Origin of the sequence: Streptomyces odontomachi (assembly GCF_024435355.1) — a bacterium.
Lineage (GTDB): Bacteria > Actinomycetota > Actinomycetes > Streptomycetales > Streptomycetaceae > Streptomyces > Streptomyces odontomachi.
The window spans coordinates 115,343-229,568 of sequence record NZ_JAMJWG010000007.1; the positions used below are offsets into that span (position 1 = coordinate 115,343).

Here is a 114,226-nt window from a genome sequence, read left to right on the forward strand (position 1 = left end):
CGGTGCCGTGGAACCACGCAGCGCACGGCAGCGGCAGGAACGCGCCGGACTGTTCGAGGGGCTCCGCTCCTACCCCCGGCAGTCCCTGCTGATCTGCGGGGTCACCGTGGGCGGCACGGTCGCCTACTACACCTGGAGCTCGTACCTGCCGACCTACGTGCAGCTCAACAAGGACGCGGACAAGGGCACCTCACTCCTCGTGGGCACCCTGTCGCTGATCTTCTTCGCCCTGATCCAGCCGCTGGCCGGCATCCTGTCGGACCGCATCGGCCGCCGCCCCATGCTGCTCGCCTTCGCGGCCGGTACCGCGGTGCTCAGCGTGCCGCTGCTGAAGCTGACCTCCGGTTCCTTCGTCTCCCTGCTGCTGGTGCAGTGCGCCGGCCTGCTGCTGCTCACCGGGTACACCTCGATCGCCGCCGCCGTGAACGCGGAGGTGTTCCCCGCGCGGGTACGTGCCGCGGGCATCGGCTTCCCGTACTCGCTCACCGTGGCCCTGTTCGGCGGCACGGCACCGTACGTCGGCACCCTGCTGACCGATCTGCACGTCCCGGGTGCGTTCCCGTGGTACATGGCGGTGCTGTGCCTGGTGTCCGGGTTGGTCTTCCTGCGTCTGCCGGAGTACGCACACGGCCCGCTGGAGCGGTGAGGGGGCGTCCGCCGTGGCTGGGCGCCGTGTCGGAGCACGGTGCCCCGGCTGTCCCCGCACGGTCGCCGCGGTGGCTCACCGGACGTTCTTGTGCAGGGCCAGCAGATAGCCCGCCTGGAACCGGCTGGCGGCGTCGAGCGAGGCCATGATCTCCGCGACATGGCGGCGGCAGGTGCGCAGCGACATGCCGAGCCGCCGGGCGACGGCCGCGTCCGTCATGCCCTCCGACAGCAGCTGGACGATGGTCTCCTTCAGATCGTCGGCGAACTCCGCGAGCGCGCCGGAGCCGGCCACCAGGGGCTCGGCGGACAGCCACAGCCGCTCGAAGCCGCCCACCATGAAGGCCACCACGTTCGGCTCCCGGACCAGCGCGGCGGCATGCGGGCTGTCGGACACCGGTATCAGTGCGGTCGTCCGGTCGAAGACCAGTAACCGGCAGAACTGGTCGTGCAAGGTGCGCACCTGCGCACCGAGGTGGCTGACCTGTTCGACGTAGGAGTGGGTGCCCCGGCTGTAACGCGCCGTGTGCTGGTAGAGGATGCGCATCTCGACGCCTCTGTGCAGCGCGGCGATGTCCCGGGGCGCCGCCTCCTCCAGCTCGTCCTCACGCTGCCTGCCGCCCGGCTGCGCCATGAGGATCTCCCAGCTGCACTGCTCGGCGAGTTCGGTGACCGCGTCCCGGACGTCGTCGGTTCCCTCGATGAGTTCCACCTGGGCCTGCTCCTGGTGGGTGCGTAACCCGGCCTCGAAGACCGGCATGAAGGCCATCAGCCGTCTTCGCTGCTCCTCGATGCGTAACCGCCGGGCCCGGATCTCGCGCTCCATCGGGCGCAACAGCCGATTGACCGCCAGGTCCGGCGGGACCGCGACCAGGCCCCGGCCCGGCTGGCTCCGCAGCAGTCGCCAGGACGTCAGTTGCGCCACCGCCGACTCGACCTCGGCCGGCGGCACGCCCAGGCGGTCGGCCATCACCTCCACGTCGGCCGGGTCCCTGGGGCTGTGGCGCAGCGCATATCCGTAGATCCGCTGCAACAGCTCGTAGCGGTCCGGGCCATGGTCGGCCACGTGCCCGGGTATCGGCGCTTCGCTCGTCGCCGACCGGGCTCCACAGGAGCGTTCGTCGGGTATCTCGTCCGTGTCCGTCATGCTGAAAGCACACCTTCCCGGCGGCATGGGTCCAGCTCGATGCCGCGACGTTGCAGCGCGTGGCCCCTGCCCCCTAGCAGTGAAGCGGGTCGTCCAGAATCGATTCGTTCCCCAGCCGATCGGTGTCCCCGAGCAGAAGTTGCCCTTGTGCATGCACCACGACACTGTGGCGCGGGAGATCATCGACGGGCCCGCGACGCGGGCAGGATGGCGGAACGACGGGCCTACGGCCGGCTACCGGCCGGCCTCACAGGGTCCCCAGGGTGCTGGTGAGCAGGTCCAGGCCCATCGGACCGAGGCTCAGGGCGGTCCGGTGGAACTCCTTCAGGTCGAACGCGGCGCCCTTGGCGCGCCGCTGGGCGGCACGGGCCCGCAGCCAGGCGCGCTCGCCCACCTTGTAGGCGAGCGCCTGGCCCGGCAGCCCGAGGTAGCGGTCGATCTCGAAGGTGAGCGTCGCGTCGTCCTCCGGGACCCGGCTGCGCAGGAACGCCAGGCCCAGCTCGCGGGTCCAGCGCTGCCCCTCGTGGAATCCGGTGCCGCGCGGAATCGGCAGCTCCAGGTGGAGTCCGATGTCCAGGACGACGCGTGCGGCGCGTAGTTGCTGACCACCGGCCAGCATGCCCAGCCGGTGCGCCGGAAGCTCGTAGTGCCCCAGCTCCTCCATCACGCGCTCCGCGTACAGGCCCCAGCCCTCGGTGTGCCCGACGTGCAGCTCGGCGGAGACGCGCTGGAAGCGGTTGAGCGAACGGTTCAGCACCGTACTGCCCAGGTGCAGATGGTGGCCCGGTACGGACTCGTGGAAGACGGTGGCGGGCACGGTCCAGGTGGGGATCGCCGCGTCCGGGTCGGGCACGGTCCACCACAGCTGGCCGGGCCGGGACAGGTCCTCCGAGGGCGCCAGGTAGTAGATGCTGCCGGCGCTGGTGGGCGGGATACGGCACTCGATGTGCCGCAGCTGGGCCGGGATGTCGAAGTGCCGGCCGTGCAGGTCGTCGATGGCGCGGTCGGCGAGGTCCTGGAGGTGGCGGCGGAAGGCCTCGACACCGAGGACCTGGTGGCGCGGATCGGCGTCGAGCGCGGCGAACACCGCGGGGAGCGGCTCGCCGGGCGCGATCTGCTTGCCGAGGTCGCGCATCTCGTCGCTGATACGGGCCAGCTCCGCCCAGCCCCACTCATAGGTTTCGGCCAGGTCGAGATCGGTGCCCAGCTGCCTGCGCACCTCCAGCCGGTACCGTTCGGCCCCCACGGCGTCCCGCACCGGGGCGTGCGGCAGTAACTCCTCGGTGAGGAAGGCGGCGAAGCCGGCGAGTGCCTCTCCCGCGCGATCGGCGGCCCTGACCGCCTGCCGGCGCAGCTCGGTATCCGGACAGCGGCCGGCCAGCTCGGCGAAGTAGGCGGCCGTCTCCGCGCACTGGCCGACCGTGCCGACGAGCTGCCGTCGGGCGGCGATCCGCCCGTCGTGGCGGGCCGCGGTGAGACTCTCCCGGTGCCCGGCCAACGCCGGCGCGAAGCCGCTCAACCGGGCGACGACGTCCGGCCAACGGGTCCGCTCGCCCTGGTCGACCAGCTCCACGGCGAGCCGCAGCCGCTGCATCGGCCCGTCGACGACGCTGACGTCCGCGTCGGGAATGCCCGCGTCGGCACGCGCCAGCTCGATCTCCAACCGCTCCCGCAACGCCTGCGCCGCGATGCGCTCCTGCCCGTCGGCGAGGGGCATCGCGTCCAGCGCGCCGAGCGTGCGGCGGGCCGACTCGGCACGGGCCGACCAGCCGGCGGGGCTGTAGTCGGTCAGCTCGGACTCATGGCCGCTCACACCCATCTCGGCGGCCTGGCAGGGGTCCAACCGCGCGAAATCCTCGACGTAGGACGCTGCGAGAGTGCCCAGAGTGGTCATGAGAATACGGTAGCCGTTTCCGGACACCTGGCAATTGCGCGCCGACTATGGAATTCCACACACCGGCTACTTCTGGACAGGAGCCGATGCCGGTTGCATGGGCATCACCAGTGCCTTGTGTGCCCGACCGTCGCCATTTAATCTGTCCGGGCCCACGCTCACCACGCCATTCGCCCAGGTGGCGGCCAACGAGCCTACCCGCTGACCGGCGTTGGTAATCCGCAATTCCTGCGCACATTCTTCGCCGGCGCCGAAAACATTGCCTGTTGTTCAGGCGGCGGTTGATGGGCATGGCCAACCCTTCTCCCGATGTCCAGGAGTACATAACGATGACGAATCATCCACGCCTGATCGTCACGGGCCGGCTGTCCGACGGCACCTCCGGAGTCCTGGAGGACCGCCCGGTGCCACCGACCACGGTGGCCGCCTTCCCCGGATCGGAGTTCTTCCTGCTCTGGGGTACCGAGGACGGCATCCCCACCCTGGGTGCCACCCCCCAGCCGCCGAAGACCCTGCCGTTCTTCGCGGGCCCCGGCGGCACGCGTCTGCTGCTGGCGCGTTACGCGCCGGAGTCCGGCACCCCGGAGCCGGTCGGCGACCCGGAAGCGCTCACGGCCGAGGTGGCGGAGCGACTGCCCGGCCTGCTGGAGGTGATGGAGCCGGACGGCGCCGGCATGCACACCACCGACACGTTCGACTACGGTATCTGCCTGGCGGGCGAGCTGTATCTGACACTCGAGGACGAAGAGGTGCTGCTCACCCCGGGGAGCTGCGTCGTTCAGCAGGGCACCCGCCATGCCTGGCACAACCGCGGCACGGAGCCGGCCCTGATGTGCTTCGTCGGAATCGGTGCCCGCCGCGAGCCGTGACCGCAGCACCGCAAGCCAGGTCGGATCCCCGCTTCGGTGCGCGGGCAGCACGCCTTGAGCAGACCGAACGTAGGGGGACTCTCCATGAAGACGTATCTGTCGGTGTTAGGCAACACCGACTACCGAAGACTCTGGCTCGGTGCGGTGATCAGCCTCGTCGGCGACGGCGCCAGCTGGATCGCCATGTCCTGGATCGCGGTCACCACCGGCGGAGCCGGCAGCCTGACCGTGCTGGGCCTGTGCTACTTCGCACCGATCATCGTCGGCGGTCTGCTGGCCGGGAAGATCGTCGACCAGTTCTCCCGGCGTCTTCTGCTGGTGGTCGACAGCCTGTTCCGCGGCGTGGTGATGATGAGCATCCCGCTGCTCGCCGCCTTCGACCGGCTCTCCCTGTGGCACCTGTACGTGGTGGCCATCGTCTACGGACTGCTCAAGATCCTGCCCACCGGCATCATCCCGGCCGTCATCCCCGACCTGGTCCCCGCACACCACCTCAACACCGCCATCGCCCTGGAGGCGGTGGCCACCGGTGCCGCCGGCCTGTTCGGCCCGATGGTCGGCGGCGCGCTGATCCCGCTGGTCGGCGCCCACCAGGTGCTCGCACTGGACGCGGCCAGCTACTTCGCCTTCGCGTTCGCCGTGCTCGGCATGAGGACCAGGCTGGGCAGGCCGAGCACGCCGGAAGGCGCGCAGGACGCCGCCCGGCGCACCGCCTGGCGCCCCGTGGTGACCTTCATCTGGAGGGACCGCGTGATGCTGGTCATCACGGTGGCCTTCACCCTGTTCAACATCGCCATCGGGATGCTGACGGTGACCCAGCCCTGGCTCGCCCACGATCGGCTGCCCGGTGGCGCCCGGATGCTCGGTGTCCTGGTCGGCGTGTTCGCCTGTGCCGAGATGGCCGGGTCCCTGATCGCGGGCGCCATCCGGCCGGCGGTGCGCCCCATGCTCCGGATCGGCGTGCTGCAACTCGTCTCCGGATGCGGCCTGTTGCTGTTGCTGGGACAGCAGCCCGCTCTGGTTCTCGTCGGCCAGGTGATCTGCGGTGTCCCGGCGGCGGTGCTGGTGGTGTCGTCGCAGGCCATCCGGTACGCCCGGACCCCCGAGGAGCTGCGCGGCCGCACCATGACCCTGATGCGCACCCTCATGCTGAGTGCGTTGCCGGTCGGCTCGGTGATCGCCGGGCCCCTGCTGGACTCCGGCGACTACACCGCGATGGTGCTGGTGATGGCGTTGCTGGCCGCCGTCCCCGGGCTGCTGAGCGTGCTGTTCGTTCGCAACGAGGTCGTCAACGAACGCCTTCCGAGGAAGGTCGCCGAACCCGGCGTCCGCGAGCCGCAGCCGGAAGAGGCCGCCTGACGACATCAGGCAACGTTCGCCCGCTCACCCGGGCATATGTTCGCTGCTGCTTGCCCGGCGCAGGGCGCGTACGCTTGCGCACCATGGCGGAACGAGTGCGGGTCCGGCCGCTCACCGAGGAAGAGGGGCGGCAACTGCTGCGGATCATCCGCCGCGGCTCCGGGTCCGTGGTGACCTGGCGGCGGGCCCAGATGGTGCTGCTGTCGGCCCAGGACATGGACGTGAGCCGGATCGCCGAGGTGGCCTTCACCAGTGAGGACCGGGTGCGCGATGTGATCCACGCGTTCAACGTCCAGGGGTTCGACGCGCTGTACCCCAGGTACCGGGGCGGCCGACCGCCCACGTTCACGCCGCAGCAGCGCGCCCGTATCGCCGAGATCGCCCGTTCCGAACCGGCCGAGCACCAGCTGCCCTTCGCGACCTGGAGCCTGACCAAGCTGGCCGACTTCCTGGTCGCCGAGGGCGAGGTCGACGACATCTCCCCGGAGGGCCTGCGCGGCCTGCTGCGTGCCGAAGGGGTCGCCCTCGCCCGGCGCAAGGCGTGGCAGGCCGCACGCCGCGACGCCTGATCCGAGGGGCGCTGCCCTGGTCGCCGGGGGCGTTGCGCAGGCCCGCGTCCGCAGGCCGCGGCCAGCCGCCGATGCCCTCCCAACGACTCTGCAAACGTTGCCTGTTGACTTGGCCCCCGCGTACCATGGACCCGTTGATCGTTATGGCAGTCCACCGCTGCCGGGGGTTGGTTCAGGGGGGCTCCATGCGCATTCTCGTACTCCATCGCATACCTGACTCGTTCGTGCACTACGCGGACAACGTCGACCATGACGCGCACGAGGTCACGTACGTGAGCGAGCCCGCCCGCAAGCACACCCTGCCCGAGGGCGTCCCGGCGCGCCGGCTGGAGCGGCCGGGTGACGGCGACACGGCGGCCGAGGTACTGGAAGCCGTCGCCGGACTGCCGACGCCGGACGTGGTCGTCGCGTTATCCGAGTTCGACCTGCTTCCCGCGGCGCAGGTCCGTGAGGCCCTCGGGGTGCCCGGGGACCATGTGGCGGACGTGCTGCCCGCCCGGGACAAGGTCATGATGAAGACGGCGGTGGCCAAGGCGGGCCTGCGCGTGCCGCGCTTCCTGCCGCTGCCGGTCGCCCTGGCCGAGGGCGCGGCCGCGGTCCCGTGGCACGGCCGGACGATCCTGAAGCCGCTGGCGGGCGCCACCAGCGAGGGCGTGGCGAGGTTCGCCACCGTCGACGAGGCGCTTGAGGCGGCCCGCCGGGCGGAGCCGGCACTCGCCACCGACGACTTCGAAATAGAGGAGTTCATCGATGGCGAGCTCCTGCACATAGACGGGCTGATGATGTCCGGCAAGCCGGCGGGCGTGCTGGCGAGCAGGTACATGGGCAGTGGCCTGTCGTACGCGGAAGGCAACCCGCTGGGTTCCGTGCAGACCGACACCGAACCGGACCTCGTCGACTGGGTCGCCCGCTGCCTCAACGCGATCGGGATCGACGACTGCCCCTTCCACCTGGAAGCCTTCGACACCCCCGAAGGCCCGGTGTTCCTGGAGGTCGGCGCCCGGTTCGGCGGCGCCGACGTGGTCGACTGCTTCGAACTGGCCACCGGTGTGCGCCTGCCCTCGGCCCACCTCCGCTTGCTGATCCACGACTTCGGCGGCATCCCGGCCGCCCGCACCCCCGAGCCCCACCAGCGCTACGGCTGGTTCACCGTGCCCGGTCACACCCTCGGCTCGACCCACTGCCGGATCACCGGTGAGCAGCCGTTCCGGGACGACCCCCTGGTGGTGCGGTGGGTGCAGCGAGAGGCCGAGGAGCCGATCAGCCGGACCGTCAGCTACGCGGACTCCGACATCCCCCTCGCCGGCGTCGTGGGCCCCGCCACGGAGCCCGAGCTACGCCGCTTCCTGACCGACCTCCTCGCCACGGTACGGGTCGAGCCAGCGGCGCGCTGAGCGCCGGCACCGCACCGACCCCAGAGGCACGGCACGGGCACCACGAGCACCACCAGGCACGAGCACCACCAGGTACGGGCGCCACAGCACCACCAGGCAGCACAGGACCGGAGAGCATCCCGGCACAGCGGAAGGACTCCTGCCATGACGTGGGCCGGCGAGCAGCCAAAGCCTCTACTCCTCGTGATCCACAACGGTCTCCGGGAGTATCGCGAGTACCTCCTGAGTTCGCTGTGCACCCGCTATCGCGTTCACCTGATCAACGACACGGAACCCAGCTGGGAACGTTCCTACCTGGACGGTTTCACCCTGGTGCCGGACACCGGTGCGGACGCGGTGCTGGCGGCGGCCCGCAAGATCGCCGCCGAGGAGTCGGTGAGCGGGGTGATGAGCTGGCATGAGGAGCACATCGTGCAGGCGGCCCTGGTCGCCGAGGAGTTGGGGTTGCCGGGGACGCCTCCGGATGCGGTGCGGCGCTGCCGTGACAAGTTCGCGACCCGCACCGCCCTGGCCGCCGAGGGCATAGGGCAGCCGGCGTTCGTGGCCGTGGGAAGCCTGGACGAGGCGCGTGCGGCGGCGGACAAGCTGGGCTTCCCCGTGGTGATCAAGCCCCGTGCGGCCGGGGGCAGTCAGGGTGTGGTCCTGGTGGCGGACGCGGAGGAGCTGGCGGCGCACTTCGTCACGACCCGTGACGTGCCGGTCCCGCACACCCCGGTGTTCGACCAGGGAGTGCTGGTCGAGGAGTACGCCGACGGGCCCGAGGTCACCGTGGACTCCGTGGTGCGCGGCGGCCGTGCGACCCCGCTGTTCGTGGCCCGCAAGGACATCGGTTATCCGCCGTACTTCGAGTCGATCGGGCACATCGTCGACGGGGCCGACCCGTTGCTGGCCGACCCGGACTTCCGGCAGCTGGTGCAGGCGGTGCACACGGCGCTGGGCTGCACCGACGGCTGGACCCACACCGAGCTGAAACTGACCGCGCAGGGCCCGAAGGTGATCGAGGTCAACGGCAGGATCGGCGGAGACCTCATCGCCTACCTCGGCCTGCGCACCACCGGTGTCGACCCCGGCCTCGTCTGCGCGGACGTGGCCTGCGGTACCGAGCCGGTGACCGAGGCAACCAAGCAGGCGGTGGCGGGGGTGCGCTTCTGCTATCCGCCGCACGACGACGCGCTGATCGAGGCCGTCGACTTCGACCGCGCGGGCCTTCCCGACGAGATCGATCTCGCGGTGGCCCTGGTGGCCCCGGGCGACGTGGTCTCCCCGCCGCGACAGGGCCTCATCGACGGCCGGGTGGCGCTCGCCACCGCGGTGGCCCCGTCCGTGGACGCCTGCCGCACGGCACTCGACCGGGCACAGGCAGCGCTACGGCTACGGGTCGGCCCGCGCCAGTAGCTCCTCGGACCTGTGGACCGGACCGTGACGGTGCGCCCGCCGGACGGGGCATCGTCCCATGCCGTTCCGCGCCCCGGCCCACCCCGGCCACGAGAACGTCACCTTGCCGAAGCCGTCATCGGGTACGAAGCGTGAGGCGATCGCACACCATCCCGGCATAGCGGAAGGATCCCTGCCATGACGTGGGCCGGCCAGAAGCCCCTGCTCTTGGTCATCACCAACGGGCTTCAGGACTACCGTGAGTACCTGCTGCGCTCCTTGTGCACGCGCTACCGCGTGCACCTGATCAACGACACGGAACCCAGTTGGGAAAGACCCTATCTGGACGGTTTCACCCTGGTGCCGGACACCGGTGCGGACGCGGTGCTGGCGGCGGCCCGCAAGATCGCCGCCGAGGAGTCGGTGAGCGGGGTGATGAGCTGGCATGAGGAGCACATCGTGCAGGCGGCGCTGGTCGCCGAGGAGTTGGGGTTGCCCGGGACGCCTCCGGATGCGGTGCGGCGCTGCCGTGACAAGTTCGCCACGCGTACCGCCCTGGCCGCCGAGGGGATCGCCCAGCCGGGGTTCGTGGTCGTCGGGAATCTGGACGAGGCGCGTGCGGCGGCGGACAAGCTGGGCTTCCCCGTGGTGATCAAGCCCCGTGCGGCCGGGGGCAGTCAGGGTGTGGTCCTGGTGGCGGACGCGGAGGAGCTGGCGGCGCACTTCGTCACGACCCGTGACGTGCCGGTCCCGCACACCCCGGTGTTCGACCAGGGAGTGCTGGTCGAGGAGTACGTCGAGGGGCCCGAGATCAGCGTGGACTCCGTGGTGCACCGCGGTCGGGTGACCCCGCTGTTCGTGGGCCGCAAAGAAGTCGGCTTCCCCCCGTACTTCGAGGAGACCGGGCACATCGTCGACGGGGCCGACCCGTTGCTGGCCGACCCGGACTTCCGGCGGATGATGCAGGCGGTGCACACGGCGCTGGGCTGCACCGACGGCTGGACCCACACCGAGCTGAAACTGACGGCGCGGGGCCCCAGGTTGATCGAGGTCAACGGCCGGCTCGGGGGCGACCTCATTCCCTACCTCGGGTTGCGCGCCACCGGCGTCGATCCCGGTCTGGCCACCGCGGACGTGGCCTGCGGTACCGAGCCGGTGACCGAGGCCACCAAGCAGGCGGTGGCGGGGGTGCGCTTCTGCTATCCGCCGCACGACGACGCGCTGATCGAGGCCGTCGACTTCGACCGCGCGGGCCTTCCCGACGAGATCGATCTCGCGGTGCCCCTGGTGGCCCCGGGCGACGTGGTCTCCCCACCGCGACAGGGCCTCATCGACGGCCGGGTGGCGCTCGCCACCGCGGTGGCCCCGTCCGTGGACACCTGCCGCACGGCACTCGACCGGGCACAGGCAGCGCTACGGCTACGGGTCGGCCCGCGCCGGTAGCGCAGCGGACCTGCCGAAGCGTGGGACTACCCGACCGCGGGCCGCGTCGGCACCGCGTCCCGCGCCTCGGCAGGTCCGGCCTGCCGGGCCACCCGACGGGACATCGGGCGCAACGCCCAGGAGAGGCAGGTGAGAAGGAGCAGCGGGGCCAGGAACGCCACTTCGGCGAGGCCGTAGTCGGCCGCCGCATGGGACGCGATGGCCCCGGTGTCCGCGAAGACCACTCCGGCGTAGGCCCACTCCTTGAGCAGCGCACACCGTGGAGCCAGCAGCGCGAGGGCACCGAGCAGTTTCCAGGTGCCCAGGATGACGAGGAAGTACGAGGGATAGCCGAGCCGGTCCACCACCTCCTGCACCTGCGATATCCGCAGCACGTCCCACAGCCCGCCGATGACCAGCTCCGCGCTGACGAGCAGGGTCGCGGCCCAGTAGCCGGCCTGCCTGACGGTCATCCCCGAGGCCGTGACGTTCGTGCGATCGGTCATCGTGGTTCCTTCTCCCGTGCGGTCCGTCCGTCGTTGCCATGAGCCATGACGGACCCGAAGCGGGAGATGTGACGGCGGCGCGGCAGCCCGGCGCCGGCGTTCCGGGGCCACGGGGCACGGGTGCCGAGGGGTCACCACCGCACGGCGGTGAAGTCGATCGGCCGGGGGGACAGGCCCCGAGTGCGGACGGTCAGCGCGCGCAGCCGGGCGGCCATGTCGGCGGCGGGCAGCCGCTTGCGGTCGCCGTGCCCGGGCAGCAGCCACTCGAAGCGGAGGCGGGGCGCCGTGCGCTCCAACGACGCGGCCAGTTCCGTGATCGAGTACCAGGTGACGCTGTCCACCACTTCGACGTCCCCGGTGGTGCGCGACCAGTAGAGGCTGTCGCCGCTGAAGCAGTACGTGTCGTCGGCGACGTAGAGCACGCTGCCCTCGGTGTGCCCCGGCAGCGGATGCGCCACCACCCCGTCGGTGATCTCGACGGGATCGGTGCCGCGCAGCACCATGTCGGCGTCCGGGGCCGCGGACAGGTCGCCCTCGTGGATCCACAGCCGCGCGCCGAACCGGTCCGCGTAGGCGCGCCCGTGGGCGGCGTGGTCGCGGTGGGTGAGCAGGACGTCCGTCACCGGCCCGAGGGCCTCGTACCTCGCGGACAGGGCCGCGCTGAAACGCGGGGTGTCGATCATCACGTTCCCGGCGGGCCGGGTGAGCAGGTACGCGTTGGCCGCGGCGGTGCGCGGCGCGTTGTGGCCGCACAGGTGGACACGCTCGTCCAGACGCAGCGGGAACGGGTCCTGCGCCGGGTCCAGGGCGCCGGCGCCGTGCCGGATGGACCGGGTGTGGCAGGCGTACGCCGCCGCGTACACGGCCCGTTCCTCCGCGGCGGTGCGCGGCTGCCGGACGACCGCGGAGCGGCCGTCGACCTCGTCGATCAGACCGGGCGCGAGCTGCCGTGCGACATCGCAGTTCGTGCAGCGTTCGTCGACGTGCCAACCGGTGTCGGCGGCGGGGTCGTTCATGGCTGGATCCTCCTGGTCGGGCGGCAGCGCACGATAGGGACGAGGGTAGGGGAATTCGGTGGGCGAATGAATATCAGACGGTTCTCGATATCCATAATCCTGCCGTTCTTGACATTTCCTGGAATTGCTGTTCCGGGTCCGTCAAATCCGTGTCTGAGCTGCTGTTTCGCGGAATTCTTCCGATCGTCCTTGACGTATCTCGGGTGGTGTGTTCTATCGCGGATCGGCGGCCGGTCGCGAGAAATTCGATCGTCGTTGTCAGTGGTGGGTGGCAGGATCGCCGCCATGGAGGACGTCGAGCCGGAGGGTGCCGTAGGGGTGGAGAACACCGAAGCGGAGAAGAGCGGGCCGCCGAGTGCCGTGGGGGCCCGTAGCCGGGAGGAGCTGGCCGCGCTGGTCGCCGCCGGTGCGCAGCCCAAGTGGCTGATGTTCTGGGGGCACCGACCCCAGCGTGACGGCTCCGTCGGGCCCGGCGCGCTGAGCCAGTGGTGGCCGTCGGCGTTCACCGTCGACGGGGTGCGCTACGCCAGCGCCGAGCACTGGATGATGGCCGGCAAGGCCCGCCTCTTCGGCGACGACGCGTCCCTCGCGACGATCCTCGCGGCCGGTACGCCCGCCGAGGCCAAGAAGTTCGGGAGGCTGGTCCGCGGCTTCGACGAGGCCCGCTGGTCCGCCGCCTGCTTCGACCTGGTCGTCGCCGGCAATGTCGCCAAGTTCGGCCAGGACCCCGCCCTGCGCCGGTACCTCCTGGACACCCGGAACCGCGTCCTGGTCGAGGCCAGCCCCCGGGACCGCGTCTGGGGCATCGGCCTCGGCGCGTCCGACGACCGGGCCACCGACCCGGCCCGCTGGCCCGGTCGGAACCTGCTGGGCTTCGCCCTGATGGAGGCACGGGCACGGCTGGCAGCGGGCGGGCCGGACGCATAGCCGCTCCCGCCTGACGCCGTGTCATTCCCGGGCTCGCCCCCCGAAGAAGGAAGGATCACCACCCCATGCCCGCCGCCCCCCTCGCCCAGACCAGCAGCACCGTCTTCGTGGACGCCACCAGCGTCGACCTGTGCGGCGAAGACCTCGTCGTGGAGTTCGAGCCGAGATGGACCGACGACGGCCTTGTCGAGGTCGATCCGGACGGGGACGCGGCACGCATCCTGACGGGCCAGGAGATCGGCGAGATCCACGTGACCGCGCAGCTGTGGGACGGCCCGCCACCGCTCCCCGACGACCTCGACGCCTGGCAGGACATCAGCGAGGTCTCCGCCGCCTGGCGCTCCGCGTTCCTCGACTTCGGCACGACCGGCACGGCGGAGAACCCCGCGGAGCGGCTCTCCCTGCCCGGCCCCGGTGACTACCGGCTGCGCGTCCACGGCCGCCATCGCGACGACGGCGACCCGCGCGACACCGATCAGCCGGTGGAGGAGTACCTGATCCAGCTCTGGCCCGCCCCGCAGGCCGAGGCCCACGTCATCAGATCGACCAGTGCCACGGCCGCCGGCTGGCGGGCCTGAGGAGACCTCGCCCGAGGCGCCCGGCCGGCAGGCCCGGCCGGGCGCCCGCGGCATCACGGTGCCGTCGTCACCAGCGGCCCCGCCGCCCCCAGGTCCAGCTGGTCGACCCGCACCGCCGCCCCGGAGTCGAGGGAACGGTTCGCGGCCAGGCCGACGACGACCGAGGCCACGCCGTCCCGCCAGGACGCCGCATGGCCCAGCGGATCGTCCCCCACGCCCGCGAACAGGTCCCGCAGCAGGACCGCGTCCCCACCGCCGTGCCCGCCCTCGCCCGCGGGGATCGGCACCTCCTGGGCGACGTCGAAGTGGCGCTGCACGACCAGCCGTTCGCCGACCGGGCGGGCCGCGTCGGCGGCGACGGCGTCGGGGTGCGCGCTCGGGTCGACGAGGACCCGGCCGTCCTCGCCCAGCAGCACCGAGCCGCGTTCCACGACGGTCAGCTCGGCGCGGCCCCGGGTGCCGTTGACGCCGACCGTGTACCCCTCCCACGGGGCGTGCGCGTTGAGGGCGTACGACATCGTGGCGCCCTGGGAGTAGTCCACGACGAGGGACAGGTTGTCCTCGATGGTGATCCCGGGATCGAAGACGTCCTGGTCACGCCGGTAACCGTCGTGGTGCTCCTGGTCCAGGTACAGCGCCTTGTACATCGGCTCACGGCGCAGGTCCAGGCAGAACGCGTCACGCAGCGGCGAGTCCGTCGTGCCGCGCTCCGGGCGCGGGCCGAGGCCGCGGCGTGCGGCGGCGTCGGCGCCGTAGAAGCGCAGCCCACCGCTGGCGTAGACGCGTGTGGGAGTGGCGTCCAACCACCAGTTGACGAGGTCGAAGTGGTGCGAGGACTTGTGCACCAGCAGGCCCCCGGAGGTGGCCTTGTCCCGGTGCCAGCGGCGGAAGTAGTCCGCGCCGTGCGCGGTGTCCAGCAGCCACTCGAAGTGCACCGAGGTGACCTCGCCGATCTCACCGGCCGCGATGACCCGCTTCAACGCGGTGTTACGGGGGGAGTAGCGGTAGTTGAAGGTGACGGTGACCCGCCGACCGGTGCGCCCGACGGCCTCGGCGATCCGGCGCACCCCCTCCTCGCTGGTCGTCAGCGGCTTCTCGACGATCACGTCGGCGCCGGCGTCGAGGGCCGCCACGACGACGTCCGCGTGGCGGGCGTCCGGCGGGGTGACGATGACGCGGTCGACGGCGTGCCGGCGCACCGCCTCGCCCACCTCGTCGGGCGCGAAGCGGGCGGGCAGCTGGGCGCCGGCCCGGCGCAGGCGCTCCTCGTAGACGCCTACCCGACCCGGGTTGGTGTCGCTCCACGCGACGAGCCGGCCGACCTCGGCATGCACGCCGGTCAGCGCGTCGATGTACATCTGGGCACGTGAGCCGGTGCCGACGAGGGCGTAGCGCAGCGGCGAGCTGAGGGCGGACACGGGGGTCCTCCTTCTCTGGGATTCTCCGGGCTTCTGGGATTCTCCGGGGATCGTCACCTGATCCCCGTGGTGGCGATGCCCCGCAGCAGCCAGCGCTGGCCGAACAGGAACACCAGGAAGAGCGGCAGCAGCGAGATCACCGACATGGCGAACATGCCGCCGTAGTCGGACGAGGACTGCGCGTCCAGGAAGGTGCGCAGGGCCAGCGGGGCGGTCCAGTTCTCGGGCCTGGTGAGGTAGATCAGCTGCCCGAAGAAGTCGTTCCAGGTGCCGATGAAGGTGAAGATCGCCGTGGTCGCCAGGGCCGGCACCATCAGCGGCAGGATCACCTGGAGGAAGATCCTGGGATGCCCGGCGCCGTCGAGTCGGGCCGCCTCGTCCAGCTCGCGCGGGATGCCACGGATGAACTGGACCATCAGGAAGACGAAGAACGCATCCGTGGCCAGGAACTTCGGCAGGATCAGCGGCAGGAACGTGTTCAGCAGGTTCAGCTGGGAGAACAGCACATACTGCGGAACGATGATCACATGGATCGGCAGCATGATCGTGCCGAGCATCAACGCGAACAGGAGCCTGCGCCCCCGGAAGCGCAGCCGTGCGAAGGCGTACGCGGCGAGCGAGCAGGAGAAGAGGTTGCCGACGATCGCGCCCAGCACCAGCAGCGCCGAGTTGACCAGGTACTTGCCGAACGGGGACCCCAGCGCGCTCCAGCCGTTGGAGTAGTTGGCCAGGGTGAGGTGGTGCAGGCTCAGTCCGGAGTCCCGGAAGATCAGCTCGTTCGGCCGGAAGGAGCTGATCAGCAGCCAGAGGAGCGGATAGAGCATCGTCAGGGTCAGCGCGATCAGCAGGGCGTGCTTGAGCAGGCTCGTCACACGGAACCCGCCGGCCGGGCGCCGGCCCGCCACCGGCGGGGGAAGCGGTGCGGGGCGCCGGTGACCGGGCTGCCGCCCCAGCAGGGAATCAGTCGTCATAGAACACCCAGAATCGTGAGGACCAGAAGTTCACGGCGGTGAAGAGGGCGACGATGACCAGCAGCACCCAGGCCATCGCGGACGCATAGCCCATGTGGAACCTGCCGAAGCCCTCCTTGTAGATGTACAGGGTCGTGAACAGGGTGGAGTCGCTGGGGCCGCCGCTGCCGCCCGAGACGATGAAGGCCTGGGTGAAGGACTGGAAGGCGTAGATCACCTGGAGCACCAGATTGAAGAAGATGATGGGGCTCAGCAGGGGCAGGGTGACCGACCGGAAGCGCCGCCAGGGCGTGGCACCGTCGACCTCCGCGGCTTCGTAGTACATGCGCGGGATCTGGCGCAGCCCGGCGAGGAAGATGACCATCGGCGAGCCGAACGTCCAGATGTGCAGCAGGACGATGGTCCCCAGAGCCGTGTCCGGATTGGAGATCCAGCCCTGCCCGTGGATCCCGAACAGTTCGAGGAATCGGTTCACCAGACCTTCGGTTCCGAAGACCTGGCGCCACAGGATGGCCACCGCCACCGAACCGCCCAGCAGCGACGGAAGGTAGAGCGCCGAGCGGTAGAACGACAGGGCGCGCAGCCCCCGGTCGAGCAGCAGGGCGAGCGCGAGCGCGAGAGCGAGTTGCAGCGGCACCGAGACGACGACATAGCTGAGCGTCACCTTGAGGGACGTCCAGAACTCGGGGTCGTCGAACATCTGGGTGTAGTTCGCCAACCCTGACCAATGGGGCGACTGGAGTAGGTTGTAATCCGTGAAGGACAGGTACAACGAGGCCAGTACCGGCCCGATGGTGATGAGCAGGACCCCCACCAACCAGGGGGCGAGGAAGATGTACGCCGCGCGGTTGTCCCTGTTCTCCCGGCTGCCTCGTCCGGCCCTGTCGCCCTTGGTGCGACGTCCCGATGTGTGCGGCGGCCCGGACCCGCTGGATCGGGCGAGCGTGCGGAGCTCACCGATGGTGCTCACGTGTGCCGACTCCTTCGTGGTGCGGTGAGAGCTAGGGGGTGTCGTCAAACTCCCGTCTGCCCGGCGGGCAACGACGGGAGTTTGACGACAGGACCTAGGGGGTGTCTGACAAATGCCCGCGGCGTCGCGGCGTCTGGCACGCACGCTCGCTGCGTTGCCGGAGCGCCCACGTGACTCCGCCACGAGGGCGCTCCGGCGCCTTGCGATCGCACGCACCAGACGCCGCTCCTTCCTCCACGCTCATTTGCCAGACACCCCCTAGGGCCTGTCCGGCGGATTCTGCTGCGGTCGCGGGGTCGGGCACGCCCTCCCCCACTGCCCTGAACGGGCGTGGGTGGGGGCACCTCCCACGCCTTTCAGGCAGTGGGGAGTACCCCCAGAAAACGCTTTCTCGGCAGTATTGTCATTGCGCACCATCGCATCAACCCCCGTAGCACCAGGCCCTTTTCGCCACAGCCGGCACTGCCGGGCCGTGCACCGGACGCAGATCTCCAGGCCGCTCGCCGGACACGCGGCTCGCAAGGACGAGCCAGACGAGCCAGACGAGAGGGAACGACGTGATGCGCAACCACCGCCGTGACACCCCGACCATCTCGGACGTGGCAGCGAAGGCCGGCGTCTCCGCGGCAACCGTCTCGCGTGTGATGAACGGCCGCTTCGTCGGCGATCCCGCGGTCGCCGAGCGGGTTCGTGAAGCGGCCACGGCGTTGCAGTACTCACCCAGCCCGCTGGCCCGCGGACTCGCACTCGGCCAGACGAAGACGGTCGCGTTCGTGGTGCCGGACCTGGGCAACCCCACCTGCCAGGAGCTGCTGCACCGCTTGACGAAGGCCGCCGCTCGGGACGGCTACCGGGTGCTGGTGGCGGACTCGGACGAGTGCGCGGAGGACGAGGCGCTGCTCGCCATCGAGACCCGCCGCAGATGCGACTGCCTGGTGCTGTGCGCGCCGCGCATGCCGGACAAGGTGCTGGCCCGCCTGGCGCCCCGGCTGCGACCGCTGCTGCTCGTCAACCGCCCGGCGCCGGGCCCTGACGTACCGTCGCTGTCGGTGGACTACCGCGCCGGCGCCAGCCAGCTCGCGCGCCACCTCCACGACCTGGGGCACCGCCGGTTCGTCCATCTGACGAGCACAGCGACGAGCACCTCCGAGGCCGAACGGCAGCGTGGCCTGGACGACTTCACGGCCGGCACCGACGGGGTCGTCGTGCACCGGCTGGCCTGCGGCACCTCGACCGCCGACGGGCACGCCGCGACCGGGGCCGTGCTCGCCAGCGGGGCGACCGCGGCCCTGGCCCACAACGACCTCGTCGCCATCGGACTGCTCGCCGGCCTCACCGAGAACGGCCACCGGGTGCCCGCCGACATATCGGTCGCCGGCTTCGACGACATCCCGCTGGCCCGCCACGTCACCCCGCCGCTGACGACCGTGTCGGTGCCCTGGGAAGAGATCGGCGCACAGGCCTGGCAGCGCCTGCACGCCCAGATCACCGGCCAGGACGCCGGCCCGTCCGTCACCTACCGGCCACACCTCGTGGCACGGGCCACCACCGCACCCGTGGCCAGGCCCTGACCGCACGCATCCCACCCGGTGACCGCCCTCCTGACGCCATGCCCTGCTTGCCCCTGCCGCGTCACGCCGGCCGGCGATCTGACGCCGAGTTGCAGATAACGGCTCGCCCGGACAGGGCGGTGTCCCTACCCTGGCCGGAGCGGGATCGCGCGCGTTCCCGCAGGTTGCGGAGCCGTGGCAGAGCGGCCCATTGCGATCGGCATGGGTGGGGCCCCGCCCATGTCGACTGACGGGGACCGGGCGGGCCTGCCCCTACCTGTCCGCGGGTTCGAATCCCGCCGGCACCGCAACCGACCCCGCACCGGGTGCGGTGCGCAGGACCGTCTCGTCACAGCGCACCACGCAAGGCGGGCCTGCACCCGACCTCCCGCGGACGGTCTCTCCGGTGTCAGCCGAACCGGCCACCTGATCTCCGTGGAGCCGCTACTTTGTGCCACGTGACCGGCTCTCGGACGTGACGTGTGCGTATGCCGTGATGTCAGGGGCGGTGCGGTGCTCGAGCGTTGACAGCCTGTGACAGCGCTATTAATTTGACGTACTCGAGAGGCGGGAAACCGCTTTCACGCGTCTGTGCGCGGTGTATCGCCGTATCGGCGGAGCTCGGAAGGGCCTCTGAGCCGCCCGAGCACAAGCGGTCGGTGTCGCCCGAGCACATGCGGGTCGGTGCCGCGCCTTCGCCGTTCCCGCAGATGCGGCATTCACCCCCCAAAGCCCCCCAGAGACGAGTTTCGATGATGCGAACACCCCCGAAACGGCACCGAAGGCTTCTGCGTGCAGGGGCGGCCGGGGCCGTCGCGGCGCTGCTGACGCTCAGCGGCTGTGGCGGATCGGACAGCGCGGACGGCAAGACCACGATCCGCTTCTCCTGGTGGGGCGACGACGGGCGCGCGGCGACGACCAAGAGCGTCATCGCCGACTTCGAGAAGGCCAACCCGGACATCAAGGTCGAGACCGAGACCAGCGACTTCGAGTCGTACTTCGACAAGCTGGCCACGGAGACCGCCGCGGGCGACGCTCCCGACCTGATGACGCTGGGCGGGGCGTACCCGCGCGAGTACAGCGACCGCGGAGCGCTGCTCGACCTGAAGACCGTCTCCGACGAGCTCGACCTGTCGAAGTTCCCGGCCGCCACGCTCTCCGCGGCCAAGTTCAGCGGCACCCTCTACGGCGCGCCCACCGGCGGCAACGCCATCGCGATGATCACCAACCCGGCCGTCTTCAAGGCCGCCCACGTGCCGCTGCCGGACACCAAGTCCTGGACGTGGGAGCAGTTCGCCGACATCGCGAACAAGATCACCGACAACAGCCCCAAGGGCACGTACGGCTTCGAGCCGCGGGTCATCGACACCCTCGGTGTCTACGCGGGTCAGCGTGGCACGCCCATCTTCGACGCGAAGGGCGAGCTCGGCGTCCAGGAGTCCACCGTGCAGGACTACTTCAGCATGGAGAAGGACCTGCTCAAGGGGGGCGGCATACCGTCCGCCGAGACCATCCAGGAGGTCGGCTCCGCGGCGCCCGAGCAGACGCTCATGGGGCGCGGCAAGGCCGGCATGTCGATCATCTACTCGAACCTGCTCGGTGCCTTCAACCAGGCGGCCGGCGGCGGCCTGAAACTGGTCACCATCCCCGGTGAGCACCAGTACAAGCAGCCGGGCACCACGGTGCTGCCCTCCCAGTACTACTCGATCTCGGCGAAGTCCGCGCATCCGGAGGCCGCTGCCAAGCTGCTCGACTACCTGATCAACTCGCCGGCGGCGGGCCGAAAGATCCTCGACGACCGCGGGCTGCCGTTCAGCCCCGAGGTGAAGGCGGCGATCACCGGCTCGCTCGACTCGGCCGGCCGGGCCAACGCGGACTACGTCGACCAGGTCTCCCACAACGGCGCCCCGGCCGCACCCGACCCGCCGGCCGGCGGCTCGTCGCTCAACGACATCACCTCCAAGCTGGACTCGGACGTGCTCTTCGGCCGGAAGACGCCGGAGGCCGCCGCCAAGGAGTGGGTGGCCCAGATGAAGCAGGCGCTCGACTCGGCCTGATGCGCCACCGGCCCTCGACGTGCTGCGTCCCCGGGCCCAGCGTCGGCACGGTCCTTGCAGGGCCTGGTGGACATGGTCCCTGAAAGGCCTGGTGGAAACGGTCCTTGAAGGGGCCCGGAGCTGCACCGTTCGCAGCTCCGGGCCCCTTGTGGTGTGCGCGGCCGGGTCACGGCCCCACGGGCGGCCGGTCGAGCAGGTGCGCGCGGAGCACCGCGGACAGCGCCGTGCGCTCCACCGAGCGGTCGAAGCGGAACGACCGGGCCGCCTCGACGGCCTCCTCGACCGAGATGCCCTCGAACAGCGCCGCGAACCGCTCGGCGAGCGGCTCGGCGAGCAGGATGTGCCGGACCAGTACGGCGATGTGCGGCCGGTGGCCCCACGGATAGGGCGCGTAGTCGGGGAACTCCCGCTCGAAGAGCGCCTCGATGGGGTCCAGGACGTCGCGCACCCCGGCGTCCGAACCGCCCCACGAGTCCACGCCCAGCCGTGCCTTCTGCTCCAGGGCCGGGCGGATCCGCTCCAGGTACGGGCTGTCGGGCGCCGCGTGGACCAGCCCTTGCAGGCCGATGTCCTTGTACGTCCACAGCGACCAGCTGGCCCCGTGCTCCCGGTAGATCTCCAGCTGGTCGCTCAGCAGCGCGAGCCGCCAGCCGTCCTGGGCACGGTCGGCCGGGTAGACCGGACCGAACTCGCCGATCCACACCGGTGTGCCGGTCTCGCGCATGTACGCCGTGCGGCGCAGGAAGGTCTGCTCGACCACCGAGCGGTCGACGTACTCGCCACGCGTCACACCCGGGTAGGCGCTGGCGCCCATGATGCCGGGCAGGGCGTAGTCGTGCGCCGTGTAGACCGTGTTGGGCAGCGGCTCTGCGCGCCGCGCGAAGAGCGAGAAGTCGGTCGAGTACCGGTTGCCGTCCAGGAAGAGCACGTGCCGCGGGTCGATCGCGCGGATCGCCCGCTCCAGGCGTTCGTAGAAGGCGAGCAGGACCTCGCCGGTGGACTCGGACGGCTCGTTGACCGGGTTGTAGCCGGCGACCTCCGGCCGGTCGCGGTAGCGCTCGGCCAGCTGCTCCCACAGGGCCACGACGCGGTCCTGGAAGTGGCGGTGCGTCCAGAACTCGGCGCGGTGGGTGGGGTTGTCGCTGTGCCAGTGCTGGTTCTGCGCACCGGGCAGCGCGTGCAGGTCGATGATCGAGTAGATGCCGTGCCGGGCGAGCAGCGTGATCACCCGGTCGAGCGCGGCGAACCCGTCCTCCTTCCACGCCATGGGCCGGTCGTCGTCCTCGAAGTGCCGGTAGTTGACCGGGATGCGGACGGAGTTCAGGCCGAGGGAGGCGAGGTGGCGGGCGTCCGCCTCGTCGAAGAAGGCGGTCAGGAAGGTGTCGAAGAAGGCGTCGTAGGCCGCCTCGCCCATGGCGGCCCTGAGCAGGCGACGGATCTCGCGCTCGCTGCCTGGGTAGCCGGTGATGAAGTTCTCCATGTTCATCCAGCCACCGAGGCCGACACCCCGCAGGACGACCGTGCGTCCGCGCTCGTCGGCGAGCCGGTCACCGTCGACGTGGAGCCATTCGAGAGCGGGCATGAGGTCTCCTGACGCGGTGGCCGGACCGACCGGCGTGAATCGGCGGCATGAATCGGCGGCATGAATCGTTTCATCGTGAAACTAGGCAACGGCCCCCCATGCGTCAAGAGTGATCAACCGGGGTCCACGGAGGCATGCGACGGCGCCCACGTGGGGGAACGTCGCCGCCCCCGGCAGCCGATCAGGTGAGCTCCGGCTTGCCGAACAGCGCCGCGTAGCCGGACGGCAGCTGGCTGATGAGCTGGTTCAGCTCGCCGCCCGAAACGGCCTCCCCGACCGTGGACAGCACGGCATGCGCGTCCTGCGCGCCACCCCGCGCCCGAACGGGTGCGGCACGCTCGGTGACACGGCGCTGGAACTCCGTCACGCCGAACGCCTCATGCGTGTCCCCACGGGCGCCCTGAAGCACCTCACCCAGCCGTCCGGGCAGCTGCGAGGCCAGGTCGTCGGCCTCGTGGGGAGTGAGCCGCTCCCCGAGCACCCGGAGGACGGCCTCGGTCGCCTGCGCGGCCTCCTTGCGGTCGGCGTACTCGCCGCGGTCGCGGACCCTCGCCATGAATGCCTGGTACTTCATGTTCACCGCTCCTCACCGGCGCATCGGGCACCCCGGGTACCCCTGGGGGGCGGCGGACACGCCCGTCGATCCAGGTCACCGGGGCGCCCGGCCGCGCCCGCTCCCGGTGGCGCCCGCTACTTCACCCCGCCCGCGGTGAGCCCCGCGATGATGCGGCGCTGGAAGACCAGGACCGCCGCCACCAGCGGGACGGTGACCAGCACGCCGGCCGCCATCTGGGTGCCGTAGGGCTGGTCGAAGCCGTGCGCGCCGGTGAACCGGGAGATGGCGACCGTGGCGGTCTGCATGTCCTTCTTGTTGACCATGGACAGGGCGATGATGAACTCGTTCCAGGCCGCGATGAACGTGATGATCGCGGTGGTGAAGACCCCCGGCGCGGCCAGCGGGATGATCACCTTGCGGAACGCCTGGCCACGGGTGCAGCCGTCGACCATCGCGGCCTGCTCCAGCTCGGCCGGCAGCTGCCGGAAGAACGCGGTGAGGTTCCACACGGCCAGCGGCAGCGCGAAGGACATGCTGGGCGCGATCATCGCCTGGTAGGTGTTGATCCAGCGCAGGTCGGTGAAGAGCCGCAGCAGCGGGACGACCATCGAGATGCCGGGGAACATCGAGGTGGCAATGATCACCGCCGCCGTCAGGGACTTGAAGCGGAACTCGAGGCGGGCCAGCGCATATGCGGCGGCCACGCCCACCAGCAGGGTGAGCGCCGTCGTCGCCCCCGCCACCACGACGCTGTTGAGCAGCGCCCGCTGGAAGCCCACGTCCGGCTTGAAGACCGCGGCGAAGTTCGCCACGGACCACGGATGCGGCAGCGCAGCCAGCTGGAACTGGTCGGTGGGGCGACGGAAGGCGGACACCACCATCCAGTAGAACGGCGCCAGGCAGTAGACGATGACGACGGTCAGGCCCGCGTAGCGCCGCACCGCCCGTCCACCGCGCCCCCGCCGGCCACCCCGGCCCGCACGCGCCGATCCGCGCGACGCCGCGGTGGGGGGCGCCGACGAGGTCGCCCCGGTCACGTCGGCCGTGTCCGCACTCATCCCTGCACTCCTGCCTGCGCCGTCCGGTCCGCGCGTCGCGCGCGCGGGAACAACCGCGCCGACCTGTCCTCCGGCGCACGCGGGGAGCGCGCTTCGGCGATCAGATCGGCGCCGAGCAGCTTGACGAAGACGTACGCGACGATCACCACGTAGCAGAACAGCAGCGTGGCGTACGCGGCGGCCGGACCGTAGTGCAGATTGCTGGCCTCGTTGTAGGCCAGCACGGACAGCGTCTGCACGGAGTGCTTCTGGCCCCCGGTCAGCACGTACGGAAGGTCGAACATCCGCAGCACATCCAGGATCCGGAACAGCACGGCGATCAGCAACGTCGGCTTGACCAGCGGCAATGTGATGCTGCGCAGCTGCCGCCAGGAACTCGCGCCGTCCACCCGGGCCGCCTCGTACAGCTCGCCGGGGATCAACTGGAGCCCGGCGAGCACCAGCAGGCCGATGAACGGCGCCGTCTTCCAGGTGTCCGCGATGATCACGGCGAACTTGGCCGGCCAGCCGTCCGCGGTCCACAGCACCTGGTGGCCCAGGAGCGCGTTGGCCACCCCGTCGGCGTCGAAGACCCACCGCCACAGCAGCCCGGAGACGGCGGTCGGGATCGCCCAGGGCACCAGGATGCTGGCCCGCACCAGCCCCCGGCCGCGCAGCGCCTGATGCATCACCAGCGCCATCGCAAGACCCAGCACCACCTCGACCGCGACCGTCACGACGGTGAAGAACGTGGTGTTCCAGAACGCGTTCCAGAACGCCGAGCCGTTCGCCCCGGTGAAGGCGTCGAGGTAGTTGTCCAGGCCCGCGAACCGGTCGCCGCTGATCACGAAGCCGTTGGCGTCGAGCCCCTCGCCCTGCCGGTAGAACGACTCGCGCAGCGCGGCCAGCAGCGGATAGCCGATGACCAGCGCGAGCACGACCAGCGTGGGGGAGAGCAGCAGCGCGGCCAGGGTGCCCTCGCCCCGCCCGGCCCCACGACGGCGGGGACGGGCGGGAGACGGCGCGGCGTCCGGCGCCGCGGATCCACCGGGACCGGTGGGTTCGGTGGGTTCCGTCGCGGTGGTCACTGCTTGGTGAGCTTCTCGAGGTCGGCCTGGAGGGCGTGCAGGGCGCTGTCCGGATCGCCCTTGCCGGAGATCACCGGGTACACGGCTTCCTGGATCGCGGTCGACACGTCTCCGTAGCGCACCGCGAGCGGCCGGGGCACGGCCCGGTGCGTGGAGTCCTTCAGCGCATCCAGGTAGGGGAACTTCTTCCGCAACGTGGGGTCGTCGTAGAGCGCGGTGCGGGTGGGCGCCTCGGACGTGGCGAGCATGTTGGCCCGCTGCGCCTTCTCGCTCGACAGGTACGCGATGAAGTCCCGTGCGCTCGCCTTGTGCTTGGCGAACGACGACACCGCGAGGCTCAGGCCACCCAGCGTCGACGAGCCCGGACCGTGCTGCCCCGGGAGCGCCGCCACCTCGAACTTGCCCGCCACCTTCGACGAGCCGTCCGTCTTGTTGGCCAGGTCCCACATGTACGGCCACTGCCGCTCGAAGACGTAACCACCGTCCTGGAACGCCTTGCGCGCGTTCTCCTCCTTGTAGGTGAGGGACGCCTTCGGGATGAGGCCGCTCTTGAAGGAGTCCGCCAGCCAGGTCAGCGCGGCCTTCGCCTGCGGAGTGTCCACGGTGGGCTTGCCTGCGGCGTCGAAGACCCGGCCACCCGCCGACTGCACCGCCTCGGAGAAGTTGACGACCAGCCCCTCGTACTTGTCGAACTGGCCGGTGTAGCAGTGCAGGTCCTTGCCCTGCGGCAGCTTCTGCACCTTCGCGCAGTCGTCCTGCATCTGCTGCCAGGTGGTCGGCGGGGCCTTGATCCCGGCGGCCTTGAACAGGTCGGTGCGGTAGTAGAGCAGCGCCCCGTTGGACTGCCAGGGCACGGCGTAGAGGGTGCCGCGGTACTTGGCGGTGGCCAGCGAGACCGGTAGCAGCCCGGAGGTGTCGACGGCCTTCGTCAGCGACGCCGGCACCGGGTCGACCCAGCGGTTCGCAGCGAACTCCGCCGTCCAGGTCACGTCCAGACCCAGCACCGCATAGGCGTCCGACTTCACCTGGGCGTTCTGCACCATCTGCTGGAGCTGCGCGTCGGCCGCGTCCGGCAGCTCGATGAGGGTCGCCTTCTCGCCGGGATGGGCCTTGTTCCAGACGTCCAGCTGGTGCTGGAGGTTGCCCGAGGTGTCCTTGTGGACGGCGAGCGTGATCGGGCCCCGGTCGTCGGTGCCGGACGCGTCGTCGCCCGAGTCACCGCTGCCGCAGCCGGCCAGGGTCAGTGCGCCCACGGTGGCCAGCGCGCAGCACGCCAGCCCCGTGCGGCTCCCGGCACCCCGAATCCTTCTCAGCTTCATGTCGCGCCTCCTCGATCGGCCCGTGCGCCGGCCCGTGCCGTCCCCGGCGATACGCAGCGATACCCAAGTGGTGGGCGGACGAAGCGTGAACGGCGCCCGCAAGTGGCTCGCAGGTGCGGGGCGGGCAGGTGGGCGGACCCTGTGTCGGGTTGTGCAGAACGGTGGATGGGTAGGTCTGCGGAACGTGCCGGGCGAGTGTACGAGCGAGATCGTGGACGTTGTTCGTGACGGGTCCGTGCGGTTCGTGCAGGGACTTCTCGAACGACTCCCCGAACGCATCTCGGACGCTTCTCGAGCGGGTTCTCGAACGTTCTTGAACGCGTGTCAGAGCAGATTGTTTGATCGTTCAAAGCGGCTGTGCGTGGGAGCTTCCCCGGCTGCGCTTACTGCGTCAACCCCTTCGGAAGCCTTCTGTCAGTGCGGCGGGCGCATCCGGGCGTCACCGTGTCGCTTGAGGGCCGCTCAGGCCGGGGGCTTCGGGGCGGACGGCGCCCCGCCGCCCGCGTGCTCGACGGGTCCCGTGTGCGTGGTGGGCCAGCCCTCCAGGTAGGCCAGCACCGCGACCGCGCCGGCCGCCGCCCACGCCTGCGGACGGCACGACGTCGGATAGGCGAGCACCGGTTCGCCCTGGTGGCGCGCGGTGCCGCCGTACAGCTCCGGCAGCCGGCAGTCGAACTCCTGCGCAGCGGCCAGCAGCCCCTCGGCGAGCGCATGCGCCACGCCGTGCTGGCCCTCGGCGGCCAGGCCCAGGACCGCGATGGCGGTGTCGTGCGGCCAGACGCTGCCGCAGTGGTAACTCAGCGGGTCGAACGCCCTGCTGGCACAGGAGAGCGTACGCAGCCCGTACCCGCAGTCCAGGTCGGGCTGGGCGAGCCGGTCGGCCACCAGTGCCGCCTCCGCGCCGCTGAGCAGCCCGGTACCGAGCAGATGGGCCATGTTCGAGGCGGCGCCGTCCACCGGCCGCTTCGCCCCGTCCAGGGCGATCGCCGGGTAACCGCCGGAGGCGTCCTCGACCCAGAAGGCCGCCCGGAACCGGGTACGCAGCAGCGCGGCCCACTCCCGCCACCGGTCGGCGCCCGGCTCGCCGAACGCGTCCAGCAGGTCGGCGCCCCGCACGGCCGCCGCATGCGCGTAGCCCTGCACCTCGCACAGCGCCAACGGCCCCTCGGCGTGCCGGCCGTCGGACCAACGGACCGCGTCCACCGAGTCCTTCCAGCCCTGGTTGGCCAGGCCGCGGTGCCCGGACGGCCGGTACTCCACGAACCCGTCGCCGTCCGCGTCCCCGTAACGGGTCAGCCACGCGAGCGCCGCCCGCAACCGCGGCAGCAGTTCCTCGACGTCCCGCGCGGGCAAGCCGGCCCGCCACGCGTCGTGCAGCAGCCGGACCCAGAGCAGGGTGGCGTCGATCGTGCCGTAGTACCGCGGCGGAATGACCATCTCGCCCAGGCGCAGCGTCTCCCGGCGCACCTCGTGCAGGATCTTGCCGGGCTGTTCCTCGGCGGTCTCCTCGACGCGGCTGCCCTGGCGCCGGGCCAGCGCCCGCAGGGTGCCCGCGGCGATCCTGGTGTCCCACGGCAGCAGCAGGGCGGCCGACCACAGCGCGTCCCGTCCGAACAGCGTGAAGTACCAGGGGCTGCCGGCCGCGAGGAACACGTCGTCCGGGTCCCGAGGGTCGGCGAGCAGCATCGCAGCGAGGTCCTGCCGGCTCACGTCCAGCAGCCTGCGCCGCACCGGGTCGCGCGGTGACCGCACGCCCTGCGGGAGGTCGGCGAGCGGGGGCGTGGCGGTGGCGGGGAAGGCGGCAGGGAGGAAGGCCTCTCCGCCGGTCCGTTCGCCACCGGCCGGTGGCTTCGCACCGCTGCCGGAACCGTCCTCCCGGAGCCCGTCGGCGCCGGTCGCGACCTCGCCCACCCGCACGTACAGGCGCAACCGCGCCGGGCGGGCGGGCAGCAGGGTGACGGCGAAGACGAGCAGGGCGCCGCCGTCCTCGGCGCGCACCTCGTCCGGGCGGCGGTCCGCGGTCAGGGTCACCTCCTGGGTGTCGTCCGCCCACCGCACACCGTCAGGACCGGGCTCGGGCGCCACCGCCGGTGCCGGTTCACCGCCGCGCACCACGTGCACCGGGGCCAGGTCGGTGGCGCACCGCACCAGGAGCCGTACGGTGATCGGGTCGCCGGAGCCGTTCACCAGCTCCAGTTCCTCGGTCAGGGCGGCCGGCCGCACGGTGCGGCGGCGATGCAGCAGCACGGAGGCGTGCGGGGCCTGCGCCGGTCGTAGCTGCGCGGTGAAGACGGCGCGTGCGGCACCGTCCTGGCGCCGGCCCACCGGCACCGTCCGGGCGTCCGCCGCGGCCACCTCCAGGCGCGAGAGCACCCTGCGGTCGCTGTCGTAGCAACCGTCGAGGTCGGCCGCGCGGATCTGACCGTCAGGGGCGCTCAGACACACGGTGGGCGCGCACAGGACGGTGACCAGATCATGCAACGGGGGCTGGCGGTAATGGCTCAATTCGCCTCCCGTACACGCCGTCGCGCGACTTGGTAGCGTGGGCCACGGCACGGTTTGAACGTGCAACTCAGGCGGGCACCGTACCGGAATCGGCGTGCACCACGCCAGAGGCGCCCGGGAGCGAACGGGGGCCACGGGAACGCGCCGGGCGCGGAACAATGACGGGCATCAGGCATCAGGCATCAGGCATCAGGTATGGGCACCGGGCGGCGCGCCGGGTGCACCGGGCCGATCGGGCCGACCGAGGCGAGCGACAGGGGTGAGGGAAGAACGTGGCAGAGCGGAGGCGGTGGGCCGTGCCGGCCGCGGCCCAGCCGACGTTGGTGGACGTCGCCGCGGCGGCCGGAGTGTCCCGGCAGACCGTCTCCAACGTCCTGCACGCACCGGACCGGGTACGCCCGGAGACCCGGGAGCGCGTGGAACGCTTCATCGCCGAACTGGGTTACCAGCCCAACCGCGTCGCCCAGGACCTGCGCGCCAACGCCTCACGGATGATCGGATACCGCATCAGGCCGCTCGCGCCCGGCGCACTGGCCTCCATCCATGACCGCTTCCTGCACGCCCTGGCGGAGGCCGGCCGCGCCGCCGACCGCCATCTGCTGCTCTTCACCGCCGACGGCCCCGAGGCCGAGGTGGAGTGCGCGGCGCGGCTGCGGCGCAGCGGGGGAGTGGCCGGTGTCGTGCTGTACGACGTCACGGCGTCCGACCCGCGCCCGCCGGCCCTGCTCGAACGCGGCGTGCCCTTCGTGGCGTTCGGTCGCACCGCCGAGGCCACCGACCGCTATCCCTGGATCGACGTCGACAACCCCTCCGGCACCGCTGCCGCCGTGGACCACCTGGTGCACCGCGGTCACCGCCGGATCGGATTCATCGGCTGGCCTCCCGACGACACCATCGGCACCCGGCGCGCGCAGGGCTGGCAGGCCGCGGTCGAACGGCACGGCCTGACCGCCGCGTGCCGTTCCCTGGACGCGCGGGGTGAGGACACCGTCGCCGCCGGCGCGGAGATGGCCTACGCCCTGCTCGGGCAGCCCGGACCGCCCACCGCGTTCGTCACCGCCACCGACACCCTCGCGGTGGGGGTGTTGCGGGCCGCCCAGCAGTGGGGCCTGGAGGTCGGCCGTGACGTCGCCGTCGTCGGCTTCGACGACACCCCCACCGCCGCCGCACTGGACCTGAGCAGCATCCGCCAGCCCATCGAACTCGTCGGCCGCCAGGTGATGGCGACCCTGCTGCACGCCACCGCGGCGACCCCTCCCGCGACGACCGTGCCCGCCGGATCCTGCCCGCCGGACCCTGGGACCGTCGCCCACCACCTCGCGCCCGCGCCGCCGGAACAGCTGCTGACGCCCCGGCTGATCATCCGCTCGTCGAGCGCCAGCCCGGCGCCGCGAAGATGAGCCAGCCTGATCAGGTGATTCAAGGCGGGTACCGGCGCGGGTGTCCCGGCACCGCTCATGACCGCGACTGCTCATGCCCGCGACGGTAGGACGCCCATGCTTCGGTGGTCGCCGAAACGTCCGCGATCTACCGTTGCATCATGATCAGCCACACATACGCCGCCCACCTGCACTGGGACGGCTCCACTGCCGCCGGTGTCCGCTCGTTCTCACGCGATCACACCGCCGTCGCACCACCCGCCGCCGGGGAAGTGGCGTTGAGCGCGGACCGGGCCTTCCGGGGCAGTCCCGAGCGGTTGAACCCGGAGCAGCTCGTGGTGATGGCCGCCTCCTCCTGCCAGCTGCTGTCCTTCCTCGCCGTCGCCGCCCGCGCCGGCGTCGACGTGCTGGCCTACGACGACGAAGCGTCCGGCCGCCTCGACCTGGCGGCCGAGCCGGCCCGCCTCGTGACGATCCGCCTGGCCGTCACCGTCAAGGTCGCTGCCGGAACCGACGAGGCCAGGGTCGAGGAGCTGGCCGAACAGGCCCACCGCGAGTGCTTCATCGCGAACTCGCTGGCGGTGCCGGTCGAGGTGACCACCACGGTGGTGTCCGACTGACCGAGTGCGCCCGCGGGACCTCGTCGGCCTGCTGCCCGATCGCCCCGGCGCGCCGGCCGCCCGTGGCCGGGCACTCGGCCACGCACTTGCCCGGGCCGCCCGTGCCGCCCAGCGGCGCCGGGTTCGGCGCGTCGGCGCTTCCGGCGGCTGCCGTGCCCGCTAGGACTTTCGGGTCTTGCGGTAGCTGAAGGGCCCGGGCAGATCCATGGACGTGGTGCGGCGGCCCGTGCTGCTGACGGTGTGCCGAGGACCGCCCGACCTGTCGCCGAAGGTGAAGGAGAACGAGCGACGGTTGATGTTGAGTCGCACGCCCGGGAAGATCCTGAAGCTCTTGCGGAAGTTGATGGGCATGGCGCCCACCTCCCTTCGCGGTCGGTGTCTGTCACCGACCCGTCTACCCTCGATCCGCGCCGACTTGACCTGCCGATCGTTCGCAACGGAGCGGGCCGGAGTAATCCCTTGCAGCGGAGGAACCCTTCGTGCTGACGTTGCTCCCATGACCAGGGCCACGAGGGAACCGCTGCCGGGAGGCGGTGTCGTACTGGCGGTACCCGACAGCCGGCCGGGCCCGCCCGCACTGCGCTTCGAGCGGATCACGGGCCGCCGGTGGCTCCTCCGGCAGGGCGGACGACCGCTGATCCAGGCCCGCTCGGAGGGCGACGGCTGCTGCCGCGACCTCCACCTGCGCCGCCTGCCCGGCCAGCGTTCCCCCCTGCCGTCGCTGCCGGCCGCCCGGCTGCGGGGCGGCGCCAACTGGCCGCACCGGTACGCGCGGTGGCTGGAGGAGACCGCACACGGCCCACTGCACCACGGACGCTGGCTGCTGACCTCGCGCACCACCTTCGCGCCGGGGATCTGGGACTGCGACCTCGTCAGCGACTGGCCGGACGCGACCATCGAACTGCTCTGCGGGGGCGGCTGGCACGGTGTCCTGCCGCTGCGCCCGCTTCCCGCACCGGACGCCCCACGGGTGAAGGCGTACCGCAAGCACGCACGCGAGGGCACGCTCGCCCCCGTCCTGCTGTGGTGGGTGTCCTTCCTGGACGGCTGGCTGCTCCTCGACGGCCACGACCGGGCCGCCGCCGCGCTGCTGGAGGGCGGGCCACCGGCCTGCGTGGAGTTGGTCCGCGTACCGGACGACGCGGACTGGCGGGCCACCGCCGAGGACATCACCGAGGCGCACGAGGAACGGATGGCGCGACTGGCCGCACGCCCCGCCGGCCCCCACATCGCACGCCAACAGCAGGCGCTGGAGCGCGGCTACGCCGACGTGCTCTCCACCCTGCCGTACGACGCCGATGTCACCCCCATGTTCGAGCCCTCCGGCGACTGACCACCGCGTGCGGCACCTGCGTCGCGCGCGCCGCTCACCGGTCGCCGCCGAGCACGAACATCACGTGCTCGTCCGTGCCGTGCCGTACCGTCCCGGTGCGCTGGAAGCCCATCTTCTCCAGCAGCCGGACCGACCCGGTGTTCCCGACGAAGGGGTCGGCGTGCAGCGGGCGGTTCCGCTCCCGTTCGAGGAACTGCGCCAGCGCCTTCGTGCCGACCCCTCTGCCCCAGTACCGGCGACCGAACCAGTATCCGAGGAACCTGCTGTCCCCTTCCCACCAGGCCACGACATGCCCCGCCGGCTCACCGCCGACGGTGACCGTCTGCACGAAGACGGCGGGGTCCCCCACGACCCGGGTGGTCCAGTGGGTCATGAACCTCTCGTGCTCCCGCGGGGTGAACCGTGACCGCCGGAACGCCTCGGCGTCCTGCTCGTACGCGAAGAAGACCTCCAGATCGTCCTCGTCGACGTCCCTCAGCCGTACCTCGTCACGTACCTCGTCATCGCCCATGCCCCGGAAGTCTGGCACCGGACACTGACAACGAGTCGCGCCGACCGCGACCCGGCGCGACCCGACCCACCTCGACTCCCCGGACCCGAGAACCGCCTCGACCCGACCCGACCCCCTAATTCGCTGGTTCGGCCTTTCGGCCGCGGACTATCGTGCCGCAGTGGATCTCTTCTCATGCTCCTGGACGGCGTTGCGCGCGGCGGTCGCCGACCTTCCGGACGAGGACTTCGAGCGTCCGTCCGGCTGTACCGGCTGGCTCGTGCGGGATCTGGTGTGCCATCTCGTCATCGGCGCCCAGGACATCCTGATCACCCTGGTCACGCCCGCCGACACCGAACCGACCGTGGACGCGGTCACCTACTGGGGCCTGCCCGGGCCCCCGACCGGCGAGGGCCCTCCCGTGCCGTCCGAAGAGCCCGAACCGGAAGGCCCACCCGACGAGTTGATCCCCCGGCTGGCCGCCGCGTACGGGGAGCCGCGCTGGCTCAGGTTCCACTTCGACGACGTCGGTTCCGCAGCGGGCCGTGCCGCCGAACTCGCCGATCCGGCCGCCCGTGTCGGCACCCAGGGCGAGGTGCTGACCGTCGGCGACTTCCTGTCCGCGTACGTGCTCGAGTGGAGCCTGCACCACCTCGACCTGATCGCGCACCTGCCGTCGGCCGCCGAACCGCCCGCGGAGACCCTCGCCGCGGCTCGCGCGCTGCTGGAGGGGATCGCCGGGACCACGTTCCCGGACACGTTCTCCGACCGGGACGCGCTGCTGGTCGGCACCGGCCGGCGGGCACCGAGCGACGCGGAGAAGGCCGCGCTGGGGGAGGTCGCTGCCCGGCTCCCGTTCGGCCTCGGCTGAGGCACGGGCCTGGCCTGCCGGAGGGCCCTGCACCCGCCGGAGGACCCTGCGTCCGCCGGGGGTGCGGCAGGGCTCAGGCGAACAGCCGCTCCGCCAGCAGCAGGGCGCCGATCACGATCATCGCGGCGCCCGAGCAGCGGGTCACCGCCCTGGCGATGGCCGGGCGGGCACGCAGTACCCGTCGTGCGGTGGCGCCCACACCCGTGTAGACCACGGCACAGTTGGCCGTGTGCACCAGGCCCAGGAGGGCGATCTGGGCCGCGAACGGCCACCCGGCGCCGCCCGTGACGAACTGCGGCAACAGCGCCAGGAACAGCAACAACGCCTTCGGGTTGAGTCCGCTGATGCCGGCGCCCTTGGTAGCCCGTCGCACCCACGAGCCGGGGGCGTCCCCGGTGGCGGTCTGCGGTGTCGACGGCCGGGCCACCGCGCTCATGCCAAGCCAGATCAGGTACACCGCGCCGGCCACGGTCAGCACGGTCAGCGCCACGGGGGAGCGGGTCAGCAGCGCGGCCACTCCGCCGGCGACCGCGGCGGTCAGCACCAGATAGCCGGCGAGCAGGCCGCCGACGGCGGGCAGGATCGTCCGGTCACGCAGCCCCGCAGCGATCGCATAGGCCCAGTCCGCACCCGGGACGAGCACCAGCAGAAAGGAGACCGCCCAGAACGGGGCGATGCTGCCGATCGTCATACCTCCACCCCACCCTTCTTGCATTCGGTCGACCGGGTGTCGCCCGGATGTCGGCCGAGTGCCCGCAGGACCGGCGGATTCCCCGGCCATCCGAAGGGGAGATTAGGCGTATTTCCGTAGAATGTGTTTCTAACTTTTCCATGGTGTGTGAGAAGGTGTGGAAGAATCTCCTCCGTGGATGACGTAGATCGAAAGATCCTTGCCGAACTCCAGCGCGACGGGCGTCTGACCCTCACCGAGCTGGCCGAACGGGTCCGCCTCAGCGTGTCCCCGTGCCACCGTCGACTGCGGGCCCTGGAGCGCTCCGGCGCGATCAGCGGCTACCACGCTCGGCTGGACGCCCGTGCTCTCGGCCTGACCTTCGAGTCACTGCTCTTCGTCACCATGCGCTACGAGGACCGCGAGACCGTCGCCGCCTTCGAACGGGCCGTGGCCGACATCCCGAACGTGCTGCAAGCCCAGCGTCTGTTCGGCGACCCCGACTTCCTGCTGCGCATCGTCACCCGGGACCTGGAGGCCTACCAGCAGCTCTACGACGAGCGCCTCGCGACGCTGCCCGGCGTGCAGCACCTCAGCTCCACCCTCGTCATGAAGAGCGTCGTCGAAGCGCGTCCGCTGCCCTTGTGACGGTGCCGGGGCGCCTTCATTCGACCTCTTTTGGTCTCTTCTGACCTCAGCCGACCTGGTCGAGCCAGGCGCGGTAGCGGCTGCCGAACGGCTCCGTGCCGTTGCGTAGCGCATGCGACAGCCACGCGGTCGCCGCCTCGGCGTGCGCGACCACGTCCGGTGGATAGCCGTAGTGCAGGCGATGACGGGCGAACTCCTCCTCGTCGTCGACGAAGACGGCTCCGCCCTCCCGTGTCCGGCAGACGTCGAGGTCCAGGTCGACCATGGTCACTTCCCCGCCGTGCAGCCATTCAGGGTTAGTGGTGACGTCGCAGTACGCGTCCAGACGGGCGGGCGCATCCTGGAACAGCGCAGTCCACCAGGCGTCGTGGGGAAACAGCATGACCCGTCGCTCCTGAGTGGAGTAGACGTGCTCCTCGCCGCCCTTGCCGTACACCGTCCCGATCGGCGCGCCAAGCCAGCGTCCGTACTCGTCCTCCCCCAGCCACGCCATGGAATGGTGCCAGTGCAGACCGTCGTCGAACTTGCGGACCACGACCCGGACCTCGACGTCTCGCATGGCGCGAGGCTATGCGAAGGCAGCTCCGCCGTATCGTCCTGGACGGCCCCCACTGCCTCAAGGAGGTCGGCGGTGCCCCCGTTCACCCGAACGCGTACCGCTGCTGGCCGGTCGGATGCCGTCTAGCGTGGACGTATGGACTGTATACCGCGGGACACCCCCGCCTCCCGTGCCGCCAACCCGTTGCAGCAGCTCTCGCTGGAGCAGCTGAGGCGCCGTACGAGCATGAAGTGGCGGGCCTACCCCGAGGACGTGCTGCCGGTGTGGGTCGCCGAGATGGACGTGCCGCTGGCCGAGCCGGTCACCCGGGCGATCCGGGACGCGGTCGAGCTCGGTGACACCGGGTACCCGGCCGGGACGGTGTACGCCGAGGCACTGGCGGCCTTCGCCCGCAAACGGTGGGGCTGGGACGGGATCGACGTCGAGCGCACCGCGATCGTGCCGGACGTGATGCTGGGCGTCGTCGAGATGCTCAAGCTGGTCTCCGGGCCGGGTGACCCGGTCGTCGTCAACTGCCCCGTCTACCCGCCCTTCTACATGTTCGCGGGGAACCTGGGGCGCACCGTCGTCGAGGCGCCGCTGGACGTCTCCGGGCGGATCGACTTCACCGTGCTCGAGGACGTCTTCGGGCGCGTCGCGTCCGGCGGGGCCCGCCCGGTGTACCTGCTGTGCAGCCCGCACAACCCGACCGGCACCGTGCACACCGCCGCGGAGCTGGCGCACGTCGCTCGGCTGGCCGAGGCGTACGGGGTACGGGTCGTGGTCGACGAGATCCATGCTCCGGTGGTGCCCGAAGGCGCGGTCTTCGTGCCGTATCTGAGCGTGCCGGGCGGGGAGCGGGGACTGTCGTTGATGTCGGCGTCCAAGGGCTGGAACCTGGCCGGGCTCAAGGCCGCCCTCGCCCTTGCGGGCCCCGCGGCGGCCGACGATCTCGCCCGTATCCCCGAGGAGGTCAGCCACGGACCCAGCCACCTCGGCATCATCGCCCATGTCGCGGCGCTCCGGGACGGTGGTGACTGGCTCGACGCCGTGCTGGCCGGTATCGACGGCAACCGCCGCCTGCTCGTCGACCTGCTGGCCCGGCACCTGCCCGCGGTGCGCTGCACCCCGGGGCAGGGCACCTATCTGGCCTGGCTGGACTGCCGGGGCCTCGGGCTGGGCGACGACCCGGCAGCCGCGTTCCTCGAGCGCGGCAGGGTCGCCCTGAACCCGGGCTCGTCCTTCGGTACCGGCGGTGCCGGCTTCGTCCGCATGAACCTGGCGACGTCACCCGAGCTGATCACCGAGGCGGTACGCCGCATGGCCACCGCCCTTGACTGACGGCCATCACGGGGGGCACCAGGCCGCGGGGTACGAGGGGCCGGGTGTCCCCTCAGGTGCACGCCCGCGGGCGGCCCTTTTCACGACACGTAACCACGAGATTGAAGCTCGAAGAGCTCGAAGTACTTCTGCCGCCGTGCCATGAGGTCCTCGTGGGTGCCGACTTCGACCACGGAACCCCGATCGACGACGACTATCCTGTCGGCGAGTTGCGCGGTGGAGAGTCGATGGGTGACAAAACAGGTGACTCCACCACTGCGATAGGCCACGTCTTTCGCCGCCGACAGATATGCCTCGGCAACCTGCTCCTCCGCCAGTGCATCCAGCGAATGTCCCGGCTCGTCCAGGACCAGCAGCAGTGGTTTCGGGCGCATCAGGGAGCGCGCGAGTCCGACGGACTGCCACTGACCGCCAGACAGTGCGCGGCCCTGTTCGTGGCGGAGCCCGAGCAGGGTGTCGAGCCCGTGCGGCAGGTCGTCGACGACCTTGCCCGAAGAGGCTCGGCGGAAGGCGCTGAGTACGGCCGCCCGGTTGTCGATGTCGGGCAGGTGGCCGACTCCCACGCTTTCCTGCACGGAGAACTCCAGGCGCGCGAAGTCCTGAAACAGCGTGGAGACCCTTGCCCGCCAGGACTCGGGAGTCTGCTCTCCCAGATCGACGTCGTCCACGCGGACGCGGCCTCTCGTCGGCCGGTAAAGGCCAGAGATGATCTTCACCAGCGTGCTCTTGCCGGCCCCGTTCTCTCCGACGATCGCCACCGTGCTGCCGGCAGGAAGGTGCAGATTCACCCCACTCACAGCGGGAGTGGTCATGCCGCGATACGTGTACTCGACGTCTTCGAGACTGATTCCGGTGGATATCCTCTCGATCGGCAGGGCACCGTCGCTGCCACGTTCCTTCAGATCCGCGAAGTTCAGGTGCCGAAGAATGTCGAATCCGTTTGCGACGGAGTGCAGGGACGCAAAGAGATCGAGTCCCGTCACCACCTGCGCGCTCACTCTGGTGATCAGCGTGACCAGGAGGACCACATCCCCGACCGTCACGCTGCCGTTCTTCACCATGTAGATGACGAAGGCCACTGAAGGCGCATAGGCGGCGGCGAAGGCGCCCTGCCCTACCGCTCGCCAGGCTGCGTGCTTCCACTGCGCCTTCAGCAGGATGTCCTTCGCCCTGGTCTGAAGCGAATGGTGGCGGGAGAGCAGCAGTTCCTCGACCCCGAGGATCCGGAGCTCCGGTAGCGTGTCCGGACTGGTGGCGATGGATCTCAACCGGGCCAGCTGGCGTACCACCGAGGCCGCCTCACGCCGTCCCCTTTCGAGGACCAGCTCTGCCCGGTGTCCCAACACGACGGGGACGGCGGAGGCCAGCGGCAGCGCGGCGAGCCAGATCTGTAGCCGCGCCACGACGACGCTGGTGATCACGAGCTGCACGACGATCGCAAGGATCTTGAAGACGGCGGAGACGCTCTCCCGCATGCGAACGATGTCTTGCTTCAGAATGGCGATCGAGTCAAGGAACTCCGGGGAGTCAAGCCTTTCGAGACTCACTTCCGAGATGGACGATATCAGTTCGGATGTCAGCGTCTTCTCGTTGATCTCCCCCAACTCGAAGTAGTAGAGATGCGCGAAGTGTGCCAGGTACAGCTCGCAGGTGAGCGCGATGCCGGTGGCGACGGACCAGCGCAGACTCGTCATCTCGTCGGCCGCGAGCGCCGCGTTCACGGCTTCACGAGCTGCTACCGCAACCAGCGGAGTCGCGGCAAACCCCAGTAATATGAGAACTGCACCCAGCGTGAGTTGTCTTCGCCCGTTGCGCCATGAAATCCGCAGGAGAAAGATCACGGCACCGACCGTGTCCTTCATCGTTGCTCCCCTCCGGTCTCACTGCACTGATACCTTTCCGCCTGCGCGTGGAACATTTTTGCGTAGAGCCCGCCCAGTCGCATGAGCTCTTCGTGACTGCCGCGTTCCGTGATGAAACCGCCGTCCAGCACCGCGATCTGGTCCGCGCGGCGGACGGTTGAGAACCTGTGCGATATCACGATGCTGGTGGTACCTTTCGTCAGCTCAAGGAACCGATCGTAGAAATCGGCTTCGCCGCGGGCGTCCAGCTGGGCCGTGGGTTCGTCGAGTACGAGGACCTTCCTCCCGTTCTTGATCGCAAAAAGGGAACGCGCCAGCGCGATGCGTTGCCACTGGCCACCCGACACATCGACGCCGCCCTCGGTGTTGCCGTCCAGGGGGGTGTCGAGACCGGCCGGGAGTGCGCCGACGAGAGGCCCGAGGCCGGCCAGGCCGATGGCTTCGAGAACGTCTGCGTCATCGGCGTTGTGGGTGGCGCTTCCTATGGTGACGTTCTCTCTGAGGGAGAACGGGAAGCGGGAGAAGTTCTGAAACGCCACCGCGAACTGGTTCTGCCAGGTCAGGATATCCGCACCGGGCGGGTCCACCGGGACGAACCGGATGGAACCGGACGTCGGTTGGTACAGGCCCGTGATTATTTTGGTGAGCGTTGTCTTCCCTGCGCCGTTGACGCCGACGACAGCAAGGGACGTCCCTGCCGGGATGTCGAGGTTCACCGACTTCAGGACGTCGACACCGTTGCCGGTGTAGCTGAATCCGACATTCTCGAGCGTCAGCCGATGCCATGTGTCCGGAACTGCTGGTTGCTTACCGTTCGTTGTCTCGGGTCCCTGGAACCTGCGTTTCGCACGTGTGAGGGACTCCCAGGCGGAGAACCCGTACACGAGCTTGGTGTCGGACTCCGGGAAAATGGTCCCGAACCGGCCGCAGAGTACGACGGCCTGTAGTGCGATGACCGCCCTGCTCGGGTCCATGGACGGCTGGTTGGTGAACAGGACCAAAGAGCCGATCAGTCCTGCTCCGACGAAGATCGAGTATGCCGCAAACGGGCGTCCGTATATCTTGCTCCGTCCTGCCCACTGCGTGGAGTTGAATCTGTCGGCGTGCGCTGCGAACTTCCTCTCGATCCACGGTCCGAGGCGGAATATTCGTATCTCCTTGGCTGTGCCGGACTCCATTCCCAGGTCTCGGAGGTATGCGATCGCGCGCCGTGCCCCACGCAGGCTGCTCACGATCTTCCCCCACTTCCGGAAGGCGTTCGCGTGGCCCGTGCGTGCAACCAGGGCCGCGGTGACGACGACCGCAGCCGTTCCCGGCCCCACCACGGTGGACAGGATCGCCGCGGCGCCGCCGAGCTGCGTGTACCGTGCGATCAGGAACAATGCTCCTGCGAAGGCGTCTCCGGGAGTGTTCGTCATGGCTTCGAGGGGCTCGCAGACGGCGTGGAGATCATCGGCGAGATCGGAGCCTTCCAGGTCGCTCAGCGAGGGCGCACCCAAGGTCAGCCTCAACACCTCCGCGGAACAGTGGGCGTTGATCCGGTGGGTGACAGCGGCGGCTACCACCAGCTGGCTCGAGGAGAGCACTTGCTGAGCCGTGAACGCCCCCACTGCGATGGCGAGATGAAGATTCGGACTCTGGCCTGCGTGGATGTCCCCCACCGCACGGCCGATACCCACCAGGAACACTATCGGCAGCGCTCCGGCGACGACATTGACGGTGAGGGCGCATAACAGCAGCACCCGGGGGACGGCTCGTGTCATCTCCCGCAGGTCCTGGAGACGCCTGAGCCGATGCGCCGCAGTTGAGATCATCTGAGGTTCCTCTGATCAGGAATCGACGTGGACGACTTCCTTGCATTCCACATGGTCTCGGACCGTGGCAATGGCGTGGTCCATGATCTCGCGGTCGCCCTGGCTGACATGGGACAGGGTTATGCGCGCAACGGCCTCCGGGGTGGCGGTGCGCACCATCGAGAGTTCGCCGATTCTGGCGACCATGTCCCGGTAGATGGCGGCCAGCCGTAGCCGCTCCTGCGACTCGTGACCGGTACCGCGGTCGCGGGTAAGCGAGCCGGGGCGCTTCATTCGGTGATACAGGGGAACGTCTATGTAGCCGAAATCGTTCAGCATCCACAGCATGCCTGTGAGGTAGCCGTCGAAGGCGAACGGATAGCCGCCGTAGAATCCTCCGTACTTCTTCATCTTTTCCGAGTTGTACAGGCCGTGAAATCGAAACCGGTCAAGTGCTGACCTGTGGCCGGCGGGTAGTGTGAGCCGGTCGCTGAGGGATTCGCGCGCTTCACCGGACTCGGAATGCACGATCTGCGAGGAAGCCGCAACCGCGATATCGCGTAACTCCATCTCGTTCAGTAGTAACTCGGCACGCTTGGGGTCACTCCAGTCGTCCGAGTCCTGAATCAGCAGGTATCTGGCGTCTGTTGCCGCATGCAGCACCAGGTTGTGCACGTAGAACGGCCCGCGACTGTGCGACAGCTGGATGCGGTGCAGTCGTGGATCGTCGATCCCCGCAAGGCTCTCCCATGCGGCGGAAGGATCTCCGCCGTCCACGACCACGAACACTTCGACGTCCTTTATCGACTGCTCGAGGCAGGACGTGACGGCACGCAGAAGATACTGATGCGTACCTTTGTATGGAATGCTTACCGATATCTTGGGCGACATGAATTGCATCTCCAGGTTCCGCTTTTGTCCGTACCCAGGGGCGAGCGGGGCGAGATCACGAGGAGCGGCAGGACGGCAATGGTCGGATCCTCCGATACTCGACATCCCGAACGAGTAAACGCATTACAGATCGAGCGCAGGAAACGATGCCGCGGTGCGGACCGCTATGTCCTGCACCGAGATGCCTGTGGTGACACGAGGTGACTATGGTGACACGGGCAGCTTCGGGGAAGTCAAGTACGAGCACCCCGCCGGGGCCCAGCGATCCGGCCGCGCCTCGAAGCCCGCTGCCAGGCCCCCTCGCCCCGTCCGGGCACACAGTGACGGAGCAGCAGTGACGACACCTGACGGCGCCTGCCGAGAGCTACCGCCACCTACACTCGCCGCGTGAACACTTTCAAGTGCACCCAGTGCGACACCGTAGGTCTGACGGATGGCTTCATCGAGGACGCCGGCGAGCACTCACGCGGCTACGCCCGATGGATCGAAGGCGCCCTGGAGCGGGGAGTCTTCGGCGGCGCCAAGCGCATGGGCCGCCCCCGCTGGCAGATCGAGGCCTACCGCTGCCCCAAGTGCGGCCACCTCGAACTCTTCGCCAGCAACCAGGTCTAGCGCTGGCCCTGATACCGCGGTCCGGCAGGACAACGGCCGCCCCCAGGCAACGGTCCCGCCCGCGCCCTTGCGCGGGGCGTGGACGGGACCGGAGGTCTGGACGGTCAGAGGGACGGCAGCGTGGGCAGGGCAGGGAAGCCGGGGATGAGGCGGCCAGGGACCTGTTCGACGGACTGGATGGCGCCGAAGATCGGAATGCCCAGCAGGGCGGTGGTCCAGGTGTTGTCGAGGCCGCTGGTGTCCGGTTCGTCGACCACGACCACGTCGCTTCCGGACGCGTCGCCGGCGAGGGCCTGGACCGGGGCGGCCAAACCGGTCGCGACGATCAGGGCGGTGGTGGCGACGCCGCGTAGGACTGTCCTGCGCATCATGAGGGGTGACCTTTCGTCGGTGGGTGTCTGATACGGGGGGACCGGGGGCGGGGCTGACGCGGCGTGCGATCGGGCTCGTGGCCCGTGCCGGCCGGGTCACCGGTCCTGCCGGCGTCCGCGTCGTCCGTGGACCCCATGGGCTCCATCGGCATCACGTTGACCTGCGCGCAGGCGTACAGCAGCGCGTCGCCTTCGTCGGGGCTCCGGTGCCGGGCCGCGCTCCACCGGGCGATGCCGGCCGCGGAGGGGGTCTCGCCGTGGAAGCCGTGGGCGGGGTGATGGCGTAGGACGCCGAGGTGGTGTCGCGCGGGTTGAAGCGGAGCGGGAGGAACGAGGTGAGCGCCGAGTTCGCCACCGGCGCGTGCACCAGCCACGCTGCGAGATACAGGCCGGCACCGAAGCTCGGCCGGGTGGCCTGCCCCTCGCTGACGGTGTACAGCCGGCTCGCGGCGTCGGCCCAGCCGGACGCCGTACTGCCGGGCCGTGCCGGATGCGGGGCTTTTCGGGGTGCGGGGTGCGGGGAGCGTGCCGCGTGACATCTGGATGTGGCGCGGCGTGAATTCCGCGGCGTGCCGCGCAGACTGTCCGTGCATGGGTGTGATGCGGCTTTTGCGTACTCTGGCCGAGCCGTAACGATGGCCGAAGCCCGGTCGCACGACAGGAGCACCACCCCATGGCCACCCCCGCGAGGACCAGCCGGCTGCGCGCCTGGCTGCTGGAAGGCCTGACCGACCGGGCCGCCCAGCAGCCGGGGCCGCACGCCGTACCCGAGGGCGCCCACCAAGGTCGCCCGTGGTGGCGGGTGATGTGCCTGACCGGTCTGGACTACTTCTCCACGCTCGGCTACCAGCCGGGCATCGCGGCACTCGCCGCCGGCCTGCTCTCGCCGATCGCGACCATCGTGCTGGTCGCCCTCACCCTGCTGGGCGCCCTGCCGGTGTACCGGCGGGTGGCCGTGGAGAGCCCGCACGGCCAGGGTTCCATCGCGATGCTGGAGCGGCTGCTGTCGTTCTGGCAGGGCAAGCTGTTCGTGCTGACCCTGCTCGGCTTCGCCGCCACCGACTTCCTCATCACCATCACCCTGTCGGCCGCCGACGCCACCGCCCATCTGGTGGAGAACCCGCACCTCACCGGCGCCCTGCACGGCCACGAGATCCTGATCACGCTCGTCCTGATCGCACTGCTCGGCGCGGTCTTCCTCAAGGGCTTCGGCGAGGCCATCGGTGTGGCGGTGGTGCTGGTCGCCGTCTATCTGCTGCTGAACGCCGTCGTGGTCGCGACCGCCCTGGGGCGCGTGGTCAGCGCCCCGCATGTGATCAGCGACTGGTCCCACGCGTTGACCAGGGAGCACGGCAACCCGTGGGTCATGATCGGGATCGCGCTCGTGGTCTTCCCCAAGCTGGCCCTCGGCCTGTCCGGGTTCGAGACCGGGGTCGCCGTCATGCCGCACGTGCAGGGCAACGTGGGTGACACCCCGCAGCGGCCCGCCGGACGGATCCGGGGCGCCCACAAGTTGCTCACCACGGCCGCCGTGATCATGAGCGTCTTCCTCATCACCAGCAGCTTCGTCACCACCCTGCTGATCCCCAAGGACGACTTCAAGGTGGGCGGCCCGGCGAACGGGCGCGCCCTCGCGTTCCTCGCCCACGATCTGCTCGGCTCCGGCTTCGGCACCGTCTACGACGTCTCCACCATCCTCATCCTGTGGTTCGCCGGGGCCTCGGCGATGGCGGGGCTGCTGAACCTGATGCCGCGTTATCTGCCCCGGTACGGCATGGCCCCGCACTGGGCACGCGCGGTGCGCCCGATGGTGATCGTCTTCATCCTGATCGCCTTCCTGGTCACGTGGATCTTCCGGGCCAGCGTCGACGCCCAGGGCGGCGCCTACGCCACCGGTGTGCTGGTGCTCATCACCTCGGCTGCCATCGCGGTCACCATCGCCGCCCGACGGGCCAGGGAGCACGGCTGGAGCGTGGGATTCGGCCTGATCGCGGCCGTGTTCAGCTACACCACCGTGGTGAACATCGTCGAGCGGCCCGACGGAGTGCGGATCGGAGCCTGCTTCATCACCGGGATCATCGCGCTGTCGCTGCTCTCCAGGCTCGCCCGGGTGTTCGAACTTCGGGTCACCCGTGTCGATCTCGACGACATGGCCCAGCGGTTCGTCCGCGACATGAGCCACCGCACCGTCCGTCTGATCGCCAACGAACCCGACCAGCGCGATGTCGCCGAATACCGCGAGAAGATCGAGCAGATCCGCGTCGACCATGACATTCCCCCCGGCGACGACCTGGTCTTCGTCGAGGTCACCGTGCAGGACCCGTCCGAGTTCGAGTCCGAGGTGCAGGTGCACGGCGAGGTGCTGCACGGCCGCTACCGCGTGCTCACCTTGCAGAGCCCGAGCGTGCCCAACGCACTCGCCGCGTTGCTGCTGAGCATCCGGGACCTCAGCGGACAGCGGCCGCACATCTACTTCGAGTGGACCGAAGGCAACCCGCTCCAGAACTTCCTGCGCTTCTTCCTCTTCGGCCAGGGCGAGGTGGCCCCCGTCACCCGGGAGGTGCTCCGTGAAGCCGAACCCGACCGCGCCCGCCGCCCGCACGTCCACGCGGCCTGAGCCTGCGCCTGAGCCGTGCCGTCGCGTCCCGCCCGCCCCTGCCGCCCCACCCGTTTCGAGGGGCGTGGTCGTGCATCCGCGCCACGGGGGCTGGATCGTTACCACGCGGCGGTCGCCAGGAGGGCAGGATTCCGCCTGACGCGTCGGTGGCGGCTATGGTCCCTGGCATCGGAACTCGCCGGAGGGATCCCAGTGGCGCCGCACACCGTCATCGATGTCATGATCATTATGGAGCGCAGCGACGGCAGCATCCTCCTCGCCGAGCGCTCCGGCACCGGTTTCGCCGACGGAATGCTCAACCTCCCCAGCGGAAAGGTGGAGCAGGGCGAGAGCGTCATCGACGCCGCCGTGCGTGAGGCACACGAGGAGACCGGGGTGCGCATCGACCCCGGCGCCCTGCGCCTGGTGCACGTCATGCAGTACCGCAACGCGCAGGGCAGGTGCCGCATCGGCTGGTTCTTCGCCACCGCGCAATGGGGCGGGACTCCGGCCAACACCGAACCGCACAAGTGCGCGGGCCTGTCCTGGCACCGCGCCGACCAGCTCCCCGAGCACACCGTCCCTTACAACGCGCTCGGCATCGCCCACTACCTCAAGGGCGAGCCGTTCTCGGTGCACGGCTGGTAGGTCACGTTCCCGGCAGGGTCCCGTCCTGCGTGCCCGGCAGGGCCCCGTCCTGCGTGGGGCCCCACACGTGGCGGGGCCCCACCTGCCGAGGGCTGCTCACTCGGCGGGGAAGGCGGTCGTGGCGAACACCGGTACGTGGTCGGAGGAGAGCACCTGGGCGTCGGTGACGTAGCAGGACGTGGTGGCGTCCTTGCTGGCGAAGATGTAGTCGAGCTTCGAGCCGCGGGTGCCGTCCGTGTTCTGCCAGGTGCCCTCGCCGTCCCGTGCGCCGCCGTAGTTGGCCTGGTCGCACTCGGTGTAGGCGTCGTAGAGCGGGCCGACCGTGCTGTTGGCGTCCTTCGCGGGCGGCTTGGAGTTCAGGTCACCGCCGAGGATCACCCGTGCGCCGCTCCCGCCGTAGGAGACCAGGTCCTTGACCTGAGCGGCGTTGGCGTTGTGGAAGGCCTCCGAGCTGGCGCTCGAGGGGTCGGGCGTCAGATGGGTGCCGCATGCCCGCAGGTCCCAGGCGGCGACATCGGCGCAGATGGCGGCCTGACGGACGTTCCAGTGGCCCCAGATGTCCCGGGCCATCGGCTGGTCCGCGTCGGGGTAGTAGTGGACGGTGAACGTGGCCGCGTCGGCCTTGACGCCGATGGCGATGCCGAAGTTGCCCCGGCTGTTGGCGCAGGCACGCGGCGCGACCGTGCCGGTCGGCGACGATCCGCTGCCCTCGTCCTTGATGCCGGTGAAGCGGAACTGCCAGCCGCTCACCAGCTTGCGCAGCGCGACGATGTCGTCGTAACAGACCTCCTGGAGGAAGGTGACCCGTACGTCCGGGTGCAACTCGGTGATCCGCCTGGCGAGGTCCTCGGAGACCTTGGTGGTGTTCTGGCCGTTGATGCACCGGGTCGCGGTCGGTTTGGTGTTGGCGCAGGTGTTGAAGGTCATCGTCTGGAGCGTCAGGGCCGGTGTCGCCGCGGTCGCCGTCGAGGCGGTACCGTCCGCCGCCACCAACGCCGCGGTGGCAGCCAGGGCCCAGAGCCCCTGCCGCCACCAGCTCCGCCGGCCCGTGCCGTCGCGTCGGGTCATGATGCCCGTTCCCCCTCTGGTCGCTTGTGTCCTGGTGCTGGTGTGAACGAGGTGCGCCATGTTCATGGTGGACATATGGCGGGTCGGGGGAGACCGTAGCCGCGGCCTGACGTGGTGTCACCCGCAGGATCAAGCGATGTCAGGAAGTGGCCACGGCAACATTAGGATCGTCACATTGGGCCACGGTGGAGGGGCGGAGTCATGCAGTTGATTGAGGGGCTCGGCGTGCGGTTGCGGCCGGCCGACGAAGCGGACCGCGAGCGTTTTCACGAGATCCTCGCCTGCCCCGAGGTGGCGACCTGGTGGGGCGATCCCGACGAGCAGGCGGACGAGGCCGTCAACCCGCACGAGGACGTCCGCAGCTTCGCCATCGAGCGGCAGGACGAGGACGGCACCGGTCCCACGGTGGTCGGCCTCATCCAGACCTGGGAAGACACCACACCCGACTACGAGCACGCCGGTCTTGACATCGCCGTCCACCCCGACTGGCAGCGCCGCGGCATCGGGGGCGCCGCGCTCTACGTGCTCGCGCACTACCTCTTCGAGGTGGAGGGGCACCACCGGCTCACGATCGACCCCGCTGCCGACAACAAGCCCGCGGTCAGCCTCTACCGCAAGCTGGGCTTCCGCGAGGTGGGCATCATGCGGGAGTACGAGCGCCGCGCCGACGGTGTGGTGCGCGACGGGCTGCTGATGGACCTGCTGGACGGGGAACTCGTCGAGCCGCCGTCACACTGAGCAGTACGGCCGGAACCGGCGAGTCCCGGCGAGCCGCGTGGGCTTCGCCGGGACCTGGGTGCGTGGTTCCGGTGGTTCCGTTGACCGGGGGGCCTTCTCCCGGTGGCCGTGCTGCCGGTCAGTCGGCGTTGTCCGTGTCGGCCTGGGCCGCCTGGATCCGTCGCTGGCGTGCGCCGATCACGACCGTGGCGGCGGCCGCCACGGCGGCCAGCGCCGACGGGACCATCCAGCTGCGGTTGAGGGTGTGCCCCATGACGTGGTCCAGGGAGAGCCGGCCCGGGCCCATCACGGCGATGCTCGCGGCGACCATGCCCAGGAAGGCGGGGTACTCGAGGCCGCCGTTCTGCGCGAAGAAGCCGTGCGGCGCGTGCACCGCGGCCGCGCCGGCCATGCCACCCGCCGCGGCGGCGCCCGCCGCCGGGGTCGCCAGGCCCATCGCGAGCAGCACACCCCCGCCGGCCTCGGCGGCCGCCGACGCCATCGCGCTGGGCCGGCCCGGCAGATAGCTCACCGACTCCATCATCTCGGCGGCGCCCGTCATGCCCGGACCGTCGAACCAGCCGAAGAGCTTCTGCGCGCCATGGGCACAGAGCACGGCACCCGTGCCGAGGCGGAGCATCAGCAGGCCCACGTCATGTCGGTCGACACACATCGCTGGGGTACCTCCACGGTGGTCCGGCGCGGCCGTCCGGCGCATGCCCGGCCGCCCTCCCACCGTCGCACGTCCCGTGCCGGTGCACCCGTCCGTGGCGCCGTACGGGTGGTGCGGCGCCGGGTGCGGTCGGCCGCACCCGGCGTCAGCCCCGCCCGATGTACGGCATCGTCGTGGCGAGCACCGTCGCGAACTGCACGTTCGCCTCCAGCGGCAGCTCCGCCATGTGCCGCACCGTGCGGGCCACATCGGCCACGTCCATGACCGGCTCCACGGCCACCTCCCCGTTGGCCTGTGGCACCCCCTGCTGCATCGGCCGGGTCATCTCGGTCGCCGCGTTGCCGATGTCGATCTGGCCGCAGGCGATCCGGTGCGGGCGGCCGTCCAGCGAGAGGGACTTGGTCAGGCCGGTCAGGGCGTGCTTCGTGGCGGTGTACGCGACGGAGTGCGGACGCGGCACGTGCGCCGAGATGGAACCGTTGTTGACGATGCGGCCGCCCTGCGGATCCTGCTCCTTCATCAGCCGGAAGGCGGCCTGGGCACACAGGAACGCGCCGTTGAGGTTGGTGTCCACCACATGGCGCCACGCCTCGTACGACAGCTCCTCCACGGGGACGCCGCCGGGGCCGAACGTGCCCGCGTTGTTGAAGAGCAGGTCGAGCCGCCCGAACCGGTCCCGCACCGCGTCGAACAGGGCGGCCACGTCCTGCGGGCGGGCGACGTCCGTGCGCACGCACAGCGCGGTGGGCACCCCCTGCGCGCCGGCGCCGTCCCGCTCGCCGCCGTCCCGCTCCTCGTCACCCCGTACGTCGCGCCACGCCGCGCGGGCCAGCGCCGCCGTCTCCTCCAGCGTCTCCGGGCGGCGCCCGGCGAGCGTCACCGACCATCCGGCGCGCAGCAGTTCCACGGCGACCGCGCGACCGATCCCCGATCCCGCGCCCGTGACCAGCGCCGTCCGTTCCGTTCCCCGGTGGGTTCTCGTGCCGTTCATGGCGTTGCAGCGTACGGGGTCGCCGGTGCCGCCGCCGGTCGCGGTGCGGCGGCCCCCCGCGGTGCCGCGGTCGTCACGGCAGGACGGGCTGCTCGCCCGGGTAGCGCACCCCCACCCGTTCCCGTACCGCGTCGAGGGTGCGCATCACCGCGAGGGTGCCGTCCAGCGGGACGAGCGGGGATTCCGTTTCGCCCGCGCGCAGGCACCGCATCACCTCGGCCGCCTCGTGCCGGTAGGAGGAGCGCGGGCCGTCGGCCGGGTCGGCGACGACCTCCTCGGGGTCATGGCCGTGGCGGTACAGCACGAAGCGTTCCGGGTGGAAGAAACCGTGCGGGATCTCGATGCGGCCCCGGCTGCCGGTGATCGACGCCTGGACGGGTGTGGCCGCGTCCAGCGCGCAGTGCAGTACCGCCTGGGCACCGCCCTCCCAGGTGAGCACCATGCCCGTGCGCAGGTCGACGCCTTCGTCGGAGAGCACCGCGCTCGCCATCACCTGCGACGGCTCCCCGAGCAGCAGATGCGCCAACGACACCGGATACACGCCCAGGTCGAGCAGGGCCCCGCCGCCCTGCGCAGGGTCGCGCAGCCGGTGGGTGGGCGCGAAGTCACCGGTGATGCCGAAGTCGGCGTGCACCGCGCGCAGCGTGCCGATCGCGCCGTCGTCGACGAGCTGCTTGATGCGCCGGACCAGCGGATTGCAGTACGTCCACATGGCCTCCATCAGGAAGGTGTCATGCTCGCGGGCCAGGCCGACGAGCTCCTTGGCCTCCCGGACGTTCAGCGTGAACGGCTTCTCGCACAGCACCGCACGCCCCGCCTCGAGGCAGAGCCCCGCCGCGCTGCGATGCGCCGAGTGCGGGGTGGCGACGTAGACCACGTCGACGCCGTCGTCCGCGGCGAGCGAGGCCCAGTCGCCGTGGGCCCGCGGTATGCCGAACCGCTCGGCGAACTCCCGCGCCGCCGGCTCGCTGCGCGAGCCCACCGCGACCAGCTCGGCGTCCGGCATCGCCACCAGATCCGCCGCGAACGACGCCGCGATACCGCCCGTCGCCAGCACACCCCAGCGCACCCTGTCCATCGCCAAGCCCCTCCCTGACCGGTCCTGCCCGGCCGTTCTGCCCGTTCCCTCTCGCGGCCCGCACCATCACGCGCAGGCCGTGCCCCCGCACGGCGTAACCCGCGTCCCCCTTCCGGGGACATCGCCCGCTCCCGCAGGCCCGATCGTCGGCCCTGGCGAGGACGACCGATTTCCGGCTTGCGTGTGCGAGCTGAGAACATGGTGACCTATTCGTAGCCAAGGGGAGGAAGCATGTCCGAGCGTGGCTGTTCCACGCGGGACGACAAGGGGCCGGAAGGCCACATACCCATCGCGCCGGACGCGACGTCGCGCCCGGCGCCGACCAGTTCGCAAGCCCCCGGCAGGGCGGCCGCACCCGGTACGTCGCGTGCGGCGAGTCTGCTGGTCACCCTGATCCTCGGCGGGCTCACCGCAGTGCCCGCCCTGTCCATGGACATGTACCTCCCCTCGCTGCCGGAGGTCACCCGCACGCTGCACGCACCCGCCGCCACCGTGCAGCTCACCCTCACCACCTGCCTGGCCGGCATGGCGCTCGGGCAGCTCGTGGTGGGGCCGATGAGCGACCGGTGGGGCCGCCGGCGCCCGCTGCTGGTCGGTCTGCTGGTGTACGTCGTCGCCACAGCGGCCTGCGCCTTCGCACCCAACGTGGAGCTGCTCATCGCCTTCCGGCTCGCGCAGGGCCTGGCGGGTGCGGCGGGCATCGTGATCTCCCGGGCCGTGGTGCGCGACCTGTACGACGGCGTGGCGATGGCGCGGTTCTTCTCCACCCTGATGCTGATCTCGGGCGTCGCCCCGATCGTCGCCCCGGTGATCGGCAGCCAGGTGCTGCGCCTGACCGACTGGCGCGGTGTCTTCTACGTGCTGACCGTGGTGGGCGTGCTGCTCACGGCGTTCGTGTGGTTCCGGCTGCCCGACACGCTCGATCCGGCCCGCCGGCACGTGGGCGGGGTCGGCGACGCGCTGCGCACCATGCGCGGCCTGCTCGCGGACGGGCCGTTCAGCGGCTACATGCTCGCCGGCGGGTTCGCCTTCGCCGCACTCTTCGCCTACATCAGCGCCTCGCCGTATGTGATCCAGGAGATCTACGGGGCGTCACCGCAGACGTTCTCGCTGCTGTTCGCCGTCAACTCGGTCGGTCTGGTCGCGGTCGGCCAGATCAACGGCAGGGTGCTGGTCGGCAGGGTCAGCCTGGAGCGGACGGTCGGCATCGGCCTGATGGTGATCGCCCTGGCGGCGGTGGCGCTGCTGGTGATGACGACGGGTCTGTTCGGCGACGTCGGCCTCGCGCCGATCGCGGTGGCACTGTTCGCGCTGATGGCCGCCATGGGCCTCACCCTGCCCAACACCAACACCCTCGCCCTGTTGCGCACCCCCGATGCGGCGGGCTCCGCGTCCGCGCTGCTCGGCACCTCCCAGTTCCTGGTCGGCGCCGTCGCCTCGCCGCTGGTGGGGATCGCGGGGGAGACCACCGCCGTGCCGATGGCGGTCGTCCAACTGGCCGCCGTGCTGATCGCCATGGCCTGTTTCGCGGGGCTGTGCCGGCCCTGGCGGCGGCTCTCCCTCCCGGTCGACGGGGCCGGGGACGGCCGGCCGGCCCGTGACGTCGACGTGCCGGAGAGCACCGTCGTCGCGCAGGGCGTCCTCGTCACGGAGCGTGCCGGGAGGGACATGGCGGACGCTGAGAAGGTGGCGAACGTGGTGCACGTGACGGATGTGAGGGAGGCGGAGAGCTGAGCGCACCGAGACTGCGCCCCGGCCCGCCCGAGCGGGCCGGGCTCGACCCGGAAGCCCTGCGGGACCTGGTGCACGACGTGTACGGCCTGGTCGCCGGCGCTCGGCCCTGGTGCGCGGGTGCGGTGGTCGTGGCGGGCCGCGGGCCGGTCATCGCCGTGGAGGCGGCGGCCGGCTGGGCGGTGCGTTACGCGGCGTACGACCCGAGGCGCGACGCGGGAGTGGAGCTGCCGCCCGACCGGCGCGCGGTCATGCGCACCGACACGCCGTTCGACCTCGCCTCGCTCACCAAGCTGTTCACCACCGTTGCCGCGATGCAGCAACTGGAGCGCGGCACGCTCGGCATCGACGCGCGGGTCGGGGCGTACCTGCCGGAGTTCCGCAGCGTCGTGGCGCACGACATCACCGTCCGGCAACTGCTCCGGCACACGTCGGGGCTGCCGCCGGAGCTTCCGCTGTACGACCTGCCGGACGCCGCCGCCCGGCGCGCCGCGCTGCGCTCCCAGGGCCCGGTCGTGGAGCCCGGTGAATACCTCTACTCCGATCTCAACATGCTGCTGATGCAGTACGTCCTGGAACGGATCACCCGCCGCCCCCTGGACGTGCTGATCCGCGACGGCATCACCCGGCCGCTGGGCATGACGGCCACCGGCTTCGGGCCGTGTCCCGGCGCCGCGGCGACCGAGGACCAGCGGCGCCCGTGGGGCAAGGCGGACCGCGGCATGCTGCGCGGCGCGGTGCACGACGAGAACGCCTGGGTGCTCGGCGGGGTCGCCGGGCATGCCGGCCTCTTCTCCACCGCCCGTGACCTCGCGGTCTTCTGCCGCACCCTGCTGGCCGGCGGCTCCTACGGCACGGCCCGGATCCTCGGCCCCGACTTCGTCGAGTTGATGCTCGCACCGCCCGGGCTCGGGTTCCTGATCGACAAGCCGTGGTTCATGGGCGAACTCGCGGGCCGCGGGGCCGCCGGGCACACCGGGTTCACCGGTACGTCGCTGGTGCTGGACCGGGTGACGGACACCTTCCTCGTGCTCCTCGCCACCACGGTCCACCCGCGCCGCCCCGCCACCCCCGACAGCCGTCCCAGGGCAGCGGCGGCCACCTCGCTGGCACGGGCGGTCACACCGACGTAGCGGCCGGGGCCTGCGCGGCCTGCGGGCGTCGCCGGTGCGGTGACCGGGCGGTGTCCTCCACGTTCCGCAACGCCGTGCTGCGGATGCCGCTGTTGCCGCTGGAACTGTCCGGGCTCTACAAACGGGTCATGTCACGAAGCGAAACCACCGGCCCGCGCCCCGCATGGGCCTTCCGCGAGTACCAGCCCGTGGGCGTCGACCTGGGCAGCCCGGCCGCGGTGGCCGGCTACGACCACAACCAGGGCACCGACCCGGACGCCGACGACGCGCTGCTCGACCGTCTCGGCGTCGGCGTGGGCACCCGCCTGGTCGACCTGGCCTGCGGCACCGGCTCGCTGGTGGTCCAGGCGGCACGACGCGGCGCCGAGGCCCACGGAGTCGATGTCTCGTCCGAGATGCTCGCCTTCGCCCGGGCCAGGGCGGAACGGGCCGGTGCCGGCGCGCACTGGCACCGGGCCGGGTCCCTGGACTACGCCCACCGCGCGAAGCCCGCGGACGTGGTGACCACCAGGTCGGCCCTGCACCAGTTGCCGGACTTCTGGAAACAGCAGGCGCTCCTGAACGCGGCCGGCATGCTGCGACCCGGCGGCACCTTCTACGTGTGGGACGTCATCTTCAGCTTCCCGCCCGCCGATGCCGCGGAGCATCTGCAACGCTGGATCGACACCGCAGGCCGGCCCGAGGGCCGGGGCTTCACCCGGGCCGACTTCGAGGCGCACGTTCGGGAGGAGTTCTCCACGTACGCCTGGATCCTGGAGGGCATGCTGGAACGGGCCGGCTTCGACGTCGTCTCGCGTGCGTCCCGCTCATCGACGCACGGTGAGTTTCTCTGCCGACGCCGGTAGGCGGGCGCTCGGTTCGAGAGGGCGGGCGCCGACCGTGGGGCGGGCCGAGCAGGGCCGGCCGCCCGCCCCCTCCCGGGATTCGGACGGGCCGAACCGATCTCGTGGCGATCGGCGCCCTAGGCGAGGTGGTACTGGACGGGACTGGAGACCCGGCCGCCGAGCTCGGCGGCCGCGTGGCGGGGCCAGTACGGGTCGCGCAGGAGCTCGCGGCCCAGCAGGACGGCGTCGGCCCCGCCGCCGGTGAGGATGGACTGGGCCTGGTGCGGGTCGGTGATCAGGCCGACCGCGCCCACGGGCATGCCGGTCTCGTTGCGTATCCGTTCGGCGAAGGGCACCTGGTAGCCGGGGCCGACCTCGATCGTGGCGTCGGGGACGTTGCCCCCGGTGGTGACGTCCATCAGGTCCACGCCGTGGGCCTGGAGCTCCTTGGCGAACCGCACGGTGTCCTGCGAGGTCCAGCCCTCCCGGTCGTCCGCCGGGTTCTCCGTGAGCCAGTCGGTCGCGGAGATCCGGAAGAAGACGGGCAACTCCTCGGGCCACACCGCCCGGACGGCGTCGACGACCTCCAGGGCGAAGCGGATCCGGCCCTCGAAGGAGCCGCCGTAGGCGTCGGTGCGGTGGTTGCTGTGCGGGGAGAGGAACTGGTGGATCAGATAGCCGTGCGCGCCGTGCACCTCGGCGACCTGGAAGCCGGCGTCGAGCGCGCGCCGGGCGGCGTCGGCGAACTGCCGCACGATCCCGTCGATCTGCTCGCCGGTGAGTTCCTCCGGCACGGTCGAGGCGGAGGAGAAGGGCAGGGCGCTGGGGCCGACCGGCCGCCAGCCGTGCGGCTCGTCCGGGGCGATCTGGCGTCCGTGGTCGACCCAGGTGCGCTCGGTGGACGCCTTGCGGCCGGCGTGCGCGAGCTGGATGGCGGGCACGGCGCCCTGCGCCTTCAGGAAGGAGGTGATGCGACGGAAGGCCGCGACCTGGGTGTCGTTGAAGATGCCGAGGTCGTAGGGGCTGATCCGGCCCTCGGGGCTGACGGCGGTGGCCTCCGTGACGATCAGTCCCGCGCCGCCGGTGGCGCGTGCCGCGAGGTGCGCGAAGTGCCAGTCCGTCGGGGCGCCGGCCGCCGCGCCGTCCGGTGCGGCGCTGTACTGGCACATCGCCGCCATCCAGACGCGGTGCGGGATGGTCAGGGACCTCAGGGTGTAGGGCGTGAAGAGGGTGGTGCTCACATTGCACTCCTGGTGAGGTGGCCGGCGCGGCCTGGCGCCGGGCGAACGGGACCTGACGGCGCGGGCCAGACGGCTCCCGCGCATCCGGTGCGGTTTCAGGGGCGGACGGCGGTCCGCTGTGCGGCGGGCGCGGCGTCGGTGGGAACGGCGCCGGCGGGCGGGGAGTCGGCGGGCACCGAGCCCGTGACGACGCGTCCTGCCCGGCGGGCGCGGCCCTCCAGGGCGGCCGACCACACGGCCAGCACGAGCGCGGTGGCGGCGAGGACGGCGCCCACCCAGTCGGGGGCGGTGTAGCCGAAGCCGGCGGCGATGACGAGACCGCCGAGCCAGGCGGAGAGCGCGTTGCCGAGGTTGAAGGCGCCGATGTTCACCGCCGACGCCAGCGTCGGAGCGCCGTGCGCCTGGTCCAGGACGCGCTTCTGGAGCGGCGGGACGGTGGCGAAGCCCAGGGCGCCGATCAGCATGATCGTGACGGTTGCCAGGACCTTGTGGTGCGCGGTCACCGTGAAGACCGCGAGGACGATCGCCAGGCCGCCCAGGGAGACGTACAGCATCGGCATCAGGGCGCGGTCGGCGTACTTCCCGCCGACCAGGTTGCCGCCGACCATGCCGAGCCCGAACAGCACCAGCAGCCAGATCATGGAGCCGTCGGCGAAGCCGGCCACGTGGGTCATCATCGGCGCGATGTAGGTGATGGCCGCGAAGACACCGCCGAAGCCGAGCACGGTCATCGCCATGGCGAGCAGGACCTGGGCGTTGGTGAAGGCACGCAGTTCGTGGCGGAGCCGCAGCCCTTCGGGCCGCGGCATCTCGGGCACCAGCCTGGCGATCCCCACCAGGCCGACGACGCCGAGCGCGGCGACGATGCCGAAGGTGAGGCGCCAGCCGGCGTGCTGCCCGACGAGGGTGCCCAGCGGGGCTCCGACGACGTTGGCGACGGTCAGGCCCGTGAACATCATCGCGATCGCGCCGGCCTTCCTGTCCGGTGCGACCAGGTCGGCCGCGACGACCGAGCCGATGCCGAAGAAGGCGCCGTGGGCGAGTGAGGCGACCACGCGGCCGGCCAGCATGGCGCCGAAGGTGGGGGCGAGGGCGGACAGCAGGTTGCCCACGATGAACAGGCCCATCAGCACCATGAGCATGCGCTTGCGCGACACCCTGGTGCCCAGCACGGTCATCAGCGGGGCGCCGAACACGACGCCGAGTGCGTAGCCGGTCACCAGGAAACCTGCCGTGGGGATGGCGACGCCGAAGTCGCCCGCGACCTCGGGCAGCAAACCCATGATCACGAACTCGGTCGTTCCGATGCCGAAGGCCCCGATCGCGAGGGCCAGGAGCGCAAGAGGCATGAGGGGGGTACGCCTTCCGAGATGATTGCAGGTGCGCTTTGTCTACGCCCACAATAATTGCACACGCTGGTTATTGGTATGCGCGGGCTATTGTGCCCGTGCTCTATCCTGGGCGTAGCCCGCTCACGGGACGGAGGAAGACGCCATGCCAGCGACGGACCCTGCACTCACCGGTCTCGCCCAGGGGTGGTGCGCCCTCGTCCTGCTGCACGGGAGGATCGAGACCCACATCGAACGCGCACTACAGGCCGAGCACGGGCTGAGCGTGCGCGAGTACTCCCTGCTCGACGTGCTCAGCCGGCAGCACGACGGCGAGGGGGGCCACTTGCAGATGAAGCAGGTCGCCGACGCGGTCGTGCTCAGCCAGAGCGCCACCACCCGGCTGGTGACCCGCCTGGAGGACCGCGGCCTCCTGGAGCGCTACCTGTGCCCCACCGACCGCCGCGGCATCTACACCAACGTCACCGAGGCGGGTCGGAAGCTGCTGGAGCAGGCGCGCCCCACCAACGACGCCGCCCTGCGCACCGCCCTCGACGAGGCCGCGAAGAACCCGGAGCTGGCACCGCTCGTGCGCGCCGTGGAGTCGTTGAACGCACCTCTGACCGCGTAGCCGGGCCCGTGGCGTCCGGGCAGGTCAAGCCGTGGGACGTGGCATCGGGTAGCCGGCCGCCGGCCGGTTGTCACGGCCGTCCGGACCCAGTAGCGTCACCCGACGTGAACACCGGACCGGCGAAACGCCACACACGGATGGGCCACCCGGTGGCCGGCTGAGCGCACGTCGGGTGCCCGGCAGGCACCCCGGTTCGGCGCGCGGACCTCCGCGCTCGCGTGCACCGCGAGCCCGTTTCTCCGTGCCGAACACCAGCGAGGTCAGCCAGATGACAGTCACGTTCAACCACACCATCATCGCCTCCAAGGACCGCAACGCGTCAGCCCGGTTCTTCCTGGAGCTGTTGGAGCTCGCCCAGGCGCCGTCCTGGGGCGTGTTCACCAACATCCAGCTCGACGACGGCGTGTTGCTCCAGTTCGCCGAGCCGCCGGTGGAGATCCAGATGCAGCATTACGCGTTCCTCGTCGACGACGAGCTGTTCGACCGGGCGTACCGACGGCTGTGCGAGCGCGGGGTCGAGCACTGGGCCGATCCGCAGATGCGGCGCCCCGGCGAGATCAACGACGAGCACGGCGGCCGGGGCGTGTACTTCAAGGACCCGTCGGGCCATGCGATCGAGCTGATCACCCGCCCTTACCTGTAAGCCGCGTCCACCGGTAGGCCGCGGATATCCGTGAGCCGGTCGGGCGCCCGGAACGGGGTGCCCGACCACGGCCGGCGAGGCGGTGCGCGACCCCACCTAGACTTCGGCGGGTGAACGGCAACTCCTCCCCCGTCGAACCGCTGCGCTCCGCGCTGGACACGGCGCTCGACGGGATCGCGCCCCGGCGTGCCGCGCAGGCCGTGGAGCGGCTGATGACGCAGTACCGCGGCGACACCCCGATCACCGTCCCGGTCCTGCGGGACCGCGCGGACGTCGTCGCGTACGCCGCGTACCGGATGCCCGCCACGTTCGAGGCGGTGCGCGCCGCGCTCGCCGCACTCGTGCGTGCCCTGCCCGCCGACTGGGCGCCGGACCACCACCTCGACCTCGGCGGCGGTACCGGCGCCGCGGTGTGGGCGGTGAACGCGACCTGGCCGGGCCGGCGCGCGGTCACGGTGCTCGACCGGGCGGAGCCCGCCCTCGCCCTCGGCCGCGAGCTCGCCGCTTCCCACCCGGTCCTCAGCTCCACCACCTGGCGTACCACCCGCATCGGTGCGCCGGACTTCGCGGCAGAGCCCGCATGGGAGTCGATACCGGGTTCCGCACCGGAGCCGTCCGACCCGGCCGGTCCCACCGGACGGTCCGGGATCGTCACGCTCTCGTACGTGCTCGGGGAGCTGAGCGCCGCGGACCAGGCCGTCGCCGTGGCGGCGGCGGCACGCGCCGCGGGCGTCGTGGTGATCGTGGAGCCGGGCACGCCCGACGGCTACGCGCGGATCGTCGCGGCGCGCGAGGCGCTGATCGGCGCGGGGCTGCGCATCGCCGCGCCGTGCCCGCACGGCGGCGCCTGCCCCATCGCCCCCGGCACGGACTGGTGCCACTTCTCCGCCCGGGTCACCAGGTCGTCGCTGCACCGCCAGGTCAAGGGCGGCTCACTGGCGTACGAGGACGAGAAGTTCTCCTACGTCGCCGCGGTGCACCCGCGGGTGGCCGGCGTCGAACCGGCGGCGGCCCGGGTGCTGCGGAGGCCGCAACTGCGCAAGGGCCAGGTGCTGCTGGAGGTGTGCACGGCGGACGGGGCGATGGAACGTGCGACGGTCACGAAGCGGCACGGCAGCACCTACCGTGCCGCCCGTGACACCGCGTGGGGCGACCCCTGGGAGCCGCCCCCACCACCCGGCCGGCCGGACGGCGTCGCGTCGGACACCGACTGAGTGGAAGTCTCTGCACGCGATCACTCGCGCGCAGAGGATCCGCCCCCAGGTGCCGTCACGGGGCGCGGGTGTGTCACCGGCCCCGGGTCACTCGTCCCGAAGCTCCAGCGTGCAGCACTTCACGCTGCCACCGGCCTTGAGCATCTCGCCCAGGTCCATGCCGATGGGCTCGTAGCCGCGCTCCCGCAGTGGCTCGAACAGCCCCACGGCGCCCTGCGGAAGCAGCACGTGCCGACCGTCCGAGACGGAGTTCAGGCCCCAGGCCAGCGCGTCCGCCTCGCTCACCGCCAGCGCGTCGGGGAAGAGGCGCCGCAGCACCATCTGACTGCCGGGCGAGAAGGCACCGGGGTAGTACATGATCTCGTCCGCGGCGTCGTCGAGCGCGGCGAGCGCCGTGTCGAGGTGGTAGAAGCGCGGATCGACCAGATCCAGCCCGATCACGGGCCGTTCGAAGAACTCCTGGGCCTCGCCGTGCGACAGCGGACTGGCCCTGAAGCCACGGCCGGCAAGGATGTAGGACGAGGTGACGACGAAGTCGCCCTCGCCTTCGTTGACATGCTCCGGCGTGCGGATCTCCGAGTAGCCGTGCGACCGGAACCACTCCAGGTGGGCCTCCGCCTCCGGCTCGCGCTGCCGGTAGGCGAAACGGGCGCCGAGCACCCGGCCGCCGACCACGGTCGCCCCGTTGGCCGCGAAGACCATGTCGGGCAGGCCGGGGCGTGGGTCGAGTTCGTGCACGGTGTGGCCGAGGGAGCGGTAGCGGTCCCGCAGGTCACCCCACTGGGCCAGGGCCAACTTGAGGTCGACCGGCTTCGTGGGGTCCATCCAGGGATTGATGGAGTACGTGACCTGGAAGTGCGCCGGTGGGCACATCAGATAGCGCCGGGGTGTGGCGCTACGGGGCGGTCGTGACAATGAGAGCTCCTTGACGGTACGTGTCGGTACGTCGGCCGGTCCGGACATCCGCGGCCTGCCTTGTGGGCCACCGTGGCGGGATGTCCGCCCGGCCGAAGCCGGGAACGGCTGCCCCTTGGGTACCAGGCGGATCATCCCGCCGGCTACCAGCGTTACCAGGACGGTTGCGCGAATTTCGGGGGTTCGGCGACGACCTTTCCGTTGTCTGTCCCTTTTGTCCGTCGATCGTGCCGGATCCGTGGGGAGTCGCGCGGGATGCGCGCCGGGTGGCGGGGAGGCGCGCCGGGGCGAGCGGGATGGGTCGGGGTGACGTTCGACCCGGGAGGTTTCGAGACGGACCGTCTCGGTTCGTCCCCCTGTTAGATTCGCCGTATGTCGTCCGCCTCCCGGAAGCCGGCCAGCGCCCCACGCCGCCCGCCCGAAGCGCCCGCCGCCCCCGTCGCCGACCCGGACCGCCGGGCCCGAGCGTCGGACGGGCGTCGCAGGTCGGGCCCCGACTCGGCGCGCCGCAGCGAGCGTTCGCGGCGGGCGATCTACGCCGCCGCGCTCGACCTCGTCGCCGAGCAGGGCTACCGCAAGACCACCGTCGAGGGCATCGCGGCACGCGCCGGGGTCGGCAAGCAGACCATCTACCGCTGGTGGCCGTCGAAGGCCGAGGTGCTCATGGAGGCCTTCCTCGACCTCGGCGAGCAGGCCGCCGAGGCAGTCGGCGGCGAGCCCTACACCTTCCCGCACACCGACGACCTCGCCGCTGACCTGCGCGAGGTGCTGCGGGCCACCGTGGACGAGCTCCAGGACCCCGCGTTCGAGTCGCCGGCCCGCGCGCTGGCCGCCGAGGGAGTGGTCGACGAGCGGCTCGGTGCCCGGTTCGTCGCCCGGCTGCTGGAGCCGCAGTTGCAGCTGTACGTGGCGCGGTTGCGCGCGGCGCAGCAGAGCGGGGAGCTGCGTGCCGACCTCGATCCCCGGATCGCCCTCGAACTCTTCGTCTCGCCGCTGGCCCAGCGCTGGCTGCAACGCACCGGTGAACTCACCCACGCCTATGCCGACACCCTCGTCGACTACGCGCTGCACGGCCTGCGCCCACGCTGACCCCGGGTGACCAGGGGGCCGACCAAGGGGGCGCGCTCGCCGAACGTCACCGGCGCGGACGGCGACCGCCCACGCCGCGTCCTGCCGCCGTGCGCCGGGCCGGCCGGGCGCCCGCCCGACCCCGGATGCGGGCTTGCGGCACACGGGGCGCAGGATGGTGGGAGGATGCAGGTAACCTGCCGGGTCGCTCGGGGCGCTGACGGCGGTCGCCGTCCATGACACGACGGCGGTCGGCCGTCCATGACACCGACGGCAGCCGGTCGTCGTCCCTCACCCCGACGCCAGCCGGTCACCGAAGCGACACGGACGGCAGGGCCAGGCGTGATCGGCCAGCAGGTCGGCCGGCACGAGACGAGCGAGGGGATAGATGGGCGCTGAGTTCGGCCGCCAGTCCGACGGGCACGGCAGGATCTCCCGGTGGTTGCGACGCCGCTCCAAGGAGCACCGGACGCCGGACGACGGCCGCCGCGAGGCCCTGCTGCTCGCCGCAGCGGACGCCGGACTCCCCCTCGCCCCCGCCGCGCATCCCAGCGGCTACCGATGTTCCTGCGACCGCGTCGGCTGTCCCACGCCCGCCCGGCACCCGATCTCGTTCGCCTGGCAGACCCAGTCCACGACCGACCGCGCACAGATCCAGCGCTGGGCCGAGAAACACCCCGAGGCCAACTTCATCACCGCCACCGGCCGGGTCCACGATGTGCTCGACGTGCCCGTCGAGGCCGGGCGCGAGGCCCTGGACCGGCTGCTCGCCGCCGGCATCGAGGTCGGCCCGGTCGCCGAGTCGGGCGACGGCCGGATGCTGTTCTTCACGCTGACCCGCGGCACGCCCGAGGACGAGGACGAGTGGTGGCCGTGCGAGCTGGACTGCCACCCCGAGACGATGGACGAGCACCCGGGGCTGCGCTGGCACTGCCGCGGCTCGTACGTCCTGGTACCGCCGGCCCGGCTGCCGAACGACCTGGGTGTCGTCTGGGTACGGGGCCCGGAGCACCCGCTGCCGGACCCGCTGTCCCTGCTCGAGGTGCTCACGGACGCCGCTGCCCGTTTCTCGGGCGACCACCTGTCGATGGGCTGGCCGCTGCGGGGCTAGGCCCTGTCGTCAAACTCCCGTCTGCCTGGCGGCGTCATGCACGCACTCTCGCCGCACCGGGCACAAGCCCACGTACTCCCCCACTGCCTGAACGGCGTGGGAGGTGCCCCCATGCGTACGCGGACTCGCGCCCGGCGCTCCCCCAAGCTCTTCGAGCAGGGGGGACCCCCAGAGCACGCACCTGACGCCGCCGGACCGCCCTTCGGGCGACGACGGGAGTTTGACGACAGGACCTAGGCCCTACTCGCCCTTCGCGCCGGTCAGCCCCTGGATGCGGCTGATGAACCGCACCTGCGTGTCCTGCCCGCCCTTCGGTGGATCGATCACCGTCTGGTTCGAGACGCGCTCCAGCGTGATCGACTGCTTCACCTCGCCGGTGGTCAGGGCCTTCACGTCCGGCGGGATGTTGAGGGTCACGCCCGGCGCCGCGGTCTGCTTCTCGTAGTGCCGGGTGGCGAAGAAGACCAGCGCACCACCGCCCTTGATGCGCAGGCCCACCGGCTCGTAGGCGCCGCCGGACAGGGGCTTGTCGATGAACTGCGTGGACAGACCGGCGCGGGTCGCGTCCTTGTTGCGCTGCTGGCGCCACGCGGAGGTCTGGGCGCCCGGCGCGAAGGCCGGGCCGCCCTTGTCGAGATAGGTGACGTAGGCCGGGCTGAGGCGGTTCGGGGTGATCGCCAGCTCCTCGTCGTCGGCCGCCACCGCCGTCGCCAGGCCGTCCTTGCCGACCTCGAACTCGGGCATGTCCCCGAGCGGCACGATCGTCAGGTACGACACCCGCCACCCCGCGTGCGGCCCGCTGCGTGTGAAGACCATCAGCCAGCTGTTGTCCTGACCGGTGACACCGTCCTGGTCGCGGTTGGAGTCCGCCTCCACCACGAAGAACTTGGGCCAGCCCGCCATCTTCGGGATGGTGTACTTCGGGTCGGTCAGCTTCAGGGGCGTGTGGTCCGGGTTGCCCTGCGGATTGTTGACGTGCTTGGCCTTCAGACCCGACTGGTTGATGTCGGCCAGCGCGCCGGTGACCTGGTCCTCGTCCAGGGCCGGGTCGTAGGCCTTGTCCGACTTGTTGTACGCGGCGACGAAGGCGGTCAGCGCGTCGCCCGCCTTAGCCTTGGTCGCGGACGGGATCACCGCCCGCTCCCCGTGCACCGTCACGCACCCGGTCGTCGCCCCCAGCAGCGTCACCAGCGTCGCGGCCAGCACCGGCCGCTTCGGCAGCCGGTACCTGAGCCCGCGCGCCGTCCTTGGCCGGCGCTGCCGCGGCGTCACCGACCGCCGTGGCGCCCCCGGAGTGTGGAGCAGAGTGTGCATCGGAACCCTTCACCTTCCCCTTCCCGGGCCCGAACCCTACCGGGGACAGGAACAGCGCGAGCGTCGGGATCAGATACAGCGCCCAGACCCAGGTCTGCAACACCGTCGGATCCGGCTGGAAGTTGAACACGCCCTTCAGCAGGGTGCCGTACCAACTGTCCGGCGGGATGGTGCCGCTGATGTCGAAGGCCATGTCGGTCAGGCCCCCGAGCAGGCCCGCTTCCTGGAGGTCGTGGAAGCCGTAGGCGAGCACGCCGGCCGCGACGATCACCAGCATCCCGCCGGTCCAGACGAAGAACCTGGCCAGATTGATGCGCACCGCACCCCGGTAGAAGAGCCAGCCGAGCACCACCGCCGTCAGCAGGCCGAGCACCACCCCGATCAGCGGCCCGTGCGTGCCGTCGCTGGACGCCCGCACCGACGCCCACACGAACAGCGCCGTCTCCAGGCCCTCCCGGCCCACCGCCAGGAACGCCGTGACGACCAGCGCGGCGGTGCCCATCTGCAACGCCTGGTCCAGCTTGCCGTGCAACTCGGCCCTCAGATGGCGGGCGGTGCGGCGCATCCAGAAGACCATCCAGGTGACCAGGCCCACCGCGACGATCGACAGCGAGCCGCCCAGGCCCTCCTGCGCCTCGAACGTCAGCTCCTGCGAGCCGTACGTCAGCGCGCAGCCGAAGCCGAGTGCCAACGCGATGGCGACCGCGACACCGATCCAGACGGGCCGCAGCGCGTCTCGCCGGCCCGTCTTGACCAGATAGGCGACCAGGATGCAGACGACGAGGCTCGCCTCCAGGCCCTCACGCAGCCCGATCAGATAGTTGCCGAACATGGCGTGTCCTCTCCTCGGTCTTCGGCGGTCCTCGGACGTCGGTCCTCGGTGGTTCGGTTGCCCATCGCGGTCAGCCGCCGGCCCGCGGTCCGAACAGGGCGCTGCCCCACCAGTCGTCGGCGTCCCGGACGCCCGGCGGGATCGCGAAGACGGCTGAACCGACGTGCTGGATGTACTCGTTGAGCGCGTCCATCCGGGACAGCTGCCGCTGCACCGGCAGGAAGCCCGTGCGGACGTCCCGCTGGTAGGCGAGGAAGAACAGGCCCGCGTCCAGCCGGCCGAGTCCGTCCGTGCCGTCCGTGAACGAGTAACCGCGCCGCAGGATGGTCGCGCCGTCGTTGGCGTCCGGATGGGCGAGCCGGACGTGCGCGGTGGGCTTCATCGCCTTCAGGAACGGCTCGTCGTGCTCCTTGGCCTTGCCCACCGGCGCGCCCTCGCGCTTGTCCCGCCCGAAGACGTCCTCCTGCTCCTGGAGCGACGTGCGGTCCCAGGTCTCGATGTTCATCCGGATCCGGCGCGCCACCAGGTAGGAGCCGCCGGTCATCCAGTCCGGGCCGTCCTTCCGGCCCACCCAGACGTGCTGGTCGAGCCGTTTGGTCTCGGTGCCGGCGATGTTGCGGGTGCCGTCCTTGAAACCCATCAGGTTGCGCGGCGTCTGCGCGCCCGGTGTCGTCGACGAGGTCTTGCCGAAGCCCAGCTGGGACCAGCGGATCGCCACCGTGCCGAAGCCCATCCGCGCCAGGTTGCGGATCGCGTGCACCGCCACCTGCGGGTCGTCCGCGCACGCCTGGATGCACAGGTCACCGCCGCTGCGCGCCGGATCCAGCTGGTCGCCCGGGAACTTCGGCAGGTCGATCAGCGCCTCGGGGCGCTGCCCGGCGAGGTCGAACTTCGTGAAGAGGGACGGGCCGAAGCCGATCGTCAGGGTGAGCCGGGAAGGCGCGAGGCCGAGCGCCTCACCGGTGTCGTCCGGGGGCGCCTCGGCGAGCCCACCGGTGGCGCCGTGCCCCACCGGGTGCCCGGCGGTCATCCGCGCGGCGGCCGCCGTCCAGTCCTTCAGCAGCTGGACGAACGCGGCACGGTCCTTGGTCTGCACGTCGAACGCCGCGAAGTGCAGCCGGTCCTGCACGGGGGTGGCGATGCCCCCCTGGTGCGCCCCGTGGAACGGCACCGCGCCGTCCGTGGCGCCGCCGTCGGAGGACTCGTCGTCCCGGACCGCGGCCGCGGCGCCGCCCGCCGCAGCGGCGCCCAGCGCCAGGCCGGCGCCCCCCCAGCCGAGCAGCGCCCGGCGCGAGGGTGTGCGCGCGCCGGTACGCGCGCCCCGCGCCGAGGCCGGATCCGCGCTGCCGGTACCGACGTCACCGGCATCCTGCCCACTGTTCCGGGCATCCGAAGGGGCGCTCTGCGCACCGCCGGATGCTGTGACCTCTTCCGCCATGGACGGCTCCTGCCTGATGAATCTCGAAGGACGATCCCGACGGACCGCTCGGGGTGCGGGACATGGGAGCGAGCACCGGGTCGGGCCGGGGGTGCCACCGCAGCGGGTACCCCGGGCCCACCCGGTCCGGGCTAGCCGACCACCGCGGCGGCGAGCTTGGACAGCGGCTCCGCCAGCGCGTTGACCGCGTCGGAGAGCTGCTTGCGGTCTGCCTTGCCGAGCTGGTCGTAGGGGGTGTACTCCAACGAGTCCGGGCCGCCGGTGCGGTAGCCGTCCAGCAGCTTGTTCAGCGCGCCGAACTGCTGGTCGAGGGTCTTCGTCAGCGCTGGATCGTGCTTCGAAGCCACCGGCTTCAGCAGCTCGTACGCCTGCTGCGCACCCTCGACGTTGCCCTTGAAGTCGACGAGGTCGGTGTGCGAGTAGCGGTCCTCCTCGCCGGTGACCTTGCCGGTGGCGACCTCGTCGAGGAGTTCCTTGGCGCCGTTGGCCATCGAGGTGGGGGTGATGTCGGCGGTGCCGACCCGCTTCTGCCAGTCGATGAGATCGGTCACCAGCCGGTCGGCCAGCTCCTTCTCCTTCGGGCCGATCTTCTTGTCCTGCCAGAGTGCCTTCTCCAGGCGGTGCCAGCCGGTCCACTCCTGGCCGTTCTCCAGGCCGTCCGCCCGGGTGTCCACCTTCGGGTCGATGTCGCCGAACGACTCGGCCACCGGCTCGGTGCGCTCCCAGCCCACCCGCGAGGGCGCGTACGCCTTCTTCGCCGCCGCCAGGTCGCCCTTCTTGATCGCGGCTACGAAGGTCTTCACCTTGGGCAGCGTGTCATCGGCCTGGTCCTGCACGTAGTTGCGGTAGGAGGCCACCGCCTTGTCCGCCTGCGGGTCCCGCTCGGCGGCCTTGTCGCCGCCGGTCACGGTCAGCTTCTGCCGCACACCGTGGCCCTTCATCCCGGGCCGGCAGGCGATCTCGTACGACCCGGCCTTGATCTCCGCGGTCAGGGTGTACGAGGTGCCGGGGCCGATGTTCTCCTTCTCCGACACGATCCGGCCGTCCGGGAAGAGGATCTCCACCTCGGTCGCCTTGGAGCCCTTGTTGGCGACGGCGAGGGTGACCTTTCCGGCCGGGGTCTGCTTGGCGGAGGTGTCGCAGCGGGTGTCGGCCGCGGTCACCTTGATCGCATCGTCGTCCTTGGCGGAGCTTTTCGCGGTGCACCCCGTGAGGGACGCGAGGACCACCGCACCGGCGGCTGCGGTGACGACGGAGAGTCGGACGGCTCTCATAAGCGGGCTCCAAGGTGGTGGCCGGTGGCGGGATCTGATGGATCGGGTACCGGCTGTACGACGGTCACGGACGGACGGGAGATGCGTTCGCCGCACAGCCGTACAACTGAGGTAGACCTAACTTACCGAAGGCTTACCTCAGTAACGACACCGCGTCCAGTGATCCAGCTCTCAGAACGGCGACCGGATCTTGGCGAAGAAGCATCTGCGCCCCTGGGAGCGCCCCTTCGGACTAAGGGCGCCGGGGCGTATCGGGGAAGGCCGAGGGCGCATGACCTCCCCGCCCCTTGGCGAGTGCTTGAATGCGCGGGTGGCGGAACGAGACAAGCTGAACGCGGCACCCTGGGCCGGTGTGCTCGATGTGCTGCGGGTCTTCTGCGGCCCGGACGGCCGCCACGGCAATCGCCTCGGCGTGCTCAGGGACGGCTCGACGGTGCCGGCGCAGGCCGACCGGCAGGCGCTGGCGGCCCGGCTCGGCTTCAGCGAGACGGTGTTCGTCGACGACCCGGAGCGCGGCACCATCGACATCCACACCCCCAGCGAGCGCCTGCCGTTCGCCGGCCATCCCTGCGTGGGTGCCGCCTGGCTGCTGGACCTGCCCGAACTGCGCACCCCGGCGGGCGTGGTGGCCGCCCGCCTCGACGGCGAGTTCTGCTGGATCGAGGCACGGCCCGCGTGGGCGCCGCCGCGCACCCTGCGCCAGTACGCCTCAGCAGCGGAGGTGGACGCGCTGCCCGTGCCGGTCCCCGCCGCGTCCGCCACCCCCGCCGAACGCTGGATCTACGCCTGGGCCTGGGAGAACGAGGCCGCCGGCCGGGTCCGGGCCCGCGGCTTCCCGGGCCGGGGCGACGGCATCGAGGAGGACGAGGCCACCGGGGCAGGTGCCCTCCTCCTCACCGCGCAGCTGGGCCGCGCCGTCAACATCCGCCAGGGCGGCGGCTCCCAGATCCTCACGGCACCCCAGCCGGAGGGCCGGATCGAGATCGGCGGCCGGGTGGCCCTGGACGACCCGGGATCGTCCGCGCGGTGACCCCCGGGCCACGCACGGCCTCCACGACACCCCACGGCCGTGCAGTCGACCCACGTCAAGAGCGCGTTCGGCGCATGGCGAGATAGCGACGCCCGGGCTGGTTGTGGTGGTGCGACGTCATGCAAGGTGTGCGCATCGGCAGCGGCCGGGCGACCGGCGGGCGTGCGCAAGGGTGCCGGCCCGTGCTGCTCATCGGACACCGGTGCGCAGGTCTGGCGCACACGTCTCACGGGGGGTGAAGCATGGCCAGAAGTGTGACCGCTCGCGTCCTCACCGCGCTGGCCACCGTGCTGCTGCTCCTCGTCGCCGTGTGCGCCGCCTCCGGCGCCACCTCCCAGGTCGTCACCGCGGGCACGTCCCAAGGCCAGGCCGGCCAGGGCGGTGCACCCGGCAGCAGCAACGGGTCCGGTCGCGGCGACGCCGACGGCGAACTGTCCAAGGACGAGGCGCCGCGGACCGTGGGTCCGCAGCGACGCCGCAGGGAGACAGGCGTCCCCGCCCCCTCGGGACGCCACCACCGGGTACGCGACGCCGTCGGCGTCCCGGCCCGCATCGGTACCGCGGTGGACGCCCGGCCGCAGGCCGGCCGTACCGCCTCCACCGCGGCACATCTGGCACGACTACAGGTCTTCCGCTGCTGATGGCCGGGCGGCGACGGCACCGTTCCTGAACGTCGTGGCCGCTCTCCGGCCGGGGTGCTGATCACCCGCGGGGACCGATCCCTCTCTTCCACCGGCTGCCCGGCCGGTCGGTCCTGCCCGCGTGTGCACTCCGGCACGGGTGATCACTCTTTCCACCGACAAGGCGCCCGCAGCCACGCGGAGCGCACTGGAGGCACACCCATGCAACCACTCATCGATCACGCACGCCTGTTCGGACGGCTCTGCGCCGTCCGGTCGGCCGACTACGCCCGGCTCGCCGCCGGGCAGTCGCCGCAGGCACTCTTCATCACCTGCTCCGACTCCCGGGTGGTCCCGGCGCTCATCACCGGTGCCCGGCCGGGCGAACTCTTCGAACTGCGCACCGCAGGAAACGTCGTGCCGTCGCACGCGCAGGGCCCGACGTCCGAGGCCGCCACGATCGAGTTCGCGGTGAGCGTGCTCGGCGTCTCGCACGTGGTGATATGCGGGCACTCGCACTGCGGCGCCGTCGGCGCCCTGGTCCGTGGCGACGACCTGTCCGGGGCGCCCCTGGTACGCGCCTGGCTGACCGGGACGATCGGCCGCGACCGGCAGGCCCTGTCCGACGGCGGCACCGGCACCCGAAGCCGCAACGCCCCCGACCCGCTGCCCGGACGCGACCGGCACGCGACCCCGGACGCCGGCCCGGGCGCTCCGCAGGACGACGGCATCCACGACGGCCCGTCGGACGACGGAGCGCACGCCCTGGCGGACGACGGCCCGCACGCGCCACCCTGTCCGGGCCTGCCCGCCACCCCGGACGACGACCCCGCCCTCCTCGGTGCCGTGCAGCGCCACGTACTGACGCAGGCGGCACGGCTGAGGTCGTACCCGTGCGTGGCACGCCGGCTCGCCACGGGCGGGCTGCGGCTGCACGCCTGGTGCTACGAGGTCCACACCGGCGCCGTGCTGGCCCACCGGCCGGGCACCGACTCCTTCGCAGCGCTGTGAGGGCCCCGATGAACCTCAAGAAGCCGAACCTCATGAAGACGATGAACGCGGCGGACGTGCGACGCGACTTCGCCGCGTCCTGGGTGGTCTTCCTGGTCGCCCTGCCGCTGTGCGTGGGCATCGCCGTCGCTTCCGGGGTCCCGGCCGAACTCGGCCTGGTCACCGGGATCGTGGGCGGCCTGGTGGCCGGCGTGCTGCCGGGCAGCAGCCTCCAGGTGTCGGGTCCCGCCGCCGGCCTGACCGTCCTGGTCTTCGAGGCCGTGCACGAGCACGGGCTGTCCGCGCTGGGCGCGATGGTGCTGGCCACCGGGCTGTGCCAGCTGCTGCTCGGCACCCTGGGCTGGGGCCGGTGGTTCCGGGCGATCTCGGTGTCGGTGGTCGAGGGCATGCTCACCGGGATCGGGCTCGTCCTGATCGCGGGCCAGCTCTACTCCGTGACCGGCGCGGCGGCACCCGACTCCGGACCGGCCAAGATCGCCGGGCTGCCCGGCATGCTCGCCGACGCGGTGACGTCCGCCGAGGCCAGGGCCTCGCTGCTGCTGGGCGCGGGCACCATCGCCGTCCTGGTGCTGTGGCCCAGGCTGCCGGCCCGGGTCCGGGCGCTGCCCGGGCCGCTGGCCGCGGTGGCGCTGGCCACGGCCGTGGCGCTGCTGTTCGGGCTGCCGGTCGCCGAGGTGCGGGTCTCCGGGCTGCTCGCCGCCGTGCAGCCGCCCGGTCTGGTGGACGTCGGCCGGCTGCTGGACCCCGGCCTGCTCGGCACCGTGCTGGCCTTCACCCTGATCGCCTCGGCGGAGAGCCTGTTCAGCGCGGCGGCGGTGGACCGGCTGCACAACGGCCCGCGTACCCACTACAACCGTGAGCTGATGGCCCAGGGCGCCGGCAACACCGTCTGCGGCCTGCTGGGCGCCCTGCCGATGACCGCGGTGATCGTCCGCAGCTCGGCCAACGTGCAGGCGGGAGCGCGTACCCGGCTCTCCCGGGTGCTGCACGGGGTGTGGCTGCTGCTGTTCGCCGTCCTGCTGCCCCAGGCACTGACCCTGATCCCGCTGCCGGCACTGGCGGCCGTCCTGGTCCATGCCGGGTTCAAGCTGATCCCCGCACGTCAGATGGTCGAGCTGTGGCGGGAGCGCCGCGGTGAGGTGCTGATCCTGGTGGTGACGGCGGTCTCGATCGTCCTGGTCAGCATGTTCGAGGGAGTGCTCATCGGGCTGGTCCTCGCCGTGGTGAAGGCCGCGTGGGAGGCGTCCCAGGTACGCCTGGACGTCACCGACACGGGGACGGGGCCGATTCACGTCCACCTGTCGGGCAACGCGACCTTCCTGCGCCTGCCGAAGATCCTCGACAGCCTGGAAGCACTGCCCCCGGGCCGTCCGGTCGCGCTCGACCTGTCGGGCCTGCACCACCTCGACCACGCCTGCCGCACCGCCCTGGAGAGCTGGTCGGCGAGGTACCGCGCCGAGGGGGTGGAGCCGGTGACCATCGGCTAGGGCCTGTGTGGAGTTGTGATCTGGTTCAGGGAGCGGGGCGTGGTGCGTGCGATCGCAAGGCGCCGGAGCGCCCTCATAGCGGAGCTATGTGGGCGTTTCGGCAACGCGGCGAGCGTGCGTGCCACGCCCCGCGAGCCCAGATCACGACTCCACACAGGCCCTAGGTCACACGCCGCCCGGTGTCCTCGGCGAGCGGGGACACCGGGCCGCGTGCCGGCAGGCTCGTCAGGGCAGCGTCAGGACCTCGGCGCCGCTGTCCGTGACGACCAGCGTGTGCTCGAACTGGGCCGTGCGCTTGCGGTCCTTGGTGACCACGGTCCAGCCGTCGTCCCAGGTCTCGTAGTCGTAGGTGCCCAGCGTCAGCATCGGCTCGATGGTGAACGTCATCCCGGGCCTGATCACCGTCGTCGCCCGCGGGCTGTCGTAGTGCGGCACGATCAGTCCGGAGTGGAACGAGGTGTTGATGCCGTGGCCGGTGAAGTCCCGCACCACCCCGTACCCGAAGCGCTTGGCGTAGGACTCGATGACCCGGCCGATGACGTTGATCTGGCGGCCGGGCTTGACCGCCTTGATCGCGCGGTTCAGGGCCTCCCGGGTCCGCTCCACCAGCAGCCGGGAGCCCTCGTCGACGTCGCCGACCAGGTACGTGGCGTTGGTGTCGCCGTGCACCCCGCCGATGTACGCCGTGACGTCCAGGTTGACGATGTCGCCGTCCCGCAGCACCGTCGAGTCGGGGATGCCGTGGCAGATCACCTCGTTGACGGAGGTGCACAGCGACTTCGGGAAGCCGCGGTAGCCGAGCGTGGACGGGTAGGCCCCGTGATCGCACATGTACGCGTGCGCGATCTCGTCCAGCTCGTCGGTGGTCACGCCCGGGGCGATGGCCGCCGCGGCCTCGGCCATGGCCCGTGCCGCGATACGGCTCGCGATCCGCATGCGTTCGACCGTCTCGGCATCCTGCACCTCCGGGCCGGTGTACGGCGTCGGCGCCGGTTTGCCCACATACTCGGGGCGCTGGATGTTTTCGGGGACGGAACGGGTGGGAGAGAGCTCTCCTGGTACGAGCAGTGACTGGCCAGACATATCAGTGAGTGTATCGAGCGGTCCTGGTGTCACCATGGTCGCCGTACGCCGAGGTCCGACCGTGAGGAGCCGATGATGGCGCTGTTCAGGAAGCGGCCCGTGGGAGAGCCGGGCGAATGGTTCTACTGCCTCAAGCACCGCAAAGCCGAGGAGGGCCCGGAGTGCCCGGCCAAGAACCGCCTCGGTCCCTACTCCACCCGCACCGAGGCCGAGCACGCGATCGAGCTGGTCTCGGAGCGCAACCGCGACTGGGACAACGACCCGCGCTGGGGCGACGAAGGATCTTGACCCGCGCCGGAGGGCGCGGAGCTGATGTGCGGCTCTGCCGCGGGGGCGCGTAGCGCCCGTAAAGAGGCGCGGGGAACTGCGCGACCGGCCACGACGAGACCGTCAGGTCGCCACCGTCCCAAGGGGGCTGTTTCTGTCGTGTCCGGACCGCCGGCCGGTGGGGGGCTGGTCGCGCAGTTCCCCGCGCCCCTCAGCTGGCGCTACGCGCCCCCGCGGCGGAGCCGCACGTCAAGCACAGCCCCGCGCCCTTTTCGGCACCTTCGGCGCCCCTCGCAGGGGCGTCGTCGCCTGGGGACGCATAGGGTCCCCCTATGACTACTCCCGACAACAACGCCCCCGGCCAGCGCGCCGCCACGACCCCCGCCAAGGACCCCTGGGACCTGCCCGACGTGTCCGGCCTCGTGGTCGGCGTGCTCGGCGGTACGGGCGACCAGGGGCGGGGGCTCGCGTACCGGCTCGGCAGGGCCGGGCAGCAGGTGATCATCGGTTCCCGGTCCGCCGACCGGGCCCGGACGGCGGCCGAGGAGATCGGCGCCGGCGTGCAGGGCGCGGCGAACGACGAGTGCGCGCGGCGCAGCGACGTCGTCATCGTCGCCGTCCCCTGGGACGGGCACGCGGCCACCCTGGAGGCACTGCGGGACGATCTCGCGGGCAAGCTGGTCGTGGACTGCGTGAACCCGCTCGGGTTCGACAAGAGGGGCGCCTACGCGATCGTGCCCAAGGAGGGCAGCGCCGCGGAGCAGGCCGCCGGGCTGCTGCCCGAGTCCCGGGTGACGGCCGCCTTCCACCATCTGTCGGCGGTGCTGCTCCAGGACCCGTCCGTCGAGCGCATCGACACCGACGTCATGGTCCTCGGTGACGCGCGTGCCGACACCGACATCGTGCAGGCGCTCGCCGCCCGCATCCCCGGCATGCGCGGTGTCTTCGCCGGCCGGCTGCGCAACGCCCACCAGGTCGAGTCCCTGGTCGCCAACCTGATCTCGACCAACCGCCGCTACAAGGCCCACGCGGGCCTGCGGCTCACGGACGTGTGACCCGTCGGCGGGTGACGTGGACGGCGGGTGACCGGGGCGCGGCGCACAGGGGGCGGGGCACCGTGCGCGCAGCATGGGGGACACTGGGCGGGTACGTGCGGACATCCCCGTCATCCGACGCACCGGACAGGAGCCAGCCCCTCATGCCCCGCCTCGCCCTCTACACCCTCGCCGTCTGCGTGCTGGCCGTCGCCGCGGCCGTGGTCTCCTTCGTCCAGGGCAGCTGGCTCGGCATCGTCTGGGTCCTGCTGGCCGGCCTCTCGTCCAACATGAGCTGGTACTACGTCCGCCGTGCCAGGGCGGAACGCAGGGGCGAGACCAGGACGGAGACCAGGACGGTCTGATCCACCGAACTCCGGGCGCGGCCACGGCACGGCAGCCTGCGCCCAGAGCAGGTGGTCAGGGCAGGTGGTCAGGGCAGCCTGCGGCGCAGCGCCCAGAACGCGGCGGTCACCGCGGCGGCGGTCAGGGCCAGGACGATGCCGGTCTCGACCAGTTGGATCGGCCAGTAGTGCGAGGCCGGGTGGATCTTCGCGTAGAAGTCGACCGCCCCGTGATGCGACAGGCATGTGCTGAGGTTGCCGGGCCTGGCCTGGTCGGTGCAGTCGAGACCGCTGGCGTGCGCCCCGGACTTCAGGATCATCCCGAACTCGATCTGATCGACGTGGTTGAGCGCGGAGGTCCAGGGGCCCCGCACCTCGCTCGCCGGCCAGAGCGAGGAGCGGAACCGGTCGCCCAGGTGGTAGGCGAGAGCGATGCCGACCAGCGCCAGGCCCGTCGCGGGGAGGGCGCGCCGGGTGAGCAGCGCCGCCAGCGCACCGAGCGCCAGCGCGAGCAGGACGTACGCCGGGCCGACCGTTCCGGCGGCGTGCAGGTACTCGCTGTTCCACCGGTTGGTGAAGTTGTCGGGACCGGACACCCACACCCACCGGAACAGCAGGGTCAGCGCCGCCGTGCCCCCGAGGAGCGCCGCCGCCGGGACGGCCAGTTTCGTGGCGAGCCAGCGGGTCGGGGACACGGACTGGGTCCACGCCAGGGTGGCGGTGCCGTGCTCCAGTTCCCGGCCGATCAGCACGGCGCCCGCGCAGGCGGCGATGGCGCAGGGCAGCCAGGCGACGAGCTCGGCTGCCCCGAGTTCAAGGCCTTCGTAGTGCATGCCCGCGAAGCAGGGCAGCATCTCCGCGCCACCGCAGCGGGCGCTGTGTGGAGCCGGCTGGTGCTCGAACTCATGGAGCCAGACCAGCCTGCCGGCGCCGGCGGCGACGAGCACCGCCCAGACCCACAGCGGCACCCGGTGCAGCCGTAGCACCGCCCGGGTCAGGCCGTGCTGCGCGGCGTGCGAGAGCGTGGTCATGCGACGGCCTCCTGGCTCGGTGCGGGCGAGGCGCTCTGCGTGAACAGGGCGGGGGTGTCGGGGTTGCGCAGATGGGCCAGGATCAGCTCCTCCAGGGCGGGCTGCTCGACCAGCCACGAGGCCGCGTCGACCGCCCCCTGCGGGCGCACCAGTGCGGTGTGGCCGCGACCGTTTGCGGCGGACTCCACGACGGTGTGCGGCGCGAAGTCGGGCGACGCGCCGGTGAGACGGGCGTGCGCGGTCCGTACGTCCTCGCTCTCCCCGGCGAGCCTGATCCGGCCGCCGGCGAGCAGCAGCAGGTAGTCGCAGACGTTCCCCAGTTCGGCGAGGACGTGGGAGGACATCACGACGGTGCTGCCGTGCTCGACGGCGGCGGCCAGCAGGGCGCCCATCAACTGGTGCCGGGCGACCGGGTCCAGGTCCGCCATCGGCTCGTCCAGCAGCAGCAGTTCGGCCCGTTTGCCGAGGGCCAGCGCGAGGGCGACCCGGGTGCGCTGGCCACCGGAGAGGGTGCGGATCCTGGCGCGGGGATCCAGGGCGCCGCCGTACGCGGCGCGTTCCGCGGCCTCCTGGTCCCAGCGCCCCGGGTTGAGCTCGGCGCCGAGGCGGAGCGTGGCCGCCACGGTGAGCTGCGGATACAAGGGACGCGTCTGCGCCACGTAGCCGATCCGCGCCCGAGCCTGGTCCGGGCTCGTCCCGAGCACCCGTAACGTCCCCTGCGTGGGGCGGAGCGTCCCCGCCGCCAGTGACAGCAGCGTGGACTTGCCGGCGCCGTTCGGGCCGACCAGCGCGCAGATCCGACCGGCGGGCAGCCGGAAGGAACAGTCCCGCAGGACCGGAGCGCGACGGCGCCCGTAGCGCATCACGAGCCCGCGCGCCTCGAACGCACCTGATTCCCTGCTCATTGCTCTCCCTGTTCTTTCTCGGTGAACTCCTGCTCCAGAACGGAGCTGACCAGCGCGGCGACGTCCTCGCGGCCGAGGCCTCCCGCACGGGCTCGTCTCATCCAGCCGGCCAGCTCGTCGACGAGCGGTGACGGGGCCGCTGCGGCCGTCCCCAGCGACTTCTGCACGAAGGTGCCGAGGCCGCGCCGTCCCTCCACCAGGCCCTCGCGCTCCAGCTCGCGGTAGGCCTTGAGCACGGTGTTCGGGTTGACGGCGGTTGCCTCGACGACCTCGCGAGCGGTGGGCAGCCGGTCGCCCGGCTCGAGCAGGCCCAGCCGCAGGGCCTGCTTCGTCTGCTGGACGATCTGCACGTAGGTGGCTACGCCGGACCCCCGGTCGATCCGGTACCGGATCACTCCATCACCCTTTCACTAATCAATTAGTGAAAGGGTGATGGAGTGAAGGGTGCCACGTCAAGTCCGCCGGGGTGCGGAACCCCTCTGCTACCCGTGCGTTCTGCACGTCCGGCAGGTGACATCGGCGACTGTCCGGGCCTTCGTCCCGCGTGACAGCTTTGACCCCGTCGCCGACCGAGGGAGCTGGGGTGAACAAGGGCTACGCCGTCTACTGCGATGCTGACGCGCACTTCTACGACGCACCGCACCGACGCTCGGACCGGAGCGCGAGGCTGGCACGGCAGTACCCGGCGGCCCTGGCACCCGTGCCGCCGGGATGGGTGCAGCACACCGTCGGGGACTGGTGCGCACTGCGGCCGGCCGACCACCAGCTGCCGACCCAGGGCTGGAAGATCCACGTCTCGGCCTGTCTCGACAACGCCGAGGCCGTCCTGAACCGGCTGGTGGCGTACTGCGTGCCGCGCGGTATCGCCTTCAAGTTCGTGCCGAGCCCGTACCTGCTGCTGCACCGCAACGCCAAGTACGCGGACCGGGCGGGAAGCGGGAAGTTCGCCACCGTCTACCCGGCCGACGCAACGCAGTGCCACACGGTCGCACGTGAACTGGACGAGCTGCTGGCCGGAGAGCCCGGCCCGTACATCCTCAGCGACCTGCGATGGGGACGCGGCCCCGTGCACCTGCGGTACGGCAGCTTCGCCCGCCGCGACTGCTACGACGCCCACGGCGAGCTGGTGCCGGCCGTCGAGGACCCCGAGGGACGCCTGGTGCCGGACCTCAGGGGGCCGACGTTCCGGCTGCCCGACTGGGTGGAGCTCCCGGAGTTCCTCCAGCCGCACCTGGCGGCCCGCAACGCGGTCACCCTCGCCGACCTGCCGTACACGGTGCACCGTGCGCTGCACTTCTCCAACGGCGGCGGCGTCTACGTGGCCCGCGACGAGCGGACCGGTGACACGGTGGTGCTGAAGGAGGCCCGGCCGCACGCGGGTCTCGCGGCGGACGGCGCCGACGCGGTCACCCGCCTGCACCGCGAGCGGCGCGCGCTGGAACGGCTGTCCGGCCTGCCCTGCACCCCCGAGGTGCGGGACCACTTCGTCCGCGGTGAGCATCACTTCCTGGTGATGGACCACGTGCCGGGCAAGCCGCTGAACACCTTCTTCGCGCGCAAGCACCCGCTGATCGAGGCCGACCCCACCCCGGAGCGCCTCGCCGAGTACACCCGGTGGGCGCTGCGCATCCACGGCCTGGTGGAAGAGGCGATGCAGGCGGTGCACGGGCGGGGCATGGTCTTCACCGACCTGCACCTGTTCAACATCATGGTCTCCGAGGACGAGTCGTCGGTCACCCTGCTGGACTTCGAAGCCGCCTACGACATCGCGGAGTCGGGCCGCCAGGTGGTCGCCCACCCCGCCTTCGTCGCGCCACCCGACCGGCGCGGCTTCGACATCGACCGGTACGCCCTGGCGTGCCTGCGGCTCGCGCTGTTCCTGCCGCTGACGAGCCTGCTCGCGATCGACCGCGGCAAGGCGGCCCACCTGGCCGACGTGGTGGCGGACCGCTTCCCCGTCGACCGCGCCTTCCTGGACGAGGCGGTCGCCGAGATCCAGCGCGACCCGGTCGCCGGCGCCGGCCCGCGCCGCCTGACCGGGTACTTACCCGCACGGCCCGGTGACTGGCCGCGCAGCCGGGCCTCCATGGCCTGCGCCGTGCGCGCCTCCGCCACACCGCACCGCACGGACCGCTGCTTCCCGGGTGACGTCCGCCAGTTCACGCAGACCCTCGGCGGGGCGTCCTTCGGCCACGGCGCCGCCGGCGTGCTCCACGCGCTCGCCGAGAGCGGTGCGGGGAACCATCCCGGGGGCGAGGAATGGCTGCTGCGGGCCGTGCACGACCCCGGCTCCGGCACCCCTCTCGGCTTCTACGACGGCCTTGCAGGCGTGGCCTGGACACTGCACCGGCTCGGCCACACCGAGGAAGCGGTGCGGACCGCCGCACGGATCACCGACGAACCCTGGCAGCTGCTCCCGGCCCATCTGCACGGCGGGCTCGCCGGGCTCGGCCTGGCCCTCGACACGCTCGGCACGTCCTGCGGCGAGCCGGGCTTCACCGACACCGCGCTGCGCTGCGCCGAGCTGGCCGCCGACGCGCTGCACGGCACCGGCGAGCCGCTGCGGCGGGCCGGGCTGCTGTACGGCGCGACGGGCCTGGCCCTGCTCTTCATCCGGCTGCACGAGCGCACCGGCGACACCGGCCTGCTGGACCTGGCGGCCCGAGCGCTCCACCGCGACCTGGACCGGTGTACGACCAGCGCGGGCGGCACCCTCCAGGTCGACGAGGGCTGGCGGGCCATGCCGTACCTCGGCGGCGGCAGCGTCGGCATCGGCATGGTGCTGGACGACTACCTCGTGCACCGCGACGACGAGCGGATGCGCGCGGCGCGCCCGGGCATCCTCGCCGCGGCACGTTCCTCCTTCTACGCGCAGCCCGGCCTGATGCGGGGCGCCGCGGGAATGGTGCTGTACCTCAGCCGCACCACCTACCGCGGCCCCGCCCTGCCCGCAGGTGACCTCGACCGGCAGATCGACGCCCTCGCCTGGCACGCCATGACCTACCAGGGCCACCTGGCCTTCCCGGGCGAGCAGATGATGCGGCTGTCCATGGACCTGGAGACCGGTACCGCCGGCTGCCTCCTGGCACTCGCCGCGGCCCGTGACGACCGTCCGGCGCAGCTGCCGTTCCTCCCGCCGCTCCCGCGGCCCCATGAGCCGGCCCCCGCCAGGGGGTCGAAACAGAGCACCACAGTCCCCGGAGATGAGAGGAAGACACATGAACCTGTTTGAGATGCAGGCGATGGAGACCGAGAAGGAAGAGTTCGACGGCGAGGCCGGCCACAACGGCGGCGGTGGTGGCCCGGTCGGCAGCTACGCCAGCCTGCTGCTGTGCGACAGCGCCGTGAGCGCGCTGCTCTGCCTCTGACGCACACGCTCGTGAGCATCCCCGGGGTCGCGGCGCGCGAGAGCCCCGCCACCCCGGGGACCCACCACGGTCGGGAGTGAAGGTCCCGGACGGCGCTGCCGTCCGGGACCTCGGCGCATCACGCCTGCCGGTGCCGCCGCGCCACGGGCGGCCGGGCGCCGTGGCGGCAGCCCAGCCGATGGACTCGTCCGACCGCCCCCAGGAGGTTTTCGTTCCCCATGGCGCCCACCCGCGGACCGGCCACGCCCGTCGCCCTCGCCCGGACCGCCGCTCCCGCCGAGTCCGCGACGCCCGCCGTCCCCGCCGCACCGGAATCGCCAGCGGCGACCGTCACCGAGCGGCGTCTCCTGACGCGCCTGGTCCGGATGACCGCACCGAGCACCGCGGTGGTCCTGGGCTGCATGCTGGCGTCGGCCGGCGCGGCGCTGGCCGGGCCCGCCGTGCTCGGACACGCCCTTGACGTGCTGCTGCACCACGGCGCCGCCGGCCGGCCGCTGGCCGTGTGCGCGGCGCTGCTCACCGCCGAGATCGTGCTGAACGCCGTATCGGCCCGGCTCACCGGCGGCCTCTCCGCACGTTCGACCGCCCGGCTGCGCCATCTCGCGCTGCCCCGACTGCTCGCCGCGCCGCCGCACGCCGCCGCGCATCTCACACCCGGCGACGTCGCGGTCCGGCTCACCGCGAACGCCACCGAGGCGGGCAACACGCCCGCGGCCGCCGCCGGGTTCGTGGCCGCGCTGCCGCTGCCCGTGGGCGCCGTCGTGGCCCTCTACCTGATCGACCCGTGGACCGGGGTCGCCTTCGGCGCCGGACTGCCCCTGCTCGTACTGGTGTTGCGCGCCTTCGCCCGCGGCTCCTCCGACAGCGTCACGCGCTACCAGCTGATCCAGTCCGAGCTGGCGTCCCGGCTCGCCGAGGCGCTGACGGGGGCCCGCACCATCGCCGCCGCGGGCCTGACCGCACAGGAACGGGAACGCGTCCTCGCGCCGCTGCCACGGCTGGGCGTGGCGGGCAACCGGATGTGGCGGGTACACGGCCGCGCCATGGCGCGCAGCGGCGTCCTCCTGCCGCTGCTGACCACCCTGGTGCTGGCCGTCGGCGGGCTGCGCCTGGCGGCCGGGCAGATCAGCGTCGGCGATCTGCTGGCCGCCTCCCGGTACGCGGCACTGGCCGCCGGGCTCGGCACCGTCGCGGAGCCGCTCGGCGCGCTGGTGCGCGCCCGTGCCGCGGCCGGCCGGCTCACCGAACTGCTCGCCCTGCCCGAACTCGCGCACGGCGGGCGCGACCTGCCCCCGGACGGCGACGGCACCCTCGACCTGGCAGGCGTGTGCGTCGCCCGGAACGGCCGGACGGTGCTGCACGACGTCGACCTGCACGTGCCCGGCGGCACCATGGTGGCCGTCGTGGGCCGCTCGGGAGCCGGCAAGTCGACGCTGGCTGCCGTCATGGGCCGGCTGGCCGACCCCACCCGCGGACGCGTCCTGCTCGACGGCGTGCCGCTGCCGGACGTGGCGCGCGAACCGCTGCGGCGCGCGGTGGCCTACGCCTTCGCGCGGCCATCCCTCTTCGGCGACACCCTCGCCTCCGCGCTCACACCCGGTTCGGCCACGGCCGGCGAGCCCTCCGCGCAGGTGCGCGAGGCGGCACGCGCGGCGAGCGCGGAGCCGTTCGTGCGGCTGCTGCCACAGGGGTACGACACGCCGCCCGACGCCGTGCCGCTGTCCGGCGGCGAGCTGCAACGCCTGGGCCTGGCCCGGGCGTTCGCGCAGGCCGACCGCCTACTGATCCTGGACGACGCCACGTCCAGCCTGGACACCGTCACCGAGCAACGTGTGCAGCAGGCCCTGACGCACGCCGTGCGGGCCCGCACGCGCGTGGTGATCGCCCACCGCCTGACCACCGCGGCCCGCGCCGACCTGGTGGTCTGGCTGGAGGACGGCCGCATCCGCGCGGTGGGCCCGCACGCGCAGCTGCACCACCACCCCGAGTACCGCGCCGTGTTCCGGCCACCGGACCAGAACCACGCCACGGCGCAGCTGCACCCTGGCACGCCCGGCCCGGACGAGGACACCCCGCCGAGTAGCCGCACGGCGCAGGATCCCGGAACGGAGACGGGCGACGGCACCGTCCGGGCCACGCGCACGACCCGGGACCCCCGCACCACGCGGCCCCGGAATCCCACCGCCCCGCCACCCGACAACACCCCACCGGGCGGCACCGCACCGGTCGGCAGCGCCGTGCCCGTGCCGGGGCGTGACCGGTGACCGCCACCGTGGCGGCCGTGCGCACGGCCCGACCGGGACGCCGTACGTTCCGGCGTGGCCTGCGTTTCCTGGTCGGTCACCGGCGGGCGGTGCTGGCCCTGGCCGCGTGGTCCCTGGTGGAGTCGGTACAGACCTTCCTGACCGGTTACTGCCTGGCCCGCGCCCTCGACGACGGTTTCCTCGCCGACCGCACCGCGCCGGGCCTCGGGTGGCTCGCCGTCGCCGCGGCGGCCGCGCTGACCGTCGGACCGGTGCAGCGCGGAGTGTTCGCGCAGCTGGCGGCGTTGGTGGAGCCGCTGCGTGACGTGTTGGTGCGCCGCGCGGTGTCCGGCGCCCTGGAGCGGGCCGTGGCCGACCCCGGCCGGGTGGACCTCACGGCGGTCTCCCGGCTCACCCAGCAGACGGAACTCGTCCGCGACGGGTTCGCCGGACTGGTGCTGACGGCACGGTCGTTCGTGTTCCACCTGGCGGGGGCGCTCGCCGGCCTGCTCGCGCTCGCACCCGTCCTGCTGCTCCCGGTGCTGCCCCCGCTCCTCGTGGGGCTCGCCCTCTTCACCGCCGCACTCCGCCCCACGGCCCGGGCGCAACGCGCCTTCCTCGACGCCGGCGAGGCCCTGGCCGACCGGGCCGGGGCCGCCGCGGCGGGCCTGCGCGACGTGACCGCCTGCGGGGCCGCACCGGTGGTGGGGGAGCGCGCCGGAGCGGAGATCGACACCGCCGAGCGGGCGAGCCGGACGCTGGCACGCTGGGCGGCGGTGCGGGCGCTGACCCTGGGCGCCGCCGGGCAGTTGCCGGTGGTGACGCTCCTGATCATGGCGCCGTGGCTGCTGCGGCACGGTGTCACGGCCGGCGCGCTGGCGGGCGCCTTCACCTTCCTCGTGCAGTCGCTGCTGCCGGCCCTGCACACGTTGATGACCGCGCTGGCCACGGCGGGCGCCCGCCTGCTGGTGGTGCTGGAGCGCTTCGACCGTGCCACGGAGGCCGGGCCGCCCCCCACGAAGGTCGCGTCCTCACCACTGCCGCCGGCCGCCGGGCCGCGCCCCCTGCTCCCGCTGGCCGGGCATGGCCGGCCGCCGGCCGTGCGGGCCGCCGGGGTGAGCCTGCGCTACGGTGCCGCAGCGCCCCCGGTGCTGGACGGGCTCGACCTGGTCGTGGAGGAGGGCGAACACCTCGCCGTGGTGGGCCCGAGCGGCGTCGGCAAGTCGACGCTCACCGGCGTGCTGTCCGGCCTGCGCACGCCCGACCGCGGTGCCGTGTGGCTCGACGGTGTGCCGGTGGCGGGCCGCGGCGCAGGTGAACTGGCGCCGTTGAGGGTGCTCATCCCGCAGGAGGCGTACGTGTTCACGGGCACCGTCGCGGAGAACCTGCGCCTGCTCGACCCGGCGGCCTCGGCCGACCGGCTGGCACGGGTGGCGGACCTGCTGGGGGCGGGCCCGCTGCTGGACGCCCTGGGCGGCCCGGACGCCGTCTGCGACCCGGCGGCACTGTCGCAGGGGCAGCGCCAGTTGCTGGCCCTGTGCCGCGCCTACCTGTCCCCGGCCCCCCTCGCCCTGCTCGACGAGGCGACGTGCCACCTGGACCCGGCGGCCGAGGCGCTCGCCGAGACCGCGTTCGCCGCGCGCCCCGGCACGCTGATCGTCGTCGCGCACCGGCTGTCGTCTGCCCGCAGGGCGGACCGGGTCCTGGTCCTCGACGGCGCACGCTCCGCACTCGGCACCCACGACGAGCTACTGCGCGATTCCGCGGCCTACCGCGAGATGACGGGGTGCTGGGCGGCGGACGAGCCGAATGCCCCGCACGACAACACGACCGTCGGCACCTGAGAAGGAGGCAGGCGCCCAGCCGCCCTAGAGCCAGCCGGCCAGACGGGAGATGCGCACGGCATCCAGCCGATTGCGCGCGCCGACCTTGCGGATGGCGGAGGCCAGGTAGTTGCGCACCGTGCCGCAGGCCAGGTGCAGGGTGCCGGCGATGTCGCGGATCGGCGCGCCCTCGGCGGCCAGCGACAGAACGTTCAACTCCCGGGGCGTCAGCGGCATCTGGCTCGCCTGGAGAAAGTCAAAGGCGAGCGATTCATCAACGAATCGCTCGCCTGAGGCGACGGTGCGGATCCCCGTGACTAATCGTTTCGGCGCTCCGTACTTGTCGACGTAGCCGAGGGCTCCTGCGTCCAGGGCCCGTCGCAGGCGCCCGGGGCGGCGCGGCCCGAGGAGCACCAGCAGGGCCGGAAGGGGGCTACCGGGGAGGTCGACCCCGGTGTGCGTACACGGTGCGCCCGGCAGCGTCGGCAGGCTGTCCAGACAGTTCTCGTCGGCCACCCAGACGGACGCGGGCGACGCACTGCCGCCCCATCCCGCGTCCCGGAGGTCCGCCGGAGCGTGCCGGCCACCGGCGAGCACGGGCACGGCGAGCATCTGCTCCGCCCGCAGGAGAGCCACCAGGGCCTCCCGCATGATGTCCATCTCGTGAATGACCATGACGTGTATCACGACGAACTCCTCACAGGACCGACACGTTCCGCTCCCACCCAACTGCCCCACCGCTCCCGGATCAACGCCTGGACCGCCGCTTCGGGAGGCATCGGTGGCGACCGGCGCCGCACTGACGCAACCCGGGCGACCGGCGTGCGCCCCCAACGAACCCGTAGAAAACCCCGCATATCACCCAACACTCGGCGGCCGACGCTCCGCGGGACCGCCCGCCATCCCGGCAGGCGAACGCCGCGAACGGGCGAACACTCCGGACGGAACCATCAGCGAGGCTCGCCCCGACTAATCGATTCTGCGTACAGTGCGCCCGCCACTTCTGGGAACGCTCCCACCGCGCGCCCGGCGGCACAGAAGCGAGGCTCCATCCACTCGACATCCCGCAGGGATGGAGGAAGGAAGAGGACCCACCGGTGGAGAGCCGCGATCGAGAGGGAAGGTGTTGTGGGGGTATGTGCGCGCGCAGGACCGCCGCTGAGTGCCGGTGAACTCACGGTCCACGATCATCGCGCCGGCCGAGCACGTACATACCCCCACGGCACCGACCCACCACCCCACCGAACGCGGCCCTTCGGCGCCCCAGGGACAAGGGGACACCTCAACACCCCGGACAGGGGTCACCCCACCATCGACGCCGGCCGCCACTCACGCCGGCAACCATCACGACTCAGCCCCAGGACGGCAGCACGGTCGAGCCCTGCCAGAACCGATACAGGTCCTGGCCCACCCATGGCTCCCACCCCTGCACGTCCAGCGCCCGCAGCACGGCCTCGATCGCGTCGAAGAAGGCCGAGTTCACCGGGGAAAGCAACAGCACGGCGAAGACCGCGAGAAGACCGAACGGCGCGAAGGGCTCCACCTGGCGCCGGACCCCCTGCGACAGCCAGGGCTCCAGGATGCCGTAGCCGTCCAGCCCCGGCACGGGCAGCAGGTTCAGGATCGCGGCGGTCACCTGGAGCATCGCGAGGAACGCGAGGGCGTACCGGAACGTCGCGGGAACGCCGTCCAGCGCGTGCAACCAGAACGGCGCGGTGCAGACGCCCGCGAACAGCACGTTCGTCAGCGGCCCTGCGGCCGATATCAGGCTGTGGCGCCAGCGGCCCCGGATCCGACCCCGCTCGATGAAGACCGCACCGCCGGGCAACCCGATGCCGCCCATGATCACGAAGAGCACCGGCAGCACGATGCTGAGCACCGCGTGGGTGTACCGCACCGGGTTGAGCGTGAGGTACCCCTTGGCGCCGACGGAGGTGTCGCCGCTGTGCAGGGCGGTGCGGGCGTGCGCGTACTCGTGCAGGCACAGGGAGACGACCCAGGCGGCCGTCACGAACACGAAGACGGCGAAACCGGCGCCGCCGGAGCCGCCGGCACCGGTCCAGGCGGCCCAGCCCGCCACGGCCATCACGGCGACGATGCCGAGGAAGACGGCGCTGATCCTCCGCTCGCCCGGGCGGCGGGTGGTGGCGGTGGTCATGAGGAGACTCCAGGGACGGGACGGCGCGGGAAACGGGCCGGGACGGTACGGGCTCCCGAATCGCCCACACCGTATGCGGAACGTTCCGCACGCCGCCAACGGTTCCGCATCCGGGCCTCGTGTGGCCCACGGCGCAAGCGGCCCGGCGAGGCCGTCGGCGCGCCGTAGGCTCCGGGCATGCACAGCACCCTGGTGGAGCATGCCCGGTGTCTCTTCGGGGACGAGTATCGCCCGACGCCGGAGTGCGGGCTCGAGCATCGGGAATACCTCTTCGTCGAAGAGCTGACGTTCGCCGGTGCGGATGCGATCTTGGCCATGCTGCGGGAGCTCTGCCCGCACCTGGTGGACGGCCGGCTGCCGGTGTGGGTGCGGAACCTGGCCTACCGGCTGGTGCTCTTGCAGCAGCCGGACGAGCCGGCGCTGCTGCGCGAGGCGGCCCAGAGCCTGTGGATGCACGGCCCGGACTGGGACCACGTGGCGGCCGACCTGACGCACCGGGCCGAGGCCCTGGAAGCGGACCGTAGAGCCGACGGAGGAGCGGACTGTTCAGGTCATGGCCCCTGAACAAACGATGAAGCGACGTTTGAACGACGCCGTGCACACCCCTCGCTGATCGCTGATCGCTGATCGCGCGATCACCGACGGGACGATCACCGATCGCACGACCCCGGCCCGGCCCCACCGACCTGGTGAGCCGTACACCCGGCCGCCACCCGGTGGCAGGTCGCGGCAGTTCTCCGCGGTCCCGCGACACGCCCGGGGTCCCGGTTGAGAGCCACTGGCCACACTGCCGGGCGTACCGGCGACAATAGGCCGGTGCGCTACCGCATTCTCGGCACCACCCAGGCATTTCGCCCCGACGGCACCCTCGTCCCGGTCGGCGGAGCGAGGCTGCGCGCCCTGCTCACGGTGCTGGCCCTCCGTCCGGGCCGCACCGTCCCCGCATCCGTGCTGGTCGACGAGGTGTGGGGAGTCGAGCCTCCGGCCGACGCGATGGGCGCGTTGCAGGCCCTGGTGGGGCGGTTGCGCAGGGCGATCGGCGCGTCTGCGCTGGCCTCCGAAGAGGGCGGTTACCGGCTGTGCGCGACCCTCGACGACGTGGACGCCTTCCGTTTCGAGCGGATGGCCACCGAGGGCGCGCGGGCGCTGGCCGACGGTGATGCGCAGAAGGCGGCGGGCGTACTGGACGACGCGCTCGCCCTGTGGCACGGCCCCGCCCTGGCCGACCTGCCGGACCGGGGCGCGGAGGCGGCCCGCTGGGAGACCCGCCGCCACGACGTGCGCCGGGGGCGTCTGGAAGCGGCCCTGGCGCTGGGCCAGGCGGAGCAGGCGCTGCCGGAACTGACCGCGCTGTGTGACGCGCACCCGTTCGAAGAGCCGTTGCAGGTGCTGCGGCTGCGCGCCCTGCGTGACGCGGGCCGCTCGGCCGAGGCGCTGGCCGCTTACGAGGACATCCGGCGTGCCCTGGCGTCACGCCTGGGCACCGACCCCGGACCCGAACTCCGCGCCCTGCACGCCGCACTGCTGACCCCTGACAGCGGCGAGCCCGTCCGGCCCGGTCAGCCCGGTCAGCGCGGCATGGCTGGCCGATCCGGAAGCCACCCAGGTCAGGCCAACGGCCACCCCAGCCACCCCGCGCGGCAGAGCCACTTCGAGCGCCAGAGCCACCCCGAGCCGCCCCCGGACCCCGCCCAGGCCCCAGGCGCCACGCCTGCCACGTATCCCGCTCCCGCACCAGACCACGCCCCCGGCGCCCCCCGCACCGGCACGCTGAACGCACCGGCACACACGACACACGCCGAGGCCGCCCCACCGAACTCCGCGCCCCACGCGCCCCCCGCACCCACCACCGACACGGAACTCCCCGCACCCACGACAGACGGTGAGCCCCCGCCCACCACAACCCACGAGCCCCCACCCACCCCCCGGAACACCGCCGCAGTCCCACCCCCGAACCTCGCTGGTCTCGCCGCGCCGCCCCCCGGCAACCTCCGCGCCCGGCTCACCTCCTTCGTCGGACGGGAGCAGGACATCGTGGCCATCCGGCGGGAGCTGGGCAGAAGCCGCCTGGTCACGCTGCTCGGCCCCGGCGGGTCCGGTAAGACGCGGCTGTCGCAGGAGGCCGCGGAGGGGATGGCGGACGCCATGCCGGACGGTGTCTGGCTGGCCGAACTGGCGCCCGTGGACGACCCCGACGACCCCAAGGCCGTGTCGGAGGCCGTGGTCACCGCGCTCGGCGCCCGTGAGACCGTGCTGCGCGGTGCCGGGGCGGAGGAGCTGCGCGCCGCCGCCGACCGGCACGGCGACGATCCGCTGGTCCGGCTCACCGAGTACTGCGCACCGCGCCGCATGGTGCTGCTGCTCGACAACTGCGAGCACGTCGTGGACAGCGCCGCCCGGCTCGCGGCGCAGCTGCTGGAGCGCTGCCCGCGGCTGACCGTGCTGGCCACCAGCCGGGAACCGCTCGGCGTGCCGGGCGAGGTGCTGTATCCCGTGGAGCCGTTGCCGGAGCCGGTCGCGATGCGGCTGCTGGACGAGCGTGGCGCGGCGGCCCGGCCCGGGTTCCGCAGCGCCGACGACCCGGAGGCGGTGGCCGAGATCTGCCGCCGCCTGGACGGCCTGCCGCTCGCGATCGAGCTGGCGGCGGCCCGGCTCAGGCTGCTGACGCCGCGGCAGATCGCGGACCGCCTCGACGACCGTTTCCGGCTGCTGACCAGCGGTGCCCGCACCGTGCTGCCGCGTCAGCAGACGCTGCGTGCCGTGGTCGACTGGTCGTGGGAGCTGCTGGACGCCTCCGAGCGTGCGGTGCTGCGCCGCCTGGCGGTGTTCGCCGGCGGCTGTGACCTGGCCGCCGCCGAGGCGGTCTGCGGGCCCGACGCACTCGACGCGTTGGGTTCCCTTGTCGACAAGTCGCTGGTCGTCGCCGCCCCCGCCGAGGACGGCCGGATGCGCTACCGGCTGCTGGAGACGGTCGCCGAATACGCCGCGGAACGGCTCGACGAGGCCGGCGACCGCACCGCAGCCGAACGCGCGCACCTCGTCCACTACCGCGAGCTCGCCCGTACCACCGACGCGGATCTGCGCGGCCCCGGGCAGCTGGCTGCGATCGCCGCCCTCACCGCCGACTACGAGAACCTGCGCACCGCCCTGCGGTGCGCCATCGCCGCAGGCGACGAGCAGGAGGCGCTCTGCCTGGTGCTGTCGCTCTGCTGGTACTGGCAGATACACGACCTGCGGCACGAGGCGCGCACCTGGTCGCTGGCCGTGGCCGAGCTGGGCCCCGACCCGTTCGCCGAGCCGCTCACGCCCGCGCCCGCACTGCACGAGCGGTGCACGGCCGCCCCGCCCCCGATGCGCCCCGAGCTGCTGGAAGAGGCCCGGCGCGGCGCCCATCTGGTCCATCTGGCCTGCATGGACATGGAGATAGGCCGCTGGCAGACCCCCGAGGCGCAGCAGAAGCTACGTGCCATCACCCAGGTCTACCGGCCGGGACTGCCCCAGACGTGCAGCGTGCCGGGGAGCCTGTGGTTCTTCGCGGTGATCCTCACCGGCGAGTTCTCCACCCTCACCGAGATACTCGAGGCGAACATCCGCACCTGCCGCACCCTCGACCTGCGCTGGGAGCTGGCCATGGCCCTCCAGATGCGGGCCAATCTGCTGGCCAACCGCAGTGACCTGGCGGGCGACGCGAACCGGGACGCCGACGAGTCGCTGACCATCTTCACCTCGCTCGGCGACTCCTGGGGGATGGCCGAGGCGCTGTCGGCGCGCGCGGAGGCCCGGGAGCGCAGGGGCGACTTCGCCGGTGCCGCGGACGACTACCGTGCGGCGATGGCGCACACCGAGCGGCTCGGCGCCCACTCCCAGGTGGCCGTGCTCACGGTGCGGCTGGCGAGCGCGCTGGTCGAGCTGGGCGAGGAGGCGCGGGGCGAGACGATGCTGCGTACGGTCCTCGAGACGCACCGGCACAGCAGCGGCAACGAGGCGATACCGGCCGGCCGCCTCTTCCTCGCGCTGCTGCTCAGCCGCACCGGCCGGGTCCCGGAGGCACGCGAGCACATCCGGTTGATGCGGGAGGGTTTCCCCGCGGCCGGATTCGCGGTCTTCGATGGCTTCGTCGCCAGTATCGAGGCCTGGCTCGACATGGCGGACGGGCGGTACGCGGAGGGCCTGGAACGGACCCGCCAGGCGATCCAGAAGGCCCTCGATCCGCTGGCCCGGTTGATCGCGCCGCAGATGATGTCGATACAGCTGGCGATCGGAGCGTTCGGCCACGCGCACGTCGAAGGCGGCGCACAGGCCCGCAACGCGGCGCTGCTGCTCGGCGCCGCCTGGGCGCTGCTGCCGCAGGGCCACCATCCCAACGTGCTGGAACGTGAGGTCAGCGCCCGGGTGGAGGCCACCGCGCGCGCCGTGCTCGGCGACGCGGAGTACGACGCCGCACACGCGGAGGGCGGCGGCCTGTCCGTCGAGGAGGCCGCCGCCCTGCTGTGAGGCCGGTGGGAGCGGTGGGGGGAGACCGGTGCCGGGGCCCAGCGCACGGCCGGGCCCCGGCCCACGGCGGCACACGACCCGCGCCCCGTGTCAGCTCTTGGTCCGGAACTTGTGGATCGCCACCGGTGCCATCACCGCCGTGATCGCCACTGACCAGCCCAGCGTCACCCACAGGTCGTGCGCGACCGGCCCGCCCACCATCAGTCCGCGCGCCGCGTCGGCGAGCGTGGACAGCGGGTTGTAGTCGGTGAAGGCCTGCAACCAGCCCGGCATGGACTTCGTCGGCGCGAAGATGGACGATCCGAACTGCAAGGGGAACAGCACCAGGAAGCCCATCGCCTGCACGGACTGCGCGTTCTTCAGGACCACGCCCAGCGTGATGAACACCCACATGATCGACGAGGCGAACGCCGCGGACAGCCCGACGGCCGCGAACAGACCGCTCCAGCGGTGGATGTCGAAGCCGACCAGGACGGCGACGACCATCAGCACGGCGGTCGCGAACAGCATCCGCGCCACCTCCACCGAGATCTTCGCGAACAGCACCGAGCCGCGCCCGATCGGCAGGGACCGGAAGCGGTCCATGACACCGGAGTTGAAGTCCTGGCTGAAACCGGTGCCGACGCCCTGGGACAGCGTCATGCTCATCATCGCGATCATGCCCGGGATGACGTACTGCACGTACCCGTCCTGACCGCCGCCCAGCGCCTGCCCGATCGAGCCGCCGAAAACGTACACGAACAGCAGGGTGAAGACGATGGGCATCAGCAGCGCGTCGAACATGGACTCGGGGTCCTGCCGGATCCACAGCAGATTGCGCCGGATCAGGGCGCCGGTGTGGCGCAGGTGAGCGCGGAGCGGGATACGGGCATCGGCGACGGTGGCCGGAGCGGTCATGGAGGGGGCGTCGCGAAGCGGCTCGTTCAGGGTGGCGGTGGGTGACGGGCGGGCGCTCATACGGCGACCTCCTCGCGGGTCTCGGTGGGCATGGCGTCCTGCGGGGCACTGGCGCGGTGGCCGGTGAGGGACAGGAACACCTCGTCCAGGCTGGGCAGTTCGGTGGTGATGGAGCTGAGCGTGATACCGCGCGCGGTGATCGCGCCGACCACGGCGGTCAACTGCTCGTCGCTGAGGATCGGGACGAGCACGGCACCGCCCTGGGTGTCGACGGTCGTGCTGGCGAGCCCGGTGATGCCCAGCTGGTCGAGGTCGCCGGCGAGCGGCCGCAGCTGCAACGGATCGGCCGGCCGCACCCGTAGCGTCCGACCGCCCACCTTCGCCTTGAGCTCGTCGACGACACCGCCCGCGATGACCTTCCCGCGGTCGACGACGGTCAGCTCGGAGGCGAGCTGCTCGGCCTCCTCCATGTACTGGGTGGTCAGCAGGACGGTCACACCGCCGCCGACCATGGTCTTGACCTCGTCCCACACCTCGTTGCGGGTGCGGGGATCGAGCCCGGTGGTCGGCTCGTCGAGGAACAGCACCTCGGGTCGCCCGATCATCGAGGCGGCGAGGTCGAGCCGGCGCCGCATACCGCCGGAGTACGTGCTCGCCGGCCGCTTGGCCGCGTCCGTGAGCGAGAACCGCTCCAGCAGCTCGTCGGCACGCCTGCGGGCGTCCTTGCGGGGCAGGTCGAGCAGCCGCCCGATCATGTACAGGTTCTCCCAGCCCGGGAGCTTCTCGTCGACCGAGGCGTACTGCCCGGTGAGGCCTATCACCCGGCGCAGCTGCCGCGGCTGCCGGAGGACGTCGTATCCGGCGACGGTCGCCTGCCCGGCGTCCGGCTGGAGCAGGGTGGACAGAATGCGCACGAGGGTGGTCTTGCCGGCCCCGTTCGGCCCGAGCACACCCATCACGGTGCCCTCGCGCACGTCCAGGTCGACGCCGTCCAGCGCCTTGGTCTCGCCGTAGTGCTTGACCATCCCCCGCACGGTGACGGCGATGCCGTCGTCACTGGCGTTGTTGTCGATTCGCGTCATGGCACTGACGGTGCCAGGCGCTGCCGACAGATTGCCGACAGCGCACCGACAGCCGCGGTCTGCGGCCGACAGTCCACCGATATATCGGTGATCTTCCGGTGCCAGGTCCCCCGGCAGGGGCGCGGGGAACTGCGCGAGCAACCCGCCACCGGCCGGATGGCCCGGATACGGCCGAAACAGCCCCTTTGGGCCGGTGGCGACCTCCAAGGTCGCATGGTGGCTGGGCGCGCAGTTCCCCGCGCCCCCTTTTGGCGCCCTGGCGGGGCCCCGGGGGCGGTCCTGGTCAGGTGGCCGGCAGGGTCGCTCAGTGCACGGAGTGCTCCTCCAGCGGATAGCTGCCGCCCACCACGTCGTCCGCGAACGACTTGACCGCGTTGCTCATGACCTCGCGCAGGTTGGCGTACTGCTTCACGAAACGTGGCAGCTTGCCGCCGGTGAGGCCGAGCATGTCGGTCCAGACCAGCACCTGGGCATCGCAGTCGGGGCCGGCGCCGATGCCGACGGTGGGGATGTGCAGCACCCGGGTGACCTCGGCGGCCAGTTCGGCCGGCACCAGCTCCAGGACGACCGCGAACGCGCCGGCGTCCTGCACGGCCTTCGCGTCCCGCAGCAGCTGCTGTGCCGCTTCCTCGCCGCGGCCCTGGACGCGGTAGCCCATGGTGTTGACGGACTGCGGGGTGAGGCCTATGTGGGCCATGACCGGGATGCCGGCCTGCACCAGCAGCTCGATCTGCTCGTGCGAGCGCTCGCCGCCCTCCAGCTTCACGGCGCCCACGCCGGCGTCCTTCACCAGCCGCATGGCGCTGCGCAGCGCCTGTGCCGGACCCTCCTGGTAGGTCCCGAAGGGCAGGTCGCCGACGATCAGGGCACGGCTGGTGCCGCGGACCACCGCGGCGGACAGCAGGGTCATCTCGTCGAGGGTGACGGGTACGGTCGTGTCGTACCCCAGGTGGCAGTTGCCCATCGAGTCCCCGACGAGCATGACCGGGATACCGGCCTCGTCGAAGACGGACGCGGTCATCGCGTCGTAGGCGGTGAGCATCGGCCACTTCTCGCCGCGCTGCTTGGCGGCGGTGATGTCGCGCACGGTGATACGGCGGGTGCCCTTCCCCCCGTACAGCGCCTTGCTGCTGTCGGATCCCCGGGCAGCCGAAAGCTGCGTCATCGCAACGGCTCCTTCTCGTCATCTCGAAGCGCCCACATCGGCGTCTCCGGACTCCGTCCATCGTTGCACTACGTGCCGGCGGGGGGCTAGATCTCGTCCCCCGGCCGAGCGGGGGACCCCCGTCACACCCGGTCCGGTATCCGGCATCCGGGACGTCGTGGCGGAATCCGCCAATACGAAACGGTCGCGTTCCGAAAAGTGCTTAGGGTGGGCTCATGACAACTCCCCCCGGCTCCGAGTCCCGCGTCCCGGAGGCAATCCACCGGCGTCGTTGGGTCATCCTCGCCGTCCTGATGCTGAGCCTGCTGATCGTGGTGCTCGACAACTCGATCCTGAACGTTGCGATCAAGACCATCGCGACCCCGGCGCCCGAGGGCCTGGGCGCCAGCCAGAGCGAGCTGGAGTGGGCCGTCAACGCCTACACGCTCGTCTTCGCCGGCCTGCTGTTCACCGCGGGCCTGCTCGGCGACCGCTTCGGGCGCAAGAAGGTGCTGCTCGGCGGCCTGGTCGTGTTCGGCGTCTGCTCGGCGCTGGCCGCCCAGTCCGGCTCGCCGACCGAGCTCATCGTCTACCGCGGCCTGATGGCCCTGGGCGCCGCCTTCGTGATGCCCGCCACCCTGGCCGTCCTCATGAACGTCTTCGAGCACGACGAGCAGCCCAAGGCCATCGGGATGTGGGCCGGCGGCGTCGGTCTCGGCATCGCCATCGGGCCGATCACCGGCGGTCTGCTGCTGGACCACTTCTGGTGGGGCTCGGTCTTCCTGATCAACGTGCCCATCGTGGTCGTCGCCCTGGCCCTGCAAATCGCCCTGGTGCCGGACTCCCGCGACCCCCACCCCGGCAGGATCGATCCGCCGGGCGTGCTGATGTCGGTCGTCGGGCTGATACTCCTGGTGTACGGCATCATCAAGGGCGGTCAGCTCGCCGACTTCACCGACCCCGCCGTGCTCGCGACCATCGCCGCCGGCCTGGTCGTGCTCACCGCCTTCGTGCTGTACGAGAAGCGCAGCGACCATCCGTCGATCGACGTCACCTACTTCAAGAACCGGGTGTTCTCGGCGGCGATGGTCGGCACCGGACTGGTCTTCTTCGCCATGATGGGCGTCACGTTCTTCATCGTCTTCTACACCCAGAGCGTGCGCGGCTACTCGCCGCTCCAGACCGGTCTGCTGATGGTGCCGCTGGCGGTGGCCCAGCTGTTGTTCGCGCCGCGTGCCCGCCTGGTCGTGGCCCGGTTCGGCAACCGCGCGGTGGTCAGCGGCGGCCTGGTGCTGGTGGGCCTGATGCTGCTGTCCCTGACGCTGCTGGGGCGCGACACCGGCATATGGGTCCTGGAAGTGATCTTCTTCTTCATGGGCACCGCCATGGCCCACGTCATGACCCCCACGAGCGTGCTGATCATGCAGTCGGTGCCGGTGGAGAAGTCCGGCTCGGCGTCCGCGCTGAGCAACACCTTCCGCCAGATCGGCGGCGCCCTCGGCATCGCCGTGCTCGGCTCGCTGCTGTCCACGGTCTACCGTTCCGGCATCGACGACCAGCTGACCATGGTGCCCGGCGGGATGCGGCACGCCGCTGGCGAGTCCATAGAAGCCACGCTCGCCGTCGCCCACCGGCTCGGCCCGGACGGCCGGACACTGGTCGGCTCCGCCGACGACGCCTTCCTGCACGCCATGCACACCACGGCCGTCTGGGGCTGCGCCGTGGCCCTGGTGGGCGCCCTGATCGCCGCCCGCTTCCTGCCCGGCCGCACCCCGGCGGCCCGGTCCGAGCAGACCCCCAAGGAGGCGGTCACGGCGGATCACGGCGACCACTGAGCGTCGGCGCGCCGCCGGCCGCCCGCTCGGCCGACGGCCCGACGACCTGCGATGTGCACGTTCTGTCACAGATCGCGCCGGCCCGCCACGGCGCGGAACCCCGGCCCGGGCCCGTACGTCCTCGTGCCCGTACGGCAGTTTCGTCCTGTTGGTCGCACCCGGTCGGTGCCGGCGACGGCATCCGCACCCCCCGACAGCAGGTGGAACGCACGGCAGGGGCACACATGTTCATGGCCTAGGGTCGCCTAGGGTCGTGGGACGGGGACGGCGTGCAGGGCAGTAGTGAGGCATACGAAACATGGCGCAGGCGTACGTGACGGAGACGGACAGCGGCTCGGAGAGCAGGCAGCACGCATCCGGCCTCCGGCGCGTGTTCCGCAGTGGCGGGGGAGTGCTCGGCGGTTGGGGCAGGGGCGGGCGCCTCGGTATGTGGCGCCGTGGCCTGGTCCTCGCGGCGTGTGCGGTGCTGCTGGCGCTGGTGATGCTGCTGCACGCGCACATCCCCAACAGGGTGGGCAACCTCGGCAGCCTCTCGGAGACCTTCCTGCCGTGGTTCGGCGTGTTCATCCCGGTGCTGCTGGTGGCCGGCCTGTTCCGCAGGTCGGTGACCGCGCTGGTGGTGCTGGTACTGCCGGTGGCGGTCTGGTTGAACCTCTTCGGCGGGCTGCTCACGGACCGCGCCGCGACCGGCGGCGACCTGACCGTGGCCACGCACAACGTCAACGCCGACAACCCGGACCCGTCCGGCACCGCCCGCGACGTCGCCGCCTCCGGCGCGGACGTGGTGGCGCTGGAGGAGCTGACCGACGCCGCCGTTCCGGTGTACGAGAAGACGCTGGCCGGCACCTACCCGTACCACACGGTGCAGGGCACGGTCGGACTGTGGAGCAAGTACCCGCTGCACGGCACCCGCCCGGTCGACATCAGGCTCGGCTGGGTGCGCGCCCTGCGCACCTCCATCAGCACGCCCTCCGGCGACCTCGCCGTCTACGCGGCGCACCTGCCGTCCGTACGGGTGAAGGTGGAGGCCGGGTTCACTGCCAGCCAGCGGGACGAGTCCGCCGACGCGCTGGGCGAGGCGATCGCGCACGAGCCGCTGCACCGGATCGTCCTGCTCGGCGACCTGAACGGCACGATGAACGACCGCGCGCTCAACGGCGTGACGTCCCAGCTGCGTTCCACCCAGGGCGCCGCCGGCGACGGCTTCGGCTTCAGCTGGCCCGCGTCGTTCCCGATGGCCCGCATCGACCAGATCATGGTCAAGGGAGTCGACCCGGTCCGCTCCTGGACCCTCCCGCGCACCCCCAGCGACCATTTGCCGCTGGCCGCGACGCTCTCCCTCTGATCCGGGCTGCGCCCGAGGCCCACGGTGCCCCGTAAAGGGGCGCGGGGAACTGCGCGCGCAACCATCCACCGGCCGGTGGTCCGAACACGACAGGAACAGCCCCTTCGGGCCGGTGGCGACCTGCAAGGTCGCATGGTGATTGGGCGCGCCCACGCGGCGGAGCCGCACAATGTCACAGCCCCGCGCCCCTACCGTGCGCGTCGTGGGCCGCAGGCCACCCGCACGGGGACGCCCGCCCCCCGCCCCCCGTGAGGGGTACCGGAGAGGCGGGCGTCACGGACGACGGCCGTGGCCGTCAGTGGTGGTGGCCGCCGTGGTCATGGCCATGGCCATGACCCGGTTCGCGGGTGAACGACTCGACGTAGCCGGGTGCGGGCGAGCCCACCCCGGTGACGTCGTCGTAGCCGGTCACCGCCGCCAGCGAGCTGTCCTTGCCCAGGGTGCGGATCGTGGTGCGCAGACCGTCGGAGTCGTCGAAGCCGTTGACGTAGTCGACCCGGACGACGGCGATGTCCTGGTCGTCACCCAGCGGGTGGTCGCTGACGTCGTGGTACGCCTTGGAGTCGTACCGCTCGTAGATCGCCGGGTTGGCGAAGCCGAGCGCCTTGCCGCCGGCCGCCTCCTGCGCCAGCGCCTGGACCCCCGCGATCACCGGGGCGGCCAGCGAGGTGCCGCCGATGCGGTACTCGCTGTACTGCTCCGACCCGTCCGGGAAGGTCTGCGTCTGGCCGACCAGGAAGCCGGTGTTGGGGTCGGCGACCGCCCCGATGTCCGGCACCGTGCGCATCGGCTTGTCGCCGTTGGCCTTCGCCAGGTCGTCCGGCACGACGCCCTTCTGGTACGACGGCTGCGGGACCACCGCGCTGGTGCCGCCGCCCGCGCCGGAGGTGAAGCCGCCGGGGAAGCCGTCCCAGCTCTTGCCGTCCTCGGACAGGACGGCCTGCTCGGTGCCCCAGCCGGTCTCCCACTGGTACGAGTCGCCCTTGCCGACCGCGAGCGAGGTACCGCCGACCGATGTCACCCAGGCCGAGTTGGCCGGCACGTCGACCTGCTTCGTGCCGGTGCTGGCGACGTTGTCGCCGGCGTCACCGGAGGAGAAGTAGAAGCCGATGCCCTCCACCGCGCCCAGCTTGAATATCTGGTCGTAGGCGGCGGCCACGTCCGGCGTGGAGTTGGCCTCGATGTCGCCCCACGAGTTGGAGACGATGTCCGCGAGGTGCCCGTCGACTATCTTGCCGAGCGAGTCCAGCAGGTCGTTGTCGTAGCAGGAGGCAGCGCCCACGTAGACGATGTCCGAGGCCGGGGCGACCGCGTGCACCGCCTCGACGTCCAGGGACTCCTCGCCGTACCAACCGGACGCCCCGCACTCCTCGGTGCGGCTGTAGTCGGCCGGTACCACCTGGTTGAGCTGGCCACTCGCGTAGGGCGCGTCACCGTTGCGCTTGGCGTACTCGATGGCGTCCTTCTCGATGGTCGGCGAGGCGTAGGCGTCGGTGATCGCCACCCGGACGCCCTTGCCGGTCCGCTTGCCCGCCCCGTACACGGCCCGCAGCTGCTCGCCGGTGTACCCCTTGACGGCGTACGGCGCCTTCGAGCCGTATGCGTCAGGCAGGTCACTGGCGGTCTTCGAGCCGTAGTACGAGGAGAACGGCCCCGAGTTGCGGAACACCGCGTCCGGGGGCGGCAGCTCCTCCTTGTGGGTGGCCTTGTGCGGCGCGTTGTCCAGGCCGGTGACGGTCAGCACGGCGCCGTTCAGGTCGGCGGGGGCGGTGGCGGCGCGCCGCGGGGCGCGGTAGGTCTTGCCGCCCTTGCGGTAGTTGTGCAGCTGGGTGTCGAACGCCTTTTCGGCGGTGGCGACGTCGCCGGTCACGGTGACGTAGTGCTGCGTGGTGCCGGTGATGGTGAGGCCGGCCTTCGTCAGCCAGGCCTTGACCGCCTTGACCTGCTCCTGGGTGGCGCCGAAGCGCTCCTGGGTCTCCTTGGCGCTCAGGTACTTCCCGTAGGAGGCCGACTGCGGGTCGGAGACCTCGCGTGCGTAGGCGTCGAGGCCGGCGGAGTCCCGCCCGGCCAGGTAGACCCTGGCGGTCACCTTGCTGCTGTCGGACGTGGCGCCCAGGTCGGACTGGCTGGTGGCCCATAGCGGTTTGGTGCCCTGGAGCGCCTCGCGGGCGCCCGGGTCGGCGTCCGCGTGAGCCGCGGGTATGCCGAGCGCGAGGGCGCCGGTGAGCAGGGGCAGCGTGGCTGCCAGGCTCACACCGCTGCGCACTGCGGCGCGGTTGGATCTCATGGAACCCCCTGTGATGCGGTTCGTGGCGTGTGTGTCTGAAGAGGCACACGTAAGCCATCACTCTGACCATGAACCGTTCACGTCAGGGGAACGGAAGAACCAAGAAGAACCCAAGGAAACGTCATGCCATCGACTTTGTCGGCGTGTGAGGTTTATGCGCAGGTTGCGGTTGGGTCACGCTGGAGGGTGAGTGCGCGGCCGAGGCGCTCCGGTGGCCGGCCGACGGGACGCTCGGCGATCGGCGACCGGGCGTCCCGGTCGGCACCGCCGGGTGACCACCGGCCCGTCGCCCCGTCTCCCCTCGGCCTCACTTCTTGGCCTTCGCGCCCCGTTCCTTCAACATCCCCGCCATCGTGTCGATCTCCGACTGCTGGCCGGTGACCATGCCCTGCGCCAGCCGCTTCTCGACGGACACCGTGCACGATGCGGCGCACGCCTGCGCCATGTGGATGCCGCCTCGGTGATGGGCCGTCATCAGCTGCAAGTAGAGGATTTCGGCCTGTTTGCCGTTGGCCGTTCGCAGCCTGTCGAGCTCCGCGTTGGTCGCCATGCCCGGCATCAGGGCACCGTCACGCCCCGGCGTGCTCTGACCCATGCCCATCCAGGTCATCGGCGGGTCGGTCGACACCTTCGGCAGCCCCCACAGGTCCAGCCAGCCCAGCAGCATGCCGCGCTGGTTGGCCTGGGTCTGCGCGATGTCGTAGGCGAGCCGGCGGACGTCCGCGTTCCCGGTGCGGTCGCGCACGATGAACGACATCTCCACGGCCTGCTGGTGGTGCACCGCCATGTCCCGCGCGAATCCGGCGTCCGCGGACGCCGCTCCCGGTGTGGACGTGCCGGAGCCGGAGCCCGCGCCCGCCGTGGCGGACGCCGCGCCGCCCCCGCCGTCCGTCCCTCCCTCGCCGCCCAGCGCCAGGCCCCCGGCCGCCCCGAGCCCGAGTGCCGCGAGCACCAGGGCCGCCAGCGCCGTCACGGCCCAGGGCCGGCGGCGCACCAGCGCGGCGAGGCCGGACCACCGGCTCTGCGCGGCAGCGGTCCCCAGCCGCCGGCGCAGGCCACCGAAGCCGCTCACTGCGCCAGGCCGCCCGTGCACGACGCGCCCGGCTCCGGCGTCTGTGGGCCCTGGACGTACGCCGTGAAGAACGCGCTCACAGCCGGGTCGTCGGCGCCCTGCACGGTGCGCTGCTTGCCCCATGCCGTCAGCGTGATCGGGTGCTGCTGCGTCGGGTAGGGGCTCATCAAGGAGTAAGGGGTGCGCCCGACCAGCGCCGCCAGCTTCTTCACGTCGGCCGGCTTCGCCGACGCGTTGTAGGTGACCCAGACGGCGCCGTGCTCCAGGGCGTGCACGGCGTTCATGTCCGGGATGGGCTTGGTGTAGACGTCGCCGTTGCAGTTCATCCAGACCGGGGCGTGGTCGCCGCCCACCGGCGGGGTCATCGGGTAGTGCACGGTCGTCGTGACGTGGTTGCGGGTCAGGTCGGCGGGGTTCCACGAGGTCACCCCGTCGGAGCCGACCGTGGACCGCGGCGCCTTCGCGCCGCCCTTGCCGGGCGCCGTGCTGCCCGTCCCCGGGCCGGCGGCGGACGGCGACGTGGCGCCGGCGGAGGCACTGGGCATCGTCGAGGACTTCCCGTCGTCGGAGCCCGTCGAGTCGTCCGGCCCGCAGGCGGCGAGCCCGGCGAACCCCAGGACCAGGAGCCCGGCCACCGCCAGCGCGCCACCCCGGCGGCCCGCGGTCCCCCCGTGCCGCCGCGGCCGACCGCCCGCCGCCGGTGCCCGCAGTCCGGGCGCTGCGGGGCGCCGCTCGGGGGCGGTGGCCGGGTCGGTGGCCGAACGGGGAGGACGGGACGGACGGGACGCGGTGCCGGTGCGCGGGGCGGAACCCATGACGTGTGTCCTTCGACGCGGGGGACGGGGCCCGCCGATCGTAATGGGACGGCATCGAGCCCGGTGCCCCGGATGCCCCAGCCCGGTCAGGCCCGCTCCGGACACATCCCGCACCCGCCCCGTCCACACCTGTCGTGCGCCCCGGAAAATCCCGGCTCGATCAAGGGCACCCGAGTGCCTCACAATGAGGGCATGGGGCAGGACGAGTACCGCGCGGAAGCGAAGCGCGAACCGGACGGGAGACCCGGCCGAACGGGCCGGCGAACGCGCCGGCGCGCGCCGGAGACGACAGAGGACCGATAGGAACCGGACAGCGGGTGTTCAGATGAGCGCCCGCAATGTGCCCGAAACCGTGTGGTGGGATGCTCAAGTGCTCTCGATGTTCCCCACGGCGTCGTAGCACGCGGCCTGACCAGCAAGGATGGGTGGAAGTCGACTATGGATAAGCAGCAGGAATTCGTGCTCCGTACCTTGGAGGAGCGCGACATCCGGTTCGTACGCCTGTGGTTCACGGATGTGCTGGGCTTCCTGAAGTCCGTCGCGGTCGCTCCCGCCGAGCTGGAACAGGCCTTCGACGAGGGCATCGGATTCGACGGCTCGGCGATCGAGGGCTTTGCCCGTGTGTACGAGTCGGACATGATCGCGAAGCCGGATCCCTCGACGTTCCAGGTCCTGCCGTGGCGCGCGGAGGCGCCCGGCACCGCCCGGATGTTCTGCGACATCCTGATGCCGGACCGCTCCCCGTCCTTCGCCGACCCGCGCTACGTGCTCAAGCGCGCCCTCGCCAAGACCTCGGATCTCGGCTTCACCTTCTACACCCACCCCGAGATCGAGTTCTTCCTGCTGAAGAACAAGCCGGTGGACGGCTCCCGGCCCACCCCGGCCGACTCCTCGGGCTACTTCGACCACACCCCGCAGGCCATCGGCATGGACTTCCGCCGCCAGGCGATCACCATGCTGGAGTCGATGGGCATCTCGGTGGAGTTCTCCCACCACGAGGGCGCCCCCGGCCAGCAGGAGATCGACCTGCGCTACGCCGACGCGCTGTCCACCGCCGACAACATCATGACCTTCCGCCTGGTCATGAAGCAGGTCGCGCTGGAGCAGGACCTCCAGGCCACCTTCATGCCCAAGCCGTTCTCGGAGTACCCCGGCTCGGGCATGCACACCCACCTCTCCCTCTTCGAGGGCGACCGCAACGCGTTCTACGAGTCCGGCAGCGAGTACCAGCTCTCCAAGGTCGGCCGCTCCTTCATCGCCGGGCTGCTGCGGCACGCGGGAGAGATCGCCGCCGTCACCAACCAGTGGGTGAACTCCTACAAGCGCATCTGGGGCGGCGCCGAGCGCCCCGCCGGCAAGGGCGGCGAGGCCCCCTCGTACATCTGCTGGGGCCACAACAACCGCTCGGCGCTGATCCGCGTCCCCATGTACAAGCCCGGCAAGACCGGCTCCGCCCGCGTGGAGGTCCGCTCGCTGGACACGGGCTGCAACCCCTACCTGGCCTACGCGGTCCTGCTCGCCGCCGGCCTGAAGGGCATCGAGGAGAACTACGAACTCGGCCCCGGCGCCGACGACGACGTGTGGGCGCTCACCGACGCCGAGCGGCGCGCCATGGGCATCGCCCCCCTCCCGCAGAACCTGGGCGAGGCGATCCACCTCATGGAGCACAGCGAACTGGTCGCCGAGACGCTCGGCGAGCACGTCTTCAGCTTCTTCCTGGCCAACAAGAAGCAGGAGTGGGAGGAGTACCGCTCGGAGGTCACCGCGTTCGAGCTACGCAAGAGCCTGCCGGTGCTGTAACCGCAGGTCGGAGCAGCTACGGCTCGCGTCGGCCGGGTTGCGGCGGGGGCGTGGGCGCGGTCGCCCTGATATGCCTCAGGCGAACCGCGATGTGTCGAGGCTGAAGTTCAAGGGCGCGGGGAGGCGGAGCGGCTCGCCGAAGTCGGCTTTGGCCTGGGGCGGACCGTACGCCTCGGCGCCGTCGACGAGGCTGTAGAGACGGCAGATCCGCTCCTGGCGATCAATGATCAAGTAGTGCGGGATGCGCGCGGCGGCGTAGGCGCGCATCTTCTCCCTGTAGTCCTTGTCGCGTGTGCTGGCTGAGGTGACTTCCACGACGAGGTGGATGGGTTCGCCGTCGGCGGGGTTGTACTCGGCGTCGGTGTCGCAGAAGGCATCGTCGTCGGTGACGAGGATGTCCGGCTTCACGCCGGTGCCGTTCCCGGTGCGCAGGCCGCTACCTCCGGACCAGTACGTGAGCTCGTCGTCGGTGTCATGGCGGGCAAGCTGCTTGGTGAAGCCGGTGACGATGCGCTCGTGCTCGGGCACGGGAGGCGGGGTCAACGAGATCTGTCCCTCGATGAGCTCGGCACGCCAGGAGTCCAGCGCGGGATCGTGGTCGAGGTGCGCGAGCGCGGCCCACGGGTCGACCTGGACGAAGGGCTCGACGGGTAGTGCGCTCACTGCTCCTCCTCGCCGGCTGCGGTGTACTCAGGAAACGATAGTCCTGGCCGCTGCGGCAAGGTGCAGAACCTGGGCGCGGCACTGGCCCCTGTCCGCGGCGCGCCCCGCGCCCGTAGGAGCCCTCGGCGCACGCCGGGTGCGCTGGAGGGCGCTCGTCGGCGGTGTCCGGAAAACGTAGTGCGTGCCGGGTAAAGCCGGCACCCGTTCCGGGTGGACCACCGGGGTTACGTCGTATTCTCGGGGACCATCGAGCTTGATCGGACGGGAGGCCGGCGACCATGACGGTGCCGCAAGGGCGCAGGAGCAGTACCTTCACGCGGCTGTTGCGCCACGGCTTCACCGACCCATCCGCCGCCGAGCAGCTGCTGGAGGGCGAGCCGCTCGCGCCGGTCCGTTCCGACCCGGTGCTGCTGGACGCGCTCGGCCAGGCCGCCGACCCCGATCTGGCGCTGCACGGCCTCAGCCGGCTCGTGGCGGCGCAGCCCGACGACACCGCGCACCGCGAGCTGCTGGACACGCTGATCGCGGCCAAGCCGCTGCGTGACCGGTTGCTCGGCGTGCTCGGCGCGTCCGAGGCACTGGCCGACCACCTCGCCCGGCACCCGGGCGACTGGCAGACCCTGGTCAGGTACGAGCAGCGGGACCTGCACCCGGGCGTGACCGAGTTCGAGCGTGAGCTCGCCGGTGCCGACGACCTGGACACGCTGCGCATCGCCTACCGGCGCAGCCTGCTGTCCATCGCCGCACGCGACGTCTGCGGCACCATCGACGTCGCCGACACCGCGGCGGAGCTCGCCGACCTCGCCACGGCCACCCTGCGCGCCGCGTTCGCGCAGGCCTGCGCGGCGACGCCGGACGACGCCGCGCTCTGCCGGCTCGCCGTGGTCGCCCTGGGCAAGTGCGGCGGCCACGAGCTGAACTACGTCTCCGACGTCGACGTGATCTTCGTGGCGGAGCCCGCCGACGGCGCCGACGAGAGCAAGGCGCTGCGGGCCGCCACCCGGCTCGCCTCCCACCTGATGCGGATCTGCTCCGAGACCACCGTCGAGGGCGCCATCTGGCCGGTGGACGCCAACCTCCGCCCCGAAGGCCGCAACGGCCCGCTCGTACGCACCCTCGCCAGCCACGTCACCTACTACCAGCGCTGGGCCAAGACCTGGGAGTTCCAGGCGCTGCTGAAGGCCCGCCCGGTCGCCGGCGACATGACGCTCGGCGAGGACTACCTGACCGCCGTCACCCCTCTGGTCTGGCAGGCCGCCGAGCGGGAGAACTTCGTCGCCGACGTGCAGAAGATGCGCCGCCGCGTCGTCGAGAACATCCCCGTCGGCGAGGTCGAGCGGGAGCTGAAGCTGGGGCCCGGCGGCCTTCGGGACGTCGAGTTCGCCGTGCAGCTGCTCCAGCTGGTACACGGACGCACCGACGCCAGCCTGCGCAGCGCCAGCACCCTGGAGGCGCTTCAGGCCCTGGCTGCGGGCGGCTACATCGGCCGCGTGGACGCCGTCCAGCTCGATGACGCCTACCGCTTCCTGCGGTCCCTGGAGCACCGCATCCAGCTGTTCCGGCTGCGCCGCACCCACCTGGTCCCCGAAGACGAGGCCGACCTGCGGCGCATCGGCCGCTCGCTGGGCCTGCGCACCGAGCCGATCACCGAGCTGGGCCGGGCCTGGCGGCGCCACACCTCCGTCGTGCGCCGGCTGCACGAGAAGCTGTTCTACCGCCCGCTGCTGGACGCGTTCGCCCAGCTCGCGCCCGGTGAGGCGCGGCTGAGCGCGGGCGCCGCACGCGAGCGCCTGATCGCGCTCGGATACGAGGACCCGGGCGCCGCACTGCGCCACCTGGAGGCGCTCGCGTCCGGCGTGACCCGCAAGGCGGCCATCCAGCGCACCCTGCTGCCGGTGCTGCTCGGCTGGTTCGCGGACTCCGCCGAGCCGGACGCCGGACTGCTGAACTTCCGCAAGGTCTCCGACGCGCTCGGCAGGACGCCCTGGTACCTGCGGCTGCTGCGCGACGAGGGCGCCGCGGCCGAGAACCTGGCCCGGGTGCTCTCCGCCGGCCGGCTCGCCCCCGACCTGCTGCTGCGCGCGCCCGAAGCGGTCGCCCTGCTCGGCGACGGCAGCGGCCTCACGCCGCGCGCCCGTGCCCCCCTGGAGCAGGAGATCATGGCCGCGGTCGGGCGCGCCGACACCGGCGAGCAGGCCGTCACCGCGGCCCGTGGCGTACGGCGCCGTGAGCTGTTCCGCACCACCGCCGCCGACATCATCGGCTCCTACGGCACCGAGGAGAACCCGGCGGAGGGCGACCCGGGGGCGCTGGTCGACATGGTCGGGCAGGCGGTGACCGACCTGACCGCGGCAACGCTCGCCGGGACCCTGCGGGCCGTGGTACGCGAGCACTGGGGCGCGACGCTGCCCACCCGGTTCGCGGTGATCGGCATGGGCCGGTTCGGCGGCCATGAACTGGGCTACGGCTCCGATGCGGACGTGATCTTCGTGCACGAGCCGCGCGACGGCGTCGACGAGCAGGAAGCCTCCCGAGCCGCGCACAAGGTCGTCTCCGAGATGCGCCGGCTGCTCCAGCTGCCCAGCTCCGACCCTCCGCTGCTGATCGACACCGATCTGCGCCCGGAGGGCAAGTCGGGGGCGCTGGTGCGCACCCTGAAGTCGTACGAGGCGTACTACCAGCGCTGGTCGCTGGTGTGGGAGTCGCAGGCGCTGCTCCGCGCCGAGTACGTCGCCGGAGACGAGGATCTGGCCCGCCGCTTCCTCGCCCTCGCCGACACGCTGCGCTACCCGGCGGCCGGCCTGGGTGACGACGCGGTGCGCGAGATCCGGCGGCTCAAGGCCCGGATGGAGTCCGAGCGGCTGCCCCGCGGCGCCGACCCGGCGCTGCACACCAAGCTCGGCCGCGGCGGCCTCAGCGACGTCGAATGGACCGTGCAACTGCTCCAGCTGGGACACGGGGGATCGGTGCCCGCGCTGCGCACCACCCGCACCCGTGAGGCACTGGCCGCCGCACGCGCCGCCGGGCTCCTGCCGGTGCGGGACGCCGCCATACTGGACGAGGCCTGGGTGCTCGCCACCCGCGTACGCAACGCGATCATGCTGGTACGCGGCCGCGCCGGCGACACCTTCCCCACCGAGACCCGCGAGCTGGGCGCGGTCTCCCGCTATCTCGGCTACGGCCCCGGGCATGCCGGCGACATGCTGGAGGACTACCGCCGCACGACCCGCCGTGCGCGGGCGGTGGTGGAGCAACTGTTCTACGGCGGCTGATCCCCGCGGCGGCTTCCCCCTGTCGCACCAGGGCAGGGCGCCGCACGAGGGCAGGGCGCCGTACGCGGGTGTGGCTCAAGGCTCCGGGGGATGTCTCGGCGCGGTGTTCTCCGTCGTGACCGTCGGTGATGCGGTGCGGGACAGCGCCCACACCCGGACCCGCCGGGCCACCGGCCGCCGGCCCACGGACAGCGCGGACGCTCCACGTGGCGCCCGTCGCGCCAGTGGCGCCAGGGCGTGTGGCGCGCGGGGCGCCGGGATCAGCCGCGGCAGCGCATACGGCAGCGCGCCGTACCACCAGCGGGCGACCCCGTAGCCGAAGACCAGGCAGATGGCGCCGCCGACCGCGTCCAGCCAGAAGTGGTTGGCGGTCGCCACGATCACCACCGTCGTGGCGGTCGGATAGAGCACCGCGAAGGTCCGGGCCCAAGGCGACTTCGCCAGGCAGAAGATGGTCAACCCGCACCACAACGACCAGCCGACATGCATCGACGGCATGGCGGCGTACTGGTTCGAGACGTCCTTCAGGCTCTCCGACATCGAGCCCCAGGTGTGGTGCGCCACCACCGTGTCCACGAACGTACCGCTTATCAACCGGGGCGGCGCGAGCGGATACGCGTAGTAGCCGATCAAGGCCGAGGCCGTGGTCACCAGCAGCACGAGACGGGTCGCCGCGTAACGCCCCGGATGGTGGCGGTAGAGCCAGATGAGTACACAGATGGTCACCGCGAAGTGCAGCGTGGCGTAGTAGTAGTTCATCCCCACGATCAGCCACGTCTCGGAGTTCACCGCGCGGTTGACCACCCCCTCGACGGCGATGCCGAGCCGGCGCTCCAGTTCCCAGAGCCAGTCGGCGTTGCGGATCGCCATGGCGCGCTGCTGCGGGACGATGCTGCGGATCAGCGAGTAGATCTCGTAACTCGCCACGATCAGCAGGATCTCGAACCACAGGTGCGGCCGGCGCGGCCGGCGCAGACGCAGCAACACCGACCGGACGGTGCGCTCCGGCCGTGCGCCGCACGCATCATGCGCACCGCGCAAGCCGGGTGCGGGCGCCACGGCCCGACCGTCCGGCATGGGTGAGGGGGAGTCGTTGTGCATGCCATCCACTGCGGTTACGGTCCTGTCACCCATAGAGGAGGATTCTGCCAGAAGCCTCATCATCTACCGATGATTCACCGAATACCCCAGAAATGCATCTTTCAGGACTTTCGGTTTTTCCGGTCCGCCGATCCGCCCGCCCTGGCGGCACCCGTGGCCGCGGCACCCGCCTTGGCGGCCCCCGCCGCGACCGAGGCCGTCGAACCACGCACCACCAGCTCCGGCATGAACACGAACTCGCTGTGCGGCGCAGGCGTCCCGCCGATCTCCTCCAGCAGCGTGCGCACCGCCGCCTGCCCCATCGCCGGCACCGGCTTACGCACCGTGGTCAGCGGCGGATCGGTGAACGCGATCAACGGAGAGTCGTCGAAACCGACCACCGAGATATCGCCGGGCACCTCGAACCCGCGCTGCCGCGCCGCCCGGATCGCGCCCAGCGCCATCATGTCGCTGGCGCACACGATCGCCGTGCAGTCCCGATCCATCAGCGCCGACGCCGCCGCCTGCCCGCCCTCCAGGGTGTACAGGGAGTGCTCGACGAGACGATCGTGGATGTCCTCGGCCTCCAGGCCCAGCTGGTCCTGCATGGCCCGCACGAAACCCTCTATCTTCCGCTGCACCGGCACGAACCGCCGCGGCCCCAGCGCAAGACCGATCCGGGTGTGCCCGAGCGACACCAGATGGGTGACGGCCAACTGGGTGGCCGCCCGGTCGTCCGGCGAGATGAAAGGCGCCTTCACGCTCGACGAGAAGCCGTCGACCAGTACGAACGGCACACCCTGGGCGCGTAGCTGGTCGTAGCGCTGGGTGTCCGCCGTGGTGTCCGCGTGCAGTCCCGAGACGAAGATGATCCCGGCGACGCCGCGATCCACCAGCATCTCGGTCAGCTCGTCCTCGGTGGAACCGCCCGGCGTCTGGGTGGCGAGCACCGGCGTGTAACCCTGCCGCGTCAAACCCTGCGCTATGACCTGCGCGATCGCCGGGAAGATGGGGTTCTCCAGCTCCGGCGTGATCAGACCGACCAGGCCCGCACTGCGGTGCCGCAGCCGCACCGGACGCTCGTAGCCGAGCACGTCGAGAGCGGCCAACACGGACTGCCGGGTGGTCGCCGCCACGCCCGGCTTGCCGTTCAGCACCCGGCTGACGGTTGCCTCGCTGACGCCCGCCTGAGCGGCGATGTCGGCGAGCCGTGCGGTCGTTGGGGCGGACTGTACCGGCCGGGTACCCATTTTGCGCCTAATCCGGCGCCGCTTTCGCGGGCCTGGTCGATGAGCGTTGCGGTTGCTCAATTGATGGTTGCGGTGCGTGGTCGTTCTTCTTGGTGCCGTGTTGCTCCGTGCTTGCATGCCGTGCGCGCCGCCGTACGTAGGTGCGGTACGTGCCGGAACCGGCGTCTTGCAAGAACCGGAGAGCTCGATGATTCCTGGTGGGCCTCGTCGTGGCAAGAGCTTGCAGAGTTTTGCACAAGGGGTCAGCGGGGTGATCGTGGGGGCGCGCGGGGCATTGTGCGAGCGTGTGGGCGCAGTTGGGGCGTCGGGTGGGGTCACGGGGTGGTAACCATCAGGCGTCCTTTCATTTTTTTGCTGCAAGGTCTTTCGCAACGCTTGCCGCGCTGTTACGTTCACGTCGCCCGGTGGCGCCAGCCCGGCCGAACCCCGGGACTCAAAGGATGCGACCACACACCGCAACCATCAATTGAGCAACCACGACGGCGCTCAACCAGGCCCGCGAAAGCGGCGCCGGCTTAGGCGCAAAATAAGGAGTGATCATGCGGCGTGGCATAGCGGCCACCGCGCTGGTGGCGTCCCTCGCGCTCGCGGCGACGGCCTGCGGTGGCGACAGTGACAGCGACAGTTCGGGACCGACCACCATCACGTGGTGGGACACCTCCAATGCCACCAACGAGGCGCCCACGTACAAGGCCCTGGTCAAGAAGTTCGAGAAGGCCAACCCGGACATCAAGGTCAAGTACGTCAACGTCCCGTTCGACCAGGCGCAGAACAAGTTCGACACCGCCGCAGCCAGCAAGGGCGCCCCGGACGTGCTGCGCGCCGAGGTCGGCTGGACCCCGGCCTTCGCCAAGCAGAGCTACCTGCTGCCGCTGGACGGCACCGAAGCCCTCGCCGAGCAGGGCAAGTTCCGATCGAACCTGATCAAGCAGGCCCAGTTCCAGGGCAAGACGTACGGGGTCCCGCTGGTCACCGACACGCTCGCGCTGGTCTACAACAAGAGCCTGTTCCAGAAGGCCGGCATCGACACGCCGCCCACCACCTGGGCCGAGCTCAAGAGCGATGCCGCCAAGGTCAAGGACAAGACCGGTGCCGACGGCTACTGGGGCTCGACGCAGGGCTACTACGCCGAGCCGTTCCTGTACGGCGAGGGCACCGACACCGTCGACGCGGGCAAGAAGGAGATCACCGTCAAGGGCGCGACGGCGGTCAGCGGCTTCAAGCAGTGGCAGGGGCTGTTCGACGGCAAGGGCCTGCACAAGGCCGACACCACCGCCGACGCCTACGCCCACCAGCAGGACGCCTTCTCGTCCGGCAAGGTCGCCGCGATCATCCAGGGCCCGTGGGAGATCACCAACTTCTACAAGGGCAGGGCATTCAAGGCCAGGGAGAACCTCGGGATCGCCCCCGTCCCCGCCGGCTCCACGGGCAAGGCCGGCGCCCCGACCGGCGGCCACAACCTCTCGGTGTACGCCGGATCCGACGAGGCCCACCAGAAGGCCGCGCTGGAGTTCGTGAAGTTCATGACCTCGCAGGCCTCGCAGGAGGAGATCGCCCTGCACAACTCCACCCTGCCGACCCGCGAGGACGCCTACACCACCAAGGTCACGGCCGACCCGGGCATCGCCGGCTTCCAGAAGGTGCTCCCCGACGCCCGGCCGCGCCCCGAACTCCCCGAGTACAGCTCCCTGTGGGCGCCGCTCGACCAGGAGCTGGTGAAGGTCGCCGGCGGCAAGGAGTCCCTGGACAAGGGGCTCGACAACGCCAAGGTCGCCATGGTCAAGCTGTTGCCCGACTTCAAGTGACCGGATGACTCCCGTCACCACCTGACCCGACCGGCCGCCAGGGCCGTCCGCCGCACGGGGGCGGACGGACCCGGCGGCCGGCGGCACCCCCACGGCCCACCGGGCCGGGAACCAGCCGACTCTCGGAAGCCGACTCCCAGAAGGTGCACAGCACATGACCCTCGCCGTCGACAGCACGGCCACCGGCTCAGGCCGGCGCCCGGGCCGCGGACCGCGCCCCGGGCCGCTGGCCCGACTGAAGCGCTCGTACCGCACGCACTGGTACGCCTACGCGATGATCGCGCCGGTCGTCGCCGTGCTCGGCGTGCTGGTGGGATATCCACTGGTGCGCGGCCTGTATCTGACCCTCACCGATGCCACCAGCCTGAACTCGGCCCGCACCATCGGCGTCAACCACATCGACGCCACCTACAAGTTCATCGGCCTGCACAACTACGCCGACATCCTGTGGGGGCCGACCGCCTGGGACCGCTTCTGGTCGCACTTCCTGTGGACCGTCGTCTGGACGGTGGCCTGCGTCGCCCTGCACTACAGCATCGGCCTCGGCCTTGCGCTGCTGCTCAACCAGAAGCTGCGCGGCCGCACCGCCTACCGCCTGCTGCTGATCCTGCCGTGGGCCGTGCCCACCTTCGTCACCGTCTTCTCCTGGCGGATCATGCTCGCCGACTCCGGGCTGATCAACACCGTGCTGGGCAGCCTCCACCTCCCGCAACCGCAGTGGCTGGAGGACACCTTCTTCCAGCAGCTCGCCGCCATCCTCGTCAACACCTGGTGCGGTGTGCCCTTCATGATGGTCTCGCTGCTCGGCGGGCTCCAGTCCATCGACCCGACGCTGTACGAGGCCGCCGAGATGGACGGGGCCACCGCCTGGCAGCGCTTCCGGCATGTGACGCTGCCCGGCCTCAGCACGGTCAGCTCCACCGTCGTGCTGCTCGGCGTCATCTGGACGTTCAACCAGTTCGCGATCATCTTCCTGCTGTTCGGCAACAACAGCGCCCCGGACGCCCAGATCCTCGTCACCTGGGCCTACCGCCTCGGTTTCGGCCAGCAGCCGCGTGACTACGCCCAGTCCGCCGCGTACGGCGTGCTGCTGCTGTCGATCCTGATCGTCTTCACATCCGTCTACCGTCGCTGGCTGGCCCGCAACGAGCAGCTCGCGGCCTGACGCAGGAGCCCGGTGAAATGAGCACGCCGAGTACCCCCCGTACGTCCACCGCACCGGCGCCGACCCCCGGCGCCACCCCGACCCCCGCCGCACCGCCCACCGCCTCCGACGCCCCGCCCGGCACGGCCCGCGCACGGCGGCGCGGCAGGCGCAGCCGCCCGGCGTCCGTGCTCGCGCACGCCACGCTGACGGTGGCCGCGCTGATCGCCGTCTTCCCGATCGGCTGGCTGATCTACCTGTCCCTCGGCCCGGACAAGAACGACTACCTCCACCCGGGCGCCATCGCCGGCAAGACGACCCTCTCCAACTACTCGTTCGTGCTGGCGCACACCGAGTTCTTCCACTGGCTGACGAGCACCCTCGTGGTGTCGCTCGGCACCACCGTCATCGGGGTGCTCCTCGCGTCCACCACCGGGTACGCGGTCTCCCGCATGCGCTTCCCCGGCCATCGCAAACTGATGTGGGTCCTGCTGGTCACGCAGATGTTCCCGGTCGCCGTCCTCATGGTGCCGATGTACGTGATCCTCGCGGACCTCGGCCTCATCGACACCTACGGCGGGCTGATCCTCGTCTACTGCTCCACCGCAGTGCCCTACTGCGCCTGGCTGCTCAAGGGCTACTTCGACACCATCCCGGTGGAGATAGACGAGGCCGGGCGGGTCGACGGCCTGTCGCCGTTCGGCACCTTCTGGCGGCTCGTCCTGCCACTGGCCCGCCCCGGCCTGGCGGTCGCCGCCTTCTACACCTGCATCACCGCCTGGGGCGAGGTCGCCTTCGCGTCGACCTTCATGCTCGACGACCAGAAGTACACCTTCGCCGTCGGACTCCAGAGCTTCATCAGCGAGCACGACGCGCAGTGGAACTACATGGCCGCCACCGCGGTCCTCATCGCCATCCCGGTCTCCGTCATCTTCTACCTGGTGCAGAAGAACCTGGTGACCGGCCTCACGGCGGGCGGCACCAAGGGCTGACCGCCCTGCCGCCCGTCCCGGCGGCCTCACCCGCCCGTGGGTGGCCCCCGTGCCGGACCCGACCATCCGACGACACACACCCACCGGACGCAGAGCAAGGAAGACATGAGTCAGCACCCTGCCGACCAGCAGCTCCCGCCCACCGTCCCCCACAGCCCCAAAGGCTCCCCCGCTGCCCAAAGGGGCGTGGGAGGTACCCCCAGTGGTGCCCCCAGCCCGGACCCCCGGTCCGCCATCCCCGCCCCCACCCGCCAAGCCGACGACGCCCCGGCCTCGGCCGTGGCCGTGCAGACGCGTCAGGAGCCCGCAGCGCCGCACCGCGACTGGTGGCGCGACGCGGTGATCTACCAGGTCTACCCCCGCAGCTTCGCGGACAGCAACGCCGACGGCATGGGGGACCTGGAGGGCGTACGCGCCCGGCTGCCGTACCTGCGCGACCTGGGCGTCGACGCGGTGTGGCTGAGCCCCTTCTACGCATCGCCGCAGGCCGATGCCGGCTACGACGTCGCCGACTACCGTGCCGTCGACCCCATGTTCGGCACCCTGCGCGACGCCGACGCGGTGATCCGCGACGCCCACGCCCTGGACCTGCGCGTCATCGTCGACCTGGTGCCCAACCACTCCTCCGACCAGCACGAGTGGTTCAAGCAGGCCGTCGCCGAGGGCCCCGGCTCGCCGCTGCGCGGGCGGTACCACTTCCGCCCCGGCAAGGGCGAGAAGGGCGAGCAGCCGCCGAACGACTGGGAGTCCATCTTCGGCGGCCCCGCCTGGACCCGGGTCACCGAACCGGATGGCACCCCGGGCGAGTGGTACCTGCACCTGTTCGCACCGGAGCAGCCCGACTTCAACTGGGACCACCCGGCCGTCGGCGACGAGTTCCGCTCCATCCTGCGCTTCTGGCTCGACATGGGCGTCGACGGCTTCCGCATCGACGTCGCCCACGGCCTGGTGAAGGCCCCGGGACTGCCCGACCTCGGCAGCCACGACCAGCTGAAGCTGCTCGGCAACGACGTCATGCCGTTCTTCGACCAGGACGGCGTGCACGAGATCTACCGCGCCTGGCGGCACATCCTCGACGAGTACTCGGGCGGCCAGATCTTCGTCGCGGAAGCCTGGACGCCGACCGTCGAGCGCACCGCCAACTACGTGCGCCCCGACGAACTCCACCAGGCCTTCAACTTCCAGTACCTGAGCGCCTACTGGGACGCCGCCGAACTGCGCGAGATCATCGACCGCTCGCTGGACGCCATGCGCCCCGTCGGCGCCCCCGCGACCTGGGTGCTCTCCAACCACGACGTCACCCGGCACGCCACCCGGTACGCCAACCCGCCGGGCCTCGGCACCCAGCTGCGCACCCCCGGCGATCCGGCACTCGGCCTGCGCCGGGCACGCGCCGCGACCCTGCTGATGCTGGCCCTGCCCGGTTCCGCCTACGTCTACCAGGGCGAGGAGCTGGGCCTGCCGGACGTCGTCGACCTGCCGGACGAGGTGCGCCAGGACCCGTCGTTCTTCCGCGCGGCCGGTCAGGACGGATTCCGGGACGGCTGCCGGGTCCCGATCCCGTGGACCACCGAAGGACCCTCCTACGGCTTCGGCGACGGCGGCTCCTGGCTGCCGCAGCCGGCCGGTTGGGGCGCCCTGAGCGTCCAGGCGCAGACCGGTGTGCCGGGCTCCACACTGGAGCTCTACCGCGCCGCTCTCGCCGCCCGCCGCGCCCATCCTGCGCTGGGCGCGGGGGAGGCGGTGGAGTGGCTGGACGCGCCCGCCGGCACGCTCGTCTACCGCAGGACGGCGGCGGAAGGCGGCGCGGCGTTCGTCTGCACCGCCAACACCACCGGCGCCCCCGTGGAGGTCCCCGCACCCGGCCGCGTGCTGCTCTCCAGCGGCACGGAGGACATCCCCGTGACCGCGAACGGCACGGCGGTGCTGCCGGCGGACTCTACGGTGTGGTGGACGGTGGAGTGAGTCAGGTGCGGGCGTGCCTGCTCTTCGTCGGCAGGCACGCCCGTCTCGACGTCGAGCCGGGCGGGACCCGGCAGGAGACGGCGCTCACCTCCGTCCGGCACGAGGGCCGGTCAGAGCCCGAACCGCCGCGCCACCTGCCCGGCCAGATCGTCTTCGGACAGGGGGGCGTCCACCTCGATGGTGGGCAGGCCGAGCCGCGCCGTCTCCTCGGTGAGCCGTTGCGTGAACATGCCGTCGCGT

97 protein-coding genes and 1 pseudogene (2 of these 98 cut by a window edge) are annotated in these 114,226 nt (G+C 71.5%); 50 read left to right on the top strand and 48 right to left on the bottom strand.

What is annotated here, in order from left to right; genetic code table 11:
* Positions 1-646 carry the end of an MFS transporter gene (locus tag NQO67_RS16880; protein WP_255950817.1) on the top strand. It extends 671 nt beyond the left edge of the window, so only the last 646 of its 1,317 coding nucleotides appear in the window; the start codon falls outside the window, past its left edge; its stop codon occupies positions 644-646.
* Positions 647-721: 75 nt separating this feature from the next.
* Here the strand turns inward: NQO67_RS16880 and NQO67_RS16885 are convergent, their stop codons facing one another.
* A complete protein-coding gene (locus tag NQO67_RS16885) occupies positions 722-1,792 on the bottom strand; it encodes a helix-turn-helix domain-containing protein (protein WP_255950818.1) in 1,071 nt (356 codons plus the stop codon).
* A 247-nt stretch (positions 1,793-2,039) separates the two neighbouring features.
* Entirely contained in the window at positions 2,040-3,686 is a 1,647-nt protein-coding gene (locus tag NQO67_RS16890; protein ID WP_255950819.1) for a DUF885 domain-containing protein, read from the bottom strand.
* 329 nt (positions 3,687-4,015) lie between these two features.
* On the opposite strand from NQO67_RS16890, the gene NQO67_RS16895 reads away from it, so the two are divergent.
* From NQO67_RS16895 to NQO67_RS16920, 6 genes and pseudogenes are all read left to right on the top strand, one after another.
* Positions 4,016-4,555 carry a cupin domain-containing protein gene (locus tag NQO67_RS16895; protein WP_255950820.1) on the top strand — a complete coding sequence of 180 codons (540 nt, stop codon included), beginning with the start codon at positions 4,016-4,018 and terminating at the stop codon, positions 4,553-4,555.
* 84 nt (positions 4,556-4,639) lie between these two features.
* Positions 4,640-5,914, top strand: coding sequence for an MFS transporter (locus tag NQO67_RS16900; protein ID WP_255950821.1), 1,275 nt, complete (start codon positions 4,640-4,642; stop codon positions 5,912-5,914).
* 83 nt (positions 5,915-5,997) lie between these two features.
* Positions 5,998-6,471, top strand: a pseudogene (locus NQO67_RS16905) (helix-turn-helix domain-containing protein); the annotation flags it as partial.
* Between the two features lie 197 nt (positions 6,472-6,668).
* Entirely contained in the window at positions 6,669-7,877 is a 1,209-nt protein-coding gene (locus NQO67_RS16910; protein ID WP_255950823.1) for an ATP-grasp domain-containing protein, read from the top strand.
* A gap of 144 nt (positions 7,878-8,021) precedes the next feature.
* A complete protein-coding gene (locus tag NQO67_RS16915; RefSeq protein WP_255950824.1) occupies positions 8,022-9,272 on the top strand; it encodes an ATP-grasp domain-containing protein in 1,251 nt (416 codons plus the stop codon).
* Between the two features lie 177 nt (positions 9,273-9,449).
* Positions 9,450-10,694 (top strand): ATP-grasp domain-containing protein, encoded by a 1,245-nt coding sequence (locus NQO67_RS16920; RefSeq protein WP_255950825.1) that lies wholly within the window; start codon positions 9,450-9,452, stop codon positions 10,692-10,694.
* Between the two features lie 26 nt (positions 10,695-10,720).
* Here NQO67_RS16920 and NQO67_RS16925 read toward each other — a convergent pair whose 3' ends face one another.
* Positions 10,721-11,179 (bottom strand): DoxX family protein, encoded by a 459-nt coding sequence (locus NQO67_RS16925; protein WP_255950826.1) that lies wholly within the window; start codon positions 11,177-11,179, stop codon positions 10,721-10,723.
* 131 nt (positions 11,180-11,310) lie between these two features.
* Positions 11,311-12,195, bottom strand: a complete 885-nt coding sequence (locus tag NQO67_RS16930; RefSeq protein ID WP_255950827.1) for an MBL fold metallo-hydrolase — start codon at positions 12,193-12,195, stop codon at positions 11,311-11,313.
* Between the two features lie 285 nt (positions 12,196-12,480).
* On the opposite strand from NQO67_RS16930, the gene ybiA reads away from it, so the two are divergent.
* Together ybiA and NQO67_RS16940 are read left to right on the top strand one after the other, a co-directional pair.
* Complete coding sequence (gene ybiA, locus NQO67_RS16935) at positions 12,481-13,122, top strand: riboflavin biosynthesis intermediates N-glycosidase (protein ID WP_255950828.1); 642 nt, start codon at positions 12,481-12,483, stop codon at positions 13,120-13,122.
* 65 nt (positions 13,123-13,187) lie between these two features.
* The gene (locus NQO67_RS16940; RefSeq protein WP_255950829.1) at positions 13,188-13,700 is read left to right on the top strand and encodes a hypothetical protein; all 513 of its coding nucleotides are present in this window, start codon (positions 13,188-13,190) and stop codon (positions 13,698-13,700) included.
* A 53-nt stretch (positions 13,701-13,753) separates the two neighbouring features.
* Here NQO67_RS16940 and NQO67_RS16945 read toward each other — a convergent pair whose 3' ends face one another.
* The 3 genes from NQO67_RS16945 to NQO67_RS16955 are packed head-to-tail and all read right to left on the bottom strand — an operon-like array spanning position 13,754 to position 17,059.
* A complete protein-coding gene (locus NQO67_RS16945) occupies positions 13,754-15,118 on the bottom strand; it encodes a Gfo/Idh/MocA family protein (RefSeq protein ID WP_255950830.1) in 1,365 nt (454 codons plus the stop codon).
* Between the two features lie 53 nt (positions 15,119-15,171).
* On the bottom strand, positions 15,172-16,089 hold the full coding sequence (locus NQO67_RS16950) for a carbohydrate ABC transporter permease (RefSeq protein WP_255950831.1): 918 nt from the start codon (positions 16,087-16,089) through the stop codon (positions 15,172-15,174).
* The gene (locus tag NQO67_RS16955; RefSeq protein ID WP_255950832.1) at positions 16,079-17,059 is read right to left on the bottom strand and encodes a carbohydrate ABC transporter permease; all 981 of its coding nucleotides are present in this window, start codon (positions 17,057-17,059) and stop codon (positions 16,079-16,081) included. The genes NQO67_RS16950 and NQO67_RS16955 overlap by 11 nt, the downstream gene beginning before the upstream one ends.
* A gap of 560 nt (positions 17,060-17,619) precedes the next feature.
* Here NQO67_RS16955 and NQO67_RS16960 point away from each other — a divergent pair.
* Positions 17,620-18,630, top strand: a complete 1,011-nt coding sequence (locus NQO67_RS16960) for a LacI family DNA-binding transcriptional regulator (protein WP_255950833.1) — start codon at positions 17,620-17,622, stop codon at positions 18,628-18,630.
* A 731-nt stretch (positions 18,631-19,361) separates the two neighbouring features.
* A complete protein-coding gene (locus tag NQO67_RS16965) occupies positions 19,362-20,666 on the top strand; it encodes an ABC transporter substrate-binding protein (protein ID WP_255950834.1) in 1,305 nt (434 codons plus the stop codon).
* Between the two features lie 166 nt (positions 20,667-20,832).
* Here NQO67_RS16965 and NQO67_RS16970 read toward each other — a convergent pair whose 3' ends face one another.
* The 6 genes from NQO67_RS16970 to NQO67_RS16995 form a co-directional block, all read right to left on the bottom strand.
* On the bottom strand, positions 20,833-22,248 hold the full coding sequence (locus NQO67_RS16970; protein WP_255950835.1) for a glycoside hydrolase family 5 protein: 1,416 nt from the start codon (positions 22,246-22,248) through the stop codon (positions 20,833-20,835).
* Between the two features lie 181 nt (positions 22,249-22,429).
* Entirely contained in the window at positions 22,430-22,822 is a 393-nt protein-coding gene (locus NQO67_RS16975) for a DUF2267 domain-containing protein (RefSeq protein WP_255950836.1), read from the bottom strand.
* Positions 22,823-22,938: 116 nt separating this feature from the next.
* On the bottom strand, positions 22,939-23,862 hold the full coding sequence (locus tag NQO67_RS16980) for a carbohydrate ABC transporter permease (protein ID WP_255950837.1): 924 nt from the start codon (positions 23,860-23,862) through the stop codon (positions 22,939-22,941).
* Positions 23,859-24,929 carry a carbohydrate ABC transporter permease gene (locus NQO67_RS44280; RefSeq protein ID WP_255950838.1) on the bottom strand — a complete coding sequence of 357 codons (1,071 nt, stop codon included), beginning with the start codon at positions 24,927-24,929 and terminating at the stop codon, positions 23,859-23,861. Before NQO67_RS44280 ends, NQO67_RS16980 begins: the two co-directional genes overlap by 4 nt.
* The gene (locus tag NQO67_RS16990; RefSeq protein ID WP_255950839.1) at positions 24,926-26,248 is read right to left on the bottom strand and encodes an ABC transporter substrate-binding protein; all 1,323 of its coding nucleotides are present in this window, start codon (positions 26,246-26,248) and stop codon (positions 24,926-24,928) included. The genes NQO67_RS44280 and NQO67_RS16990 overlap by 4 nt, the downstream gene beginning before the upstream one ends.
* 462 nt (positions 26,249-26,710) lie before the next feature.
* Positions 26,711-28,753 carry a glycogen debranching N-terminal domain-containing protein gene (locus NQO67_RS16995; RefSeq protein WP_255950840.1) on the bottom strand — a complete coding sequence of 681 codons (2,043 nt, stop codon included), beginning with the start codon at positions 28,751-28,753 and terminating at the stop codon, positions 26,711-26,713.
* A gap of 272 nt (positions 28,754-29,025) precedes the next feature.
* Between NQO67_RS16995 and NQO67_RS17000 the strand changes: the two genes are divergently transcribed.
* Positions 29,026-30,153 (top strand): LacI family DNA-binding transcriptional regulator, encoded by a 1,128-nt coding sequence (locus NQO67_RS17000; protein ID WP_255950841.1) that lies wholly within the window; start codon positions 29,026-29,028, stop codon positions 30,151-30,153.
* Between the two features lie 140 nt (positions 30,154-30,293).
* Positions 30,294-30,752, top strand: coding sequence for an OsmC family protein (locus tag NQO67_RS17005; RefSeq protein ID WP_255950843.1), 459 nt, complete (start codon positions 30,294-30,296; stop codon positions 30,750-30,752).
* A 159-nt stretch (positions 30,753-30,911) separates the two neighbouring features.
* Here the strand turns inward: NQO67_RS17005 and NQO67_RS17010 are convergent, their stop codons facing one another.
* Positions 30,912-31,103 carry a DUF4236 domain-containing protein gene (locus NQO67_RS17010; protein ID WP_255950844.1) on the bottom strand — a complete coding sequence of 64 codons (192 nt, stop codon included), beginning with the start codon at positions 31,101-31,103 and terminating at the stop codon, positions 30,912-30,914.
* Positions 31,104-31,248: 145 nt separating this feature from the next.
* Here NQO67_RS17010 and NQO67_RS17015 point away from each other — a divergent pair, with 145 nt between their 5' ends.
* Complete coding sequence (locus NQO67_RS17015) at positions 31,249-32,085, top strand: hypothetical protein (RefSeq protein ID WP_255950845.1); 837 nt, start codon at positions 31,249-31,251, stop codon at positions 32,083-32,085.
* Positions 32,086-32,119: 34 nt separating this feature from the next.
* Here NQO67_RS17015 and NQO67_RS17020 read toward each other — a convergent pair whose 3' ends face one another.
* Entirely contained in the window at positions 32,120-32,596 is a 477-nt protein-coding gene (locus tag NQO67_RS17020; protein ID WP_255950846.1) for a GNAT family N-acetyltransferase, read from the bottom strand.
* A 160-nt stretch (positions 32,597-32,756) separates the two neighbouring features.
* On the opposite strand from NQO67_RS17020, the gene NQO67_RS17025 reads away from it, so the two are divergent.
* The gene (locus NQO67_RS17025; RefSeq protein WP_255950847.1) at positions 32,757-33,446 is read left to right on the top strand and encodes a maleylpyruvate isomerase N-terminal domain-containing protein; all 690 of its coding nucleotides are present in this window, start codon (positions 32,757-32,759) and stop codon (positions 33,444-33,446) included.
* Between the two features lie 73 nt (positions 33,447-33,519).
* Here the strand turns inward: NQO67_RS17025 and NQO67_RS17030 are convergent, their stop codons facing one another.
* Positions 33,520-34,137: a LysE family translocator gene (locus NQO67_RS17030; RefSeq protein WP_255950848.1), complete on the bottom strand. Its 618-nt coding sequence runs from the start codon at positions 34,135-34,137 to the stop codon at positions 33,520-33,522.
* 174 nt (positions 34,138-34,311) lie between these two features.
* Here NQO67_RS17030 and NQO67_RS17035 point away from each other — a divergent pair, with 174 nt between their 5' ends.
* Entirely contained in the window at positions 34,312-34,764 is a 453-nt protein-coding gene (locus NQO67_RS17035) for an Lrp/AsnC family transcriptional regulator (RefSeq protein WP_255950849.1), read from the top strand.
* Between the two features lie 46 nt (positions 34,765-34,810).
* On the opposite strand, the gene NQO67_RS17040 is transcribed toward NQO67_RS17035, so the two are convergent.
* A complete protein-coding gene (locus NQO67_RS17040; RefSeq protein WP_255950850.1) occupies positions 34,811-35,323 on the bottom strand; it encodes a ribonuclease FAU-1 family protein in 513 nt (170 codons plus the stop codon).
* Positions 35,324-35,458: 135 nt separating this feature from the next.
* On the opposite strand from NQO67_RS17040, the gene NQO67_RS17045 reads away from it, so the two are divergent.
* Positions 35,459-36,643 carry a MalY/PatB family protein gene (locus tag NQO67_RS17045; protein WP_255950851.1) on the top strand — a complete coding sequence of 395 codons (1,185 nt, stop codon included), beginning with the start codon at positions 35,459-35,461 and terminating at the stop codon, positions 36,641-36,643.
* Positions 36,644-36,723: 80 nt separating this feature from the next.
* Here the strand turns inward: NQO67_RS17045 and NQO67_RS17050 are convergent, their stop codons facing one another.
* From NQO67_RS17050 to NQO67_RS17060, 3 genes are read right to left on the bottom strand one after another with little or no spacing between them, the layout of a single operon-like run.
* Positions 36,724-38,505 (bottom strand): ABC transporter ATP-binding protein, encoded by a 1,782-nt coding sequence (locus NQO67_RS17050; RefSeq protein ID WP_255950852.1) that lies wholly within the window; start codon positions 38,503-38,505, stop codon positions 36,724-36,726.
* Positions 38,502-40,319: an ABC transporter ATP-binding protein gene (locus NQO67_RS17055; protein WP_255950853.1), complete on the bottom strand. Its 1,818-nt coding sequence runs from the start codon at positions 40,317-40,319 to the stop codon at positions 38,502-38,504. The genes NQO67_RS17050 and NQO67_RS17055 overlap by 4 nt, the downstream gene beginning before the upstream one ends.
* A gap of 15 nt (positions 40,320-40,334) precedes the next feature.
* A complete protein-coding gene (locus NQO67_RS17060; protein ID WP_255950854.1) occupies positions 40,335-41,189 on the bottom strand; it encodes a glycosyltransferase family 2 protein in 855 nt (284 codons plus the stop codon).
* A 387-nt stretch (positions 41,190-41,576) separates the two neighbouring features.
* Here NQO67_RS17060 and NQO67_RS17065 point away from each other — a divergent pair, with 387 nt between their 5' ends.
* On the top strand, positions 41,577-41,801 hold the full coding sequence (locus tag NQO67_RS17065) for a hypothetical protein (protein ID WP_255950855.1): 225 nt from the start codon (positions 41,577-41,579) through the stop codon (positions 41,799-41,801).
* A gap of 104 nt (positions 41,802-41,905) precedes the next feature.
* Here the strand turns inward: NQO67_RS17065 and NQO67_RS17070 are convergent, their stop codons facing one another.
* On the bottom strand, positions 41,906-42,172 hold the full coding sequence (locus NQO67_RS17070) for a hypothetical protein (protein ID WP_255950856.1): 267 nt from the start codon (positions 42,170-42,172) through the stop codon (positions 41,906-41,908).
* 673 nt (positions 42,173-42,845) lie between these two features.
* Here NQO67_RS17070 and NQO67_RS17075 point away from each other — a divergent pair.
* A complete protein-coding gene (locus NQO67_RS17075; RefSeq protein WP_255950857.1) occupies positions 42,846-44,789 on the top strand; it encodes an APC family permease in 1,944 nt (647 codons plus the stop codon).
* Positions 44,790-44,981: 192 nt separating this feature from the next.
* Positions 44,982-45,416, top strand: coding sequence for an NUDIX hydrolase (locus NQO67_RS17080; protein ID WP_255950858.1), 435 nt, complete (start codon positions 44,982-44,984; stop codon positions 45,414-45,416).
* A 96-nt stretch (positions 45,417-45,512) separates the two neighbouring features.
* Here the strand turns inward: NQO67_RS17080 and NQO67_RS17085 are convergent, their stop codons facing one another.
* The gene (locus tag NQO67_RS17085) at positions 45,513-46,484 is read right to left on the bottom strand and encodes an endonuclease/exonuclease/phosphatase family protein (RefSeq protein ID WP_255950859.1); all 972 of its coding nucleotides are present in this window, start codon (positions 46,482-46,484) and stop codon (positions 45,513-45,515) included.
* Between the two features lie 201 nt (positions 46,485-46,685).
* On the opposite strand from NQO67_RS17085, the gene NQO67_RS17090 reads away from it, so the two are divergent.
* A complete protein-coding gene (locus tag NQO67_RS17090; RefSeq protein WP_255950860.1) occupies positions 46,686-47,222 on the top strand; it encodes a GNAT family N-acetyltransferase in 537 nt (178 codons plus the stop codon).
* 118 nt (positions 47,223-47,340) lie between these two features.
* Here the strand turns inward: NQO67_RS17090 and NQO67_RS17095 are convergent, their stop codons facing one another.
* The 3 genes from NQO67_RS17095 to NQO67_RS17105 all read right to left on the bottom strand — a co-directional run bounded on the left by NQO67_RS17095 (position 47,341) and on the right by NQO67_RS17105 (position 49,943).
* Positions 47,341-47,874 carry a DoxX family protein gene (locus tag NQO67_RS17095; protein ID WP_255950861.1) on the bottom strand — a complete coding sequence of 178 codons (534 nt, stop codon included), beginning with the start codon at positions 47,872-47,874 and terminating at the stop codon, positions 47,341-47,343.
* Positions 47,875-48,019: 145 nt separating this feature from the next.
* Positions 48,020-48,865, bottom strand: a complete 846-nt coding sequence (locus NQO67_RS17100; RefSeq protein ID WP_255950862.1) for an SDR family oxidoreductase — start codon at positions 48,863-48,865, stop codon at positions 48,020-48,022.
* 73 nt (positions 48,866-48,938) lie between these two features.
* On the bottom strand, positions 48,939-49,943 hold the full coding sequence (locus NQO67_RS17105; RefSeq protein ID WP_255950863.1) for a Gfo/Idh/MocA family protein: 1,005 nt from the start codon (positions 49,941-49,943) through the stop codon (positions 48,939-48,941).
* Between the two features lie 231 nt (positions 49,944-50,174).
* On the opposite strand from NQO67_RS17105, the gene NQO67_RS17110 reads away from it, so the two are divergent.
* The 3 genes from NQO67_RS17110 to NQO67_RS17120 are packed head-to-tail and all read left to right on the top strand — an operon-like array spanning position 50,175 to position 53,652.
* Entirely contained in the window at positions 50,175-51,677 is a 1,503-nt protein-coding gene (locus NQO67_RS17110; RefSeq protein ID WP_255950864.1) for a multidrug effflux MFS transporter, read from the top strand.
* Positions 51,674-52,807 (top strand): serine hydrolase domain-containing protein, encoded by a 1,134-nt coding sequence (locus NQO67_RS17115; protein WP_255951021.1) that lies wholly within the window; start codon positions 51,674-51,676, stop codon positions 52,805-52,807. The genes NQO67_RS17110 and NQO67_RS17115 overlap by 4 nt, the downstream gene beginning before the upstream one ends.
* Before the next feature lie 50 nt (positions 52,808-52,857).
* Complete coding sequence (locus NQO67_RS17120; RefSeq protein ID WP_255950865.1) at positions 52,858-53,652, top strand: class I SAM-dependent methyltransferase; 795 nt, start codon at positions 52,858-52,860, stop codon at positions 53,650-53,652.
* A gap of 116 nt (positions 53,653-53,768) precedes the next feature.
* Here NQO67_RS17120 and NQO67_RS17125 read toward each other — a convergent pair whose 3' ends face one another.
* Entirely contained in the window at positions 53,769-54,872 is a 1,104-nt protein-coding gene (locus tag NQO67_RS17125; protein WP_255950866.1) for an NADH:flavin oxidoreductase/NADH oxidase, read from the bottom strand.
* A gap of 95 nt (positions 54,873-54,967) precedes the next feature.
* Positions 54,968-56,221, bottom strand: coding sequence for an MFS transporter (locus tag NQO67_RS17130; protein WP_255950867.1), 1,254 nt, complete (start codon positions 56,219-56,221; stop codon positions 54,968-54,970).
* 145 nt (positions 56,222-56,366) lie between these two features.
* On the opposite strand from NQO67_RS17130, the gene NQO67_RS17135 reads away from it, so the two are divergent.
* The 3 genes from NQO67_RS17135 to NQO67_RS17145 all read left to right on the top strand — a co-directional run bounded on the left by NQO67_RS17135 (position 56,367) and on the right by NQO67_RS17145 (position 58,688).
* Entirely contained in the window at positions 56,367-56,831 is a 465-nt protein-coding gene (locus tag NQO67_RS17135) for a MarR family winged helix-turn-helix transcriptional regulator (protein WP_255950868.1), read from the top strand.
* A 268-nt stretch (positions 56,832-57,099) separates the two neighbouring features.
* Positions 57,100-57,474 carry a VOC family protein gene (locus NQO67_RS17140; RefSeq protein WP_255950869.1) on the top strand — a complete coding sequence of 125 codons (375 nt, stop codon included), beginning with the start codon at positions 57,100-57,102 and terminating at the stop codon, positions 57,472-57,474.
* Positions 57,475-57,584: 110 nt separating this feature from the next.
* On the top strand, positions 57,585-58,688 hold the full coding sequence (locus NQO67_RS17145) for a small ribosomal subunit Rsm22 family protein (protein WP_255950870.1): 1,104 nt from the start codon (positions 57,585-57,587) through the stop codon (positions 58,686-58,688).
* Between the two features lie 87 nt (positions 58,689-58,775).
* Here NQO67_RS17145 and ddaH read toward each other — a convergent pair whose 3' ends face one another.
* A complete protein-coding gene (ddaH, locus tag NQO67_RS17150) occupies positions 58,776-59,651 on the bottom strand; it encodes a dimethylargininase (protein WP_508493642.1) in 876 nt (291 codons plus the stop codon).
* A gap of 324 nt (positions 59,652-59,975) precedes the next feature.
* On the opposite strand from ddaH, the gene NQO67_RS17155 reads away from it, so the two are divergent.
* Both NQO67_RS17155 and NQO67_RS17160 read left to right on the top strand, forming a co-directional pair.
* Positions 59,976-60,692: a TetR/AcrR family transcriptional regulator gene (locus NQO67_RS17155; protein ID WP_255950871.1), complete on the top strand. Its 717-nt coding sequence runs from the start codon at positions 59,976-59,978 to the stop codon at positions 60,690-60,692.
* A gap of 367 nt (positions 60,693-61,059) precedes the next feature.
* Positions 61,060-61,782, top strand: a complete 723-nt coding sequence (locus NQO67_RS17160) for a bifunctional DNA primase/polymerase (RefSeq protein ID WP_255950872.1) — start codon at positions 61,060-61,062, stop codon at positions 61,780-61,782.
* A gap of 240 nt (positions 61,783-62,022) precedes the next feature.
* On the opposite strand, the gene NQO67_RS17165 is transcribed toward NQO67_RS17160, so the two are convergent.
* The 4 genes from NQO67_RS17165 to efeO all read right to left on the bottom strand — a co-directional run bounded on the left by NQO67_RS17165 (position 62,023) and on the right by efeO (position 66,640).
* Positions 62,023-62,988 carry an SCO2278 family lipoprotein gene (locus NQO67_RS17165; protein ID WP_508493643.1) on the bottom strand — a complete coding sequence of 322 codons (966 nt, stop codon included), beginning with the start codon at positions 62,986-62,988 and terminating at the stop codon, positions 62,023-62,025.
* Positions 62,891-63,928 (bottom strand): iron uptake transporter permease EfeU, encoded by a 1,038-nt coding sequence (gene efeU / locus NQO67_RS17170; protein ID WP_255950874.1) that lies wholly within the window; start codon positions 63,926-63,928, stop codon positions 62,891-62,893. Before efeU ends, NQO67_RS17165 begins: the two co-directional genes overlap by 98 nt.
* Before the next feature lie 70 nt (positions 63,929-63,998).
* The gene (gene efeB / locus NQO67_RS17175) at positions 63,999-65,366 is read right to left on the bottom strand and encodes an iron uptake transporter deferrochelatase/peroxidase subunit (RefSeq protein ID WP_255950875.1); all 1,368 of its coding nucleotides are present in this window, start codon (positions 65,364-65,366) and stop codon (positions 63,999-64,001) included.
* 131 nt (positions 65,367-65,497) lie between these two features.
* Positions 65,498-66,640, bottom strand: coding sequence for an iron uptake system protein EfeO (gene efeO / locus NQO67_RS17180; protein WP_255950876.1), 1,143 nt, complete (start codon positions 66,638-66,640; stop codon positions 65,498-65,500).
* Positions 66,641-66,950: 310 nt separating this feature from the next.
* Between efeO and NQO67_RS17185 the strand changes: the two genes are divergently transcribed.
* The 4 genes from NQO67_RS17185 (at position 66,951) to NQO67_RS17200 (ending at position 70,788) form a co-directional block, all read left to right on the top strand.
* Positions 66,951-67,670 (top strand): PhzF family phenazine biosynthesis protein, encoded by a 720-nt coding sequence (locus NQO67_RS17185; RefSeq protein WP_255950877.1) that lies wholly within the window; start codon positions 66,951-66,953, stop codon positions 67,668-67,670.
* A gap of 242 nt (positions 67,671-67,912) precedes the next feature.
* Positions 67,913-68,311 carry a hypothetical protein gene (locus NQO67_RS17190; RefSeq protein WP_255950878.1) on the top strand — a complete coding sequence of 133 codons (399 nt, stop codon included), beginning with the start codon at positions 67,913-67,915 and terminating at the stop codon, positions 68,309-68,311.
* A gap of 201 nt (positions 68,312-68,512) precedes the next feature.
* Complete coding sequence (locus tag NQO67_RS17195) at positions 68,513-69,301, top strand: carbonic anhydrase (protein ID WP_255950879.1); 789 nt, start codon at positions 68,513-68,515, stop codon at positions 69,299-69,301.
* A gap of 32 nt (positions 69,302-69,333) precedes the next feature.
* Positions 69,334-70,788, top strand: a complete 1,455-nt coding sequence (locus NQO67_RS17200; protein WP_255950880.1) for a SulP family inorganic anion transporter — start codon at positions 69,334-69,336, stop codon at positions 70,786-70,788.
* Positions 70,789-71,013: 225 nt separating this feature from the next.
* Here the strand turns inward: NQO67_RS17200 and map are convergent, their stop codons facing one another.
* Positions 71,014-71,871: a type I methionyl aminopeptidase gene (gene map / locus NQO67_RS17205; protein WP_255950881.1), complete on the bottom strand. Its 858-nt coding sequence runs from the start codon at positions 71,869-71,871 to the stop codon at positions 71,014-71,016.
* A 75-nt stretch (positions 71,872-71,946) separates the two neighbouring features.
* On the opposite strand from map, the gene NQO67_RS17210 reads away from it, so the two are divergent.
* The 3 genes from NQO67_RS17210 to NQO67_RS17220 all read left to right on the top strand — a co-directional run bounded on the left by NQO67_RS17210 (position 71,947) and on the right by NQO67_RS17220 (position 73,537).
* Positions 71,947-72,159, top strand: coding sequence for a hypothetical protein (locus NQO67_RS17210; protein WP_255950882.1), 213 nt, complete (start codon positions 71,947-71,949; stop codon positions 72,157-72,159).
* A 311-nt stretch (positions 72,160-72,470) separates the two neighbouring features.
* Positions 72,471-73,193, top strand: a complete 723-nt coding sequence (gene npdG, locus NQO67_RS17215) for an NADPH-dependent F420 reductase (RefSeq protein ID WP_255950883.1) — start codon at positions 72,471-72,473, stop codon at positions 73,191-73,193.
* Between the two features lie 143 nt (positions 73,194-73,336).
* On the top strand, positions 73,337-73,537 hold the full coding sequence (locus tag NQO67_RS17220) for a hypothetical protein (protein WP_255950884.1): 201 nt from the start codon (positions 73,337-73,339) through the stop codon (positions 73,535-73,537).
* A gap of 68 nt (positions 73,538-73,605) precedes the next feature.
* Here NQO67_RS17220 and NQO67_RS17225 read toward each other — a convergent pair whose 3' ends face one another.
* The 3 genes from NQO67_RS17225 to NQO67_RS17235 are packed head-to-tail and all read right to left on the bottom strand — an operon-like array spanning position 73,606 to position 75,847.
* Positions 73,606-74,547 carry an ABC-2 membrane transporter-related protein gene (locus tag NQO67_RS17225; RefSeq protein WP_255950885.1) on the bottom strand — a complete coding sequence of 314 codons (942 nt, stop codon included), beginning with the start codon at positions 74,545-74,547 and terminating at the stop codon, positions 73,606-73,608.
* Positions 74,544-75,452, bottom strand: coding sequence for an ABC transporter ATP-binding protein (locus NQO67_RS17230; RefSeq protein ID WP_255950886.1), 909 nt, complete (start codon positions 75,450-75,452; stop codon positions 74,544-74,546). The genes NQO67_RS17225 and NQO67_RS17230 overlap by 4 nt, the downstream gene beginning before the upstream one ends.
* Entirely contained in the window at positions 75,449-75,847 is a 399-nt protein-coding gene (locus NQO67_RS17235) for a GntR family transcriptional regulator (RefSeq protein ID WP_255950887.1), read from the bottom strand. Before NQO67_RS17235 ends, NQO67_RS17230 begins: the two co-directional genes overlap by 4 nt.
* Positions 75,848-76,035: 188 nt before the next feature.
* Here NQO67_RS17235 and lanKC point away from each other — a divergent pair, with 188 nt between their 5' ends.
* The 4 genes from lanKC (at position 76,036) to NQO67_RS17255 (ending at position 82,907) form a co-directional block, all read left to right on the top strand.
* On the top strand, positions 76,036-78,684 hold the full coding sequence (gene lanKC, locus NQO67_RS17240; protein WP_255950888.1) for a class III lanthionine synthetase LanKC: 2,649 nt from the start codon (positions 76,036-76,038) through the stop codon (positions 78,682-78,684).
* Positions 78,671-78,820: a SapB/AmfS family lanthipeptide gene (locus NQO67_RS17245; RefSeq protein WP_255950889.1), complete on the top strand. Its 150-nt coding sequence runs from the start codon at positions 78,671-78,673 to the stop codon at positions 78,818-78,820. The genes lanKC and NQO67_RS17245 overlap by 14 nt, the downstream gene beginning before the upstream one ends.
* Positions 78,821-79,038: 218 nt before the next feature.
* On the top strand, positions 79,039-81,084 hold the full coding sequence (locus tag NQO67_RS17250) for an ABC transporter ATP-binding protein (RefSeq protein WP_255950890.1): 2,046 nt from the start codon (positions 79,039-79,041) through the stop codon (positions 81,082-81,084).
* A 17-nt stretch (positions 81,085-81,101) separates the two neighbouring features.
* Entirely contained in the window at positions 81,102-82,907 is a 1,806-nt protein-coding gene (locus NQO67_RS17255) for an ATP-binding cassette domain-containing protein (protein WP_255950891.1), read from the top strand.
* Between the two features lie 24 nt (positions 82,908-82,931).
* Here the strand turns inward: NQO67_RS17255 and NQO67_RS17260 are convergent, their stop codons facing one another.
* Both NQO67_RS17260 and NQO67_RS17265 read right to left on the bottom strand, forming a co-directional pair.
* Positions 82,932-83,573, bottom strand: a complete 642-nt coding sequence (locus NQO67_RS17260; RefSeq protein ID WP_308295670.1) for a response regulator transcription factor — start codon at positions 83,571-83,573, stop codon at positions 82,932-82,934.
* A gap of 664 nt (positions 83,574-84,237) precedes the next feature.
* A complete protein-coding gene (locus tag NQO67_RS17265) occupies positions 84,238-85,044 on the bottom strand; it encodes a site-2 protease family protein (RefSeq protein WP_255950892.1) in 807 nt (268 codons plus the stop codon).
* A 177-nt stretch (positions 85,045-85,221) separates the two neighbouring features.
* On the opposite strand from NQO67_RS17265, the gene NQO67_RS17270 reads away from it, so the two are divergent.
* Both NQO67_RS17270 and NQO67_RS17275 read left to right on the top strand, forming a co-directional pair.
* Positions 85,222-85,608 (top strand): hypothetical protein, encoded by a 387-nt coding sequence (locus NQO67_RS17270; RefSeq protein WP_255950893.1) that lies wholly within the window; start codon positions 85,222-85,224, stop codon positions 85,606-85,608.
* 252 nt (positions 85,609-85,860) lie between these two features.
* Positions 85,861-89,538, top strand: coding sequence for an AfsR/SARP family transcriptional regulator (locus NQO67_RS17275; protein WP_255950894.1), 3,678 nt, complete (start codon positions 85,861-85,863; stop codon positions 89,536-89,538).
* Between the two features lie 90 nt (positions 89,539-89,628).
* Here NQO67_RS17275 and NQO67_RS17280 read toward each other — a convergent pair whose 3' ends face one another.
* From NQO67_RS17280 to panB, 3 genes are all read right to left on the bottom strand, one after another.
* Positions 89,629-90,435 (bottom strand): ABC transporter permease, encoded by an 807-nt coding sequence (locus NQO67_RS17280; protein WP_255951024.1) that lies wholly within the window; start codon positions 90,433-90,435, stop codon positions 89,629-89,631.
* Positions 90,436-90,491: 56 nt separating this feature from the next.
* Entirely contained in the window at positions 90,492-91,517 is a 1,026-nt protein-coding gene (locus tag NQO67_RS17285; protein WP_255950895.1) for an ATP-binding cassette domain-containing protein, read from the bottom strand.
* Between the two features lie 304 nt (positions 91,518-91,821).
* Entirely contained in the window at positions 91,822-92,682 is an 861-nt protein-coding gene (gene panB / locus NQO67_RS17290; RefSeq protein WP_255950896.1) for a 3-methyl-2-oxobutanoate hydroxymethyltransferase, read from the bottom strand.
* 215 nt (positions 92,683-92,897) lie between these two features.
* Between panB and NQO67_RS17295 the strand changes: the two genes are divergently transcribed.
* Together NQO67_RS17295 and NQO67_RS17300 are read left to right on the top strand one after the other, a co-directional pair.
* On the top strand, positions 92,898-94,496 hold the full coding sequence (locus tag NQO67_RS17295; protein ID WP_255950897.1) for an MFS transporter: 1,599 nt from the start codon (positions 92,898-92,900) through the stop codon (positions 94,494-94,496).
* Positions 94,497-94,923: 427 nt separating this feature from the next.
* Entirely contained in the window at positions 94,924-95,841 is a 918-nt protein-coding gene (locus NQO67_RS17300) for an endonuclease/exonuclease/phosphatase family protein (RefSeq protein ID WP_374119019.1), read from the top strand.
* Positions 95,842-96,136: 295 nt separating this feature from the next.
* Here NQO67_RS17300 and NQO67_RS17305 read toward each other — a convergent pair whose 3' ends face one another.
* From NQO67_RS17305 to NQO67_RS17315, 3 genes are all read right to left on the bottom strand, one after another.
* On the bottom strand, positions 96,137-98,128 hold the full coding sequence (locus NQO67_RS17305) for a S53 family peptidase (protein ID WP_255950899.1): 1,992 nt from the start codon (positions 98,126-98,128) through the stop codon (positions 96,137-96,139).
* A gap of 307 nt (positions 98,129-98,435) precedes the next feature.
* Positions 98,436-99,044 carry a DUF305 domain-containing protein gene (locus NQO67_RS17310; RefSeq protein ID WP_374119020.1) on the bottom strand — a complete coding sequence of 203 codons (609 nt, stop codon included), beginning with the start codon at positions 99,042-99,044 and terminating at the stop codon, positions 98,436-98,438.
* 152 nt (positions 99,045-99,196) lie between these two features.
* A complete protein-coding gene (locus NQO67_RS17315; protein ID WP_255950900.1) occupies positions 99,197-100,015 on the bottom strand; it encodes a thioredoxin-like domain-containing protein in 819 nt (272 codons plus the stop codon).
* Positions 100,016-100,453: 438 nt separating this feature from the next.
* On the opposite strand from NQO67_RS17315, the gene glnA2 reads away from it, so the two are divergent.
* Complete coding sequence (gene glnA2 / locus NQO67_RS17320) at positions 100,454-101,815, top strand: gamma-glutamylpolyamine synthetase GlnA2 (protein ID WP_255950902.1); 1,362 nt, start codon at positions 100,454-100,456, stop codon at positions 101,813-101,815.
* Between the two features lie 75 nt (positions 101,816-101,890).
* Here the strand turns inward: glnA2 and NQO67_RS17325 are convergent, their stop codons facing one another.
* Entirely contained in the window at positions 101,891-102,478 is a 588-nt protein-coding gene (locus NQO67_RS17325) for a Uma2 family endonuclease (RefSeq protein ID WP_255950903.1), read from the bottom strand.
* Positions 102,479-102,756: 278 nt separating this feature from the next.
* Here NQO67_RS17325 and NQO67_RS17330 point away from each other — a divergent pair, with 278 nt between their 5' ends.
* Positions 102,757-105,750, top strand: coding sequence for a bifunctional [glutamine synthetase] adenylyltransferase/[glutamine synthetase]-adenylyl-L-tyrosine phosphorylase (locus NQO67_RS17330; protein ID WP_255950904.1), 2,994 nt, complete (start codon positions 102,757-102,759; stop codon positions 105,748-105,750).
* A gap of 75 nt (positions 105,751-105,825) precedes the next feature.
* On the opposite strand, the gene NQO67_RS17335 is transcribed toward NQO67_RS17330, so the two are convergent.
* Both NQO67_RS17335 and NQO67_RS17340 read right to left on the bottom strand, forming a co-directional pair.
* A complete protein-coding gene (locus NQO67_RS17335) occupies positions 105,826-106,884 on the bottom strand; it encodes a phosphatase PAP2 family protein (protein WP_255950905.1) in 1,059 nt (352 codons plus the stop codon).
* 68 nt (positions 106,885-106,952) lie between these two features.
* Positions 106,953-108,080 (bottom strand): LacI family DNA-binding transcriptional regulator, encoded by a 1,128-nt coding sequence (locus tag NQO67_RS17340; protein WP_255950906.1) that lies wholly within the window; start codon positions 108,078-108,080, stop codon positions 106,953-106,955.
* Between the two features lie 539 nt (positions 108,081-108,619).
* Between NQO67_RS17340 and NQO67_RS17345 the strand changes: the two genes are divergently transcribed.
* From NQO67_RS17345 to NQO67_RS17360, 4 genes are all read left to right on the top strand, one after another.
* Positions 108,620-109,885, top strand: a complete 1,266-nt coding sequence (locus NQO67_RS17345) for an extracellular solute-binding protein (protein ID WP_255950907.1) — start codon at positions 108,620-108,622, stop codon at positions 109,883-109,885.
* Between the two features lie 154 nt (positions 109,886-110,039).
* Positions 110,040-111,050, top strand: a complete 1,011-nt coding sequence (locus tag NQO67_RS17350) for a carbohydrate ABC transporter permease (protein ID WP_255950908.1) — start codon at positions 110,040-110,042, stop codon at positions 111,048-111,050.
* Between the two features lie 17 nt (positions 111,051-111,067).
* A complete protein-coding gene (locus tag NQO67_RS17355) occupies positions 111,068-112,021 on the top strand; it encodes a sugar ABC transporter permease (RefSeq protein WP_255950909.1) in 954 nt (317 codons plus the stop codon).
* Positions 112,022-112,126: 105 nt separating this feature from the next.
* Positions 112,127-113,986, top strand: a complete 1,860-nt coding sequence (locus NQO67_RS17360) for a glycoside hydrolase family 13 protein (RefSeq protein WP_255950910.1) — start codon at positions 112,127-112,129, stop codon at positions 113,984-113,986.
* 110 nt (positions 113,987-114,096) lie between these two features.
* Here NQO67_RS17360 and NQO67_RS17365 read toward each other — a convergent pair whose 3' ends face one another.
* Positions 114,097-114,226, bottom strand: partial view of an AAA family ATPase gene (locus NQO67_RS17365; RefSeq protein ID WP_255950911.1) — the end only. 539 nt of this gene lie beyond the right edge of the window; the window shows 130 of its 669 coding nt (coding positions 540-669); its start codon lies beyond the right edge, outside the window; the stop codon is at positions 114,097-114,099.

Coding starts and splice junctions, on each gene's coding strand:
- NQO67_RS16885 (WP_255950818.1), bottom strand. CDS start 1,792: ATGACGGACACGGACGAGATACCCGACGAACGCTCCTGTGGAGCCCGG.
- NQO67_RS16890 (WP_255950819.1), bottom strand. CDS start 3,686: ATGACCACTCTGGGCACTCTCGCAGCGTCCTACGTCGAGGATTTCGCG.
- NQO67_RS16895 (WP_255950820.1), top strand. CDS start 4,016: ATGACGAATCATCCACGCCTGATCGTCACGGGCCGGCTGTCCGACGGC.
- NQO67_RS16900 (WP_255950821.1), top strand. CDS start 4,640: ATGAAGACGTATCTGTCGGTGTTAGGCAACACCGACTACCGAAGACTC.
- NQO67_RS16910 (WP_255950823.1), top strand. CDS start 6,669: ATGCGCATTCTCGTACTCCATCGCATACCTGACTCGTTCGTGCACTAC.
- NQO67_RS16915 (WP_255950824.1), top strand. CDS start 8,022: ATGACGTGGGCCGGCGAGCAGCCAAAGCCTCTACTCCTCGTGATCCAC.
- NQO67_RS16920 (WP_255950825.1), top strand. CDS start 9,450: ATGACGTGGGCCGGCCAGAAGCCCCTGCTCTTGGTCATCACCAACGGG.
- NQO67_RS16925 (WP_255950826.1), bottom strand. CDS start 11,179: ATGACCGATCGCACGAACGTCACGGCCTCGGGGATGACCGTCAGGCAG.
- NQO67_RS16930 (WP_255950827.1), bottom strand. CDS start 12,195: ATGAACGACCCCGCCGCCGACACCGGTTGGCACGTCGACGAACGCTGC.
- ybiA (WP_255950828.1), top strand. CDS start 12,481: ATGGAGGACGTCGAGCCGGAGGGTGCCGTAGGGGTGGAGAACACCGAA.
- NQO67_RS16940 (WP_255950829.1), top strand. CDS start 13,188: ATGCCCGCCGCCCCCCTCGCCCAGACCAGCAGCACCGTCTTCGTGGAC.
- NQO67_RS16950 (WP_255950831.1), bottom strand. CDS start 16,089: ATGACGACTGATTCCCTGCTGGGGCGGCAGCCCGGTCACCGGCGCCCC.
- NQO67_RS16960 (WP_255950833.1), top strand. CDS start 17,620: ATGCGCAACCACCGCCGTGACACCCCGACCATCTCGGACGTGGCAGCG.
- NQO67_RS16965 (WP_255950834.1), top strand. CDS start 19,362: ATGATGCGAACACCCCCGAAACGGCACCGAAGGCTTCTGCGTGCAGGG.
- NQO67_RS16970 (WP_255950835.1), bottom strand. CDS start 22,248: ATGCCCGCTCTCGAATGGCTCCACGTCGACGGTGACCGGCTCGCCGAC.
- NQO67_RS16975 (WP_255950836.1), bottom strand. CDS start 22,822: ATGAAGTACCAGGCATTCATGGCGAGGGTCCGCGACCGCGGCGAGTAC.
- NQO67_RS16980 (WP_255950837.1), bottom strand. CDS start 23,862: ATGAGTGCGGACACGGCCGACGTGACCGGGGCGACCTCGTCGGCGCCC.
- NQO67_RS16990 (WP_255950839.1), bottom strand. CDS start 26,248: ATGAAGCTGAGAAGGATTCGGGGTGCCGGGAGCCGCACGGGGCTGGCG.
- NQO67_RS17005 (WP_255950843.1), top strand. CDS start 30,294: ATGATCAGCCACACATACGCCGCCCACCTGCACTGGGACGGCTCCACT.
- NQO67_RS17010 (WP_255950844.1), bottom strand. CDS start 31,103: ATGCCCATCAACTTCCGCAAGAGCTTCAGGATCTTCCCGGGCGTGCGA.
- NQO67_RS17015 (WP_255950845.1), top strand. CDS start 31,249: ATGACCAGGGCCACGAGGGAACCGCTGCCGGGAGGCGGTGTCGTACTG.
- NQO67_RS17020 (WP_255950846.1), bottom strand. CDS start 32,596: ATGGGCGATGACGAGGTACGTGACGAGGTACGGCTGAGGGACGTCGAC.
- NQO67_RS17030 (WP_255950848.1), bottom strand. CDS start 34,137: ATGACGATCGGCAGCATCGCCCCGTTCTGGGCGGTCTCCTTTCTGCTG.
- NQO67_RS17040 (WP_255950850.1), bottom strand. CDS start 35,323: ATGCGAGACGTCGAGGTCCGGGTCGTGGTCCGCAAGTTCGACGACGGT.
- NQO67_RS17045 (WP_255950851.1), top strand. CDS start 35,459: ATGGACTGTATACCGCGGGACACCCCCGCCTCCCGTGCCGCCAACCCG.
- NQO67_RS17050 (WP_255950852.1), bottom strand. CDS start 38,505: ATGAAGGACACGGTCGGTGCCGTGATCTTTCTCCTGCGGATTTCATGG.
- NQO67_RS17055 (WP_255950853.1), bottom strand. CDS start 40,319: ATGATCTCAACTGCGGCGCATCGGCTCAGGCGTCTCCAGGACCTGCGG.
- NQO67_RS17060 (WP_255950854.1), bottom strand. CDS start 41,189: ATGTCGCCCAAGATATCGGTAAGCATTCCATACAAAGGTACGCATCAG.
- NQO67_RS17070 (WP_255950856.1), bottom strand. CDS start 42,172: ATGATGCGCAGGACAGTCCTACGCGGCGTCGCCACCACCGCCCTGATC.
- NQO67_RS17075 (WP_255950857.1), top strand. CDS start 42,846: ATGGCCACCCCCGCGAGGACCAGCCGGCTGCGCGCCTGGCTGCTGGAA.
- NQO67_RS17085 (WP_255950859.1), bottom strand. CDS start 46,484: ATGACCCGACGCGACGGCACGGGCCGGCGGAGCTGGTGGCGGCAGGGG.
- NQO67_RS17090 (WP_255950860.1), top strand. CDS start 46,686: ATGCAGTTGATTGAGGGGCTCGGCGTGCGGTTGCGGCCGGCCGACGAA.
- NQO67_RS17095 (WP_255950861.1), bottom strand. CDS start 47,874: ATGTGTGTCGACCGACATGACGTGGGCCTGCTGATGCTCCGCCTCGGC.
- NQO67_RS17100 (WP_255950862.1), bottom strand. CDS start 48,865: ATGAACGGCACGAGAACCCACCGGGGAACGGAACGGACGGCGCTGGTC.
- NQO67_RS17105 (WP_255950863.1), bottom strand. CDS start 49,943: ATGGACAGGGTGCGCTGGGGTGTGCTGGCGACGGGCGGTATCGCGGCG.
- NQO67_RS17110 (WP_255950864.1), top strand. CDS start 50,175: ATGTCCGAGCGTGGCTGTTCCACGCGGGACGACAAGGGGCCGGAAGGC.
- NQO67_RS17130 (WP_255950867.1), bottom strand. CDS start 56,221: ATGCCTCTTGCGCTCCTGGCCCTCGCGATCGGGGCCTTCGGCATCGGA.
- NQO67_RS17135 (WP_255950868.1), top strand. CDS start 56,367: ATGCCAGCGACGGACCCTGCACTCACCGGTCTCGCCCAGGGGTGGTGC.
- NQO67_RS17140 (WP_255950869.1), top strand. CDS start 57,100: ATGACAGTCACGTTCAACCACACCATCATCGCCTCCAAGGACCGCAAC.
- ddaH (WP_508493642.1), bottom strand. CDS start 59,651: ATGTCCGGACCGGCCGACGTACCGACACGTACCGTCAAGGAGCTCTCA.
- NQO67_RS17155 (WP_255950871.1), top strand. CDS start 59,976: ATGTCGTCCGCCTCCCGGAAGCCGGCCAGCGCCCCACGCCGCCCGCCC.
- NQO67_RS17160 (WP_255950872.1), top strand. CDS start 61,060: ATGGGCGCTGAGTTCGGCCGCCAGTCCGACGGGCACGGCAGGATCTCC.
- efeU (WP_255950874.1), bottom strand. CDS start 63,928: ATGTTCGGCAACTATCTGATCGGGCTGCGTGAGGGCCTGGAGGCGAGC.
- efeB (WP_255950875.1), bottom strand. CDS start 65,366: ATGGCGGAAGAGGTCACAGCATCCGGCGGTGCGCAGAGCGCCCCTTCG.
- efeO (WP_255950876.1), bottom strand. CDS start 66,640: ATGAGAGCCGTCCGACTCTCCGTCGTCACCGCAGCCGCCGGTGCGGTG.
- NQO67_RS17190 (WP_255950878.1), top strand. CDS start 67,913: ATGGCCAGAAGTGTGACCGCTCGCGTCCTCACCGCGCTGGCCACCGTG.
- NQO67_RS17195 (WP_255950879.1), top strand. CDS start 68,513: ATGCAACCACTCATCGATCACGCACGCCTGTTCGGACGGCTCTGCGCC.
- NQO67_RS17200 (WP_255950880.1), top strand. CDS start 69,334: ATGAAGACGATGAACGCGGCGGACGTGCGACGCGACTTCGCCGCGTCC.
- map (WP_255950881.1), bottom strand. CDS start 71,871: ATGTCTGGCCAGTCACTGCTCGTACCAGGAGAGCTCTCTCCCACCCGT.
- NQO67_RS17210 (WP_255950882.1), top strand. CDS start 71,947: ATGGCGCTGTTCAGGAAGCGGCCCGTGGGAGAGCCGGGCGAATGGTTC.
- npdG (WP_255950883.1), top strand. CDS start 72,471: ATGACTACTCCCGACAACAACGCCCCCGGCCAGCGCGCCGCCACGACC.
- NQO67_RS17220 (WP_255950884.1), top strand. CDS start 73,337: ATGCCCCGCCTCGCCCTCTACACCCTCGCCGTCTGCGTGCTGGCCGTC.
- NQO67_RS17225 (WP_255950885.1), bottom strand. CDS start 74,547: ATGACCACGCTCTCGCACGCCGCGCAGCACGGCCTGACCCGGGCGGTG.
- NQO67_RS17230 (WP_255950886.1), bottom strand. CDS start 75,452: ATGAGCAGGGAATCAGGTGCGTTCGAGGCGCGCGGGCTCGTGATGCGC.
- NQO67_RS17245 (WP_255950889.1), top strand. CDS start 78,671: ATGAACCTGTTTGAGATGCAGGCGATGGAGACCGAGAAGGAAGAGTTC.
- NQO67_RS17250 (WP_255950890.1), top strand. CDS start 79,039: ATGGCGCCCACCCGCGGACCGGCCACGCCCGTCGCCCTCGCCCGGACC.
- NQO67_RS17265 (WP_255950892.1), bottom strand. CDS start 85,044: ATGACCACCGCCACCACCCGCCGCCCGGGCGAGCGGAGGATCAGCGCC.
- NQO67_RS17270 (WP_255950893.1), top strand. CDS start 85,222: ATGCACAGCACCCTGGTGGAGCATGCCCGGTGTCTCTTCGGGGACGAG.
- NQO67_RS17280 (WP_255951024.1), bottom strand. CDS start 90,435: ATGACCGCTCCGGCCACCGTCGCCGATGCCCGTATCCCGCTCCGCGCT.
- NQO67_RS17285 (WP_255950895.1), bottom strand. CDS start 91,517: ATGACGCGAATCGACAACAACGCCAGTGACGACGGCATCGCCGTCACC.
- panB (WP_255950896.1), bottom strand. CDS start 92,682: ATGACGCAGCTTTCGGCTGCCCGGGGATCCGACAGCAGCAAGGCGCTG.
- NQO67_RS17295 (WP_255950897.1), top strand. CDS start 92,898: ATGACAACTCCCCCCGGCTCCGAGTCCCGCGTCCCGGAGGCAATCCAC.
- NQO67_RS17300 (WP_374119019.1), top strand. CDS start 94,924: ATGTGGCGCCGTGGCCTGGTCCTCGCGGCGTGTGCGGTGCTGCTGGCG.
- NQO67_RS17305 (WP_255950899.1), bottom strand. CDS start 98,128: ATGAGATCCAACCGCGCCGCAGTGCGCAGCGGTGTGAGCCTGGCAGCC.
- NQO67_RS17315 (WP_255950900.1), bottom strand. CDS start 100,015: ATGGGTTCCGCCCCGCGCACCGGCACCGCGTCCCGTCCGTCCCGTCCT.
- glnA2 (WP_255950902.1), top strand. CDS start 100,454: ATGGATAAGCAGCAGGAATTCGTGCTCCGTACCTTGGAGGAGCGCGAC.
- NQO67_RS17330 (WP_255950904.1), top strand. CDS start 102,757: ATGACGGTGCCGCAAGGGCGCAGGAGCAGTACCTTCACGCGGCTGTTG.
- NQO67_RS17335 (WP_255950905.1), bottom strand. CDS start 106,884: ATGGGTGACAGGACCGTAACCGCAGTGGATGGCATGCACAACGACTCC.
- NQO67_RS17340 (WP_255950906.1), bottom strand. CDS start 108,080: ATGGGTACCCGGCCGGTACAGTCCGCCCCAACGACCGCACGGCTCGCC.
- NQO67_RS17345 (WP_255950907.1), top strand. CDS start 108,620: ATGCGGCGTGGCATAGCGGCCACCGCGCTGGTGGCGTCCCTCGCGCTC.
- NQO67_RS17350 (WP_255950908.1), top strand. CDS start 110,040: ATGACCCTCGCCGTCGACAGCACGGCCACCGGCTCAGGCCGGCGCCCG.
- NQO67_RS17355 (WP_255950909.1), top strand. CDS start 111,068: ATGAGCACGCCGAGTACCCCCCGTACGTCCACCGCACCGGCGCCGACC.
- NQO67_RS17360 (WP_255950910.1), top strand. CDS start 112,127: ATGAGTCAGCACCCTGCCGACCAGCAGCTCCCGCCCACCGTCCCCCAC.